91 protein-coding genes and 2 pseudogenes (1 of these 93 running past the window's edge) are annotated in these 115,343 nt (G+C 59.8%); 40 read left to right on the top strand and 53 right to left on the bottom strand.

Annotation, left to right across the window (positions count from 1 at the left end; genetic code table 11):
* A protein-coding gene (locus tag BI292_RS10615; protein WP_157831247.1) for a hypothetical protein crosses the window boundary here: on the bottom strand, positions 1-85 show its start. 260 nt of this gene lie to the left of the window's left edge; 85 of the gene's 345 nt are visible here — the first part of the coding sequence; the start codon lies at positions 83-85; its stop codon lies off the left edge, out of view.
* Positions 86-318: 233 nt separating this feature from the next.
* Here BI292_RS10615 and BI292_RS28770 point away from each other — a divergent pair, with 233 nt between their 5' ends.
* Positions 319-480, top strand: a complete 162-nt coding sequence (locus BI292_RS28770) for a hypothetical protein (protein WP_157831246.1) — start codon at positions 319-321, stop codon at positions 478-480.
* A gap of 77 nt (positions 481-557) precedes the next feature.
* On the opposite strand, the gene BI292_RS10610 is transcribed toward BI292_RS28770, so the two are convergent.
* Together BI292_RS10610 and BI292_RS10600 are read right to left on the bottom strand one after the other, a co-directional pair.
* The gene (locus BI292_RS10610) at positions 558-2,969 is read right to left on the bottom strand and encodes a glucose/quinate/shikimate family membrane-bound PQQ-dependent dehydrogenase (RefSeq protein ID WP_101207853.1); all 2,412 of its coding nucleotides are present in this window, start codon (positions 2,967-2,969) and stop codon (positions 558-560) included.
* A 243-nt stretch (positions 2,970-3,212) separates the two neighbouring features.
* Positions 3,213-4,595 carry a carbohydrate porin gene (locus tag BI292_RS10600; RefSeq protein ID WP_101207852.1) on the bottom strand — a complete coding sequence of 461 codons (1,383 nt, stop codon included), beginning with the start codon at positions 4,593-4,595 and terminating at the stop codon, positions 3,213-3,215.
* A 739-nt stretch (positions 4,596-5,334) separates the two neighbouring features.
* On the opposite strand from BI292_RS10600, the gene BI292_RS10595 reads away from it, so the two are divergent.
* Together BI292_RS10595 and BI292_RS10590 are read left to right on the top strand one after the other, a co-directional pair.
* Positions 5,335-5,568, top strand: coding sequence for a VF530 family DNA-binding protein (locus BI292_RS10595; protein ID WP_101207851.1), 234 nt, complete (start codon positions 5,335-5,337; stop codon positions 5,566-5,568).
* Positions 5,569-5,570: 2 nt separating this feature from the next.
* Positions 5,571-6,227, top strand: a complete 657-nt coding sequence (locus tag BI292_RS10590; RefSeq protein WP_101207850.1) for a Pr6Pr family membrane protein — start codon at positions 5,571-5,573, stop codon at positions 6,225-6,227.
* Between the two features lie 139 nt (positions 6,228-6,366).
* On the opposite strand, the gene BI292_RS10585 is transcribed toward BI292_RS10590, so the two are convergent.
* Together BI292_RS10585 and BI292_RS10580 are read right to left on the bottom strand one after the other, a co-directional pair.
* A complete protein-coding gene (locus BI292_RS10585; protein WP_101207849.1) occupies positions 6,367-7,152 on the bottom strand; it encodes a siderophore-interacting protein in 786 nt (261 codons plus the stop codon).
* A complete protein-coding gene (locus BI292_RS10580; protein ID WP_092278535.1) occupies positions 7,149-7,724 on the bottom strand; it encodes a PadR family transcriptional regulator in 576 nt (191 codons plus the stop codon). Before BI292_RS10580 ends, BI292_RS10585 begins: the two co-directional genes overlap by 4 nt.
* A gap of 506 nt (positions 7,725-8,230) precedes the next feature.
* Between BI292_RS10580 and BI292_RS10575 the strand changes: the two genes are divergently transcribed.
* The 6 genes from BI292_RS10575 to BI292_RS10550 all read left to right on the top strand — a co-directional run bounded on the left by BI292_RS10575 (position 8,231) and on the right by BI292_RS10550 (position 15,099).
* Entirely contained in the window at positions 8,231-8,725 is a 495-nt protein-coding gene (locus tag BI292_RS10575; RefSeq protein WP_101207848.1) for a CS1 type fimbrial major subunit, read from the top strand.
* A gap of 107 nt (positions 8,726-8,832) precedes the next feature.
* Positions 8,833-11,355: a CS1-pili formation C-terminal domain-containing protein gene (locus BI292_RS10570; protein WP_101207847.1), complete on the top strand. Its 2,523-nt coding sequence runs from the start codon at positions 8,833-8,835 to the stop codon at positions 11,353-11,355.
* Between the two features lie 3 nt (positions 11,356-11,358).
* A complete protein-coding gene (locus tag BI292_RS10565; protein ID WP_101207846.1) occupies positions 11,359-12,582 on the top strand; it encodes a hypothetical protein in 1,224 nt (407 codons plus the stop codon).
* A gap of 50 nt (positions 12,583-12,632) precedes the next feature.
* Entirely contained in the window at positions 12,633-13,373 is a 741-nt protein-coding gene (locus tag BI292_RS10560) for a pilus assembly protein (protein WP_101207845.1), read from the top strand.
* Positions 13,370-13,864 (top strand): CS1 type fimbrial major subunit, encoded by a 495-nt coding sequence (locus BI292_RS10555; RefSeq protein WP_101207844.1) that lies wholly within the window; start codon positions 13,370-13,372, stop codon positions 13,862-13,864. The genes BI292_RS10560 and BI292_RS10555 overlap by 4 nt, the downstream gene beginning before the upstream one ends.
* Entirely contained in the window at positions 13,861-15,099 is a 1,239-nt protein-coding gene (locus tag BI292_RS10550; RefSeq protein ID WP_101207843.1) for a hypothetical protein, read from the top strand. The genes BI292_RS10555 and BI292_RS10550 overlap by 4 nt, the downstream gene beginning before the upstream one ends.
* Here BI292_RS10550 and BI292_RS10545 read toward each other — a convergent pair.
* Both BI292_RS10545 and BI292_RS10540 read right to left on the bottom strand, forming a co-directional pair.
* Entirely contained in the window at positions 15,096-18,221 is a 3,126-nt protein-coding gene (locus BI292_RS10545; protein WP_101207842.1) for a transglycosylase domain-containing protein, read from the bottom strand. The genes BI292_RS10550 and BI292_RS10545 overlap by 4 nt on opposite strands.
* Before the next feature lie 557 nt (positions 18,222-18,778).
* A complete protein-coding gene (locus tag BI292_RS10540; RefSeq protein ID WP_101207841.1) occupies positions 18,779-19,237 on the bottom strand; it encodes a transposase in 459 nt (152 codons plus the stop codon).
* Between the two features lie 939 nt (positions 19,238-20,176).
* Between BI292_RS10540 and BI292_RS10535 the strand changes: the two genes are divergently transcribed.
* Positions 20,177-21,598 carry an amino acid permease gene (locus BI292_RS10535; RefSeq protein ID WP_101207840.1) on the top strand — a complete coding sequence of 474 codons (1,422 nt, stop codon included), beginning with the start codon at positions 20,177-20,179 and terminating at the stop codon, positions 21,596-21,598.
* 69 nt (positions 21,599-21,667) lie between these two features.
* On the opposite strand, the gene BI292_RS10530 is transcribed toward BI292_RS10535, so the two are convergent.
* Positions 21,668-22,816 (bottom strand): OpgC family protein, encoded by a 1,149-nt coding sequence (locus tag BI292_RS10530; protein ID WP_101207839.1) that lies wholly within the window; start codon positions 22,814-22,816, stop codon positions 21,668-21,670.
* 226 nt (positions 22,817-23,042) lie between these two features.
* On the opposite strand from BI292_RS10530, the pseudogene BI292_RS10525 reads away from it, so the two are divergent.
* Both BI292_RS10525 and BI292_RS10520 read left to right on the top strand, forming a co-directional pair.
* Positions 23,043-24,541: pseudogene (locus BI292_RS10525) on the top strand (glucosyltransferase domain-containing protein).
* A 110-nt stretch (positions 24,542-24,651) separates the two neighbouring features.
* Complete coding sequence (locus tag BI292_RS10520) at positions 24,652-25,023, top strand: GtrA family protein (protein ID WP_101207838.1); 372 nt, start codon at positions 24,652-24,654, stop codon at positions 25,021-25,023.
* Positions 25,024-25,035: 12 nt separating this feature from the next.
* Here BI292_RS10520 and BI292_RS10515 read toward each other — a convergent pair whose 3' ends face one another.
* A complete protein-coding gene (locus BI292_RS10515) occupies positions 25,036-26,655 on the bottom strand; it encodes an FMN-binding glutamate synthase family protein (RefSeq protein WP_101207837.1) in 1,620 nt (539 codons plus the stop codon).
* 253 nt (positions 26,656-26,908) lie between these two features.
* Positions 26,909-27,709 (bottom strand): LuxR C-terminal-related transcriptional regulator, encoded by an 801-nt coding sequence (locus BI292_RS10510; RefSeq protein ID WP_092278562.1) that lies wholly within the window; start codon positions 27,707-27,709, stop codon positions 26,909-26,911.
* A gap of 126 nt (positions 27,710-27,835) precedes the next feature.
* On the opposite strand from BI292_RS10510, the gene BI292_RS10505 reads away from it, so the two are divergent.
* Positions 27,836-28,657, top strand: coding sequence for a carbon-nitrogen hydrolase family protein (locus BI292_RS10505; protein ID WP_101207836.1), 822 nt, complete (start codon positions 27,836-27,838; stop codon positions 28,655-28,657).
* 470 nt (positions 28,658-29,127) lie between these two features.
* On the top strand, positions 29,128-30,453 hold the full coding sequence (locus tag BI292_RS10500) for an APC family permease (protein ID WP_101207835.1): 1,326 nt from the start codon (positions 29,128-29,130) through the stop codon (positions 30,451-30,453).
* A 376-nt stretch (positions 30,454-30,829) separates the two neighbouring features.
* On the opposite strand, the gene BI292_RS10495 is transcribed toward BI292_RS10500, so the two are convergent.
* From BI292_RS10495 to BI292_RS10475, 5 genes and pseudogenes are all read right to left on the bottom strand, one after another.
* Positions 30,830-32,233, bottom strand: coding sequence for an ATP-binding protein (locus tag BI292_RS10495; RefSeq protein WP_101207834.1), 1,404 nt, complete (start codon positions 32,231-32,233; stop codon positions 30,830-30,832).
* Positions 32,230-34,041 carry a DAHL domain-containing protein gene (locus tag BI292_RS10490; protein ID WP_101207833.1) on the bottom strand — a complete coding sequence of 604 codons (1,812 nt, stop codon included), beginning with the start codon at positions 34,039-34,041 and terminating at the stop codon, positions 32,230-32,232. The genes BI292_RS10495 and BI292_RS10490 overlap by 4 nt, the downstream gene beginning before the upstream one ends.
* Complete coding sequence (locus BI292_RS10485; protein WP_101207832.1) at positions 34,038-35,000, bottom strand: cytochrome-c peroxidase; 963 nt, start codon at positions 34,998-35,000, stop codon at positions 34,038-34,040. Before BI292_RS10485 ends, BI292_RS10490 begins: the two co-directional genes overlap by 4 nt.
* 34 nt (positions 35,001-35,034) lie before the next feature.
* On the bottom strand, positions 35,035-36,909 hold the full coding sequence (locus tag BI292_RS10480; protein ID WP_101207831.1) for a bifunctional diguanylate cyclase/phosphodiesterase: 1,875 nt from the start codon (positions 36,907-36,909) through the stop codon (positions 35,035-35,037).
* A gap of 53 nt (positions 36,910-36,962) precedes the next feature.
* Positions 36,963-37,523: pseudogene (locus tag BI292_RS10475) on the bottom strand (two-component system response regulator); the annotation flags it as partial.
* A gap of 263 nt (positions 37,524-37,786) precedes the next feature.
* Between BI292_RS10475 and BI292_RS10470 the strand changes: the two are divergent.
* From BI292_RS10470 to BI292_RS10455, 4 genes are all read left to right on the top strand, one after another.
* Complete coding sequence (locus tag BI292_RS10470; protein ID WP_101207830.1) at positions 37,787-39,148, top strand: HD domain-containing phosphohydrolase; 1,362 nt, start codon at positions 37,787-37,789, stop codon at positions 39,146-39,148.
* 137 nt (positions 39,149-39,285) lie between these two features.
* Complete coding sequence (locus BI292_RS10465) at positions 39,286-39,717, top strand: NUDIX domain-containing protein (protein ID WP_101207829.1); 432 nt, start codon at positions 39,286-39,288, stop codon at positions 39,715-39,717.
* Between the two features lie 25 nt (positions 39,718-39,742).
* Positions 39,743-40,381 carry a LysE family translocator gene (locus tag BI292_RS10460; protein WP_101207828.1) on the top strand — a complete coding sequence of 213 codons (639 nt, stop codon included), beginning with the start codon at positions 39,743-39,745 and terminating at the stop codon, positions 40,379-40,381.
* Positions 40,382-40,383: 2 nt separating this feature from the next.
* Positions 40,384-40,917, top strand: coding sequence for a GNAT family N-acetyltransferase (locus tag BI292_RS10455; RefSeq protein WP_101207827.1), 534 nt, complete (start codon positions 40,384-40,386; stop codon positions 40,915-40,917).
* Positions 40,918-41,012: 95 nt separating this feature from the next.
* On the opposite strand, the gene metR is transcribed toward BI292_RS10455, so the two are convergent.
* The gene (metR, locus tag BI292_RS10450) at positions 41,013-41,930 is read right to left on the bottom strand and encodes a transcriptional regulator MetR (protein ID WP_092278575.1); all 918 of its coding nucleotides are present in this window, start codon (positions 41,928-41,930) and stop codon (positions 41,013-41,015) included.
* A 120-nt stretch (positions 41,931-42,050) separates the two neighbouring features.
* On the opposite strand from metR, the gene metE reads away from it, so the two are divergent.
* Positions 42,051-44,375, top strand: a complete 2,325-nt coding sequence (gene metE, locus BI292_RS10445; RefSeq protein WP_101207826.1) for a 5-methyltetrahydropteroyltriglutamate--homocysteine S-methyltransferase — start codon at positions 42,051-42,053, stop codon at positions 44,373-44,375.
* Between the two features lie 77 nt (positions 44,376-44,452).
* Here metE and BI292_RS10440 read toward each other — a convergent pair whose 3' ends face one another.
* Both BI292_RS10440 and BI292_RS10435 read right to left on the bottom strand, forming a co-directional pair.
* Positions 44,453-47,356 carry a hypothetical protein gene (locus BI292_RS10440; RefSeq protein WP_101207825.1) on the bottom strand — a complete coding sequence of 968 codons (2,904 nt, stop codon included), beginning with the start codon at positions 47,354-47,356 and terminating at the stop codon, positions 44,453-44,455.
* A 34-nt stretch (positions 47,357-47,390) separates the two neighbouring features.
* Positions 47,391-48,503: a hypothetical protein gene (locus BI292_RS10435; protein WP_101207824.1), complete on the bottom strand. Its 1,113-nt coding sequence runs from the start codon at positions 48,501-48,503 to the stop codon at positions 47,391-47,393.
* A 316-nt stretch (positions 48,504-48,819) separates the two neighbouring features.
* Between BI292_RS10435 and BI292_RS10430 the strand changes: the two genes are divergently transcribed.
* The 3 genes from BI292_RS10430 to BI292_RS10420 all read left to right on the top strand — a co-directional run bounded on the left by BI292_RS10430 (position 48,820) and on the right by BI292_RS10420 (position 56,080).
* Positions 48,820-49,839 carry an alpha/beta fold hydrolase gene (locus tag BI292_RS10430; RefSeq protein ID WP_101207823.1) on the top strand — a complete coding sequence of 340 codons (1,020 nt, stop codon included), beginning with the start codon at positions 48,820-48,822 and terminating at the stop codon, positions 49,837-49,839.
* Positions 49,840-50,046: 207 nt separating this feature from the next.
* Positions 50,047-50,712 (top strand): DsbA family oxidoreductase, encoded by a 666-nt coding sequence (locus tag BI292_RS10425; protein WP_101207822.1) that lies wholly within the window; start codon positions 50,047-50,049, stop codon positions 50,710-50,712.
* 139 nt (positions 50,713-50,851) lie between these two features.
* Positions 50,852-56,080, top strand: coding sequence for a dermonecrotic toxin domain-containing protein (locus BI292_RS10420; RefSeq protein ID WP_101207821.1), 5,229 nt, complete (start codon positions 50,852-50,854; stop codon positions 56,078-56,080).
* Between the two features lie 39 nt (positions 56,081-56,119).
* Here BI292_RS10420 and BI292_RS10415 read toward each other — a convergent pair whose 3' ends face one another.
* From BI292_RS10415 to BI292_RS10365, 11 genes are all read right to left on the bottom strand, one after another.
* The gene (locus BI292_RS10415) at positions 56,120-56,449 is read right to left on the bottom strand and encodes a GlpM family protein (RefSeq protein ID WP_178076567.1); all 330 of its coding nucleotides are present in this window, start codon (positions 56,447-56,449) and stop codon (positions 56,120-56,122) included.
* 8 nt (positions 56,450-56,457) lie between these two features.
* Positions 56,458-57,786 carry a sigma-54 dependent transcriptional regulator gene (locus BI292_RS10410; protein WP_101207820.1) on the bottom strand — a complete coding sequence of 443 codons (1,329 nt, stop codon included), beginning with the start codon at positions 57,784-57,786 and terminating at the stop codon, positions 56,458-56,460.
* On the bottom strand, positions 57,783-59,684 hold the full coding sequence (locus tag BI292_RS10405) for a sensor histidine kinase (RefSeq protein ID WP_092278596.1): 1,902 nt from the start codon (positions 59,682-59,684) through the stop codon (positions 57,783-57,785). Before BI292_RS10405 ends, BI292_RS10410 begins: the two co-directional genes overlap by 4 nt.
* A 223-nt stretch (positions 59,685-59,907) precedes the next feature.
* The gene (locus tag BI292_RS10400; RefSeq protein ID WP_092278598.1) at positions 59,908-60,642 is read right to left on the bottom strand and encodes an amino acid ABC transporter ATP-binding protein; all 735 of its coding nucleotides are present in this window, start codon (positions 60,640-60,642) and stop codon (positions 59,908-59,910) included.
* Positions 60,639-61,310 (bottom strand): amino acid ABC transporter permease, encoded by a 672-nt coding sequence (locus BI292_RS10395; RefSeq protein WP_092278600.1) that lies wholly within the window; start codon positions 61,308-61,310, stop codon positions 60,639-60,641. The genes BI292_RS10400 and BI292_RS10395 overlap by 4 nt, the downstream gene beginning before the upstream one ends.
* Entirely contained in the window at positions 61,310-62,056 is a 747-nt protein-coding gene (locus BI292_RS10390; protein WP_092278602.1) for an amino acid ABC transporter permease, read from the bottom strand. The genes BI292_RS10395 and BI292_RS10390 overlap by 1 nt, the downstream gene beginning before the upstream one ends.
* 193 nt (positions 62,057-62,249) lie before the next feature.
* A complete protein-coding gene (locus BI292_RS10385; protein ID WP_092278604.1) occupies positions 62,250-63,164 on the bottom strand; it encodes a glutamate/aspartate ABC transporter substrate-binding protein in 915 nt (304 codons plus the stop codon).
* A gap of 434 nt (positions 63,165-63,598) precedes the next feature.
* Positions 63,599-65,137: a glycerol-3-phosphate dehydrogenase gene (glpD, locus tag BI292_RS10380; RefSeq protein WP_101207819.1), complete on the bottom strand. Its 1,539-nt coding sequence runs from the start codon at positions 65,135-65,137 to the stop codon at positions 63,599-63,601.
* A gap of 312 nt (positions 65,138-65,449) precedes the next feature.
* Positions 65,450-66,205 (bottom strand): DeoR/GlpR family transcriptional regulator, encoded by a 756-nt coding sequence (locus BI292_RS10375; protein ID WP_007916700.1) that lies wholly within the window; start codon positions 66,203-66,205, stop codon positions 65,450-65,452.
* A gap of 95 nt (positions 66,206-66,300) precedes the next feature.
* Positions 66,301-67,806 (bottom strand): glycerol kinase GlpK, encoded by a 1,506-nt coding sequence (gene glpK, locus BI292_RS10370; protein WP_101207818.1) that lies wholly within the window; start codon positions 67,804-67,806, stop codon positions 66,301-66,303.
* A 73-nt stretch (positions 67,807-67,879) separates the two neighbouring features.
* Positions 67,880-68,731: an MIP/aquaporin family protein gene (locus tag BI292_RS10365; protein ID WP_092278610.1), complete on the bottom strand. Its 852-nt coding sequence runs from the start codon at positions 68,729-68,731 to the stop codon at positions 67,880-67,882.
* Between the two features lie 370 nt (positions 68,732-69,101).
* Here BI292_RS10365 and ybaK point away from each other — a divergent pair, with 370 nt between their 5' ends.
* The gene (gene ybaK, locus BI292_RS10360) at positions 69,102-69,572 is read left to right on the top strand and encodes a Cys-tRNA(Pro) deacylase (protein ID WP_101207817.1); all 471 of its coding nucleotides are present in this window, start codon (positions 69,102-69,104) and stop codon (positions 69,570-69,572) included.
* A 115-nt stretch (positions 69,573-69,687) separates the two neighbouring features.
* On the opposite strand, the gene BI292_RS10355 is transcribed toward ybaK, so the two are convergent.
* The gene (locus tag BI292_RS10355) at positions 69,688-70,797 is read right to left on the bottom strand and encodes an ABC transporter ATP-binding protein (RefSeq protein WP_101207816.1); all 1,110 of its coding nucleotides are present in this window, start codon (positions 70,795-70,797) and stop codon (positions 69,688-69,690) included.
* A complete protein-coding gene (argF, locus tag BI292_RS10350; protein WP_101207815.1) occupies positions 70,794-71,714 on the bottom strand; it encodes an ornithine carbamoyltransferase in 921 nt (306 codons plus the stop codon). The genes BI292_RS10355 and argF overlap by 4 nt, the downstream gene beginning before the upstream one ends.
* A 393-nt stretch (positions 71,715-72,107) precedes the next feature.
* Between argF and BI292_RS10345 the strand changes: the two genes are divergently transcribed.
* The 3 genes from BI292_RS10345 to grxD all read left to right on the top strand — a co-directional run bounded on the left by BI292_RS10345 (position 72,108) and on the right by grxD (position 75,077).
* Complete coding sequence (locus tag BI292_RS10345; protein ID WP_092278618.1) at positions 72,108-72,398, top strand: hypothetical protein; 291 nt, start codon at positions 72,108-72,110, stop codon at positions 72,396-72,398.
* A 134-nt stretch (positions 72,399-72,532) separates the two neighbouring features.
* Entirely contained in the window at positions 72,533-74,638 is a 2,106-nt protein-coding gene (locus tag BI292_RS10340) for a molybdopterin oxidoreductase family protein (protein WP_101207814.1), read from the top strand.
* Positions 74,639-74,735: 97 nt separating this feature from the next.
* The gene (grxD, locus tag BI292_RS10335) at positions 74,736-75,077 is read left to right on the top strand and encodes a Grx4 family monothiol glutaredoxin (RefSeq protein WP_101207813.1); all 342 of its coding nucleotides are present in this window, start codon (positions 74,736-74,738) and stop codon (positions 75,075-75,077) included.
* A 528-nt stretch (positions 75,078-75,605) separates the two neighbouring features.
* Here the strand turns inward: grxD and bfr are convergent.
* Together bfr and BI292_RS10325 are read right to left on the bottom strand one after the other, a co-directional pair.
* On the bottom strand, positions 75,606-76,079 hold the full coding sequence (gene bfr / locus BI292_RS10330; RefSeq protein WP_092278624.1) for a bacterioferritin: 474 nt from the start codon (positions 76,077-76,079) through the stop codon (positions 75,606-75,608).
* Positions 76,080-76,277: 198 nt separating this feature from the next.
* On the bottom strand, positions 76,278-76,496 hold the full coding sequence (locus BI292_RS10325; protein WP_008057530.1) for a bacterioferritin-associated ferredoxin: 219 nt from the start codon (positions 76,494-76,496) through the stop codon (positions 76,278-76,280).
* Positions 76,497-76,809: 313 nt separating this feature from the next.
* Here BI292_RS10325 and BI292_RS10320 point away from each other — a divergent pair, with 313 nt between their 5' ends.
* Complete coding sequence (locus BI292_RS10320) at positions 76,810-77,412, top strand: peroxiredoxin (RefSeq protein WP_092278626.1); 603 nt, start codon at positions 76,810-76,812, stop codon at positions 77,410-77,412.
* Positions 77,413-77,487: 75 nt separating this feature from the next.
* Here the strand turns inward: BI292_RS10320 and rnt are convergent, their stop codons facing one another.
* Together rnt and pyrC are read right to left on the bottom strand one after the other, a co-directional pair.
* The gene (gene rnt, locus BI292_RS10315; protein ID WP_101207812.1) at positions 77,488-78,162 is read right to left on the bottom strand and encodes a ribonuclease T; all 675 of its coding nucleotides are present in this window, start codon (positions 78,160-78,162) and stop codon (positions 77,488-77,490) included.
* Positions 78,159-79,205: a dihydroorotase gene (gene pyrC / locus BI292_RS10310; protein WP_101207811.1), complete on the bottom strand. Its 1,047-nt coding sequence runs from the start codon at positions 79,203-79,205 to the stop codon at positions 78,159-78,161. The genes rnt and pyrC overlap by 4 nt, the downstream gene beginning before the upstream one ends.
* 157 nt (positions 79,206-79,362) lie before the next feature.
* On the opposite strand from pyrC, the gene BI292_RS10305 reads away from it, so the two are divergent.
* Positions 79,363-80,271 (top strand): OmpA family protein, encoded by a 909-nt coding sequence (locus BI292_RS10305; protein WP_092278633.1) that lies wholly within the window; start codon positions 79,363-79,365, stop codon positions 80,269-80,271.
* 128 nt (positions 80,272-80,399) lie between these two features.
* Entirely contained in the window at positions 80,400-81,617 is a 1,218-nt protein-coding gene (locus tag BI292_RS10300) for an argininosuccinate synthase (RefSeq protein WP_092278635.1), read from the top strand.
* Positions 81,618-81,746: 129 nt separating this feature from the next.
* On the opposite strand, the gene BI292_RS10295 is transcribed toward BI292_RS10300, so the two are convergent.
* On the bottom strand, positions 81,747-82,445 hold the full coding sequence (locus tag BI292_RS10295; protein WP_101207810.1) for a hypothetical protein: 699 nt from the start codon (positions 82,443-82,445) through the stop codon (positions 81,747-81,749).
* Between the two features lie 548 nt (positions 82,446-82,993).
* Here BI292_RS10295 and BI292_RS10290 point away from each other — a divergent pair.
* Complete coding sequence (locus BI292_RS10290; RefSeq protein ID WP_092278639.1) at positions 82,994-83,620, top strand: response regulator transcription factor; 627 nt, start codon at positions 82,994-82,996, stop codon at positions 83,618-83,620.
* Positions 83,621-83,663: 43 nt separating this feature from the next.
* Here BI292_RS10290 and BI292_RS10285 read toward each other — a convergent pair whose 3' ends face one another.
* The 8 genes from BI292_RS10285 to metG form a co-directional block, all read right to left on the bottom strand.
* Complete coding sequence (locus tag BI292_RS10285) at positions 83,664-83,843, bottom strand: PA3496 family putative envelope integrity protein (protein WP_092278641.1); 180 nt, start codon at positions 83,841-83,843, stop codon at positions 83,664-83,666.
* Between the two features lie 106 nt (positions 83,844-83,949).
* Positions 83,950-84,588 carry an endonuclease III gene (gene nth, locus BI292_RS10280; RefSeq protein WP_092278643.1) on the bottom strand — a complete coding sequence of 213 codons (639 nt, stop codon included), beginning with the start codon at positions 84,586-84,588 and terminating at the stop codon, positions 83,950-83,952.
* Positions 84,585-85,193: an Rnf-Nqr domain containing protein gene (locus tag BI292_RS10275; RefSeq protein ID WP_101207809.1), complete on the bottom strand. Its 609-nt coding sequence runs from the start codon at positions 85,191-85,193 to the stop codon at positions 84,585-84,587. Before BI292_RS10275 ends, nth begins: the two co-directional genes overlap by 4 nt.
* On the bottom strand, positions 85,186-85,797 hold the full coding sequence (locus BI292_RS10270) for an RnfABCDGE type electron transport complex subunit G (protein WP_101207808.1): 612 nt from the start codon (positions 85,795-85,797) through the stop codon (positions 85,186-85,188). Before BI292_RS10270 ends, BI292_RS10275 begins: the two co-directional genes overlap by 8 nt.
* Positions 85,794-86,786: an RnfABCDGE type electron transport complex subunit D gene (locus BI292_RS10265; protein ID WP_101207807.1), complete on the bottom strand. Its 993-nt coding sequence runs from the start codon at positions 86,784-86,786 to the stop codon at positions 85,794-85,796. The genes BI292_RS10270 and BI292_RS10265 overlap by 4 nt, the downstream gene beginning before the upstream one ends.
* Positions 86,773-88,005 (bottom strand): electron transport complex subunit RsxB, encoded by a 1,233-nt coding sequence (gene rsxB, locus BI292_RS10260; protein WP_101207806.1) that lies wholly within the window; start codon positions 88,003-88,005, stop codon positions 86,773-86,775. The genes BI292_RS10265 and rsxB overlap by 14 nt, the downstream gene beginning before the upstream one ends.
* Positions 88,002-88,571 carry an Rnf-Nqr domain containing protein gene (locus tag BI292_RS10255; protein WP_101207882.1) on the bottom strand — a complete coding sequence of 190 codons (570 nt, stop codon included), beginning with the start codon at positions 88,569-88,571 and terminating at the stop codon, positions 88,002-88,004. The genes rsxB and BI292_RS10255 overlap by 4 nt, the downstream gene beginning before the upstream one ends.
* 128 nt (positions 88,572-88,699) lie before the next feature.
* Positions 88,700-90,751 (bottom strand): methionine--tRNA ligase, encoded by a 2,052-nt coding sequence (gene metG, locus BI292_RS10250; protein WP_092278653.1) that lies wholly within the window; start codon positions 90,749-90,751, stop codon positions 88,700-88,702.
* Between the two features lie 315 nt (positions 90,752-91,066).
* On the opposite strand from metG, the gene apbC reads away from it, so the two are divergent.
* Positions 91,067-92,161 carry an iron-sulfur cluster carrier protein ApbC gene (apbC, locus tag BI292_RS10245; protein WP_101207805.1) on the top strand — a complete coding sequence of 365 codons (1,095 nt, stop codon included), beginning with the start codon at positions 91,067-91,069 and terminating at the stop codon, positions 92,159-92,161.
* 139 nt (positions 92,162-92,300) lie between these two features.
* On the opposite strand, the gene BI292_RS10240 is transcribed toward apbC, so the two are convergent.
* Entirely contained in the window at positions 92,301-93,059 is a 759-nt protein-coding gene (locus BI292_RS10240) for an SDR family oxidoreductase (protein ID WP_101207804.1), read from the bottom strand.
* 164 nt (positions 93,060-93,223) lie between these two features.
* Here BI292_RS10240 and BI292_RS10235 point away from each other — a divergent pair, with 164 nt between their 5' ends.
* The 4 genes from BI292_RS10235 to groL all read left to right on the top strand — a co-directional run bounded on the left by BI292_RS10235 (position 93,224) and on the right by groL (position 96,732).
* Complete coding sequence (locus BI292_RS10235; RefSeq protein WP_092278659.1) at positions 93,224-93,955, top strand: HugZ family protein; 732 nt, start codon at positions 93,224-93,226, stop codon at positions 93,953-93,955.
* Between the two features lie 66 nt (positions 93,956-94,021).
* Entirely contained in the window at positions 94,022-94,498 is a 477-nt protein-coding gene (locus BI292_RS10230) for an FxsA family protein (protein ID WP_092278661.1), read from the top strand.
* Positions 94,499-94,745: 247 nt separating this feature from the next.
* Positions 94,746-95,039 carry a co-chaperone GroES gene (locus BI292_RS10225; RefSeq protein ID WP_019827816.1) on the top strand — a complete coding sequence of 98 codons (294 nt, stop codon included), beginning with the start codon at positions 94,746-94,748 and terminating at the stop codon, positions 95,037-95,039.
* A 49-nt stretch (positions 95,040-95,088) separates the two neighbouring features.
* On the top strand, positions 95,089-96,732 hold the full coding sequence (gene groL / locus BI292_RS10220; protein WP_092278663.1) for a chaperonin GroEL: 1,644 nt from the start codon (positions 95,089-95,091) through the stop codon (positions 96,730-96,732).
* A gap of 1,274 nt (positions 96,733-98,006) precedes the next feature.
* Here the strand turns inward: groL and BI292_RS10215 are convergent.
* Entirely contained in the window at positions 98,007-98,750 is a 744-nt protein-coding gene (locus BI292_RS10215; protein WP_101207803.1) for a phosphatase PAP2 family protein, read from the bottom strand.
* A 219-nt stretch (positions 98,751-98,969) separates the two neighbouring features.
* Here BI292_RS10215 and colR point away from each other — a divergent pair, with 219 nt between their 5' ends.
* From colR to BI292_RS10190, 5 genes are all read left to right on the top strand, one after another.
* On the top strand, positions 98,970-99,653 hold the full coding sequence (gene colR, locus BI292_RS10210; RefSeq protein ID WP_054045155.1) for a two-component system response regulator ColR: 684 nt from the start codon (positions 98,970-98,972) through the stop codon (positions 99,651-99,653).
* Positions 99,643-100,923, top strand: a complete 1,281-nt coding sequence (locus BI292_RS10205) for a HAMP domain-containing sensor histidine kinase (RefSeq protein ID WP_092278667.1) — start codon at positions 99,643-99,645, stop codon at positions 100,921-100,923. Before colR ends, BI292_RS10205 begins: the two co-directional genes overlap by 11 nt.
* A gap of 172 nt (positions 100,924-101,095) precedes the next feature.
* Positions 101,096-101,764 carry a class I SAM-dependent methyltransferase gene (locus tag BI292_RS10200; RefSeq protein WP_092281670.1) on the top strand — a complete coding sequence of 223 codons (669 nt, stop codon included), beginning with the start codon at positions 101,096-101,098 and terminating at the stop codon, positions 101,762-101,764.
* A gap of 4 nt (positions 101,765-101,768) precedes the next feature.
* Positions 101,769-102,482 carry a lipopolysaccharide kinase InaA family protein gene (locus BI292_RS10195; RefSeq protein WP_092278669.1) on the top strand — a complete coding sequence of 238 codons (714 nt, stop codon included), beginning with the start codon at positions 101,769-101,771 and terminating at the stop codon, positions 102,480-102,482.
* Positions 102,483-102,484: 2 nt separating this feature from the next.
* Positions 102,485-102,706, top strand: a complete 222-nt coding sequence (locus BI292_RS10190; protein ID WP_092278671.1) for a hypothetical protein — start codon at positions 102,485-102,487, stop codon at positions 102,704-102,706.
* 181 nt (positions 102,707-102,887) lie between these two features.
* Here BI292_RS10190 and BI292_RS10185 read toward each other — a convergent pair whose 3' ends face one another.
* The 7 genes from BI292_RS10185 to BI292_RS10155 all read right to left on the bottom strand — a co-directional run bounded on the left by BI292_RS10185 (position 102,888) and on the right by BI292_RS10155 (position 114,970).
* Positions 102,888-105,914 (bottom strand): multidrug efflux RND transporter permease subunit, encoded by a 3,027-nt coding sequence (locus tag BI292_RS10185; RefSeq protein ID WP_101207802.1) that lies wholly within the window; start codon positions 105,912-105,914, stop codon positions 102,888-102,890.
* 13 nt (positions 105,915-105,927) lie between these two features.
* Complete coding sequence (locus tag BI292_RS10180) at positions 105,928-107,076, bottom strand: efflux RND transporter periplasmic adaptor subunit (protein ID WP_101207801.1); 1,149 nt, start codon at positions 107,074-107,076, stop codon at positions 105,928-105,930.
* 259 nt (positions 107,077-107,335) lie between these two features.
* Positions 107,336-108,433: a DUF1513 domain-containing protein gene (locus BI292_RS10175; RefSeq protein WP_101207800.1), complete on the bottom strand. Its 1,098-nt coding sequence runs from the start codon at positions 108,431-108,433 to the stop codon at positions 107,336-107,338.
* A 14-nt stretch (positions 108,434-108,447) separates the two neighbouring features.
* Positions 108,448-109,512, bottom strand: coding sequence for an imelysin family protein (locus BI292_RS10170; RefSeq protein ID WP_101207799.1), 1,065 nt, complete (start codon positions 109,510-109,512; stop codon positions 108,448-108,450).
* A gap of 30 nt (positions 109,513-109,542) precedes the next feature.
* Positions 109,543-110,970, bottom strand: coding sequence for a di-heme oxidoredictase family protein (locus BI292_RS10165; RefSeq protein ID WP_101207798.1), 1,428 nt, complete (start codon positions 110,968-110,970; stop codon positions 109,543-109,545).
* A 289-nt stretch (positions 110,971-111,259) separates the two neighbouring features.
* Complete coding sequence (locus BI292_RS10160; RefSeq protein WP_101207797.1) at positions 111,260-112,615, bottom strand: imelysin family protein; 1,356 nt, start codon at positions 112,613-112,615, stop codon at positions 111,260-111,262.
* Positions 112,616-112,918: 303 nt separating this feature from the next.
* Positions 112,919-114,970, bottom strand: coding sequence for a bifunctional diguanylate cyclase/phosphodiesterase (locus BI292_RS10155; RefSeq protein ID WP_092278685.1), 2,052 nt, complete (start codon positions 114,968-114,970; stop codon positions 112,919-112,921).
* Positions 114,971-115,343 lie beyond the last annotated feature (373 nt).

Raw genomic sequence — 115,343 nt, 5'->3', positions numbered from 1 at the left:
GGTCATTGAAGGTGATTTTGCCGGTGAGCATGCTCAGGTCGAGCCTTCGGTTATTACCGGGTGGTGTAGGGGGAAGTTGTTTCATCTCTTTTTCATCGCGTGGCGGTCTCGGCTTTGGCGAGCAAGGTTCCTCGATTCGGGTTCCAACTCTGCATCCGGAAGACGTTCGATGCCAACTCGAATATAAGGCGCAGATTTTATCTCGTTAGATTCTTGAGCAACTGTTAGTTCTTACAGTAGACGGGGTTACCGAGAGCATTAACCTTTAAGGGGCTGACTTACCCAGCGTCGTTTCCAGATCTGATAAGGAGATTCGATATGAGCGAGCCCAAATCCACCGTGTACAAAGGATTTACCATTTACGAATATGATGGCGGTCAACGTTTTCAGATTGCTTATGCGTGGGGTGTCAGTGGTTTCTTTGCGACACTCCATGAGGCCCAGCTATCTATCGATTATCAACTGGCTAACGCCAACTAATCATCGTGCAGGTAGTGACACATAAAAAAAGGCGACCCCCTCACAGGAGTCGCCTTTCGATTAACCGCCGCTAAACCTTACTCGGACAGTTTGTACGCCATCACATAGTCACCCTGCTTGGTGCCCAGCGACCCGTGACCGCCCGCAACAACGAGCACGTATTGCTTGCCGTCCTTGCCGGTGTAGGTCATCGGTGTGGTTTGGGCGCCTGCTGGCAGGCGGCCTTCCCACAGTTGCTTGCCGTTTTTGACGTCGTAGGCGCGCAGGTACTGGTCGAGGGTGCCGCTCAGGAAGGCGACGCCACCGGCAGTGGTGAACGTGCCGCCCAGGCTTGGGACGCCCATGCTCAGCGGGATTGGAACCGGCGAGCTGTCGCGCACGGTGCCGTTTTTGTGTTTCCAGATGGTTTTGCTGGTGGTCAGGTCGACCGCCGCCACGTAACCCCAGGCCGGCGCCTGGCACGGCAGGCCCATTGGCGAGAGCAGGGCTTCGAGGACTACGCCGTACGGCGCGCCTTTGTTTGGCTGCACGCCTTCGGTTTCGCTTTTACGCGGGCCTTGCGCGGCGATTTCGGCGGCCGGGATCATTTTCGATTTGAACGCCATGTAGCTCGGGTTCACGAAAGCGATCTGACGGACCGGGTCAACCGAGATACCGCCCCAGTCGAACACGCCGAAGTTGCCTGGATAAACAATCGAACCCTGCAGCGATGGCGGCGTGAACGGGCCGTCGTAGCGCATGGATTTGAAGTCGATCCGGCAGATCAGTTGGTCGAACGGGGTCACGCCCCACATGTCGCGCTCTTGCAGCGGCGGCGGCATCAGGTTGAGGTCGGATTTCGGTTGGGTCGGCGAAGTGTGATCACCTTCGACAGCGCCTTGTGGCACCGGCACTTCGTTGATCGGCACGATCGCTTGGCCGTTGGTACGGTCCAGCACGTAGATGCTGCCTTGCTTGGTGGACGCAAGTACCGCTGGCTTGACGCCGTCAGCGGTTTTCAGGTCCATCAGGGTTGGCTGGCCACCGACGTCCATGTCCCACAGGTCATGGTGGGTGAACTGGAAGTGCCATTTGACTTGACCGGTAGCGATGTCGAGGGCGGTCAGGCCGGCGGCATGCAGTTCCGATTCAGGGGTGCGCGCACCGCCGAACTGGTCCGGAGTCTGGTTGCCCATCGGCAGGTAGAGCATGCCGAGTTTTTCGTCGACGGCGAACATGGACCACATGTTCGGCGAGTTGCGAGTGTAGGTCTGGCCTTCGGCAATCGGCGTGGTGTCGTCCGGGTTGCCGCTGTCCCAGTTCCACACCAGTTTGCCGGTGTGCACGTCGAACGCGCGGATCACGCCGCTAGGCTCGTCGGTGGAGACGTTATCGGTGACGTGACCGCCAATCACTACCAGGTCTTTGGTGACGGCTGGAGGCGAGGTGGAGTAGTAACCGCCGGCGGCGAAGCTGCCGATGTTGGCGCGCAGGTCAACCTGGCCCTTGTCGCCGAAGTCTTCACACATTTTGCCGGTGTCGGCGTCGAGTGCGATCAGGCGAGTGTCGGCGGTTGGCAGGAAGATCCGGCGTGGGCACACGGCGCTGACTGGCGCGGTGCTCGCAGTGCCGGTCGGGCTCTGCTCGGAAGCGTAGACGGCGTCATCGTGATACGACACGCCACGGCAAGTCATGTGTGCCCAACCCTTGAAGTTCGCCGCGTTTTGCGTGGAGAGCTTCGGATCGAAACGCCAGATTTCCTTGCCGGTGTCCGGGTCCAGCGCGATCACCTGGCTGTGCGGCGTGCAGACGTAGAGCATGCCGTTGACTTTCAGCGGGGTGTTTTCGGCGGTGGTTTCGCCCGGATCGTTAGGGCCAGGGATGTCACCGGTGCGGTACGTCCAGGCTGGGACCAGCTTGTGGGCGTTCTGCGGGGTGATCTGCGCCAGTGGCGAATAACGATCGCCGTGCGCGCTGCGACCGTAGGAATTCCAGTCACCGTCCGGCATCGCCGGGGCCGTGTTGGTCATGCCCGGAACGCTGTCGCGATCCAGTTGACCTTTGGTTTCACCCGGGTTGGTGAACTGGCTGGCCAGTGCAGCGGCGCCCGCGAGCACCACGGCCACGCTCAGCGCGCCAGTGCCCATCGGCGCAGCGCCGGTGCGCAACAGCGGACGGCGGAACCACGGCAGCAGCATGACGATGCCCAGGGCAAACAACAGCGCCAGACGCGGCACCAATTGCCACCAGTCGAGGCCGACTTCCCACAATGCCCAAACGGTACTGGCGAACAGCACCAGCGCGTACAGGCCCAGTGCCGCACGGCGAGCCATGATCAGCAAAATGCCGCTCAGCGCCAGGCCGATACCGGCCAGCAGGTAATACAGCGAGCCGCCGAGCATGCTCAGCTTGATACCCCCGGCCAGCATGGCCAGGCCCATTAGCAGAAGCAGGATACCGAGCAGGCTCGGTAGCAGGCGGCTTCGACTCAAAGCACCATCAGTGCTCATAGTGTGGTTCTCCGTGACGTTTTAAGTAGTCCCGCGCAAGTTCACTGTAGATGACGATCCGGCGTGGGCATGGTTCAGTTAAAAAGTGTTCAGTTAAAAAGTGTTCAGTTAACAACTGAGTACCTGCGCAGTCTCCAGTAGGAGCGAGGCTTGCCCGCGAAGGCGGCGTGTCAGTCAACATCAACGTTGAATGTAATGGCCTCTTCGCGGGCAAGCCTCGCTCCTACCGGGTTGGCAGCAGCCTCAGAACGAAGTGGTGATCTTGATCCCGCCAATCAGCGCGTCATCGACCTTGTCCACGCCACCCGGGTGGCGGATGTATTGCAGGTTCGGGCGCACGGTCAGCCAGTTGGTCACGTGCACACCGTAATAAAGCTCGGCGCTGTATTCGGTGTCTTGCGGCGGCACGAACGTCGCGTCGTCGTAGTCATAAACCGCGCGCGCCTGATTGATCGCCTCGGCGTTCTTGCGATAGGCCGGGTTGACGTGAACCCGCGCCATGGCAAAACCGATGTCGTCCTTGGCGCGTGCATCGAACAAGCCTTTGTAGACGACGCCGGCCTGGACATAGTTGTCGATGGCGTTGGTCTTCTTGTCGTGCATCGTGCCGTTGGCGAACACACTCAAACCACGGGAATTGTCGCTGGCGCGGCTGGTGATCTGCTGCTGCACGCCCAGCCACACGCCGTGCTTGCTCGACGCGCTGCGATAGGCTTCGCCGCTCAGGGCCGCAGGCTGGCCGTTGCGATCCTTGTAGGCGTCGGTGGCGTTCGCGTTGCTGTAGTAATAACCGGCGCGGTACTCGCCCGGCAGGCCGTTGAACTTCGGCGTCCACACCAGCTCGACCGGCAGGATCGCGCCTTGAGTGCCGCTGCCGCTGAGCTTGAAGCCGTTGTTGCGATCAAGGTTCGACGGGTTCTGCTCATACGCGCCGACCTGCGCATACAGCTCTGGCGTCAGGTGATATTTGACGCGCATCGCCCATTGGCTGACCGGCCAGTTGTACCAGATGCCGCCGACCCAGTTGCCGACCTGCGAGCCGCAGAACGCCAGGTTCTGGAAGTCGCAGGGGAAGCTGTTGAAGTCTTCGCCCTCGCCAAAGCGGCCGACCTTGATGTCGAGCTTCTGGTCGAAGAATTTCTGCTGATACCACATCTGCGTCAGGCGCCAGGTCTGGCCACGGCCCCAGACTTCCTGGGCCGAGGTGAAACCGCCGACCCGTGGATCGTTGATCCGGTCGTTGCTGATGTTGTTGCCGCTGCGTTCGGTGACGGTCAGCTGAAATTCGGCATCGTCCCAACCGAGGATCTTCTGCAAGTCCAGATGCGTGCCGAGGCCGAACTGGTCGCTGTAGCGCGCCGTGCGGTCGTGGTCATAACCGCCGTGCAGGTTGCTGCCCATTTCGCCGGTGTAATCGACTTTGAAGTCGTAGCCTTTTTCCGCGAGTTCGGTGCGCGTGCCGTTCCAGTCGCCGAGCATCCACGGCGACTCGCTGTCGAAGGCCGGGGCGGCGTGAACGCAGGTGGCGAGGCCGAAGGCGCTGAGGCCGCCGATCAGGTTCAGGGCTTTTCGCTGGGCAACAGGCATGCGGACAGCGCTGTCTCGCAGAGTAGGAAAATCAGGCATGGGTAAGTCGTTCTTGATCTTTTTCAGGGGGGTGAACTGAAGCGGCAGTATGTCGCGGGCAGCAGAAGCGATTCAGCTTGACGGGCGCAAGGATAATGTCCTGTTACAAATAGAGAAAGCGCTTTTCCTGACATGGATCATTTCGGATTCGGTAACAGTCGCCTGCGACCGCGCGTCGCACGACATTCATCGACCCTGTAGGAGCAGAGCTTGCTCGCGATGGCGGTGGGTCAGTCGACGACGATGTTGCCGGTGCGACCGCCTGTGGGAGCCGAGCTTGCTCGCGATGGCGGTGGGTCAGTCGACGAAGATGTTGCCGGTGCAAACGCCTGTAGGAGCAGAGCTTGCTCGCGAAAGCGGTGGGTCAGTCGACGACGATGTTGCCGATGCGGACGCCTTCGCGAGCAAGCTCTGCTCCTACAGTGGGGGGCGGTGGGTCAGTCGACGACGATGTTATCCGTGCGAACGCCTGTAGGAGCAGAGCTTGCTCGCGAAAGCGGTGTGTCAGTCAATGAAGATATTGCCGGTGCGGACGTCTTCGCGAGCAAGCTCTGCTCCTACAGTGGGGGGCGGTGCGTCAGTCAATGAAGATATTGCCGGTGCGAACGTCTTCGCGAGCAAGCTTTGCTCCCACGGTTGGTGGTCGGGATGGCCTACAGTTAACGGAGCGCTTCCACCCGGCGAAGGCCTCGGCTAAGGTGCGCGGCTTCTTCAAACTTTCTTCGCGCAAAGGCCCGGCATGACCGAACACAACGACAACAACCCGCTGCACGGCGTGACGCTGGAGCAAATCCTCAACGCCCTGGTCGCACACTACGAGTGGGCGGGGCTGGCCGAGCGCATCGACATTCGTTGCTTCAAGAGCGATCCGAGCATCAAGTCGAGCCTGACCTTCCTGCGCAAAACCCCGTGGGCGCGGGAGAAAGTCGAGCGCCTGTACGTCAAACTGATGCGCACCAAGCGTCCCCTCTGACTATGCGTGCCTTATCGACGCCGGGTTCTGCCGCAAGGCGTCGGTGTATCGCCGTGGCGGCCGTGCTCGGTTGGGCCGGCTTGAGCATTCAGCTGTACCTGATTCTCGGCTCACGCTGGAGCATCGGCGCCAGCCTGCTCGGCGGGCTGATGGCGTTTTTCAGTTTTTTTACCGTGGTCACCAACACGCTGGTCGCAGTGGTGCTGAGCTATGCACTGACCACGCGCGAATCGGCGGCGCGGCGCTGGTTTCTGCAACCGTCGGTGAGCAGCGGCGTGGCGGTCAGCATCGCCGTGGTCGGCATTGCCTACAGCGTATTGCTGCGGCATTTGTGGCATCCCGAAGGTTGGCAATTGATCGCCGACGAATTGCTCCACGACATCATGCCGCTGCTGTTCCTGATCTATTGGTGGTGCTGCGTGCCCAAAGGCACTTTGCGCCTGCGCCACATCGCGCTGTGGGTGATTTATCCGCTGGTCTATTTTGCTTTCGCGCTGCTGCGCGGGCACGTGCTGAGCGCTTACCCGTATCCGTTCATTGACGTGCCGACGCTGGGTTATCCACAGGTGTTTATCAATGCCGGGGGGATTTTGGCGGGGTTTGTGCTGATGGCGCTGCTGGTAATCGGGCTCGATCGCTGGCGAAAACCGATCCGATAACACCGCAGACCTGTAGGAGCGAGGCTTGCCCGCGAAAGCGCTGTGTCAGTCAGTAAAGTTGTCGACTGACACACCGCCTTCGCGGGCAAGCCTCGCTCCTACAGGGGCTCGGCGTCGAGGGGATGTGGATTGAAGCGGGTTACTCCTCGTCGCTGCCTTCGGCGCGCCAGTAACCGGCGGCTTTGACGAACTGCTCATTCAGCCCATGCTCATCCAGCAGCACCCGGCGAATCTGCCGCGACACCTTGGTTTCCGTCGCCACCCACGCGTACAAATCGCCGCTCGGCACTTGCAGTTGCTTCACCGCGTTCAGCAGATTGTTGGTGCCGCCGTCGCGCAATACCCAAATCACATTGACCTGCGCCGGGCTCGGCAGAGCCTGCTGTTCAGCGCCGTTCTCGACTTCAATGATCACCAGCGCGCGGCGATTGGCCGCCAGGCCTTCGAGGCGGCGGGCGATAGCGGGCAGGGAGGTTTCATCGCCGATCAGCAGATAGCTGTCAAAAATATCCGGCACGATCATCGAGCCGCGTGGCCCGGCGATGTGCAGCGATTGCCCCGGTTGCGCCTGTTCCGCCCAGGTCGAGGCAGGGCCGTCGCCGTGCAGGACGAAATCGATGTCCAGCTCCAGCGCGTCGAGGTCATAACGACGCGGCGTGTAATCGCGCATCGGCGGCATCGGCTGATCGGACTTGCCGGCGCCAAGCACCAGGGTTTCCAGGGCGGCCGTTTGCGCCGCGTTCTGCGGGAACAGCAGTTTGACGTGATCATCCGTGCCGAGGCTGACGAACCCCGCCAATTCCGGCCCGCCGACCGTGATGCGGCGCATGCGCGGCGTCAGGTCCACCACCCGCAGCACCTCCAGCCGACGACGTTTGATTTCATGCATCACGCGGTGAATGGTCTGGGTATCAACGGCAGTCATTCGGGTTTCTCCTGTGCGGCTTGAACGGCGGGGCCGTCGACAATGGCTTTGGCGGTGTTGTTGAGCAGGGTCGCGACACGCACGATTTCTTCGGCGCTCCAGCGCCCGTGATGCAGTTGCAAGGCGTGGCGCAGGTTATGCACCGCCTCGTGAATTTCTGCCGGGCGATCATGCCCGCGCAATGAACGTTTGCTGACGTCGATGCGCATCCGCACACCTTCCAGGGCAATCGCCTGATCGCTCAAGGACAAGCGCCCGGCGTCGGTGATGCTGTAGCGTTTTTTCCCGCCCTCGGCGTCGCCGCTGATCATTTCGCTTTCTTCCAGAAACGTCAGCGTCGGGTAGATCACGCCGGGGCTGGGGCTGTAGGCGCCGTCGAACATACCTTCGATCTGGCGGATCAAGTCGTAGCCGTGGCACGGCTGTTCGGCGATCAGCGCCAGCAGCAGCAATTTCAGGTCGCCCGGGGCGAAGACCCGTGGGCCACGGCCGCCGCGTTCGCGTCCGGGGCGTTTCTCGAAGCCGTCGCGGCCGTCACCGTGTTCGCGGTGGTGGGAATGATGGTCTCTCATTTTCCAATTCTCCTGACGTGTTTAGATACAACTTAAGATATATCTTTGGCGTCAAGCAAGGCGATTCGACCAACGGCGCAGGACGTTGCTGGTCCGCGCGTGGGAAATTGTTCCTCGCCGGCGTCCGATTGTTCGCAATGCGTCGGAGGAAGAATGGAAGTAACCGGATGTATATATTTGCCCCTCGAAAATTAGTGCTACTTCTCTAAAACAGTGTTTTCGCCTAATGTTCATTGAGTCCCGGATATTGAACTCGTACCCCATGTTTCTGTATGGGAAACACAACTAATCTGTCGGTAGTCTTATTCTTACGGTCACTCGGCGTTATTGCGGTTTTTTGGTTATTTTTCTTCCCGCCATATGCCTTGAGGACTACGCGCTCGCCAGAAGCGTCCTGCTTACTTAAAGTTTCAATTGGTTGATCATGCCTCCGCGTTCAATGTTCAAGTCCACGACTTGTTAGAACCTTCAACGCTTTATCTCATTTAAGTAACAGGGAGTTAACCATGTTCAAGAAGTTTTCAGTTTCCGCGCCGCTGGCTGTTCTGGTCTTTGCTTCGACCGCTGCATTGGCCAAGGATGACGCCAGCACTACTATCAACATCAAGGCTGAAATTCCGACCAAGCAGTTTCATGCCCAGCCGCGCGATCCGAACTTCGGTCGCGACGAAACCATGGTCTTCAACACGGTGACCGGTGAACTCAATAGCCTGCGTCAGACGTACGACCTGAAAAACACTGACGGTTCCATCAATGCCTACATCGAGGGCGGTACCGCAGCGCTCTACAACGGTGCTTCGGCAATCCCGCTGACCATCTCCATCGGCGGTGTCGTGCTGGACGGCACGTCCAAGGAAATTGCCGGTGATGTGCCCTCCAACCCAGGCATGCAAGCGGACATGATCATCGCCGCCACCAAGCCTACAGATACCCAAACGGGCCTGTTTACCGGCAGTCCAGTGGTGATGTTCGACGCCGTTCCGCGCACCGTCACGCCGTGAAGGGCAACCCTTCGGTTCGTTGACTGAAACACCCCGATCGGCTCGTCACCCTGACCGGCCGACCGGGTTCCACCGTATCTACCGTCCGTATTCAGAGTATCTGGTTCATGTTCCCGATGACGCCCATCGCGACAGCGCTCGCCTTGCTGTTTTGTTCATCAGTGCTGGCTGCGCCAACTAACGGTAATACTGCGCCGCGCTCTTTGCTGGCTCAGGCCAAAGGTCTTCCTGCGGAGTTTGAAGAACACTTCTTTGATGTTCCGTTGGCAGTTCGAATTGAACGTGATCAACAGTTCATGGGAGAAGCAATGGTGGTGTTATCACGTGACGATCGTATTACGTTACTTGAAATGACCGACATTCGAGACAGTGACCTCAAAGCCCCTGAACGCGACGCGCTGGCGACTTATCTCAAACAAGGCGTGCCTCTTGGGGCGTGCTCTGCCAACTGTCCGGCCAACTTGCTGGCCGTGCATTACAGCCTGGAAAACTCCCTGGTTTCGCTCGTTACCGAAAACGCTGAACGCGACGACCAACCCCAGGCTTACTACGAACAACCTCAGCACGGCAGCACCGGCCTGATCGTGCGCAATCAATTGAATCTCAACGGTGGCCAGGACCAGGACCTCGGCGGACGCTACGGCCTGGAGGCGAGCAGCAGCCTCGGCAACTGGACCCAGAGCGTCAACCTGCAACTGGCCCGTCTCGGTGGTTTCGACGACCAGCTCTATCACGCGGTGCACGAGCTCTATACCCAGCGGGAACTGCAAGGCAGTTTTCTGCGCCTGGGCTATTTCATGCCCAATTCCGAAGGCCTCAGCCGCCAGCCGCGCGCCTTTGGTCCCAGCCCGGACACGGCGGTCGGCGTTATGTATGGCAGCTCCGACAGCCTGGCCATCGACAACCCGAAACCCAGCGTTTATCCGATTTACGTCACCGCCAATCGCCTCGGTTCGGTGGAGATTTATCGCAACGGGTTGCTGATCAACACGCAACCGGTGCCCGCCGGTTTGCAGACGCTTGATACCCGGCCACTGCCCGGGGGCATCTACGAGGTCGAAGTGCGATTGATCGAGGACGGTCAAATCACTTCGACCACGCAGGAGTTGGTCTACAAACCCAATAACTGGCGCAACCACGACCAACGCTGGCGCTATAACCTGTTCGCCGGGCGCGAAAGCAAACTGCTGAGCAACTGGGAAGAGCAGGCCGACGGCGGCATGTCTGCCGGCGCCGCGCTCAACTATTTGCTGCACCCGCGCGTGGTGCTGGGATTGTCGGCGCGCCAGGTCCGTGAACAGTTGCAGTACGGCTCGTCGGTCGATTGGACCGTGGCCAACAATGCCAGCCTGTTCGCCAACATTTACCAGACCGAAGACCACGGCACTGGCGTCGATCTGCAAGCGCTTTACAGCTACGGCCTCGGCACTGTCGTCGCCAGCCACAATCGCAGTTGGCTCGACACGCGCAACACCTACGAAACCTTGCCCGACGGCACACGCATTCGTCAGCGCAATGTGTTCACTGGCGAAACCAGCAATTCCTCGCTGTCGCTGACCCATCGCTTGAACAACCGTACTTCGCTGAACGGCCGGGTGTCGCACAGCGAGGGCAATGTCGAAGGCGTCGGCCTCGATCTCGGCTGGACCCAGCGCAGCAACCTGTTCGGCAGTGACGCCAATTGGCGTTTCACCGTGTTCGATCGGCCGGCCAGCACCAGCAGCGGCGACAAACGCAACCGTGGCGTCGACCTCAGCGTGAGCCTGGCGCTCGGCGGGCCGGGCGAGCAAATCTCCGGCAGCATCGGCTCGCGCACTTCGCGCGATGGCCGCCGCGACCACAACGCTTCGCTGACCTATCGCAAGGACTTGCAGGACTTCGTGCTGCAAAGCGTCTCGGCCACGGCGATTGCCGATACCTACGGCGTCGGTATCTCGGGGACGACCAACTTCATGACCGACACAGTGCTCGGCGATGCTTTCGCCCAGCGCTCGTCGTACAGCGGCGACATCACCGGCGGCCTCAACCTGGACAGCACGTTCGCCGTCGGCGGGCAGAAAATGGTCCTGACCAGTCAGCATCAGGGCCGCGGCGCCGGGATGATCATTGACGTCGAATCCGATGTCGAGGACATCGCCCTGCGCGCCGACGACCTCAGCGGCGGCAGTACCGCGTTGCGTGCGGGGCGCAATTTTGTGCCGATCACCGCGTACCGCAACGGCGCGGTGAGTTTCGATTTCGAGGGCAACCACGTGCCGGCCGCCAACATTCAGCCGCCGCGCATGAGTTATCACCTGAACAAGGGCGGCGTGGCGTATCGCAAGGTCCAGGTGATGAAAACCGTGACCGTGCTCGGGCGCCTGATCGATCCGCAAGGGCATCCATTGAAAGGGCATCACATCATCAACCACGCCAGCCGTGGGGTGAGCGAGGTCGATGGGTTCTTCTCGATGGAAATGAACGCCAGTTCACCGACCCTGCAAGTGCGTCGGGGCGACCAATTGCTCTGCCAGTTCCGCCTCGATACCCGCGCAGCGCGTATCGAACAGGATGTGCTGATGATCGGCGATCTGCGCTGCACACCGGACACGCTGGCCGACAGCTCATTTAATTCTGAAACGGCAGGCTGATTGATGAACAGAACACTTCGACACCTCATCGGGTTCAGCCTGTTGTGCGGGTTGGCGCCAGCGGCCAATGCCCTGACTCAGGAGATCAGCGCGGTCTTCACGCCGGACCCGGCAAACCCGCTGAAAAACGAGTTCGTCAACACCACGCCGGAGAGCGGCATTTGCACCTCTCACATCCCGGCGCGCTGCAAGCAACTGAACATTTTCACCATTCGTACGGCTTTTTATGCGCACACCAAAACGCCGATCCTGGCCAACCACACCAACCCCCGCGACGGCGCAATGTGGAAGATGCCTTCGGACTGGCGCGACCTGCAGGTCACGCATTCGCGCACCGGGGAGGTCGCCACCGTGCAAATGCGCATCGCCGGCATTGGTCATCGCTGGGATGTGCGCCCCGGTGTGGCGGTATGGGCCCAACCTGGCATCAGATGGCAATCGCAATGGAGTTATGCGCCCAGCCCCTGTGAGAGCACCGGGTACATTGCGGCGTCGACCAATTTCGCGCTGTTCTTCTGGCTGGTCCCGGAAGGGGCTGGCGTGTGCAGCCGCCAACCGGGAAGGGATATCACGGCGTTGCAATACTCCAACCTCGAATATGCCTATGCGCTGAAAACCCCCAACCCGCTGGGCATGTCCTCGGGTCAGTACACCGGCACCATGCGCTACACCGTCGGGCCGGGAGGCGACATTGATTTCGGCGACAACATGAGCACCGCCGAAACTGAATTCGTCTTCAACTTCACCCTCGACGTGCAACACACCCTCAAAGTCGAAGTGCCGCCCGGCGGCAATCGGGTCGAGCTGGTGCCGCAAGGTGGCTGGCAAGCCTGGCTGCAACGCAATCGTCGCCCGGAGCGCTTGTTCCGCGACCAGACCTTCAATATCTCGGCGTCCAGCCGTTTCAAGATGCAGCTCGATTGCCAGTACGGCGACGGCAGCAATCAGTGCCTGTTGCGCGAACCGCAATCGGGCGGTGCGGTGCCGGTGAACATCAGCGTCACGTTGCCCAACGGTTTGACCGACGTCGCCGGGCGAGTGGTTAACCGCCGGCCCTTGCTGCGTGACGGCAGCGGCACCGAACTGTTCCAGCCAGGTTTTTATGTCGATCGCAAACCCGGTCAGTTGCACTTCGAAATCGCCCGCGAACAAGTGGCCGAGATGCTCACCGGCGTCGGCAAAACCTACGCGGGCAACGTCACGGTTATCTGGAATTCGGAAATCTGATCACCGCTGCCGGAATGTCCGCGCAGCGTTCAACTGAAGGATCGAAAACAATGAAACGGCTATGGGTATTGTTGGGTGCAGGTTTGCTGCCGCTGTTGGCCGAGGCTGGGCCGGCGATCAATGTCGGCGTGGTGTACGACTATCTGGACGGCGATAAAAGCACCTACCTGAAACGGGTTTTCAATGGCGGCGACAGCACGGCGTTCGTCAAAATCAATATTCACGAAATCATCTATGACGCCGACGGCAGACCCACGGAATTGCCGGTAAAGAGCCTGGCCGACAGCAGCGCCCGCGACGGTCTGATGGCCAGCCCAGCGCGCTTGATCGTGCCGGTGAATGGCATGCAGGGTACTCGGCTGCTGTTCATGGGCGAACGTGAGCGCGAGCGTTATTTCCGCGTGCGATTCGTCCCGGTGGTGCCGGAGAAAGAAGATGAATTTGCCGTCTCCGTCGAAGAGCGCGACGCCTATAAACAGACGCTGGCGGCCGGGGTCAACGTGTTGGCGGGTTACGGCACGATCTTTTTTGTGCGCCCCAAAGACGCGCGTTTCAACACGCAGATTGACGAGCGCCCTGGCCAATACGCATTGCGCAACGACGGCAACACCGTGGTGGTGGTCGACGACCTCAAGGACTGCGCCGTCAGCGATGAAAACGATTGCCAACCGGTGACCAAAACTCATGTGCTACCGGGCCGAACGTTTCGTTTCGAGAAACAGGCCGGGCGCCAGTACCGCTTCAAACTGGTAGAAGGTGCGGCGCAGAAAAACGTTGAGGTGAAGGGATGAAACGCCCGGGATTCAAGCGCGCATTGCTCGTTTCGCTGGCTACTGTTTTGTCGTTGACCAGCACGCACGCGCTGGCAATTCGTGAGGAGCAGACCTTTCAAGTATCGGTAACGATCCCCACCAGCGAGTTTTACGTATTGCCGGTCAACTCGATGTTTCTCGAGCGCGAGCAGGTGATGGCGTGGAACCCGGTGACCGCCGAGCTCACACCGTTGCGCGAACATTTCGACGTGAAAAACACCAGCGGCAGTATTTCCGCGCGGCTGGTGGCTGAGCCGTTTTTGTTCAATGGGCGCGAGCGCATTGACCTGGCCGTGCAGTTCAATGGGCAGCGTTTGTCGTTGCTGGCGACACCGGTGGTGGATGAACAGCAGGCGCGTGTTGGCCAGCGCGTGCGCCTGGAGATTGCGGCGCTGAAACCTGTTACCGGTTATGTGCCGGGGCAGTATTTCGGCACGGTGCAATTGATGTTCGATGCGGTGAATCCATGAAGCGCCCGTGCAGTGGCTTGCTGTTGTTCATTTGCATCGGCGCGCAGGCCGATGTGGTGCAGATAACCGCCGAGTTCGCCCCCGATCCGGCGCGTCCGAACATCAATGAGTTCAAGAACACCACGCCTGATAGCGGTTATTGCGCCGAGAATCCGTCGTCTTGTGACGGAACGGGTGGGTTCGACAAATTGTTCAGCATCGAGAGCTCGATTGATGTGCAGTCGATCAATCCGATTCCAGCGAATCACTCCAATCCACGCCAAGGTGCGATGTTCAACATCTCGGCGGCGCAATGGCGCGATGTGCCGGTACAGGATGACCAAGGCCGTCCGGCGATGGTGCAGGTGCGCATTGCGGGGGTTGGCGGGCGTTATCGGCTGAGTCACAGGGTTCAGGAACTGATCGGTCGCGAGGACCTGGACCTGTACCGCGCGCATTACGCTCTCTGGACGGAAGGCGATTGGGGAATTGCGCCCAGGCCTTGCGAAACCGGACGCGCGGGAGCGGGCGGAACGGACACTGATTTTGCTTTTTTCTGGGGCACTTCTGTGCTCGGCACTTGCGCAACGAAAGCCCGTTTCGACATACCAGGTTTCTCCTATCCCCGATTGAATTTTGCCTACCAGATCCGCACACCCGATCCGTTGAAAATGGCCCCTGGGGCCTATACCGGCAGCATCCTTTATCGATTAGGCCCCGGCGCCGATTTCGACATGGGCGACAACATGCTCGCCAGTCCGGACATGCTGCAGCTCGACTTCACCCTGACGGTCAATCACGTATTGGCGGTGGAAATCCCACCCGGCGGTAATCAGGTGCAACTGGTGCCGCACGGCGGCTGGCAAGCGTGGCTGCAGCGTAATCGTCGGCCGGAACGGATCTTCCGCGACCAGACCTTCAATATCTGGACGTCGACACCGTTCAAGATGCAATTGAGCTGTGCCACCAACCTCGGCAATACCTGCGCGTTGCAGGATGCGGCGGGCAACCAAGTGCCGGTCGACGTCGCCGTGACGCTGCCCCACGGGCTGGTGCGCAATGGCCAGTCGGTGGTCAACCAACCCTTGCGGCTCGACGGTCAGGGCACTGAACGGTTCGAACCCAACGTCTACGTGGCGCGCAAACCCGGCGTTGTGCATTTTTCCGTGGCGCAGGAGGGCGTCAAGCAAATGCTCGACTCGGGCAGCGATAAATTTGCCGGGGACGTCACGGTGATCTGGGATTCCGAAATCTAGCCCTGGGTCTGGTTGCTCGCTGTCACCGTCGGCGCCAGACATTCGGTGTTGCGCCCCGGTTGCAGGTACGGGGTCAGGATCGGCGCCATGCCTTTGAGCACTTGCACCGGCAACGCCGAGGTGAACTTGAAGGCCTCGGCGGTGCGCCCCGGCACGAACGCGGTCAACGTGCCGAAGTGGTGATCGCCGATATAGAACACAAACGTCGCCGTGCGGTTGATTGATTTCGAACTGAGAATCCGCCCGCCGGAGCCAATCGCTTCAATGCGGTTATCGCCGGTGCCGGTCTTGCCGCCCATCGCCAACGCGGTGCCGTCCGGGGTTTTGAAACTGCCGGACACACGTTTCGCGGTGCCGGCATCCACCACTTGCGACAAGGCTTCGCGCATCGCCGTGGCAACCTCGGAAGGCATCACCCGTTTGCCGACATTCGGGTCATTCACCACTTTGGTTTCGTACGGCGTATCAGCGGCAAAGTGCAGGCTGTCGATGCGCAAGGTCGGCATGCGCACACCGTCGTTGAGAATCGTGCCGATCAGCTCGGCCAACGCTGCCGGGCGGTCGCCGGAACTGCCAATCGCCGTGGCCAATGACGGCACGAGGTGGTCGAACGGGTAGCCGACTTGCTGCCAGCGCTGGTGAATATCGAGGAATGCTTCAATCTCGAGCATGGTGCGAATACGGCTGTCGCGCGCGCCTTTGTGTTTGCTCTTGAACAGCCAGCTATACACTTCCTGACGTTCGAACTGGCTGGCTTTGACGATTTCGCTGAACTTGGCTTCCGGGTGATTGAGCAAGTAGCCGATCAGCCACAAATCCAGCGGATGCACCTTGGCGATAAAACCCTGATCCGGCAGGTCATACGAGCCGGGGCCGTAGCTCAGGTACAGGCGTTCGAGGCGTTCGTCGGTGAGTTTTTCGTTGAGCTTGGCGCCCTTCAAGTGCGAGCGCACGAAGCTGTTGAACGCAGTCTGCTCGGCTTCCGGGTACAGGTAACGGTGCACCGCCGCCATACGAATTGGCGTCGGGCGCATGCTGTCGAGGAAGGTTTCGAGGCGCGCGTCGGTGTCTTTGTTTTTGTACTTTTTCCAGAATTTCAGCAGAAACGACGTGCCTTCACGGTCGGCGAATGACGCCAGGTATTCCTGCCGCCGCGGGTCGCGGTCGTCCTTGAGCAGCTCGGCACTGTTGCTCGGCCCGGAATACGTGGTGTAGCGCACGATGTCGCGCATCAGCCGAATGAACGGCAGGTTGATCGATTCACGCAGGGCATCGCGCAGGGTCGGAATGCGCCCGTTGTCTTCGTTACGGAAGTTGTGAAAGGTGTGCAGCCCGCCACCGGTGAAAAACGCCTCGCCGGGGCTCGCCGAGTATTTGCGATCAAGCGCCGCGCCGAGCAGTGTCGGCAGGCTGCGGTCGCTGTTCTGGATCAGGTAATCGACGACCCAGCGGCTCAGGCGATCCTGATCCGGTACTTCGGTTTTCTTCAGTTCGGCGACGGTTTTGTCGGCGTATTTTTCGTGCAGTTCGGAAATGATCTGCAAGTACGTGGTCATGACCCGCATCTTGGCGGTGGAGCCGAGTTCCAGTTTGCTGCCTTCATTGATGTCGAACGGCTGGTCGGTGCTGTCGGTTTGCACCCGCACCCGCGAACCGTCCGGGGTCAGTTCGAACAGGGTGAAGCTGTAGCGCACCTGAGTGGTACTGGTCGGCGTCAGCAAACGTTCGCCGATCAGGCCGATCTGCCCGGCAAACGTTGGGTCGGCGAGGTGTTTGAGGTATTCGGTGGCCTGTTTTTGCAGGTCACTTTGCAAGGTGCTGGTGGCGGAGAGGTCGAGGCGGTCGAGGTCATACAACGGACGGTTGAGCATCGAGGCCAGGCGGCTGCGCGCGGTGCTGATGCCTTTATTGGATTCGATCGGCTGGATCGTCGGTTGTGTCTGCCAATCGCGGTAGGTGACTTTACTGGCGAGCGCGGCAGCGGCGAACGGTGCGTCGATCACGCCGTTCTGGGCGAGCAGACGGATGTGGCTGTTGGTGAGGCTGGCGAGTTCGTCGTGGCCCTTGGTCAGGTAGTGCGAAGGGCGGCGCTGGGCGATCATCAGCGAGAGCATTTCGCGCAGGGCCAAGCCTTTGTCGGCCATGGTTTTCGCGTCGGTGGCGGTGCTCGCGAGGGTTTCATTGGCCTTGTTGAAGTCGGCGCCGTACCAGACGCGCAAACCTTCGGCCATGCCGTGTACTTCACCGTGGCCGGGCACGGCGGACAACGGCACGCTGTTGAGGTAATCGCGCACTACATTCTGCCGCGCCTGCAAGGTTTGCGGCCCGCCCTGATAGGCGCGCACGCTGGCAGAAATCATCTGGCGAATCTTCTCCGCGCCGGACACTGTCAGGCCGTCGGGGGAGTGGCGATACTTCTCAAGTTGCGTCGCCAGGGTGCTGCCGCCGGCGGATTGACCGGGCAAGTGCATGATCTTCGCGACTTGCGACCACGCCGCCATGCCGAATCGCGGCCAGTCGACGGCGGGGTTGGCCATGGGTTGTTTCGGGTCGAGCAGGAAGCGGTTTTCGATGAACAACAAGCTGTTGACCACCACCGGCGGAATCGCGTCGAAGCTGGCGTAGAGCTGTTGCGGGTAGTTGAACTGATACAGCGGCGCCGCGCGGCAATCGGTGATGGTCAGCCCTGCCTGGATTTTTTCCGCGTAGGGCACGAAAAAGCCCCGGTCGCTATAACTCATCAGCTCCGGGGAAAAACGCGTTTGCGCGGCAACGATGTAATTTCGCTTGAGCAGGCGCGGCAGGAAATCGTCCATGGCGCTGTAGCCCAAACGCAAATCAAACGGGCCGGCGCCCGGGTAGCGAATCGCATCGCTGGGGCCGGGTTGCAGCTCATAACTCAGGGATGCGGCAAATTTGCTGACCTCGGTCGATTGAAATTTCGATGTGCGCATTTCCTTGGCGGCCGCCAACCCCAGGGCAACCGCGATAATCAGTAGCAACAACCAGAACGCCTTCCAGCCGTGCCGGTTACGACGGGATTTTTCAGGTAAAGGCGCTTCATCCACACGTTCAGTCGGAACCACGGTTTTACTCGAATCGGTTTGCCATAAAGCGCCCATAGTCGACTGATCCATTCACGCAGATTGATCGGACTTGTCTGAAGCTTAGTCGGTGGTTGGCGTTGGTGAAAAAATTGTGGGTGGAGAAATGCCGAAACAGGGGAAGCCTCTCCAAACTGCCGATGGCGTTTATCTTGAGCCAGGGGGTTAGCTGTGGTGAGTGGGGTTCCTGTGGTGCGGGCGGACCTGTGGCAATTGGGGTTACGTATGGCAAGGGGTTTTACCTGTGAGGAGTGGGTTTACTTGTGAAGAGTGGGGTTCACCTGTGAAGAGTGGGTTTACCTGTGAATAGGGGTTTACCTGTGGCGAGGGGGTTTACCCCCGTTCGGCTGCGCAGCAGTCGCAGAGCGGTTTTCCTGTGAAAACACAGGGGAGCGCTTCGCGCTCCAACGGGGGTAAACCCCCTCGCCACAGGTAAACCCCCTCACACAGGTGAACCTCTCACACAGGTAAATACCTCACACAGGTAAACCCCTCACACAGGTAACCCCCTCACACAGGTAACCCCATTACCACAGTGAAACCCCCAACCACAGGCAAACCGCTCTCCACAGACGTTATAACCAGCAGGCGTCCCATAGCGGGTAATCACCAATTCTCTTCACCAGCCCTGCGCGCAATGGATTGGCCACGATGTAGCGAGCAGACGGCAACAATTCCTCCCCGTCCCGAATAGCTCGATCGTGATAGCCGGTTTGCCATAAAGGACCGTGCCGGCCGGTTGCCTGGTTCACTGACTTAGTGCATTGAGATTTGATCGCGCCAATCACATTTCCCAGGTTGGTGACCTTCAATTGCATCAACCAATGGAAATGATCAGGCATCACCACCCACGCAATCGAGTCCACCTGTCCCGAATCGTGAGCTCTTCGCAATTCCCGAACGAGCAATCGCCCCAATCGCCAATCAGAGAATATCGGTTGGCGTAAATGAATGACTGCAGTGATGAGATAAGCGCGACCTGGTTCGGAATGTCGCCCCCGACGCAGGCGATGAGAGTTTGGCTGGCTAGGCAATCCGTTGCCTCCTTGATGTGTAGGAGTGATGGAGGTTAGTGGTCGGGCGCTGAATCCGGATCTGCAAATGGCGAAGGAAAATTCTGCGTTGTTTGAAGGACGAATACCTGATTGCTGAGCTTCGAGGTGGCGTGAGGGTTTAAAGGGGGGAAGGGCTTGCCTGGGGTGAATCGATTTTTGCGGTCAATGCATTCACCTGTCGCGAGGGGGTTTACCCCCGTTGGAGTGCGAAGCGCTCCCCTGCGTTTTTCCAGAAAAACCGCTCTGCGACTGCTGCGCAGCCGAACGGGGGTAAACCCCCTCGCCACAGGTAAACCCATTGACCCAGGTAAACCCATTGACCACAGGTAAACCCATTGACCACAGGTAAACCCATTGACCTAGGTAAACCCATTGACCTAGGTAAACCCATTGACCCAGGTAAACCCATTGACCCAGGTAAACCCATTGACCCAGGTAAACCCATTGACCACAGGTAAACCCATTGACCACAGGTAAACCCACTGACCACAGGTAAATCCATTCACCACACGTAAACCCCCTTGCAGCAGGCTTCGCGCCCAGCCGCCACGCGTCTTCACCCACAATCCGCGCACTAGACACCTCAACCGCCTCCCCAAGCGATCCGCAGGCATGACGATGCACCATTGTTGTGCAATAATCGCCGGCGTTTTTGCGATGAATAATCTGACAAAACGCAGGTAATGCCCCTCCGTAAACTGGGCTTTTGGCGAGAGTTGTCGCTGAATGTTGTGGGTTATAGAGTGAAAAACCCTGTGGGAAGGTTTTTATACTGCACGCCCCGCTGATCTTGCAGGTTTTGTCCTACAAGACGCACTTGCTCAAAAGGCAAGCGCGGTTTCAGGCAAGCAACGGCTTATCGGTCGACGCTTCGATACTCGGTGGTCATATCCAATAACAAGACGAGGTTGTACCCCCATGCCAGCAGGCAATCATCTGCCCCAAGGCGAGACCGCTAAGGGCGGTCCGCTTAAACGCGAACTTGGCGAACGGCATATTCGCTTGATGGCGCTCGGCGCCTGTATCGGTGTCGGCCTGTTCCTCGGTTCGGCCAAGGCGATTGAAATGGCCGGCCCGGCCATCATGCTTTCCTACATCATCGGTGGTCTGGCGATCCTGGTGATCATGCGCGCCCTCGGCGAAATGGCCGTGCACAACCCGGTCGCCGGCTCGTTCAGCCGTTACGCCCAAGACTACCTCGGGCCATTGGCCGGCTTCCTCACCGGTTGGAATTACTGGTTCCTGTGGCTGGTGACCTGCGTTGCCGAAATCACCGCAGTGGCCGTTTACATGGGCGTCTGGTTCCCCGACGTGCCGCGCTGGATCTGGGCGCTGTCGGCGCTGGTCAGCATGGGCACGATCAACCTGATCGCGGTCAAAGCCTTCGGTGAATTCGAATTCTGGTTCGCCCTGATCAAGATCGTCACCATCATCGCCATGGTCATCGGCGGCATCGGCGTGATCGCCTTCGGTTTCGGCAATGATGGCGTGGCGCTCGGCGTTTCCAACCTGTGGGCCCACGGCGGCTTCATGCCGAACGGCGTGCAAGGCGTGTTGATGTCGCTGCAAATGGTCATGTTCGCCTACCTCGGCGTCGAGATGATCGGCCTGACTGCCGGCGAAGCGAAGAACCCGCAGAAAACCATTCCCAACGCAATCGGCTCGGTGTTCTGGCGGATCCTGCTGTTCTACGTCGGCGCGCTGTTCGTGATCCTGTCGATCTACCCGTGGAACGAAATCGGCACCCAGGGCAGCCCGTTTGTCATGACCTTCGAGCGTCTGGGGATCAAGACTGCCGCTGGCATCATCAACTTCGTGGTGATCACCGCAGCGTTGTCGTCGTGCAACGGCGGCATTTTCAGCACCGGGCGCATGCTCTATAGCCTGGCGCAGAACGGCCAGGCCCCGGCCGGTTTCGCCACCACGTCGAGCAACGGCGTACCGCGTCGCGCGCTGCTGCTGTCGATCGCTGCGCTGCTGGTCGGCGTGCTGCTCAACTATCTGGTCCCGGAAAAAGTCTTCGTCTGGGTTACCGCGATTGCCACGTTCGGCGCGATCTGGACCTGGGTGATGATCCTCCTGGCGCAGCTGAAATTCCGCAAAGGCCTGAGCGCCAGCGAACGTGCCGGCCTGAAATACAAGATGTGGTTGTACCCGGTCAGCTCTTACCTGGCGTTGGCGTTCCTGGTGCTGGTGGTTGGTCTAATGGCCTACTTCCCGGACACTCGCGTGGCGCTGTATGTCGGCCCGGCGTTCCTGGTGTTGCTGACGGTGTTGTTCTACGTGTTCAAGCTGCAACCGACTAACGTCACCCAAGGTGCGGTGCGTTCAGCTTCGTAACATCCAATGCCTGAAACACAAAAGCCCCGGTCGTGATGATCGGGGCTTTTGCGTTTACTGCGGCACTGGCTACGAGGGAAGACGCTGCGCAGACACCGCCGAATGAGTGGCAACTGGCGCAGTCAGCCGCTTGTTCAAATCCAGCCACGCGCCCAGCAACGCCATCAAACCAACACCCACCAGCGCGGTGAAGATCTGCATCGCGAACGCATCGCCGGTCATCGCATTGATCATGTCCGCCAGCGGCGCCAGCAACACGCCGAGGCAGAAGATTTCCAGCGAATAACGGCCCATCCGGCAACTCTGCTGCGCCAGCCAGTTTTGCGTCCAGCCGCTGCCCGGCAACAGCTTGGCGGTGACGTAGGCCAACGCGAGGAAATGCACCAGGCGCACCGGCGACAGATCGGTCTTGCTGATCGGATACAGCAGATTGCTCAGCCACGCCGGCACCAGCGCATCGTGGATTTGCGGCCAGCGCCACAACAGCGTAATCACCCCGGCCAGCAGCACATACACCGCTGCCGCCATGAATAACGGCTGGCGCAGCAGCGAGCGGGTGTCGGGCGCCCGTGGCCGTTGGCCGATAATCGCCGTCGCGCCGCCGAGCACAAACAGCAATTGCCAGGTCACCGGATTGAAGTACCAGACGCCGTCCTTGATCGCCGCGAGGTTCCAGCCCAGCGGCGGCGCCAGCAAGTACACCGCCGTCGACACCGCCACCACCGCCCACGGCGCGCGCACCAGCAACGGCAACACCAGCGGCAAACCCGCGAGCAGCACGATATACAGCGGCAGCGGGTCCATCAGGTTGGGTTTGAAGCGCAGCAGCAGTTCGTCCGTCAACGCCTGCTGCGGGTTGGTGATGAAGTGGTGCAGGCCCATTTCCTCGACCAGATCGCGGGTTTCCACGTGGCTGTTGGCGAAGAACACAATGCCCATCAGCATCGCCAGCAAGAAGATATGCACCACGTACAGCACCCAGGTGCGCCGAAGGATTTTCAGGCAGGCGATCAGATAACCGTCGCGCTTGAGGATCTTGCCGTAAGCCATCACCGCCGCGACGCCGGCGAGAAACACGAAGATTTCCGCCGCATCACTGAAGCCGAGATTGCGCAGGGTGATTTGCCCCAGCGGGTTGTGCGGCACGTGATCCCAGAAAATGAAGATCAGCGCCAGGCCGCGGAAAAAGTCGATTCGATGATCGCGTTCAGACGTCATGGCTGAGTGCTCTTGAACGTGTATTAAAAGGAGTGTCACGCAATACAAAAGGGTGCGTGCCGCACATCGGCGGCGCGCAGGGTCGCGTGATCGGGCGACAAATGCAAAGTCGGGATATTACGGGATATTGCCCGGCCTCACCGTTGGTCGAAAAATCGCACAGCAATCGCCAGCGCTGCGTTCAATACCTTATGGGTTAAACGCAGTCACCCCAAGGGGCGCGGACATGAGGATGCGCGACTGGCTCGACAGAGAACTCGGCGCCCGCCGCGTCGGATTATTCTTTGTGCTGGCGACGTTTGCCTACGTGTTGCCGCTGATCCTCGCCGACCACCCGTACATTGACGACAACTGGCGTTCGCTCGCCGCCGGCACGGGTTGGGCCGGGGAGGGGCGGTTGTTCACGCAGCTATTCTTCAACGGGCTGACTTCCACCGACGCGGCGCCGAACATCTTTCCGTTACCGCTGTTGCTCGCGACATTGGCGATGGCCTGGGCGTTGACCCGCCTGACGTTCCACTACTTTGCCGCTCCGACGTTGAGCCATTGCCTGGTGGTGCTGGGGTTTTGGTACAACCCGTTTTTCCTGCAAACCTCTCCTATCAATACGATGGCCCGGCGATGACGTTGAGTCTGGTGGCGGTGATCGGCGCGATGACCTTTCGCAGTGCATCGCGGGTCCAGACCTTGACCATTCCCGCGTTGCTGATTGCCTTGGGGCTTGGTCTCTATCAAGTCAGCATCAATGTGTTCGTCGGTTTGTGTTGCCTGGAATTACTGCGCTGGGCACATCATCGGCAGCCCGATTGGCATCGATTGATTGCCTGGAAACTCGCGCAATTGGGTTTGGCCCTGCTGATCTACGGCGTCACGGCGTATGCCTACATGAAACCGCACCGCACCGGTTTGCTTGATGGCTCGGCGGACCCGTTGCTGCAAGTCGGCATCAATATCGGCCGAGTATTGGAAAAAGTCGGGCTGCTGTTTCACGGCGGATTTACCTGGGTATTGGCCGCGTTGTGGCTGACGGCGATTGCCGGCAGCGTTGTCATCGGGCGGCGCGTCATGCAGCGTCAGGCAACGCGCATGCAGCGGGGCGGATGCGCTTTGCTGTGCCTGCTGAGCGTGGCGCTGATTTTCCTGCTCGTTCCCGGCGCCGCGCTGTTGTTCCGTGATTTCAATGAAGGCGCGCGCACCTTGATGGGGTTTTCGGTGCTGCTGTTATTGCTGTTCTACCTCAGCCATCTGGCGTTAACCCGCGTGCACCGGCGATTGCCACTGCTGTTGCTGATTCCCCTGTTGGCGATGCTTTCGCTGTCCTACGCCTACGGCCGCGTGCTGGTGCTGCAGAAAACCTTCGCCACCGCCGCGCTGAATGCCTTGAGCTACGACATCGCCTCACGCCCGGCGCTGCGTGAGGCCAAACGCATTTATCTGTCGGTGACTTATTCCGATCACTGGCTGACGGCGGCGGCGGGTTCGTTCCGGCAACTGCCGGTGCTGCATTATCTGCTCAACACCGACTACTACATGCTCGCCGAAAACCTGCCGAAAGTCGGAATCACCAACGTCGTCGCCGAGCGCGAGCGGCGTAATGCGACGCGGGTCGGTTACCAAGGTTTTGCCCCGGTGGTCGACAGCCTGTACTACCGCATTTACCTGATCGGCGATTACGGTTTTATCGTCATGAAAGAACCGGCGCCGGTGGTGGAGTTGCGCTGGTGAGCGCACGTCTGCGGATCGTCTGGACTGTAACTTCTGACAGTAGACGGCATTCAGGCATGACCCTAGTTTGGGAGACTCGCGCAGTCGCGATCAGGGTTAGGTGAGCCGGCATGACTTTCTGGAAAGGCTTCAGCGCATACGCGACTATCGGCGTGGTCAACACACTGATTCATGCGCAGGTATTTTTTGTCCTCTACACCGCTGCGGAACTCACTCAGGCCATCAGTAATTTGACCGCGTTTGGTGTGGCAGCGGTGTTTTCGTTGTATGTGAATACGCTCTACACCGTTGAAAGCGAGAAACCGCTGTTGGCGTATCTGCTGTTCATGTTGTTGATGGGTGTCGTCAGTTACGGCGTCGGTGAATTTGCCGATATGCGCCAGCTACCGGGGCTTGTGACCGTGGTCTGCTTTGCGCTGATCAGCCTGGTGTGCGGTTTTCCGTTTTCGAAACTGGTGCTGGCTCGCACACAGGAGTCTTGAAAATACCGACACTCAAGCAGCCGCCACCTCATTGGGCTCAAAACTGTCCGCCCGCGCCATCTGCCACATCCGCGAGTAAAACTCGCCGCTGACTTCGCCGGTGAGCAATTCACCCGGTTTCAGGAACACATGCAACTGCGAGAACAACTTGATCTCGGTCGCCGACATGCGTCGCACCAAGTGTTTGGCCGACAGTTGCGACGGGTGTTCCAGCCCCGCAGCGGCGAGCATTTCCGCCAGTGCCTTGAGCGTATTGCGGTGGAAGTTGAACACGCGCTGGGCTTTGTCCGGCACCACCAAAGCGCGTTGGCGCAGGGTGTCCTGGGTGGCGACGCCGGTCGGGCATTTGTTGGTGTGGCAGCTTTGCGACTGGATGCAGCCGATGGCGAACATGAAGCCGCGCGCCGAGTTGGCCCAGTCGGCGCCGATGGCGAGGACGCTGGCGATGTCGAAAGCGCTGACGATTTTGCCGCTGGCGCCGAGCTTGATTTTGTCCCGCAGGTTCAGGCCGACCAGGGTGTTGTGCACGAACAGCAAAGCTTCGCGCATCGGCACGCCGATGTGGTCGGTGAATTCCACCGGGGCGGCGCCGGTCCCGCCTTCCTTGCCGTCGACGACGATGAAGTCCGGGAGGATGCCGGTTTCCAGCATCGCTTTGGCAATGCCCATGAATTCCCACGGATGCCCGAGGCAAAACTTGAAACCCACGGGTTTGCCGCCGGACAGTTCACGCAGTTGCTGGATGAATTGCATCAATTCGATCGGCGTCGAGAACGCGCTGTGGCGTGACGGCGAGATGCAATCTTCGCCCATCATGATGCCGCGCGTTTCGGCGATTTCCTTGGTCACCTTGTGCTTGGGCAGGATCCCGCCGTGGCCGGGTTTGGCGCCTTGGCTCAGCTTGATTTCGATCATCCGCACTTGCGGCGTTTGCGCTTGTGCGGCGAAACGCTCGGGGTCAAAACGGCCTTCGGCGGTGCGGCAACCGAAGTAGCCGCTGCCGAGTTCCCAAGTCAGGTCGCCACCGTTTTCACGGTGATAAGCGCTGATGCTGCCTTCGCCGGTGTCGTGGGCGAAATTGCCGAGCTTGGCGCCCTGGTTCAACGCGCGAATCGCATTGGCGCTGAGCGAACCGAAGCTCATCGCGGAGATGTTGAACACCGACGCCGAGTACGGCTGGGTGCATTGCGGACCGCCGACGGTGACGCGAAAACTGCTCGGGTCGGTCAACGGCGCCGGGCGCATGGAGTGGCCGATGAACTCGAAACCGGCCTGATAGACATCGATCAAGGTGCCGAACGGTTTATCGGCGCTTTCGTTTTTCGCCCGCGAGTAAACCAGCGAGCGTTGGGCTCGGGAGAAGGGCAGGGCGTCGCTGTCGGATTCGAGCAGGTATTGGCGGATTTCCGGGCGAATGCCTTCGACCAGGTAACGGATATTGCCGAGGATCGGGTAGTTGCGGCGCACGGCGTGCGGGCTCTGCAGCAGATCGAACAGGCCGATCAGGCTGAGGACACCGGTAACGGCAGTGAATGGCCAAAGCCATTCGTGGTGCAGAAATGGCAGGCTGGCGAGGGTGAAAATGACGCACGCGGCAAAGAACGCGTAGCGGCTCAGGAGTGACAGGCTCATACGGTTTCCCTGGGTTCGGACTCGGTTGTGTGCAACACGCTATCCCCTGTAGGAGCGAAGCTTGCTCGCGAAAGCGGTGTGTCGGCCAACATCCATGTTGAATGTGCTGGCCTCTTCGCGAGCAAGCTTTGCTCCTACAGGGACCGTGGTGTTTGCTGTAGGAGCAAAGCTTGCTCGCGATGGCGGTGTATTGGCCAGCATCCATGTTGAATGTGATGGCCTCTTCGCGAGCAAGCTTTGCTCCCACAGTGCTTCAGGCATTCTGCGCCTGCAAAAAGATCGAAAACAGCTCCTGCTGGGACTTGATCCCGAGCTTGCTGTACATGTGTTTCTTATGGACTTTCACGGTTTCGACGGAGATTTCCAGCTTGCGGGCGATTTCTTTACTGGAGCAACCGCTGAGCATCAGGCGCCCGACGTCGAGCTCGCGGGCGGTCAGTTGCGCGCCTTTGAGTTGTTGCACCGAGGCTTCGAGTTGCACCCGCCAATCGGTTTGCGGCGGCGCCGGGGCGAGCGCCACGACTTCGTTGATTTCATAGGGCAGGCGCTGGCGCAACAGGCCCAGCACCCACGGCTGGATCAGCGACAGCAAGGCAATCTGCTGCGCGCTGAAGCGTTGTTTGCTACCCAGTGACAGGCACAGCGTGCGGTCGCCTTCGAGTTGGCAATTGAACTGGATTTCGTCGGCGACCACATTCAGACGAAAGTAGCGCTGGTAATACTCGGTCAGCTCGAAGTGCTCGGGCGCGACTTCCGAGAGTCGATAAAGCCCGGTGCGCGACTGTTCGCGGCAGGCAATGTAGAACGGATCGAGCAGGTACAAACCGCGCAGGTAATCCTGAAACAGCTGATCGGGGCTGCCGTCCTCGCCGGGGCATTCGGCGAACACCTGCGGGTGTTGCTCGGCGCTGAATAACAGCACCACCCAGCTGTCGAAATCCACGTATTGATCGAGCAAACGCAGCAGTTGCGTCCAGAAATTGGGCTTGTCGAGGGCGTCGATCAGTTGCCCGACCGAGCGGTGCCAGGCGATGTCATCCAGCGAAAGTGTCATGCGTCTACCCCTATCGGGTTACCCCGGCCGCGTGATTCCCTGGCCGGTTGCTTGCTGCGCATACTGGCGCACAGACACCGACCGGGCAATCTTTCTGCTGCCCCGGCGCCATAACAAGGAATACCCATGAAGGTCGAACTCGCCCAATTGGCTGGCCGTGACAATGACACGGCTTACAACCTCGAACGCGCGCTGGCGGCGATTGCTGCCTGCGCTGCCGACACGCAACTGATCATGTTCCCCGAAGGCCACTTGATGGGCTTCCCCTCCGCACAAACCGTGGCGCAAGTCGCCGAAACGCTGGACGGCCCGACCGTCCGCGCGGTGCTCGCCGCTGCCCGCGAGCGCGATATTGCCGTGGTGGTCGGCATGGCCGAGCGCGACAACGGCCGGTTTTACAACACCACGTTGCTGATTACCCCCGAAGGCATTGCCTTGCGTTATCGCAAGACGCACTTGTGGGCCTCGGATCGCGGCGTCTATGAAGCGGGCGACCGTTATGCCACGTGTCTGTGGAACGGGGTGCGCGTCGGTTTGCTGATTTGCTACGACATCGAATTCCCGGAAAGCGCGCGAGCCTTGGCGCAATTGGGCGCCGAAGTGTTGCTGGTGACCAACGGCAACATGGACCCGTACGGCCCGACCCATCGCACCGCGATCATGGCCCGCGCCCAGGAAAACCAGGCGTTCGCGCTGATGGTCAATCGGGTGGAGGAGGGTGACGGCGGGTTGCTGTTTGCCGGCGGCAGTGCGCTGGTCGATCCGCTGGGCTCGTTGTTGTTCGAGGCCGGGCGCGAGGAAGGGCAGTTTGCCGTTGAACTGGATTTGCCGCAGTTGGCGGCGGCGCGCCAGGATTATCGGTATCTGGATGATCAGCGGCTGAAATTGCCGGGGGAGATTGTCGAGCATGCCGATGGGTTGCGCGAGTTGCTGATTCCGCAGCGCTAGGTATCAAGCGGTGTGTCAGTTGGAACCGCCCCTCACCCTAACCCTCTCCCCAAGGGGGAGAGGGGACTGACCGAGGTGACTGGACATTTTGCTGCGACCTGAAATATCGAGCTGAACACAGAGTTGAAAAAAAGTCCCCCGTCGAACCCGGGATTGAACAGGAACCAGCGAACCCGGGATTGAAAAGGAATACCCAATCGAACCCGGGATTGAAAAGAAATACCCCGTCGAACCCAAGATTGAAAAGAAATACCCAATCGAACCCAGGATTGAAAAGGAATACCCAGTCGAATCCAGGATTGAAAAGGAATACCCAGTCGAACCCAGGATCTGAAACCTATGGAGATCTGCCCCCTTTCCCCCTCTCCCCTCTGGGGAGAGGGCTGGGGTGAGGGGTGGCTTTTGACGTTGACATAATTTTTGCCGAACTCGGCTCTGCCATAAAACCAATAAATTCGGAGTAGTCGCTCATGGCTCGTTTGCAACGCACCCTGTCATTGGGTTCGGTGGTGCTGTTCGGCATCGCCTACATGACGCCGATCATCGTGCTCGGCACGTTCGGCATCCTCGCGCAATCCACCGCCGGCATGGTTCCGGCCGCGTATCTCGCGGCGCTGGTGGCCATGTTCTTCACCGCCATGAGCTACGGACGCATGGCCGCCGCGTTCCCGGTGGCCGGCTCGGCGTACAGCTACGTGCGCAAAGCCATCAGCCCGAAACTCGGTTTCATCGCCGGTTGGGCGGTGCTGCTCGATTACCTGTTCCTGCCGATGGCGATCTGGCTGATCGGCGCCGCGTACCTCAACTCGGCGTTCCCGGCAGTGCCGCAGTGGGTCTGGGTGCTGACGTTCATCGGCGTCACCAGCGCGATCAACATCGTCGGCCTGAAACTCGCCAACGGCATCAACGCCTTGCTGATGCTCGTGCAATTTCTGGTGCTGATCGCGTTCGTCGTGCTGTGCATCCACTACATTGGCGGCGACGCGAGCACGCCGCTGTGGACGCTCAAACCGTTCTTCAACGGCGACATGCACATGCCGCTGATCATGAGCGGCGCGGCCATCGCCTGTTATTCGTTCCTCGGCTTCGACGCGGTCAGCACCCTCACCGAAGAAACCCGCGACCCGCGCCGCACCATTCCGCGGGCGATCATGCTGATCACCTTGATCGGTGGCTTGATCTTCGTCGGCGTCTCGTACTTCGTACAGATCGCGCACCCGTCGTTCCAGTTCGACAGCGTCGATTCGGCGGCTTACGAGATCGCGCGCAACATCGGCGGCGACCTGTTTGTCTCGATATTCCTCATCGGCCTGATCGTCGGCCAATTCGCTTCGGGTCTGTCGGCGCAGGCCAGCGGCTCGCGATTGCTGTTCGCCATGGGCCGCGACGGCGTGCTGCCAAAGTCGTTTTTCGGCACCCTGCATGAGCGTTTCGGCACGCCGGTCAACAGCATCCTGTTGTGCGCAGTGGTGGCGTTGCTGGCGCTGAAACTCGACGTGACGACCTCGACCTCGTTCATCAACTTCGGCGCGTTCCTCGCGTTCAGCCTGGTGAATTTGTCGGTGATTTTCCATTACTGGATCGGCGCACAGAAACGCGGTGCGCGGGAGTTTGTGCTGTTCCTGGTATTCCCGTTCATTGGCCTGCTCGCCGATTTGTGGCTGATGGTCAGCCTCGATCACCTGGCGATTTACCTCGGCCTGAGCTGGCTGGCGATCGGCGTGGTGTACCTCGCGATCCTCACCAGCGGCTTCCGCCGCCAGCCGCCGGAAATGGACTTCCAGGAAACCACCTGACCCCGCTTTTTGTGGGAGCCGAGCTTGCTCGCGATAGCGGTGTGTCAGCCACCGAATGAGTTGACTGACCGGACGCCATCGCGAGCAAGCTCAGCTCCCACAGGGATCGAGGTGGACGACGGCCAACGCCAGCCCCCGCTCTTGTAGGAGCAAAGCTTGCTCGCGAAAGCTGTGTGTCAGTCAGCGAATGAGTTGGCTGACCCGACGCCTTCGCGAGCAAGCTCAGCTCCTACAGGGATCGGGGGGGATAACGTCCAACGCCAGCCCCGCTTTTTGTGGGAGCCGAGCTTGCTCGCGATAGCGGTGTGTCAGTCAGCGAATGAGTTGGCTGACCCGACGCCTTCGCGAGCAAGCTCGGCTCCTACAGGAGTGCGGTTTAGCTGGCTAATTTGGTTTGGCGCAGTGGCAATTCGACGCGAAAGGTTGTGCCTGCGCCGACGACGCTGCGCACCGAGATTTCGCCGTGATGCTTTTTGACGATCCCGTACGACAATGACAACCCCAGCCCGGTCCCTTGGCCAATCGGTTTAGTGGTGAAGAACGGGTCGAAGATTTTCTTCAGGCATTGCGCCTCGATTCCCGAGCCGGTGTCGGCGACTTCGAACCACGCCGTTTCCCCCGTCAGCCCGGTGCGCAAAGTGATCACCCCGCGTTCCGTGCCAATCGCCTGCGAGGCGTTGACGATCAGGTTCATGATCACTTGGTTGATCTGCGACGGCAGGCATTCGATTTCCGGCAAAACCTGATAATCCTTCACCACATCAGCCTTGTACTTCAGTTCATTGGCGACGATGTTCAGCGTCGACTCGATGCCCTGATGCAAATCGGCCCACTGCCATTCCTGATTGGAGTCGACCCGCGAGAAGTCCTTCAGGTCCTTGACGATCTGCCCGACGCGGCTGATGCCGTCCTTGGATTCCTTGATCAGCAACGGAATGTCTTCGCGCAAGAACTCCAGCTCCACCCGTTCGCGCAGCACGCCGAGGCGTTCGATGACTTCGGGCGAGCTGATTGCTTCTTCGGCGCCACGGTAGGCGTCGAGCATTTCCTGCAACTGTTTGAAGTAGCCGTCGAGGCAGCCGAGATTGGAAGAAATGAAGCCGATCGGGTTGTTGATTTCATGCGCGACGCCTGCCGCCAGTTGCCCCAGCGAGGCGAGTTTCTCCGATTGCACCAATTGTGATTCGAGCAGTTTGCGCTCGTCGATTTCCCGTTGCAGCTCGACGCTGGCCTCCTGAAATTGCCTCGTCCGGTGCTCGACCATTTGCCCCAGATGATCGACCTGGACGCTGGCGCGTTCGGTCATGTGCCACTTGGTCAGCAAAGTGTTGGCCATCTGCTGGACTTCGATGTTATCGAAGGGTTTTTTCAGGATCAGCACGCGGTCATGCGCGTGCAAACGCTCAAGCAGTTCGTCCCACGAATAATCCGAGTACGCGGTGCACACCACCACTTGCAGGCGCGGGTCTTCGTGCCACAAATGTTCGATGGTCTGTGCGCCGTCCCAGCCTTCGGGCATGCGCATGTCGACGAACGCCATGGCGTAGGGCCGGTCTTCCTTCAGGGCGGATTTGAGTTTGTCGAGGCCTTCCTGACCGCCGAACGCCGAATCGAGTTCGAACAACGCGCGCTCGGGTTTGCTATCGCCGCCGAACAGCGTCGCTTCCATCTCATCGAGTTCGTGCTGCGGCGGCTCCGGCATCAGGATCTTGCGAAAATCCACGTGAATCGACGGCGTGTCATCGATCAGCAGAATGCGTCGATTGGGAGCATTGCTCATGCGTCGACCTCCACGGTTTTCAAAGGGATCTGCAAGGTGAACCGCGCGCCTTTGCCCGGTCCGTCGCTGTACGCCGTGAGGTGGCCGTTCATCTCGATGGCGGCCAGCGCGCAGCTGTGCAAACCGAAGCCGTGGCCGTCCTTGCGAGTGGTGAAACCGTGGGCAAAGATGCGCGTCATGTTTTCCTCAAGGATGCCTTCGCCGTCATCCTTGACGCTGATTTGCAGAAGATTTGCGTCGACGATTTTCACCCCGAGGGTTATTTGCCGTGGACGGTTGCTGAGGTCGGACATCGCGTATTTGGCGTTGCTGATCAGGTTGATCAGGATCAACAGCAAGCGGTGTTTGTCGCCCATCACCTGCGGCACTTCGGCGTAATCCTTGACCACCGTGACGTGGTGGCGGGTGAGGGCGCCGGAGTTCATGCGCAGGGCGTCTTCCAGCAGTTCGCTGATGTGCAGCGGTTCCAGCAGGCTGTTGGCGCCGGCATAGGATTGCTGGGTGGCGACGATGTCCTTGATGTGATCGACGCTCTTGGTCAACTGCGCCAGTTCATCGGCCATGCCTTGTTGCTCCAGCGCAATCGCTTCCGCCAGTTGGTTGAGGTAGCCGGGGAGCAATTTGCCTTTCTCGTCTTGATCCAGAAACGTGCCCAGATCATCCGGGTGCTGATTGATCAATTGCATGGCTTTGCCCAGCCCCTGCGCCTTGCTGTTGCGCAGTTTGCGCGTGACCAGGTCGGCGGAAATATTCACGCTGTTGAGCACGTTGCCGACGTTGTGCAACACGTTGGTGGCGATCTCGGCCATGCCGGCCTGGCGCGCGGTGTCGAGCAATTCACTTTGGGTGTCCTTGAGTTCGCGGGTGCGTTCTTCGACGCGCTGTTCGAGGTCATTGTTGGCCATTTGCAAAGCGCTGTTGACGCGACTGATCTCGGAAAAACTGCGCATCAGGCGAATCGCCAGATACACCAGCAACAGCACCAGCAACACCGAAAACACCAGCATGAAAAAGTGGTAGCGCTGATTCACTGCGTCGGCCCGCTGCTGATCCTCGTTGAGCAAGTTGTTGATGTTATCCAGGCGCTGCGCGACCGCCACCGCTTCGATTTTTTCGAGCAAGCCGTTGACGATCGGTTGCTCGCGCAGAATCAGCGCGACATGGTTGCTCAAGATGTCGAGCGGGACGTGGAAGGCTTCGGGCAAGCGCTCTTGGTTCACGCCCATTTTGTTCAGGCCAACCAGAATGTCGGCGGCGCGCTCATCGGAAGTGACCTGTGCATACTCCAGGCTGCTGAGCAGCAAGTCATAGGTGTCGGTGGCGATGTTCTGCAGTTGCAGCGGGTCGACGCCGACCACTTGAGTCAGCGGTTGCTGGATGTCGTCTTCGGCGGTCGGCAGGAACGCCAGGGAATTGCGCAGCACCGCGTTGTGCGATTTGAACAGCTCGACCAGCCGGGTCTTTTCCTTGATTGCGGCGAGATAAGCGTCGTGGCTTTCCTTCCATTCGGGGGAGGCATTGCGCCCGTGGTTCGACTCCATGCTTTCGAAGTGTTGCCACAGTTCGGTCATTTCGGTCAGCGGCGTAACCAGCGGATCGTAGTTGTGATTGAGGGTGATCCGCGCCTTCAAAATCTCGGTTTCCCACTGCGCATTCAGCTGTTTCATTCGGCCGATGACGTCGCGCGATTCGGTGTAGGTGGTGGTCTGGTCGGAGCTGGATTTGAGGTAAAGAAACAGCAACACCGAGGCGAGGATCAGCGCGACCATGGCGAGCAAGGCGAGGTTGCGATGGCGGGATATTTTCATAAGGGCTTGCCCTCCCATTCACCGGTCAGGGTTTTCAGAAACTGGATGATCAGGGTCTTGTCCTCGTCGGAAGGCACGCGCCCGAGCTGGAACTTGAACATCACGTCCACGGCGTCCTCGAGGGTTTTTGCCGAGCCGTCGTGGAAGTACGGCGCGGTCACCGCGACATTGCGCAGGCTCGGGACCTTGAACACGTTGCGGTCCTCTTCGTCCTTGGTCACCAGATAACGCCCGAGATCGGCCTCGGTAGGATTGCCGCGGGCCTCGAAGTAATCGGCCATGACCCCGAGTTTCTGGAACATGTTGCCGCCGATGTTCACCCCTTGGTGACACGCGATGCAGCCGTAGCTCTTGAAGCGCTGGTAGCCGTACTTTTCCTCAGTCGTGAGCGCGTCGGTATTGCCTTGCAGGTATTGGTCGAACCGCGAATTGGCGCTGACCAGCGTGCGCTCGTAACTGGTCAGGGCGTTCTGCACATTAATCTGGGTGACGCCGTCCGGGTAAGCCTTGGCGAATGCGTTTTTATAGCTCGGATCGGCGCTGAGCGTTTGCAGGACGTGGTCCCAAGTGCTGCCCATTTGCGCCGAGCTTTGCAGTACTTCGTGGATCTGCGATTCGAGGCTGATCGATCGGCCATCCCAGAACTGGCGGAAATTCAGGCTGGCGTTGAACACGCTGGGCGTATTGACGGCCACCGGTTGGCCGTCGAAACCGATGGAAAACGCCGTGGTATCAGCGCCGCCATGCTCCATTCGGTGGCAACTGGCGCACGACAGATTGCCGTTGAGCGACAAGCGCGGTTCGTTGAACAACTGCCGGCCGAGTTCGACGCGCTCGGGATTCTGTTGCGGCACGGCGGGTAACGGTTTCAGCGGCTCGTCCAATGGCGCGGCACTGAGATTCAGGCTGATCGCCAGCAAAACAAGCGACAACAACAAACGGCCCCGGTTGAACGACATCAGGTAATTCCTTGGCGGTGGAGCAGCGTGTCGCTCATGACTGGGCTGAGGGCAGCGGTTTCACCAGCATCAGGTAATGCGCAAAAGCATCCGGCGCCACGGCTTTGCAGAAGTAATAACCCTGGCCTTCTTCGCAATCATGGGACTTGAGGAATTCCAGTTGTTCGAGGGTTTCGATGCCCTCGGCAATCACCGTCAACTTGAGGCTTTTACCGAGGCTGATGATCGCGCTGACCAGCGCCGCATCGCTGCTGTCACGGTGCAAGCCGCGAATGAATGACTGGTCGATTTTCAGCACATCGATGGGAAAACGGCGCAGGTAACTCAGGCTCGAATAACCGGTGCCGAAATCGTCGATGGCCAGCCGCACGCCGAGCGCTTTGATGCGGTTCAGCGCGGTGACGGTGGCGTCGACGTTCTGCATCAGCACGCCTTCGGTGATTTCCAGTTCGAGCAAAGTGGGCTGCATGCCGGTCTGCTTGAGGATCAATTCGATGCTGTCGACAAAGTCGCGCTGGCGAAAATCGATGGCCGAGACGTTCACCGAGATGCAGATTTTCGGCAACCCGGCAGCCTGCCACAGGCACGCCTGACGACAGGCCTGCGCCATCACCCATTTGGTCAGCGGCACGATCAGCCCGCTGTCCTCGGCGACGGCGATAAAGTCCGACGGGTAAACCCAGCCTTGCCCCGGTTTTTTCCAGCGGATCAACGCTTCGGCGCCGACCACTTGGCCAGTGCTCAAGTCCATTTTCGGTTGGTAATGCAAGACGAATTCGTTGCGCTCCAGCGCCAGACGAATGCCCGACTCGATGCTTTGCTGTTCGCGCGCCAGTTGATTCATTTCGTCGATAAAGAAGCTGAAATCGTTCGGGCCGTTCTCCTTCACGCTGCGCATCGCGGTCTCGGCTTTCTTGATCAGCGCGATAGCGTCGAGGCCGTCATCCGGGTAAATGCTGATGCCCAGACTGGCGGTCACGCTCAAGTCGTGGCCAGCGATGTGCTGCGGCGCGCGGATCGCGCTCAAGAGTTTTTCGGCGATGCCTTTGGTCTGCTGCGGATGGCGGATGTCAGCGAGGATCACCACGAACTCATCGGAGCCGTAGCGAAACACTGAATCGGATTCGCGCACTGTCGCCACGAGGTTTTGCCCGACCCGCTTGAGCATCTCGTCACCGGCCGGATGGCCCAGCGCATTGTTGATGCGCTTGAAACGGTCGAGCCCGAGAAACATCACCGCCAGTTGTTTGTCATGGCGCCGCGACAGTGCCAGCGACTGGTTCAGCCGATCACCGAGCAACGTGCTGTTGGGCAATTCGGTGAGGACGTCGTACTGCAACAAATGCGAGACCTTGAGCAGTTCGTGCACCCGCGCCTCGATGGTCTGTTCCAGGCTCAGCACTTTCATCGCCGCGTCTTGCGCCATCTGCCATTTCCAGGTCAGGGCGCTGGCCATCTGGCGGATTTCCAGGCTGTCGAAAGGTTTTTTCAGCACCAGCAACTGGTCGCCGAATTCCAGGCGTTCGGCCATCGCTTCCCAGCTGTAATCGGAATACGCAGTGCACAGGGCGATTTGCAGGTTGCAATCGACTTTCCACAGTTGCTCGATGGTTTCCAGGCCGTCCCAGCCTGGCGGCATGCGCATGTCAATGAACGCCAAGGCATACGGCCGACCTTCGGCGCGCGCGCGTTTGACCAGTTGCAGCGCTTCCTCGCCCTGATAAGCCGAGTCGAGTTGAAAGGTCAGCCGCTCCGGTTGCGGGATGCCGAATAGCGCTTCTTCGGCGCCGGCCAGGCTCTGTTCGATTTCCGCGTCGGGGTCGAGGATTTTGCGGAAATCCAGATGAATCGACGGCGTGTCATCGATGATCAGGATGCGCCGGTTGGTCCGCACGAAAGGCGTCTTCATCGGTTGTCCTCTGTGAGAGGCGGCGGAGCGTCCGAACCCTGTGCAGCGGGTAATTCTGATGGTTGCGGATCATTCGCTTTGACCGCTTGTTCGAGCAGCGCGATCTTCAGCGCGGCGTCTGCGCTGATTTGCCATTTGGTCGTAAGCGCATTGGCCATCTGGCGAATCTCGATGGCGTCGAAGGGTTTTTTCAGGATCAGCAAGCGGTCGCCGAAGGCCAGACGAGCGTCGATATCTTCCCAGGAATAATCGGAATACGCGGTGCACAGCACCACTTGCAGCTTGGGATCGACTTGCCACAGGCGTTCGATGGTCAGCAGCCCATCCCAGCCCGGCGGCATGCGCATGTCGATGAACGCGAGGGCGTAGGGCAGGTCGTTGGCGAGTGCGGTTTCGACTTTGTGCAGGGCTTCGAGGCCTTGAAACGCCGAATCGAGGAGGAAGCCCTGTGCGGTGGCAGCTGCCGTCGATCCGAAAAGTGCGCGTTCGGTGCTGTGCAGATCGTCGTCGTCAATCGACTGCGGGCTGAGGATTTTCGCGTAATCGGCGTGAATCGAAGCCGCGTCATCGACGATCAGGATGCGCCGGTTGACGGTTGCAGGCAGCGCATTCATTGGGTTGCGCCTGGGCCGACTGCAGTTCGAAACGGTCTGTTCATAGGGGCATCCTTTCCCTGATCACCTGGCCGAGCGGTTACAGAATGTGGTCCGAGTGGGGTGAGCATAGTCGCCTTGGCTGGAGTTCGCTCGGGCGCGGGGCTGAATCAGTTGCCGGCTGCGGGCGAATATCATCTAGCCTGTAGGTCAGGCTCCGGCAAGAGCGGATTTTTGTCGCCGGCCTGGCTCAACGAGCCACCCGTTTCACTCGAGGTAACGCCATGGAAGAGCTACTCCCGACGACTTTGACCGATAGACCCACGGTGTTGCTGGTCGATGACGAGGAATCAATCCTCAACAGTCTGCGTCGTCTGCTGCGCGGCCAGCCCTACCAGGTGCTGTTGGCCAGCGGCGGTGCGCAAGCCCTGGAAATCATGGCGCAGCAGCGCATCGATCTGGTGATGACCGACGCGCGCATGCCGAACATGGACGGCGCGACGTTGCTGGCGCATATCCACGATCTCTACCCGAACACCACGCGCATTCTGCTGACCGGTTACGCTGATTTGCCGACGATCATCAAGGCGATCAATGACGGCCAGATTCATCGCTACATCAGTAAGCCGTGGAACGACGACGAGATGCTCCTGACCTTGCGCCAGGTCTTGCAGCATCAGCATTCCGAGCGCGAACGCCAGCGGCTGGTGCAACTCACGCGGCAGCAGAACGAACAACTGAAAACCCTCAATTCGACCCTGGAAAAACACGTCGCGGCGCGTACCGCCGAGCTGCAGCAAACCGCCGACATGCTCGATCTGGCCTACGAAGAGCTCAAACACAGCTATGTCACCGGCACCGAAGTGTTTTCGTTGCTGGCCAATCTGCGCCTGCCGCCGGCCAAGCAGACCAACCGGCAAATCATCGAACTGGTGCGCGTGTACTGCAAACTCCACGGTCTGGACGAGGGCACCAGCCGCGACCTGACCATGGCCGCCGCGCTCTATAACATCGGCAAATTGAGCTGGACCGACAGCATGATGACCACGCCGTCAGACATGCTCCATCACTTGGATCGCGACCGTTATCGCGAGTACCCCAAGCAAAGCGAATCGCTGCTGATGACCCTCGACCCGATGAAGGACGCCGCGCGGCTGATCCTGCACCATCAGGAGCGCTGGGACGGCAACGGTTTCCCGGATCGGCTCAAGGGCGAGGCGATTCCGTTGGGTGCACGGTTGCTGAAATTGGCGGTGGATTTCATCGAATTGCAGCGCGGCTTGATCCTCGAACGGCAGATGAACAGCGACGAAGCGCTGGTGTATATCCGCAACTACGCCGGGCGGCTTTACGACCCGGATCTGGTCGAGGATTTCATTCAGGTCTGCGCCGCGTACCTCAGCGACGTGACGCTGGCCGATCCGTCGGTCAAGGTCCTGACCACCCGCGACCTGGCGCCGGGCATGCTGCTGGCGCGCAATCTGAACGCCGACAACGGCATGTTGCTGCTCAATGCCGGCAAGGTGTTGAACGCGCCGCTGGTGGACAAGCTGATTGCCTTCGAAACCATGGAAGGCGCCAAGTACAGCGTCTTCGTGAAAATCCCTGAAGAAGTCGCAGCGCAACTGGAGCGGGCCGATTCCTGAATTCAGGTTGCCGAACATAGCAGCCTTTTGTAGGAGCGAGGCTTGCCCGCGAAGGCGATTTCAAAGACGCCTTCGCCGGCAAGCCTGGCTCCCACAGGGTATTCTGTCGGCCTTTCAATTCAGGCCGACCCCGACCAATGTCCACCATCCCCCGCATCCCCCGCATCATCCGCATCGCCGCCGCTCTGCTCATCGACCCCAACGGCCGCACATTGCTGGTGCGCAAACGCGGCACCGTCGCGTTCATGCAGCCGGGCGGCAAGATCGAGGCGCACGAACAACCGGTCAACGCCCTGGCCCGCGAGCTCGAAGAAGAACTCGGTTTGCGCATCGACCCGGCGCAAGCCGCCTATCTTGGCCAGTTCTCGGCGCCCGCCGTGAATGAACCGGGTTTTATCGTCGAAGCCGAACTGTTCTTGCTGACCATCGATGCCAACGTCAGCCCCGCAGCCGAAATCGAAGAAGTGCAATGGATCGACCCGATCAGCGACGGCGATCTGCCGTTGGCGCCATTGACACGCGACGTGATCCTGCCGTTTTATCGAGCCTCGTTGCAGACAACCGCCTGATCACTACAAAACCAAAGGCCGCCCAATGATCCCGCTCCAGGACTTGCTGATTTTCGCCGCCGCCGCGTTGCTCATGGTGCTGACGCCGGGGCCGAACATGATCTATCTGATCTCGCGTTCGATCTGTCAGGGACGCAAGGCTGGCATAACGTCATTGCTCGGTGTGGTCGCGGGATTTTTCGTCCATCTGTTTGCCGCTGCAGCGGGTTTGACTGCGGTGTTTCTCGCGGTGCCGATGGCGTATGAAGTGCTGAAATGGGCCGGTGCCGTGTACCTGTTGTGGCTGGCCTGGCAAGCCGTCAGACCGGGCGCGCGCTCACCGTTCGAGGCCCAGCAGTTGCCGGCGGATTCGTCGCGCAAACTGATCACCATGGGGTTTCTCACCAGCGCGCTGAACCCGAAGATCGCGGTGTTTTATCTGTCGGTGTTCCCGCAGTTCATCTCGCCGGAACACGGCTCGCTGTTCACCCAAAGCATCATCCTTGGCCTGACGCAGATCAGCGTGAGTTTCTGCGTCAATCTGTTGATCGCGATCTTCGCTGCGGGGATTGCCTCGTGGTTCGTCAACAACCCGACATGGCTGGCGGCGCAGCGTTATTTCATGGGTTTTGTCTTGGCGGCGCTGGCGGTGCGGCTGATGCTTGAACAACGCAAGGCGGCCTGAGCATGTGGATCGAACGCCTGAATGCCAGCCATGCTTTGGATTATCGGGCACTGATGCTCGAAGCCTATGACCTGCATCCTCAGGCGTTCACCTCCAGCGTGCGCGAACGCGCGGTGATGCCGCTGAGTTGGTGGGAAGCACGCTTGACCAGCAGATTCGACGTGCTGTTTGGCGCGTTTGAAGACGGGCAGTTGGCGGGGATCGTCGGTTTGGCGTTCGAAGCTCGGGAAAAGGCTCGGCACAAGGCAACCTTGTTTGGCATGTACGTGTCGGGCCGGGTGCGCCAGCGCGGCGTGGGGTTCGAGCTGGTGCAAGCGGCGCTGGCGGAGGCGCAAAACCACGCGGGTTTGCGCGTGGTGCAGTTGACGGTGACGGCCGGCAATGACGCCGCGTTCAAGCTCTATCAACGCTGCGGCTTCATCCAGTACGGCCTCGAACCGCTAGCGGTGCGCGTCGGCGAAGACTACTTCGACAAAATCCACATGTGGCGCGAAATCCAGGCCGCCTCAACCCTCCAGACCGCCCCAACCCTGTAGGAGCGAGGCTTGCCCGCGAAGCCTTTGCCCGCCTTGAGGACGCCTTCGCGGGCAAGCCTCGCTCCCACAGGCTCAGTCGCCGCGGATCGTGCCAATCAGCGCACGGCGCTGACGCCATCCAGCGTCGAGAACGAGGTGTCTTTGGCCGTCAGCAGGAAGTCGCGCATGTACGGCGCGTCGAGCATGTCGGCGCGAATCCCTGCGTACAGCGTCGCAAACAAACCTTTCTCGCCCAGTCGTTTGCCCTTCACATAACCGCGTGAGCTGTATTCATGCAGCGCCCAATGCGGCATGCCACACACGCCGCGACCGCTGGCGACAAGTTGCATCATCATCACTGTCAGTTCCGAGGTGCGCACCAGCGCCGGTTCGACGTCGGCCGGTTCGAGGAACCGCGTGAAGATGTCCAGGCGATCGCGCTCGACCGGGTAAGTAATCAGGGTTTCGCTGCGCAAATCTTCCGGGACGATGTACGCCTTGTTCGCCAAACGGTGCTGGTTGGCCACCGCGACCATCGCTTCATACGTGAACAACGGCACATAGGTGATGCCCGCCAGTTCCAGCGGATCGGACGTCACCACCAAGTCCAGATCTCCGCGGGCCAGCGCCGGCAGCGGCGCGAAGGAAAACCCCGAAGCGAGGTCGAGTTCGACTTCCGGCCAGGCATCGCGGAACTGGTCGATGGTCGGCATCAGCCACTGAAAACAACTGTGACACTCGATGGCCATGTGCAGACGCCCAGCTGTGCCGCCGGCAAGTCGGGCGATATCGCGCTCGGCGCCACGCAGCAGCGGCAGGGTCGCGTCGGCCAGTTGCAGCAAACGCAAACCGGCGCTGGTGAACCGCACCGGTTTGGTCTTGCGCACGAACAACGGCATGCCCATGCGTTCTTCCAGCTCCTTGAACTGGTGGGACAACGCGGACTGCGTCAGGTGCAGGCGGTCGGCGGCATCGACGAGGCTGTCGGCCTCGCGCAAGGCATGCAGGGTCTTCAGGTGACGGATTTCAAGCACCGGGGGGCTCCATGAGGAAAACTTGTGATCAACACGAAAAGGTTGAGTTTGTCTCATGTTGGCTTGCCTGTCGACAATAGGGCCATGTTTTACAACATCATTTGAAGGGAGAAACTCACCATGGCTCTGGCTCACACACTTGGTTTTCCACGCATCGGCGCTGATCGCGAACTGAAAAAAGCCCTCGAATCCTACTGGAAGGGCGATCTCGATCAGGACGCGCTGAAGAGCGTTGGCCGCCAATTGCGCGCCACCCATTGGCAATTGCAGAAAGACGCCGGGATTGATTTGCTGCCGGTCGGCGATTTCGCCTGGTACGACCAGGTGCTCAGCCATTCGCTGGCGTTCGGCGTGGTGCCGCAGCGTTTCGACAGCTCCCTCGATGACAACCGTCAGCCAACCCTCGACACGCTGTTTGCGATGGCGCGCGGCGCGACCACTTCGTGCTGCGGCGGTGAACACAACCAAGCGCAATACGCTCAGGAATTGACCAAGTGGTTCGACACCAACTACCACTACCTGGTCCCGGAATTCAGCGTTGATCAGCAATTCAAACTGAGCTGGCAACAGCTGTTTGATGAAGTCGAAGAAGCCAAGGCGCTGGGCCACAACGTCAAACCGGTGATCATCGGCCCGCTGACTTACCTGTGGCTGGGCAAGGTCAAATCCAGCGGCGATGGCCACGACTTCGACAAACTTGAACTGCTCGAACGCCTGCTGCCGGTCTACAACGAAATCCTCGGTCGTCTCGCCGAACAAGGCGTGGAATGGGTGCAGATCGACGAACCGATCCTGACCCTCGACCTGCCGCAAGCGTGGAAAAGTGCCTTCGAACGCGCTTATCACATCCTCCAGTATTCGCCGCTGAAAAAACTCGTTGCGACCTACTTCAGCGGCCTCGAAGACAATCTCGGCCTCGCCGTCAGCCTGCCGGTGCAAGGTCTGCACATCGACGCGGTGCGCGCGCCGGACCAACTCGGGCAAGTGCTGGATCGCCTGCCGACCTACAAGATTCTCTCGGTGGGCCTGGTCAACGGTCGCAACGTCTGGCGTTGCGAATTGGAGCATGTGCTGGCGCAACTGCAACCGGCGCAAGAGCGTTTTGGCGATAACTTGTGGGTCAGCAGTTCCTGCTCGTTGCTGCACAGCCCGGTGGACCTGGAGCGTGAAGACAAGCTCGACCCGGAGCTGAAATCCTGGCTGGCGTTCGCCGTGCAGAAGTGCGGAGAAATCGCCGTGCTGCGCGATGCCCTCAATGATCCGCAAGCGCCGAAAGTGCAAGCTGCGTTGGCCGAAAGTCGCGCGATCGAGGTCAGCCGCGCGCAATCGCCGCGCATTCATAAAGCTGAAGTGCAGACGCGACTTACTGCGATTGGCGCCAAGGACAGTCAGCGTGTCTCACCGTTTGCCCAACGCATCGAGCAACAACGTGCACGCCTGAAACTGCCAGCGTTTGCGACCACCACGATTGGCTCGTTCCCGCAAACCGGTTCGATCCGTTTGGCGCGTCAAGCGTTCAAGCAAGGCAAGCTGTCGGCCAACGATTACACCGACGCCATGCACAGCGAAATCCGCCACGCCGTGCAAATCCAGGAACGCCTGGGGCTGGACGTGCTGGTGCACGGTGAGGCCGAGCGCAACGACATGGTCGAGTACTTCGCCGAGCAACTCGACGGCTACCTGTTCACGCGTTTCGGTTGGGTGCAGAGCTATGGTTCGCGCTGTGTGAAACCGGCAATCATCTACGGCGACCTGAGCCGCCCGAAGGCGATGACGGTCGACTGGATCAGCTATGCGCAGAGCCTGACCGACAAGGTTATGAAGGGCATGCTGACCGGGCCGGTGACCATGCTGATGTGGTCGTTCCCGCGCGAAGACGTTTCGCGCAAAGTCCAGGCGCAACAGTTGGCGCTGGCCCTGCGTGACGAAGTGGTCGACCTCGAAACCGCCGGAATCAAAATCGTGCAGATCGATGAAGCGGCGTTTCGCGAAGGCTTGCCGCTGCGCCGGGCGCAATGGCAGCAATACCTTGATTGGGCGGTGCAAGCCTTCCGCCTCACGGCATCCGGTGTGCGCGACGAAACGCAGATCCACACGCACATGTGCTACAGCGAATTCAATGACGTGATCGAAGCCATCGCGGCCATGGACGCCGACGTGATCACCATCGAAACCTCGCGATCGGACATGGAATTGCTCGAGGCTTTCAACGCGTTCGATTACCCCAACGACATCGGCCCGGGCGTCTACGACATTCACTCGCCACGGGTGCCGGACACGGCTGAGATGGTCAAGTTGATGAGCAAAGCGGTGCAGCGCATTCCTGCCGAGCGTTTGTGGGTCAACCCCGATTGCGGTTTGAAGACGCGGGCGTGGCCAGAAACTGAAGCGGCGTTGGTGAACATGGTGGCGGCGGCGCGGCAGTTGCGCAGTCAGTTGGCGTAGGTCCTCGTCCTGCAGCCACTTATTGGCGGCCAGACAAAACCCGCCGACCGGTTAAAGGGTCGGCGGGTTTTTACTGCTTAACTCACTTTGGTGATATCGACCCAGGCCATGTCGTAATCATTGCCTTGGCCACTGGGCTGGGCGTTGTCGAGGTATAGCGTGACTTCAGGAACGTTCGGCACGAAATATAAATCCAGAATAATAAAGTTGAAGGCGCTGATCGTCTGATAAGCCGTCGCGGCGCCGGTACTGGTGCGCACACGAAGTACCGGATAGTCGAAGCGACCGTCTTGTCGGGCGACGGCAAACTGGTAGCGGTAAGTGGCCCCCGGTTGCAGGTTGCTGAAGGATTTATAGAGCACCACCCCGTGTGAATTCATCGTGTAGGTGTAGTTGTTCAGTGCGTAATAGTTCCTCCCGGCACCGACGTAAAATGAAAAGTCGTTAGCGCCTCCCGCGCCGCCCCAGACCCAGCCTTGCAGGTGCCGGTGATTAAAGTTTGCGGTGTCTTTCAGCAGGCCTTGCTGGACAGCGAAAGCGCGTGGCAGCGATTGTTTGGAACCATCGATCGTTCGGGCGGTGATGGAATGCCAGGCCACTGCGAATCCCCGCGCCGGGACTGTCCACACACCGGCGTCTGTCACCGGGAACCGCCCGAGACTGACGCCGCCATCATAAACATCGACCTGCTGTCGCGGGGTGGCCGTGCCTTGGATGAAGATGTTGCTCTGGTAGTAAGTGCCACCGTTATGGGGCACCAGGCGGCCACCGGCATTGACGACGGTGACGGACGGGGTGTCCAGTTGCTGCACGGTAAAGGCCCAGAGGGCGGAGGGTCGGTTGGTGCCGGGTGTCTGCACGGTGTAACTGTATGAGCCTGGCGCCAGGGACGTGAGCGTGTGTGACCAGGTTTTCCCGACGGTGGAGGTCAGCGTGGTGACGACCACCCCGTGGTTGCGCAGTTCCACCGGCACGCTCGCCCCGCCAGTGCCTGCCAGCGTTACCCGAGAGGAATACGTCTGGCTGTTGCGGGGGATGGCGATGCCATTGCTGTCTGTGACGGTGATGATGTCCGGGTTCGGAATCGGCGAGCCGATGGTCAATCGCAGTCGTTCCGAGACTCGTTGGGTTTTGGTAAATGGATTGGTAACGGTATAGACAAACTCGACGGTGTTGCCGCGATTGACCAGCAATTTGTCGAAGGGCACGGTCCGCGTAATGTCTGCACCGACCATTTCCGGCAGCAACTCTATAGGCGGCGACGACCAGGAATCTTTTTGATTGGCGCCGATGAAGTCGAGCCGGATGACGTGCAGAGCGCGCATGCCGAGATAGGGCTTGATGGTGACCACGGCTCCATTGGGAACTGCTTCGGGGATCAATACACCGTCTACCGCGTCGTGGACTTCCGGTCGCGGCAACACCGCTGTGATATCGCCGATTTCCAGCACCAGCGCTTCAGATCCAACGTCTTCGGTATCGGTGCGGCGCACGGTGTACTCGACCAGGACGTTGGCCCCTTCCCAATTTTCAATGTAGGCGCCGGGTATGGTGAACTCGACGTCCTTGTCCACCATGTCCTCGCCAACGATGCTGGAGGTGACGTAGAGATCTTCAGTGCCTGACACCGTTTTGATGTACCAGTAGACGAGTATCAGATCGCCGAGAATGATCGCGCCCGGCTGGCTGGTCACAATCACGTGGGCCGGGTTGGTGTCTATCGGCACGGACCCTCCCTTGGCTTCAGGCACCACCGGAGCGGCCAGTTTCAGGGGCATGCCGATCATCTTCGCGTAGGCCGTTCGCGAAAAGCGCGGGTCGGCGGGCGTGGCGCCCTGCGTCAGGCGGTAGTCGACTTTGACAAAACCCCGAGCAATCAAGTGCACCGGGTAATAATCAATGATGAATGAGTGAGAGCGGCTCGACGCTTCGGGTTTCCATTGCATATCCACCGGGACCTGACGACCACCGGCGCTGACGCCGCGCCAGCTCAGGTCGACCGTGTCGCCCGGGACAAAGCTGACCTTCGACGAAAATAAAAGCACTTCGACGTCTTCGCCCAGCAGTGCATCCAGATCAAGCTGGTGGTCACCGTCAGCCTTGTCGATGACCGGCGCTTCCAGCAGAACGAGGCTCGGGCTGAAATTTATAAAGATCGGCGGCGCAGTGGCAGCGCTGTGATTATTCACCACATCCTGCAGACGATAAGTGAGAAGCAAAGGGTTGGCGGGGGGCAGATTTGCCAGCAGGTTCTTGGGAATGGTGAACTTCACGGGCTTGCCAACCTGCGCGTCGGTGATCAGCGGCAGCCTGATTTCGAGATCGCCCCACAAGACAAACACAGTGGAGTTCTTGCGCATGTTTTCGTAGGGCGCGATGGTGATGGGCACGCCGTTGTTGTCGTCCAGATAGTCCTTGGTAACGCCGCTCTCAAGGGCGTCTCGCTCCATCTCTATAGGCGCCAGGCCCTGATGGTAAGGCTCTTTCTCATCCGGGTCCGGTCCGCCGGGACGGGTGGTTTTGATCAGTACCTTGAGTGGTGGCGAGCGTTCGTAGTCGCCCCCGACATTGCTGACTCGGCGTACGCCGACAACCAGTTCGCACACACCATCGCGCAGATCATTCTGTGAGATGACCGGGAACAGCCGTTGATTCACCTGGGTGGCACTGACGGTGTCGCTCGCCAGGGTGATGGGATTGTCTGGCGCGTAGATTGCTTCAACTTTCCAGACATCGCCTTGCGCCATGCTGGTCCATGGGTCGATCACTGTTGCCAGCCCAGTGGGCTGGTTTGTCTCGTCCAGGAACGCGAGGCCGTTGAGACCGAACCCGGTCTCCTCATCCGCCGGCAGATTACTGATCAAGTTGGGTATCAGCAGCGGGGTAATGCTCTGGATGCTGGAATCCCCGGTATCTGGCAGCGGCCCAAGCAAGTCGATTTGCCGCGCTTTGACGAGGGATTCAGGGGTGAGAATGCTCATGGCGAATAACCTTTGAAGAGCTTGGCAATGGGAGTCAGTCGATTCGGCGGGTGTTGCCGACGATGAAGACCTGGACGTATCTGGAGGATCGGCGCTCGCCGCTGGCGGTAATGTGCGTATACGCCACGTGGGCAAAACCACCGGCCAGGCGCTGGACCACCGCGTTCGACACTTCGAAGGTCAACGCTGATTGGGCGGCGACGGTCCGCGACTCGGTGAATGGCTGGGGCAGGCCGGTACGGGGTTCGCCTCGCCAGTCGAGTTCCACGACATCCGTCGCGGCGAACAGCGCAGCCGGGGTGGCGATGGTGACGCTGACGGACTTGGCCCCCAGCGCCGTCATGTAGATGGCGTTGTCCTGATCGGTTTCGGACACCACCGGGGCGGGCAGGCGTTGTGCGTGATTGGCGTCCTGGATATCGACCATCAAACCGATGGAGTGGTCGGAGGCCATGTTGCCTACCTCATCGGTTATCCAGTACTGAAGCAAAGCCTGGCCACTACCGTCGGCCTCGATCATTTCCCGGGAAATCGTCAGCGCAACCGCTTGGCCGACTTCCGACCTCTGAACCCGGTGGGTGATGTGCCAGTCGACGTACTGAAACGCTACGCTGTCGTTGTGGCGCATGCCTTGCCATGGCGGCACGGTGACAATGACGTCCTGCGTGCCGTCGATGATCGATGGAGCGATGACGGGGGGCCGCAATAATCGGTGGCCCGGGTATTCCGGTTGGGGGTCGATGCCCCCGGGCAATTCGGTTTTGACCAACACCTTCAGGTGCCCCGACTCGACGCCATTGACTCGATAGAACCAGTGACTGAAACCCTCGGGAATGTCATTGGCCGGGATTCTTCTCACGAGCGGACCGCCGTCGTAATCTGCGGGCACGGTGAACCAGATGATCGGCAGGATGGGCGAGTCCGGATGGCGAATGAAAACTTCTATCTGGTCGCCGACGAAGACCTCGGTAGGCGCAATGAGGATCGCCACCCCGTTGATGTCTTCACGGGCCAGCGCTCGGTTGATCCCGACATCCGCGCCTGCGATCAAGGTGAGGGCGCCGGGTACATCAATCCTGCTTTCGCCCAGGATTGCGCCGGCGAACCGGGCCGGGCTCTCGCCTATTAATTGTGCGTCGGTACTCATGATTTGCGCTCGCGAGTGAGTGAGGAGCAATCCCGTGTCTGGGGGTTTATGAGTGGTGGATTGGAGGCCCGGACGCAGGGCATGGCTACTGTCAGAGTTGACAGGTAGTGGGTCTTTTCAGACGAGCGGTAGCTAACGGAACGTGCGGAAAACGACCCTGATCACCGCCCATTTCCAGTGGTCGGCGGCCTTTCTCGCAAACCTCAAAACGACCGTTCAGCAGGCTTCATCAAACTGTCATGCAACTGTGGCAGCGCGCTTGAACAAACTTCATCAGACTCGCGCTCTACTGGGGTTCTGCGTTTCGGTGTTTTTCATGCGTGCATTTTTATTAGTGGCGGCGCTGCTGTTCAGCCTGCCGGTTTTCGCGTCTTCGCGTTGTGATGTCGATGTTCCAACCGAACAGGTCGATCTGGGTCAGGTGAGCCTGGCGTACCAGAGCATTGGCCGTGCGTCCGACCCGGCGCTGTTGCTGGTGATGGGGCTGGGTGGGCAACTGATTCACTGGCCGGATGAGGTGGTGGTTGCGCTGTGTCAGCAGGGTTTTCGAGTGATCCGCTACGACAATCGCGACGTCGGTCTGTCGACGTGGCGGCAGGCGCCGGACAATGCCAACCTGACTTTCGAAGTGCTGCGCTACAAGCTCGGTTTGCCGGTGTCGGCCCCGTATTCGCTGACCGACATGGCCGACGACGGTTTGGCGCTGATGGACGCGTTGCACGTCGAGCAATTTCACGTGCTGGGCGTGAGCATGGGCGGGATGATCGCCCAGCACATGGCGGCAATGGCGCCGCAGCGAGTTGAAAGTCTGACCTTGATCATGACCAGCTCCGGGGCGCAAGGCTTGCCGGCACCGAACGCAGCGCTGGTGCAATTACTCGCGCGGCGCAGCGCACCGAATCGCGAGGTGGCGCTGCAGCAACAGGCCGATTTGCTCGCGGCACTGGGCAGTCCGGCGGTGACGGATGATCGGCAGCTGTTGCTCGAGCAGGCCGCTGCCTCCTATGACCGCGCGTTCAACCCCGAAGGCGTGAAACGGCAGATCATGGCGATCCTCGCGGAGCCGAGCCGGGTAGCGCTGCTCAATCAACTGCGCGTGCCGACGCTGGTGGTGCACGGCACGGCCGATCCGCTGTTGCCGGTCATGCACGGCGTACACCTGGCGGCGCATATTCGCGGCAGTCAGTTGAAGCTGATTCCGCAGATGGCCCATCGTTTTCAGGAAGCGTTCAAGGCACCTTTGCTGGCGGCGGTGTTGCCGTACTTGCAGAGTCATCGCGAAGACACCTCGCACTGGGCGCAGATTGAACCGGCCGCAACCCCGAATCTCCTGTAACCCACCAATCCTGCTTTTACCTTCGTAGGAGCAAAGCTTGCTCGCGATAGCGGTGCATCAGCCACCATCAACTTTGCAGGTGACGGCCTCTTCGCGAGCAAGCTCTGCTCCTGCGGGTCAGGTGTGAGGGCAGGGGCCGAGTGCACGCTTGCGGTCGTCGGGTGTATGGTTCAGGTTTTGTGGCGCGATGAACCTGCGAGGTACGCGATGAGTAATTCCCTGAAAATCGATTTTGTCAGCGACGTCTCCTGCCCGTGGTGCGTGGTCGGCCTGTACGGCTTGACCCAGGCGCTGGATTTGCTCGGTGACGAGGTGCAGGCCGAGATCCGTTTCCAGCCGTTCGAGCTGAACCCGAACATGGGCCCCGACGGCCAGAACATCACCGAACACATCACTGAAAAGTACGGCTCGACCCCAGAGCAATCGCAGCAGAATCGCGAAATGATCCGCGCCCGTGGCGCCGAGGTCGGGTTTGCCTTTCGCACCGACGGCAACAGCCGCATCTACAACACCTTCGACGCGCATCGCTTGCTTTACTGGGCAGGTCTGGAGGGTTTGCAGTTCAATCTCAAAGAAGCGCTGTTCAAGGCGTATTTCACCGACGGCGGCAACCCGTCCGACCCTGCGCAATTGGCCGCGATTGCTGAAAGTGTCGGGCTGGATCCTCAGCGCGCCGAGCAGATTCTGGCCTCGGATGAATACACCAAGGAAGTAAAAGAAGAAGAGCAACTGTGGCTGTCGCGCGGCGTCAGTTCGGTGCCGACCGTGGTATTCAACGGGCAATACGCAGTCACCGGTGGGCAACCGGTCGAAACGTTTGTCGGGGCGATTCGCCAGATCATCAGCGAAGCCAGGGGCGGCACGGTTAGCTGACCGTCCTCGATTTTTCTGCACATGCGATAACTCTGCACATGCGATAACTATGTACCACCCGGCGTGATCGCCGACGCCTTCTAATGGGCCCGAACAGCGGCGAGGATCGGCCTCGCCGACGACTCGATCAGGCCCATGGATGGACAGACAACCTCACGATCACGCTCCGGTTCGCGACATTCGTTTCGATGCCCTCGACGACCTGCCTCGACGCGATCAGAGCCTTTATCTCGCTGCTGTACGGCGTTGGCAAAACTGCCAGGAAGAATTCGCCGCGCTCATGGCTGACGCGCCTGACTCTGCGCTACGCCAACGCTGGGACGATTGGTGGAACGCGCGCGCACGAGGGACAGCGGTGTCACGCTGGACGCGCGCGATCGAGCTTTTTCGCGCGCATTTTGATGCCGCTGCGCAGACGACCTTCGCCCAAGGTCAGCTCAGTGCCGCGCAACTGCAAACCGCACAGGCGCTGATAAACCCCGCGCAACTCCCGGCGCAGGAGCCACCGCTGATTACCGAGCGACTGGGTGGCGCTCAGGTCTCGCAAGACGCGCAATGGGCTGCGGCACTGGTGATCACCACGGTCAGCGGCCCGCTGCTGTACTTGCCCGCGCGACAACCGGCGCTGCTGGCGTTCGATACGCGGGCAGCGCTGCAAGCGCATTTGGGCCTGGAGCGATTGTCGCAACACACCACCGACTCCATCGCACCCGCGATCATCATTGACAGCCCGCCGGCCGATCCGCTGCTCGAAGCGCTGACACGTTGGCGTTCGCATTGCCTCGAAACGCCGCAAGCGTGGAGTCGCCAGCGGCTCGTACAAGTGCTGTTCGCTGCACCGCCATTGCCCGGCGACTTTGCCGTGACCGATGTCGAAGATGAGGAACGCGCCGTGCCGCTGTTCGGTTCACTGAACGCTGATCTGTCATTGAGCCATCGGCGTAACGCAATCGAGCAGCAACGGTTGGCCATCGAAAGTCTGCTCGATGATGAACAAGGCGTAGCGCAACCGGAGCGGCTCGCGCAGCTGAAACGCTGCCTCGACGCGCTCGACAGCGCTGAAGAAAACGCCCGGTCGGCGGCCAAGGCGTTGCTCGACCGCCGCCCGGCATTGCGTTTGCTCGAATTGCGCCAGCGGCCGAACGCCGATTACGACGCGTTGCACCTTGCCCGTTTGGCTGGGTTGCGCGCCGAGGCTGACGTGCAGCGTTTGTTACAGCAAATCAGCGAGGTTGAGCAGGCGTGGCTGCAAGCGGTGCTGGACAATCCCAAACGCGCCGACCGCAACCAGGCAGTCATGGTCGCCCGTTTGAGCCTTGTATCGAGTCCGACGCTTAGCACCACGCTCGACGGGCCACTGGTCATCACCTCTGAAACCGCGGGCAACGCGTTGTTGCTCTACTGGCCCGGCAGCGCTGGCGGCTTGCAGCGTTTTGCCTCGTTGCAGGCGCTGGAACACGCGGTGTTCAAACTCGGGGCCATCGACAGCGAATGGTCGTTGCAACTCTCGCCGCTGTCCGGCGATCCCTTTGAATACAGTCTGCAAAATCAGCTGTACGCCTGCGAACAGCGGGTCGCGAAGGTGTTGACCGACAATCCGCTGCCCTCGCATGAGCAGCCGCGTCGCGTCGAACTGGAAAAATGCCTGCTGGAAACCCTCGACAGTCTTGGCTTGCCAGTACATCAGGCGCGCGAGCAGGCTTACCTGGATGTCCTCGAACAGCAGCAGACGCACGCGCTGGCCGGGCATTTGCCGCAGTGGTTGAGCCAGGCGTCACCGGTCCGGCGCGCCAGCCTGAAGACGGCGGTCATGGCGTTCATCGACGCGATGAAAAACTCGCACGCGCTGCTTGAGCGTGACCTGCCGCATCGCGATGATTTCGCCCGCAAGCGAGTCGAGGAACGCCTGCGCAAAGACTTCTCGCTCAAACAGGGATTCAGCATCACGCTGGACCTGCCGGACTCGACGAGCTGGCAGAAAACGCTCGTCGAAGGCGCCGCGCCGGGCACACCACAACGCAATGTGCTGACCGCCAGCAGCCAGCGCAGCACGCTGTCGATCGCGCAATTGGCGCCGGGCAATATCGATCAGCCGTTGTGGTTGCGCATGACCTTCATGAAGGTCGAGGTGATCGCCGATTCGGCCACTGAGCGCGAAGCACTGCTGCAGGGTGTGACCTTGCCGTACCTGCGCCAGTTAATCACTGACCTGGATTTGGCCGGGCACTATGAAGGGCTGATTTACCGTGCCTTCATGGGCTCGACCTCCGCCACCGCATTCGCCAACGAGCACCGTCGCGAATGCCTGACCGAGCCGTTCCGCCAGATGCTGAAAATGCGCGGTGACTCGGCGCTGCTGCAACAGCAGATTCAGGAGGATGGCTGGAAAATTCTCAACACGGCAATCGATGCCGATACGGCCCAGGCGTTCGCCGCCAATGGCCAGCGCATTATCTTGCGGCCGGTGAATCTGACTGTCGGCGGGCCCGACACCGACGACGGCCCGAGCAGTTTGTCGGGGCTGACGTTTATTGAAGAACAAGTCAGCGGGACAACGTTGCTGTACTTGCCGGACAGCCCTGACGGTCAGTTCTTCCACCAGCGAGCCACGCTTGAATCGGCCCGCGAACTGCTGTTCAACCTGTGCCTGCGTCCGGTGATGGTCGACTACCTCGCGGGCCGCGCCTTGAAGGGTGATGTTGCCCACCACGTCAGCCGGATCAATCAGGCGCGCAGGGGCAATTTTGATGCCTTGATCGGTGCCGGCACCGCGTGGCCGGCGACTACTTCGCTGGCTGCGCATTTGCTCAACGCGCACATGGGCCGTTTGATCGAAGCGCACCGGGCGAGCTCGCGTTCCAACCTCGCTCTGGCGCTGGAGCGTTACGCCTTGCAGGGCGGGGCGCTGTTCAACTACCTGAAAATGGCCCTCGGCATGCTGCCGTTTGTGGGCAGCGCCGTCGCGCTGTACGACGCCTGGGACAGCGCCAACCTCGCCGCGGCGGCGTTCTTGCGCGGCGAAGCGGGGCATGGGCTGACGCAACTGGAATCGGTGTTGTTGTCGCTGATCGATGCCGCGATGGACATCCTTCCCGGCGCGTCGTCCAGTCCGGGCGTGGCGCGTGCTTTGACTCGCCAGCGCCAGGTCAAGGCGTTGCTCACAGGCACTGTGGGATGGCAGCGTTCGTCGATGCGCAAAGTGAAGTCTCGCCTCGACCGGTTTGCCGGTTATGAGTACGAAGGCGCGGTGTCGCTGGAAGGCCTGCAACCGCACAGCGACGGCCTGTATCGCAACGTTTATCGGCATGCCTCGGGGGATTTCATTCTGCGCGAGGGGCGGATTTATCAGGTGCGACTGGTGGACCGGACGATGCGGTTGTCCGGCACGCGCGCTCGGGCTTATCAACAGGCGATTGCGCTGGACGAGGCGGGGCAGTGGGATACACGTTTTGCGCTGCACGGCACGCTGGCTGGGGACGGTCTGGCCGGTGGCGGCAATCTGCTCGGGCATCTGGCCGATGGGCTCGAGCCGTTTTGGCCCGCCGTAATTCGTCGCTGGTTGCCGCGCTGGCTGACCGATCGCGCAGTTGAGCATCAGCGCCGATTGGGTCGCACGATTGACGCCCTGTCGCGGCAACTCGACGTGCAGCATCGCCGAGGCAACGCGGCCCTCGGCGAATATCAGAACGCCGATGCCGCTACGCGCCGGGCAACCGTGGACGCGGTGGATGGCAAATGTGCCTACGACATCGAGCTGGCTACGCAACGTTATGAGCATGCCAGCCAGATGCTTTCCGTGAGCCACGGCAACCGGCGCCAGAATACGTTGGAGGTGATGAGCCAGTCGGCATTGGTGGTGGTCGAGCGCAATCTGCACCGCAGCGGCCTGGCGAGGGATCGTTGTCTGGATTACCTGAGCGACATCGGCGCGCTCAACAGTCAGATGCTCGGTTTGCCGGCGGGCAGTATCCGGGTTGCCTTGCGACTTGCCCGGCAAATGAACCAGATACGCACGAGGCTGATCGAGGAGCTGCGCAGCATCGACACGATCGTGGCGAACATCGAGGTGTGGCGCCAACGCATCAAGACGCGCTCGGACAAGGCTTACGTGGGCCAGGAGCTGGATAAGGCTAACGTTTCCCTGTCCGATAACAATCGCGATTACCTCAAGGCGCTTAATTATTTGCCGATGCTGACGCGCTACGATCGGGTATTTGATTCGTCGTGGATCTACCTGCATCGACGCGTGGCGCGCGCGCGGGCCAAGGTGTATGACGCGCTGCATACACAACAGGATTTGCCGGATGTGATTGCCAATGTGCACCGGCGTAATCAGGTACTCAGCGAGTGCATCGAGGCCTACGACGAGTTCAGTCGTGACCTGATCGTCTGGTCGACGGGTTACGGGCAACACTTCGATAGGCCCTGGATTGCGCCGATGCTGGAACAACTGACACGCATGAGCAACCACGCGCGCCACGGGATCAAGAACGGCATCAAGCAATCGGCAAATGCCCGGAACAGCGGCAAGGAAATTTTCGAAACCGATGGCAATCGCCTGATGGTCGGTGAGAAACAGGTCGACCCGCTGACCCGCCAGACGAGCTTTGCCACCAGCGGCGAAGACGGCCGCGTTGAACACTGGCTACCCGCCAGTGCGGGTAAATATCAGCGTCAGTTGCCACCGCAACCGTTGCAGCCAGACGTCATCATCGACCGCCAGTCGCTATTGAGCGAAGCCCGTCAGCGTTTGGCGGCGCAGGCCGACTATCGCAGGAAGGTCGACGGTTATGCGCGCCAAAACATGTCGCCCGCCGACCTTGATCACATGATGACCAGTGAAGCGGCTGAATTGCGCGTGCGCGCGCGACGCGTTGACCGCGTTGCGGCGCACGATCCGCTGATCGCCCAACTGCATGCCAAGGCAGATGAATTGGTCAAGATCGGGCGTGATTTGCGTATCGAAAAAATGCTCGCCAGCACGACACCGACCGAAGGCTACCTGCATGAGCTGCACGAGTTGGCACCTGCGGGGCAACCGCTGATAAAAATACGCAAGGTCGGCACGCTGGTGGAGCAAGGCAGGCGCGCCGATGGACGCCTGGATTTCCTTCAGGAGTTCGAAGTGCTCAACCTGACCGTCGATCCGCCGCAACCTTTGTGGTACGCGCATTTTCATTTCAGTTCGGCCAAACCGCTGTTCAATCGCTTCGACAAGGCGCACCTGAAAACACCTGATCAGCGCGATCTGGGTCTGAAGTGGCAACAAAAACAGGCCAGCAGTGGCGCGGCGGTCGACCCGATCTGGCGCGGTCCGATCGGCAAACCGTTCGCAGAGCTGTATTTCGAACCGCTGTTCCAGACCTGAGGCAAAACGCGGCTGTCCAGCTCAGTTGCTCAGCTCAGCTCAGCTGTGCAGCCGCACCCACACCGACACCAGCACGCTGGCAGCGATCAACCACGCCAGCGCCGCCACCGCCAGTGACGCCTCCAGGCGCAAACGGTCGACCATCACGTACAACGTCGCGAGGTAGATGAAGTACGGGATGATCGACCACATGCCAAACACAATGGTGGTCTTCAAGTCGTCCAGCGAACGGCCCTTGCCGACGATGTAATGGGCGATCAGGGCGAAGGTCGGAAACAGTGGCACCAGCCCGGCGATGTAATAGTTTTTGGTCTTCGCCAGCGCGGCGAGGATCAACACCACCGCCGCGCCCAGCGCTGCTTTCAGAATCAGGTCCATCAGTGGCTCAGCCCGTATTTTTTGACTTTATCGAACAGCGTGGTCTTGGCCATGCCGAGTTCCAGGCTGGCCTGGGTCAGGTTGCCGCCGCTGCGTTGCAGCGCGTCGTTGAGCAAGTTGCGCTCAAACGCTTCCACCGCTTCGGCGAACGCCAAGCCGTGGTTGCTGCCACTCGCGCCGGACTTCTTGAAGGCCGGCAGGCCGAGGGCAAACCGTTCGGCGACGTTGCGCAGTTCCCGGACGTTGCCCGGCCAATCGTGGCTCATCAGGTTGGACACGGTCTGGTTGTCGAGCTCCGGCACGGCGCGGTCGAAGCGCAGCGATGACTGCTGCAAGAAGTGCTCGAACAGTTGCAGGATGTCTTCACGGCGTTCGCGCAGCGGTGGCAATTCCAGGGTGACGACGTTGAGGCGGTAATACAGGTCGCTGCGGAATTGGCCTTTTTTGCTCGACTCATCCAGATCGGATTTGGTCGCGGCAATCACCCGGCAATCCACCGCAACGCTCTGGTTCGAACCCAGCCGTTCGAGGGTGCGTTCCTGCAACACGCGCAGCAATTTGATCTGCAACGGCAACGGCATGCTTTCCACTTCATCGAGAAACAGCGTGCCGCCGTCGGCGTGCTCGATCTTGCCGATCCGCCGTTTGCCGGCGCCGGTGAAGGCGTTGGCCTCGTGGCCGAAGATTTCACTTTCGAAGAGGTTTTCCGGCAGGCCGCCGCAGTTCAGCGCGACGAATTGATGGGTGTGGCGACGGCTGAAATCGTGCAGGCAACGCGCGACCAGTTCCTTGCCGGTGCCGGTTTCACCCTCGATCAACACGTTGGCTGAAGTGTCGGCGACGTTGGCGATCAGTTCGCGCAGGTTTTGCATGGCCGGCGAACGGCCGATGATGCGCCCTTCAAGCGAATCGCGTTCGGCCAATTGCCGGCGCAGCGACGAGACTTCGCGGGCGAGGCTGCGTTGCTCCAGCGCGCGGCGCGCGACGTCGACCAGGCGTTCCGGGGAGAACGGTTTCTCCATGAAATCGTAAGCGCCTTTTTGCATCGCGCCGACCGCCATCGAGATGTCGCCGTGGCCGGTAATCAGCACCACGGGCAGGCTGCGGTCGCGCGCCTTGAGGCGGGTCAGCAGTTCGAGGCCATCGATGCCCGGCAGGCGAATGTCGCTGATGACGATGCCGGCAAAATTGTCGCCGACTCGCTCCAGGGCTTCTTCGGCGCTGCCGACGCCGACGCAGGGAATGTCTTCGAGCGTCAGCGCCTGTTGGCAGCCGAGCAGCACATGGGGGTCGTCTTCGACGATCAGCACACTAAGGTCGTGGTTCATATTGGCTCGGCGGGAGTGGGGCTTACCAACGGTAAACTGAGGACGAAAGTGGTACCACCGCTGGCCGGGTGTTCGACACCCAAATGGCCGCCGGTGGCCGCCGCGAGGCTGGCGGACAGCGTCAGGCCGAGGCCCAGGCCCTGCTCGCCGGGTTTGGTGGTGAAAAACGGTTCGAACAGATGCTTGCGCGCTTCGGCGTCGATGCCGTGCCCGTTGTCGCGCACCCGCAGGCGATATTTGCCGTCGTGCTCTTCGCCCTCCAGCCACAGCGCGGGCAGCGGTTGCGATTGCATGGCGTCGAGCGCATTGCCGATCAGGTTGACGAGGATTTGCTCGAGCCGGGTCTGGTCGATCTGCACTTGCACGTCGTTGAAGTCGCGGTGCAATTGCAGGTGTGCGCTTTCCATCCGGCTGCCGAGCAATTGCAACGCGGCCTCGACCGCTTTGCCGAGGCTGGCCTGACCCTTGTCGTCGCCACGCCGGGCGAAGGAGCGCAAGCTGGCGGTGATCCGGCCCATGCGGTCGATCAGTTCGTTGATGGTTTTCAGGTTGGTACTGGCGACGTCGAGTTGCCCGCGTTCGAGAAAGCGCACGGTATTGCCGGACAAGGTCCGCAGCGCCGCCAGTGGCTGGTTCAATTCGTGGGCAATGCTGGTCGACATCTGCCCGATGGCCGCCAGTTTACCGGCCTGGACCAGTTCATCCTGCGCGCGGCGCAAGGTTTCTTCGGCCTGGCGCCGTTCGCGGATCTGGCCCTTGAGCCGATCGTTGCTGGCGCGCAGGTCTGTGGTGCGTTCGGTAATCCGACGTTCCAATTGATTGTTGGCTTCCTGCAAGGCTTCGCGGGCGGCGAGGCGGGTGGCAATCACCTTGCGTCGCTCGTTCCAGGCGATCAGCAAAAACGCCACCAGGGCAAACGCCACCGCCACCAGAATCCCCTGATTGATCGCTTCACGGCGCAAATCCGCGAGCGGCGTGAGCAGGGTGAAATTCCACGGCGTGTCGCTCAATGGCCGGGTCTGCGCGAGGTAAGTGATTTCCTGTTCGTCGGAGGCCAGTTCGCTGTTGGCCGGGAAGGTCAGTTTCTCCACGCCTTCGGCCAGGGTTTCGCGGGCCAGCGGTTGCAGTTCGTTGAGCGGGAACCAGTAATACTGCAGGCTGCGGGCGAGTTTTTCCTTGGTCTCGTCGCTCAGCGGTACCACCGATTTGAGGCGTCGCGCCGGGTCGCTGGAGAGAATAATGATGCCGTTTTCGTCGCTGACAAATGCTTCAAGGCGCGCGCGCTGCCAGCGTTCTTCCATGGCTTCGAGGCGGACTTTGACCACGGCGACGCCGATGATCTTGCCGTGTTCTTCGAGGCCGTGGGCCAGGTAGTAACCGGGTTCGCCGTTGGTGCTGCCGATGCCGTAGAAACGCCCCGGCTGACCGCGCACGGCGTTCTGGAAATAAGCGCGGAAGGACAGGTCTTCACCGAGGTAACTGTCGACATCGCGCCAGTTGCTGGTGGCCAGCACGCGGCCGGTGGTGTCCATCACGTAGATGGCCCGACTGCGGCTGCGCCGGTTCAGGCCTTCAAGGTATTCGTTGACCGTTTGCCGGGTTTCCGGCGACGGCTCGTCGAGCAATTTGGAAACGCCGGATTCCAGTTCGAGCAGGCTCGGCAGGTAGGTGTATTTGCTGATCTCGCTCTCGACGGCGCGGGCGTGCAGTTCGAGCTGACGCTGGCCATTCTCGCTGAGGCTGCGAATCCCGTAGTGTTCGCTGATCCAGAAGCCGATGTAGCCCAAACCGATCATCAGGGCGATGACCAGCGGCGGCAGGAACAAGTGACGGATCAGACGGGGTTTCACGGCGAGTGATGGCGGCGCGGCGCGATAGAGAGTGGGGTCGCATTTCATCACAGATGCCTTGGGTCAACCACAACACTTGCTTGTGAATCGCCGCAGTCCCTTGTGGGAGCGGGCATGTGGCGAGGGGGCTTGCCCTCGTAGGGTCGCGAAGCGGCCCCGGCTCTTCAAAGTCAAATCGCATTCAATGGGGATGCGACTGCTTCGCAGCCGAACGGGGGCAAGCCCCCTCGCCACACAAGCCCGCTCCCACAGGTGGGGAGCGGTGCCTTCCTTAGTGCTGCAAAATCTTCTCGAGGAAATGCTGCGCACGTTCGGAGCGGGCGCTGATGTCGCCGAAGAACTCCTCTTTCGGGCAGTCTTCGATGATCTTGCCCTGGTCCATGAAGATCACGCGGTCGGCCACTTTACGGGCGAAGCCCATTTCGTGGGTTACGCACATCATGGTCATGCCTTCGTGGGCCAGTTGCACCATTACATCGAGCACTTCGTTGACCATTTCCGGGTCGAGCGCCGAGGTCGGTTCGTCGAACAGCATGACGATCGGGTCCATCGCCAGCGCACGGGCAATCGCCACGCGCTGTTGCTGGCCACCGGAGAGCTGGCCGGGATGCTTGTGAGCGTGCGCCGACAAGCCGACGCGCTCGAGCAATTGCAGGCCTTTCTTGGTGGCCTCTTCCTTGCTGCGGCCCAACACCTTGATCTGCGCGATGGTCAGGTTTTCGGTGATCGACAGGTGCGGGAACAGCTCGAAATGCTGGAACACCATGCCCACGCGCGAACGCAGTTTCGGCAAATCGGTCTTCGGGTCGGCGATGGACGTGCCATCGACAACCACGTCACCTTTCTGGAACGGTTCCAGGGCGTTGACGCATTTGATCAGGGTCGATTTGCCCGAGCCGGACGGCCCGCACACCACGATCACTTCGCCTTTTTTGACCTCGGTGCTGCAATCAGTCAGCACCTGGAAGTCGCCATACCACTTGTTGATGTTCTTGATAGAGATCATACGGCAAACCTTTTTTGCAGACGCTTGACCAGCAGCGAGGCGGCAAAGCTGATTATGAAGTACGTGAGACCTGCGAAAATCAGGAACTCATTGGAGCGACCGATGATGTCGCCACTGGCGCGCGAAGCATTGAGGAAGTCCACCAGACCGACTGCGTACACCAGCGAGGTGTCCTGAAACAGGATGATGCTCTGTTGCAGCAGCAGCGGGGTCATCTTGCGGAACGCTTGCGGCAGGATGATCAAACGCATCATCTGGCCGTAAGTCATGCCCAAAGCCTGGGCGGCGCCCATCTGGCCTTTGGAGATCGATTGCACCCCAGCCCGGACGATTTCGCAGAAGTACGCGGCTTCGAACATCATGAATGCAACGATGCAGGAAGCGAATGCGCCAATCGGCGTGTCTTCACCGGTGATCCAGCGCAGCACGAACGGCACCGCCAGGTAGAACCAGGTGATGACCAGCAGCAACGGAATCGAGCGGAAATAGTTGACGTACGCGCCGGCCAAGTTCGACAGCAGCTTGTTATGCGACAAGCGCATCAGCGCCAGAATCGTGCCGAGGATGATCCCGCCGACGACGCCCAGCGCCATCAGTTGCAGGGTCATGACCATGCCATTCCACAGACCCGGCAGGGAAGGGATGATGCCCGAGAAGTCGAATTCCATCATTTACCCCCTAGCGAGATCAGGCCCGGCACGGCGACTTTCTTCTCGACCAGACGCATCAGCAGCATCAGGCTCATGTTCAGCGTGAAGTAGATCAGCGTGGCCAGGGTGAAAGCTTCGAACAGGTTGGCGGAGAACTCGGCGGTCTGTTTGGTCTGCGCAAGCAGTTCCATCAGGCCGATCAGCGAGGCTACCGACGAGTTCTTGAACACGTTGAGAAATTCCGAGGTAAGCGGCGGAATAATGATGCGGTAAGCCTGGGGCAGCAGCACATTCCAGTAGATCTGCGGCAGCTTGAAACCCATCGCGCGAGCGGCGGATTCCTGGCCGCGCGGCAGTGCCTGGATGCCAGTGCGCACTTGTTCGCAAACGCGAGCGGCGGTGAACAAGCCCAGGCACACGACAACGCTCAGGTAAGCCGAGGTAGTCGGGTTGAGGTCTTGTTTGTACCAGTCCTGCAAGTCTTGCGGCAGCAGGTCCGGCACCAGGAAGTACCAGATGAACAGCTGAACCAGCAGCGGCACGTTACGAAAGAGTTCGACGTAGCAGGTCGCAATGCCGGCAACGACGCGGTTTGGCACGGTACGCATGACGCCCAGGATCGAGCCCAGCGTCAGCGCGATAATCCAGGCTACGACGGCGATGGCGATGGTCCAGCCCAGGCCGGAAATGAACCAGTCGAGATAGGTCTCGCTGCCCACGCCGGTGGACTTGAAGAACACGCCCCAGTCCCATGTGTAATTCATCAGGGTCTCCCCTCGGATCGATCAGTATGCAAATGCCCGCCTGGGGAAGCTCCGTTCCCGCCTGATCGTGAAGATCAGGCACACGCGATCGGCTCGACAGCCACCGGTTCGAGTGTTTCCAGAATATACCAGCAGGGAGTGACTACCTCCTGAAAGGGTCGCGGCCCTCTCAGGAGATAAGATTAGTCAGAAATCAGGACTTCTTGTCGTCAGCCGCTTTATCGGTCGGATTGGCGATCAGGGCCTTGAGCTCGTCGCTCATCGGGAAGTTCAGGTTCAAGCCTTTAGGCGGGATTGGCGCCATGAACCATTTGTCGTAGATCTTGTTGATCTCGCCCGACTTGTAGGTCGCCACGATGGCGTCGTCTACAGCCTTCTTGAACGGTGCATCACCCTTGCGCACCATGCAGCCGTAGATCTCGTAGGACTGCGGATCACCGGTCACTTCCCAGTCGGTGGCCTTCTTGGCTTTGGCGGCTTCACCGGCCAGAAGGGCGTCGTCCATCATGAACGCCACAGCGCGCCCCGATTCCAGCATCTGGAAGGACTCGCCATGGTCTTTGGCGGAGATAACGTTCATGCCCATCTGCTTGTCGGCGTTCATCGACTTGAGGATGCGCTCGGACGTGGTGCCAGCGGTGGTCACGACGTTCTTGCCTTTCAGATCATCGAAGTTCTTGTACTTCGAGTCTTTCTTGGACAGCAGACGGGTGCCGATTTCGAAGATGCCGACGGAGAAGTCAACTTGCTGCTGACGCTCGACGTTGTTGGTGGTGGAGCCGCACTCGACGTCCACGGTACCGTTTTGCACCAGCGGAATACGGGTTTGCGAGGTGACCAGGTTGTATTTGACCTGGAGGTTTGGCAGGTCGAGGTCTTTCTTGATGGCTTCGACGATTTTCAGCTGGATATCGTGGGAGTAGCCAACTGGCTTGCCGGAAGCATCCGCGATATAGGAAAACGGAATGGAAGCGTCGCGATGCCCGAGGGTGATGACGCCGGACTCTTTGATCTTCTTCAGTGTGCCGGTGAGCTCGGCAGCGAAAACTGGAGTGCTAATCAGAGCGGCAGCAATGGCTGCGCCCAGGATATGGGGAACGATGCGCATCAAATTTTCCTCGACATTGTTTTTTTTATGGAGCCAGTTCGTCGGCCCTTTTGTGCTTCGATCGCAGGGCGGCGCCTGAAAGGTCGCTCGCCAATACGTTCGTCCAAGAGTGTAGAGCATGACTCGTGCCAGACCAGTCGCCGCAGATCAAAGTGTTGATTTATAAGGCTATTAAGTTTTCGTGACGGAGAATTTGTTACAAGGTTATCCGGTAATCCGAATTGACTGCCAAGTCGCGTTCGGAAAACCGAATGCCACGAGTATCTGTAGGAGCAAGGCTTGCCCGCGATGGCGGTGTATCAGTCAAAACAACCATTTCTGTGAAGACGCCATCGCGGGCAAGCCTTGCTCCCACAGGGGCGATGGTGATCCGCGGAATGCAAAAAGCCCCCGAACCTCACGATTCAGGGGCTTTGCTTTAACCGGTTACCCGATCAGGCCGCTTCGATCTTGCTGCGGTTCTGTTCGACCTTGCTCAGGTAATCAGCCAGTTTCTGCTGCTCATCCGGGGTGGTGAACAAGCCGAGTTTGCTGCGACGCCAGAGGATGTCGTGGGCGGTGGTGGCCCATTCTTCACTGCACAGGTAATCGACTTCGCGAGTGTAGAGACCGCCGCCGATGTGCTCGCCCAAGTCATTCAGGCTCTGCACACCTTCGAGCATGCGCCAGGTGCGGCTGCCGTAAGTGGTGGCCCAGCGGCGCGCGATTTCGGTTGGCACCCAGTCGAACTGGTCGCGGATTTTCGCGGCCAGCGCTTGCGGGGTGGTCATGTCTTCGCCGCCGGGCAGGGTCGCTTTGGCGGTCCAGCTCGGTTTGATGTGCGAGAAGTACGGCGCCAGTTGCGCCATCGCCGATTCCGCCAACTTGCGGTAGGTCGTCAGCTTGCCGCCGAACACCGACAGCAGCGGCGCTTCTTCGCCAGTGCCGGACAACGCCAGCGTGTAGTCGCGGGTCACGGCCGAAGGGTTATCGGACTCGTCATTGCACAGCGGACGCACGCCGGAATAGCTGTGCAGAATGTCATCGCGGCTGACTTGCTTCTTGAAGTGCGCATTGACCACTTTCAACAGGTAATCGGTTTCACCCTCGGTGATCGCCACGGCAGCCGGGTCACCGGTGTACTCGCGGTCGGTGGTGCCGATCAGGGTGAAGTGGTTCAGGTACGGAATGGTGAAGACGATGCGCTGATCTTCGTTTTGCAGAATGTGCGCGTGTTCGCCCTCGTACAGTTTCGGCACGATCAGGTGGCTGCCCTGAATCAAGCGGATGCCGTACGGCGATTCCATTTTCAGGTCGTCACGAATGAACTTGGCAACCCAAGGACCGGCGGCGTTCACCAGCGCTTTGGCGCGAATCGAAAACAGGCTGCCGTCGGCGCGTTCCAGGTGCAGGTGCCACAGGCCTTTGGTGCGTCGGGCGCTGACGCAACGGGTCTGGGTGTGAACGTGCGCGCCTTTTTCGCGGGCGGCCATGGCGTTCAGTACTACGAGGCGGGCGTCGTCGACCCAGCAATCGGAGTATTCGAAGCCTTTGGTGATTTCGCTTTTCAGCGGGCTGTCCGGGCCGAACTTCAGGCTTTTCGAGCCTTCGAGTTTTTCCCGTTTGCCAAGGTTGTCATACAGGAACAGACCAGCGCGGATCATCCACGCCGGACGCAGGTGCGGCCGATGCGGCAGCACGAAGCGCATCTGCTTGACGATGTGCGGGGCTTTGGCCAACAACACTTCGCGCTCGGCGAGGGCTTCACGCACCAGACGGAATTCGTAATGTTCGAGGTAGCGCAGGCCACCGTGGATCAGCTTGCTGCTGGCCGACGAGGTGTGGCTGGCCAAGTCGTCTTTTTCACAAAGGAACACCGAAAGACCGCGACCGGCGGCATCCGCTGCGATCCCCACGCCATTGATCCCACCACCGATGACGGCGATATCGTAGACCTCGGCGAGAGGGGGCGTAGGCAAGGTAGAAGTGGGCATCGGCTGGCCTCGGGCTTTTTATGATTTTCGATATTGGAATTCGAACATTAATGTTCATTTTCGAAAATGGTAGCCCATAAAGCCGCGCACAGCCAGTCGACTTCGATTGAAAATACTGATCGAAGGGCTGAGAAAGGAAAATTTACGAACATTTAGACGTGGTTTTGTGGCGAGGGGGCTTGCCCCCGTTCGACTGCGCAGCAGTCGCAGAGCGGGTTGCGATGTTTGACTGAGGGATTGGCTGTGAATGGTTTTGGGACCGCTTCGCGGCCCAACGGGGGCAAGCCCCCTCGCCACAAGGGGTCGATGTGCTTACACGACTTCCAGCCGAATCTTGTGCTGACTCAACAACTGCGCCAGCGCCGGAACAGGCTGCTGATCCGTCACCAGACAATCGATCAAGCTGATCGGCCCGAGGCGAATCATGGCGTTGCGCCCGAATTTGCTCGAGTCCGCCGCCAGAATCACCTGGCGTGCATTGGCGATGATCGCTTGCGAAACGCGCACTTCCTGATAATCGAAGTCCAGCAAACTGCCGTCTTCATCGATCCCGCTGATGCCGACCAGGGCGAAATCCACCTTGAACTGGTTGATGAAATCGACACTCGCCTGACCGACCACGCCGCCGTCGCGCCGCACATTGCCGCCCGTCAGCAGGACATCGAAGTCGTCCTTGGCGCTGAGCATGGAAGCCACGTGCAGGTTGTTGGTGATGATCTTCAGGTGATTGTGATTGAGCAGCGCCCGGGCAATCGATTCGGTGGTGGTGCCGATATTGATGAACAGCGAGGCGTGGTCGGGAATCTGTGCGGCAATGGCTTCACCGATACGCTGCTTTTCATCGCGCATCTGGTCGGCGCGCATGGCGTAAGCGGTGTTTTCGACACTGGAATCGTAGGCAGCGCCGCCGTGGTAGCGACGCAGCAAATTGGCTTCCGCGAGTTGATTGATGTCGCGGCGAATGGTTTGCGGTGTAACGACGAACAGCGTGGCCATTTCCTCGATGCTCACGTAGCCGCGTTCGCGGACCAGCTCGAGGATTTGTTGCTGACGGGGAGGCAGATTCATGGGGCTTCCTTTGGGCTGCCGTGCAAAATTTGCCCATGATGCCGCACGAATCCACTCCCTGCCAGTTACATACCGATACGAGTCCTCAGCTTGGCTTATTCAGCGCCTTCGTGCGGTTCCCAATCGCGCGTGCGGCTGACCGCTTTCTTCCAGCCGGCGTAGAGTTTTTCCTTGGCGCTTTCGTCCAGTGCCGGTTCGAATTCACGCTCGATCACAGCCTTGCCACGCAACTCGTCGAGGCTGCCCCAGAAGCCGCATGCCAGGCCGGCCAGGTAGGCGGCGCCGAGTGCGGTGGTTTCGCGCATTTGCGGACGCTCGACCTGAGTGCCGAGGATGTCGGCCTGGAACTGCATCAAGAAGTTGTTGGCCACTGCGCCGCCGTCCACGCGCAGGGATTTCAGGCGTTCGCCGGAGTCCTGCTGCATGGCGTCGAGGACGTCGCGGGTCTGGTAAGCGATCGATTCCAGCGCGGCGCGGATGATGTGATCAACGCGCACGCCGCGGGTCAGACCGAACAACGCGCCACGGGCATACGGGTCCCAGTACGGCGCGCCCAGACCGGTAAACGCCGGCACCAGGTACACGCCGTTGCTGTCCTTGACCTTGCTGGCGAAGTATTCAGTGTCGTGCGCGTCGTTGATGATTTTCAGTTCGTCACGCAGCCACTGCACGGTCGAACCGCCGTTGAACACTGCGCCTTCCAGTGCGTAGGCCACTTCGCCTTTCGGCCCGCAAGCGATGGTGGTGAGCATGCCGTGCTGGGATTTCACCGCTTTGCCGCCGGTGTTCATCAGCAGGAAGCAACCGGTGCCGTAGGTGTTTTTCGCCTGGCCGGGCTCGACGCACATCTGGCCGAACAGGGCAGCCTGTTGGTCACCGGCGATGCCGCCAATGGCGATCCCGCTTTTGGTGTGGCCGTAGATTTCCGAGGAAGACTTAACTTGCGGGAGCATCTCGCGCGGGATGTCGAGGATCTCCAGCATCTTCGCGTCCCACTCCAGCGAGTGGATGTTGAAGAGCATGGTGCGCGAGGCGTTGGTGTAGTCGGTGACGTGGACTTTGCCGCCGGTAAATTTCCAGATCAGCCAGCTGTCGATGGTGCCGAACAGCAGTTCGCCGTTGCGCGCACGCTCGCGGCTGCCTTCGACGTTGTCGAGGATCCACTTGAGTTTGGTGCCGGAGAAATACGGGTCGGTGACCAGGCCGGTGGTTTCGCTGATGTATTGCTCGTGGCCATCGCGCTTGAGCTGCTGGCAGATCTCGGTGCTGCGGCGGCACTGCCAGACAATCGCGTTGTAGATCGGGCGGCCGGTGGTCTTGTCCCAGACCACGGTGGTTTCACGCTGGTTGGTGATGCCGATGGCGGCGACCTGATCGTGATGCAGGCCGGCTTGCGCCAGGGCCTCGACCATCACGGCGCTTTGCGTCGCGAAGATTTCCATCGGGTCATGTTCGACCCAACCGGCTTGCGGGTAATGCTGAACGAATTCGCGCTGCGCGGTGCAGACCACGTTCGCGTCGCGATCGAAAATGATCGCGCGGGAGCTGGTCGTACCCTGATCAAGGGCAATGATGTAGTTCTTATTCTGAATATCGGTCATGTCGATTGCCTTGGACGAAAAAGAAGTGAGGTCAGGCGCGCGATCAAATGGGCAGGATCACGCGCCAACGGTATCAAGAAGTTCTTGGTTTGCCGTCAATGGCCGGTGCTGCGTCCTTTGTAGCAGGTTCGGCGCTCGGCAAATGACGGGCAATCAGCCCGCGATAAGCAGCAGCGCCGAGGCAGGCACCGACAATCGGTGCAAAGATCGGAATCAGGAAATACGGGATATCGCGCCCGCCGGTGAGGGAAATTTCACCCCAACCGGTAAAGAAAGTCATCAGCTTGGGTCCGAAATCACGCGCCGGGTTCATCGCAAAACCGGTCAGCGGGCCCATCGAGCTGCCAATCACCGCAATCAACAGGCCGATCAACAGTGGCGCCAGCGGGCCTTTGGGCAAGCCATTGTTGTCGTCAGTCAGGGACATGATCACGCCCATGAGGATCGCGGTGATGACCACTTCAACCAGAAACGCCTGGGCTGTAGACAGCGCAGGGTGCGGGAATGTGGAGAACACCGAGGCCAACTCAAGGCTGGCCTGAGTGCCACGAACCATTTGGTGAGTTTGTTCGTAATCGAAGAACAGATTGCTGTAGAGGGTGTAAACCAACAGGGCACCGCAAAACGCGCCAGCTACTTGGGCGAGGATGTAGAAGGGCAGTTTGCGCTTTTCGAAATCGGTGAAAATGCTCAGGGCGATGCTGACGGCTGGATTGAGATGCGCCCCGGAAATCCCGGCGGTGAGGTAGATCGCCATGCTGACGCCGACGCCCCAGATAATGCTGATTTCCCACAAACCGAAGCTGGCACCCGCGACCTTGAGCGCAGCAACGCAACCGGTGCCGAAAAAGATCAACAGGGCGGTGCCGAGGAATTCGGCCATGCATTGGCTGGAGAGTGGCGGTTGTTTTAAAGCAGTTGTCATCGAAAACCTCTTTTTTGTTGTTGTCTGGCGCTTTGTCATCGTGGGCAAAGCGCGATTTTCACCAGAACAGGATCCCCATCCTCTTTCTGGTTTACTGCCGGGTGCTGCTTTGTGCTCATTCGTACAGTATTCGCATTCGAAAAAATATAGACAAGAAACGCCGCTGTCAAAGGTCGAAAGTGAACCGTCAGTCACAATTAAACTATTCGTGGTGTGAATGATCGTCTTGATGGCGCGGCGAATTGCTCTCGAACCCTTCGCGCAGGCTGGTGCCAAGCCTTTGAAATGGCGCCGCAATAGAGCGTTTTGCGCGGCGATGACCTAGAATCCGGCGCAGTGTTTTTCTTCTGCCGTCGCGACTGGAGCCGTCATGACACCCGCATTGGATTTGTTGAAAAAAGTTCGAGCCGAACATCGCGTGCACAGTTACGAACATGATCCGAAAGCTGCGTCGTATGGGCTGGAGGCCGCGGAGAAACTGGCGTTGGACCCTGCGCAGGTGTTCAAGACGCTGCTGGCGGCCAGTGAGAAAGGCGAATTGCTGGTGGCGGTGGTGCCGGTGGTCGGAAGTCTGGATTTAAAGCACTTGGCGCAGGCGGCCGGGGTGAAGAAAGTTGAAATGGCTGACCCCGCAGCGGCGCAACGCGCGACAGGTTACCTGCTGGGCGGGATCAGCCCGTTGGGCCAGAAGAAGCGTCTGCGCACCTTTATCGACAGTTCGGCGCAGCCGTTCGCGAGTATTTTTGTCAGCGCCGGGCGCCGCGGGCTGGAGGTCGAATTGGCGCCGGCGGTGTTGGCCGAACATACGCAAGCGAAGTTCGCCGACATCGGCCGTCCCTGACGAATGCTGATGTAGGAGCGAGGCTTGCCCGCGAAGGCGTCAATCTTGCCGACATTTTTATCGGCAAAACTGGCGCTCTCGTGGGCAAACCTCGCGCCTATATTGAGAGGTGCGATCAGCTGGCGGTGCTGTAGCGGCGAACGCCGGATTCGACCACTGGAATCTGCGCCGCCGTGCTGCCGGACGCCTGGAACAACACCAGATGCTCGGCGACCACACGAATCCCGACCTGCGCGCCGACCAGATGATCCGCGTGGCTCGGGAAGATCGATTCCAGTTGCGCACCCGTCGGCAACTGCAGGCGATACAACGTCGATGCACCGAGGAACGTCTTGCCGACGATCCGCGCTTTCAAGGCGCTGTCCGGGTCATACACGATGTCGTCCGGGCGCAACAATACATCCACCGCGCCGCCAATCGGCCAAGTGTAGGCCCGGTTGCCGCGCAACTCACCGAGTTCGGTCTGTACCGATTCCGGGCTGCTCAACTGGCCACGAATGAAATAACCCTGGCCAATGAAACTGGCGACATAAGGTGTCAGCGGTTCGTGATAGAGGTTGTAGGGCGTATCCCACTGCTCAAGCCGACCTTCCTTGAACACCCCGACATGATCGCTTACGGCAAAGGCTTCTTCCTGGTCGTGAGTGACCAGAATCGCACTGGTGCCACGCGCCTTGAGAATGTCGCGCACTTCATGGCTGAGCTTGCGGCGCAATTCGCCATCGAGGTTGGAAAACGGCTCATCAAGCAGCAGTAATTGCGGTTCCGGCGCCAGTGCGCGGGCGAGGGCGACACGTTGCTGCTGGCCGCCGGACAGCTCGTGCGGGAAGCGCTTGCCAAGATTTTTCAGGTTGACCAGTTCCAGCAACTCTTCGGTGACGCGATCCTTTTGCGGATGCTTGCGAATGCCGAACGCGATGTTTTCGGCGACGCTCAAGTGCGGGAACAGCGCGTAATCCTGGAACACCATGCCGATCCGGCGTTTCTCCGGGGCGAGGGTGAAACCGGCGCTGGAAATAGTCTCGCCACCCAACTGGATTTCACCTTCGTGCACCGGTTCGAAACCGGCGATGGCACGCAACGTGGTGGTTTTGCCGCAACCCGACGAACCCAGCAGGCAACCGATGTCGCCGGCATTCAAGTGCAGGTTGAGGTTCTGCACCACGCGCTGGTCTTGATAGCCGCACGCGAGGTTGCGCAGGTTAAGCAGTAATGGCTGGCTCATGCGTGGTGATACGCCGGAGTGACCAGAAATTCGAGCAATGCTTTCTGCGCGTGCAGTCGGTTTTCCGCTTGATCCCAGGCAACCGAGCGCGGATCGTCGAGCAAGTCGAGGCTGATCTCTTCGCCCCGGTGCGCTGGCAGGCAGTGCATGAACAACACATCTTCGGCCGCGAGGTCGAGCAGGGCACGGTTGACCTGGAACGGTGCGAACAGCTTCAAGCGTTTGGCGGTTTCTTCTTCCTGACCCATCGAGGTCCAGACGTCGGTGCTGACCAGATGCGCGCCGCGCACGGCATCCCGAGGATCGCGGACGATGCTCACGCGATCGCCGGCCTTGGCCATGAACTCGGCGCTAGGCTCGAAACCTTCCGGGCAGGCAATGCGCAATTGGAAGTCGAACTGAATTGCCGCTTCTATATAGCTGTTGCACATGTTGTTGCCGTCGCCGATCCACGCCACGCTCTTGCCCTGAATCGAGCCGCGATGTTCGAGGAAGGTCTGCATGTCGGCCAGCAACTGGCACGGGTGCAAGTCATCGGACAGGCCGTTGATCAGCGGCACGCGCGAATTGGCAGCGAATTCGGTCAGGGTGCTGTGGGAAAAAGTACGGATCATCACCGCATCGAGCATGCTCGACATGACAATCGCGGCGTCACCAATCGGTTCGCCACGGCCCAGTTGAGTGTCGCGCGGCGAGAGGAAAATCGCCTGGCCGCCGAGCTGGATCATCCCGGCTTCGAACGAGATACGCGTGCGCGTCGAGGACTTCTCGAAAATCATCCCGAGCACGCGGTTTTTCAGAGGCTCGAACAGTACGCCGCGGTTACGCAGGTCCTTGAGCTCAACGCCTCGACGGATCACGCTGACCAGCTCTTCGGGCGTGCAATCCATCAGGGAGAGAAAGTGCCTTGCGCTCATCATTGACTACCTTTTTGCTACAAACCGCAGATGCTCAAAGCCTTGTTTAACGGAACAACGGGCGAGACCTGCGGCGTAAGCCGCACGGGGCGACGAAATAGGGGAAGGCGCGATCTTATAATTAAATGTCGCGTCTTACCAATAGGGGGCTTATTTTTCCGCCTGCGCAGATGTTTCAGGATTTGCAGTGGAATGACGCATTTGTACACGGTGCCCAAGCTCGATTGCAAATAACCCGGACGCAGAAAGCGAGATCTTCGAGAGTCGCCAAGCGCTTACCAAGCTCGGTGAGTGTTCATTTGGTCGGAACAGCCACGCTGTCGGCGTCGAAACATTTGCTAATGCAAAGTGCTGGGTTATAACTACGGCTCGAGCGACGCAGGAAGCCTACGCATGGAATCGAAAGAACAACAGTTAATGGAACTACTTGGCCTCACGGCCCGCTCTCTGACCCATCTCACCGCCTCCATGACTTCAATGTCGTTTGAGTTGATGCGCAGCGACGACGAAGTGACCAAAGCCGCCGGCCGACGCATGATCGACCGCATGGCGACCATCAGCTCCGGGCTCGACGAGCATTGGCGCCTGATCGGCGAACTGACCGGGGTGCATATCGCCCACGAGCAGATCGAAACCATCCAGGAAATCCAGTTGCAGGCGCCGCCACGGCTGCCGACCAACTGACGCTTGCGGGCCATCGGCTGGCCTGATGGCTGGCGATTCACAAGACGAACGTCGCTGGCGCAGCGACGGTTCGCGCGCCATAGTTTTGTTCCCGCGGCCGACTTTGCCCGCCCAGAACAAAACAGAGACTGGCCATGACCAAGACTCTCCACCACCGTGCCTGCCACCTGTGTGAAGCCATTTGCGGCCTGACCATCGAAACCACCGAAGCCGAAGGCCAGGTGCAGATCACCTCGATCAAGGGTGATCCGCTGGACACCTTCAGCCGTGGGCACATTTGCCCGAAAGCGGTGGCGCTGCAGGATATTCAGAATGATCCCGATCGCCTGCATCAGCCGATGCAGCGCGTGGGCAGTGAATGGCAGCCGATTGCCTGGGAAGACGCCTTCAATCTGGTCGCCGAACGGCTGGCGGCGATTCAGGAGCGGCATGGGCAAAACGCGGTGGCGGTCTATCAGGGCAACCCCAGCGTGCACAACTATGGGTTGATGACTCACAGCAATTACTTTCTCGGTTTGCTGAAAACCCGCAACCGTTTTTCTGCGACCTCGGTCGATCAGCTGCCGCATCACCTCACCAGTCACCTGATGTACGGCCACGGCTTGTTGCTGCCGATTCCGGACATTGATCACACCGATTTCATGTTGATCCTCGGCGGCAATCCGCTGGCGTCGAACGGCAGCATCATGACCGTGCCGGACGTGGAAAAGCGTCTGAAAGCGATTCAGGCGCGCGGCGGCAAAGTGGTGGTGGTCGATCCGCGCCGTAGCGAAACCGCTGCCATTGCCGATCAGCACGTGTTCGTGCGCCCCGGTGGCGATGCGGCGCTGCTGTTCGGGCTACTGAATACCTTGTTCGCCGAAAACCTCACGCGCGACAGCCATTTGCCGGTCGATGGTCTGGATCAGGTGCGCGAAGCGGTCGCGAGTTTTACTGCCGAAGCCATGAGCCCGCTGTGTGCCGTGCCTGCCGAGCAGATTCGCCAATTGGCCCGAGACTTCGCGGCGGCGCCAAGCGCCGTGTGTTATGGACGCATGGGCGTGTCGACCCAGGCGTTCGGGACGTTGTGCCATTGGGGTGTGCAGTTGATCAATCTGGTGACCGGCAATCTTGACCGGGTCGGCGGCGCGCTGTGCACCGAGCCGGCGGTGGATCTGGTGGCTTCGACCTCGGGTGGGCATTTCAATCTGTGGCAGAGCCGCGTGTCCGGGCGCCCGGAATATGCCGGGGAATTGCCGGTGTCAGCGCTGGCCGAGGAAATGCTCACTGGCGGTGAAGGGCAGGTGCGTGCGCTGGTCACTGTGGCGGGCAATCCGGTGCTGTCGACGCCCAACGGCCGCCAACTCGAGCAGGCGCTGGATGGCCTGGAGTTCATGGTCAGCATCGACCTGTACATCAACGAAACCACGCGTTACGCCGACCTGATCCTGCCGTCGACCTCGGCGCTGGAAAACGATCATTACGACACCACCTTCAATATGTTCGCGGTGCGCAATGTCAGCCGTTTCAATCGAGCGATCCTCGCCAAGCCGCAAGGCGCGCTGCATGACTGGGAGATTTTTGTCGGGCTGGCCAAAGCCTTCGCGGCGAAAACCGGCAAAGAACTCAAGCCGACGATTGCCCCGGCGCAGATGATCGACCGGGGTTTGCGCATGGGCATGTATGGCGATGCGGCGGAGCAAAAACTCTCGCTGGCGACCTTGTTCGATCATCCTCACGGCGTTGATCTGGGCGCGCTCAAAGCCAATTTGGCGCCACGCCTGAAAACCGCGAATCAGCGTGTGCAAGCCGCGCCGCCGGCGATCCTTGCCGATCTGGCGCGTTTCGCTGCGCTACAAGCCCCGGCGACCGATGAGTTGCTGATGATTGGCCGTCGGCATGTGCGCAGCAATAACTCGTGGATGCACAACTATCATCGATTGGTGAAAGGCAAGCCGCGTCATCAGTTGCTGATGCACCCTGAGGACCTGGCCAGTCGTGGGCTCAGTGATGGGCAACTGGTGCGAGTAAGCTCGCGGGTCGGGGCGATTGAAGTCGAAGTGCTCGGCAGCCTCGACATGATGAAAGGCGTGGTCAGCCTGCCGCACGGTTGGGGTCACGCGCGACCGGGCGTGCAGATGGCGATTGCCAGCAGTCAGCCGGGATCGAGCGCCAATGACCTTACTGATGAGTGTCAGCTCGATGAGTTGTCGGGGAATGCGGCGTTGAATGGTGTGCCGGTGACCGTGGCGGCGGCTTGATCGAGTCTGTCGGGGAGTCCGAGCATGGCGCTCGGGTTTCCGTTACAATGCGCCACCGTGCCGACCACTGAGTCGGAAAGTTCAGCCGAGGTGCTCCATGGATATCATCGAAACGATTAAAGAGCAGATTGCTAACAACACCATTCTGCTTTACATGAAAGGCTCGCCGAATGCCCCGCAGTGTGGCTTCTCCGCGAAAGCCGCGCAGGCTGTAATGGCCTGTGGCGAAAAGTTCGCTTACGTGGACATCCTGCAGAACCCGGAAATCCGCGCCAACCTGCCTAAGTACGCCAACTGGCCAACCTTCCCGCAATTGTGGGTTGGTGGTGAGCTGGTCGGCGGTAGCGACATCATGACCGAAATGGCCGCTGACGGTTCGCTGCAGGCCACGATCAAAGCCGCTGCCGATAAAGCCGCAGCAGCCAAGACCGAAGCCTGATCCGCTTCGGCCGTTGTAGGAGCAAAGCTTGCTCGCGAAGCAGGCGCCGCGGTTTATCAGTAACACCGCGTCATCGTTCTTCGCGGGCAAGCCTCGCTCCTACAGGACGTATGCGATCTGCTTCGGATCTTGTAGGAGCAAAGCTTGCTCGCGAAGCAGGCGCCGCGGTTTATCAGTAATACCGCGTCATCGTTCTTCGCGGGCAAGCCTCGCTCCTACAGGACGTATGCGATCTGCTTCGGATCTTGTAGGAGCAAAGCTTGCTCGCGAAGCAGGCGCCGCGGTTTATCAGTAACACCGTGTCATCGTTCTTCGTGTGCAAGCCTCGCTCCTACAGGACGGATGCGATCTGCTTCGGCTCTTGTAGGAGCAAAGCTTGCTCGCGAAGCAGGCGCCGCGGTTTATCAGTAGCACCGCGTCATCGGTCTTCGCGGGCAAGCCTCGCTCCTGCAGAAGCGAGGCAATAAAAAGCCCCGCACCTCATAAGAGGGCGGGGCTTTTTAGTGTCTCGAGTTTAGCGAACGCTAATTACTCTTCGCCCATCTGCGATTGCAGATAGTTCTCAAGACCAATCTTGTCGATCAGGCCCAGCTGAGTTTCCAGCCAGTCGATATGTTCTTCTTCGGCTTCAAGAATGTCTTCAAGCAGTTCACGGCTACCGAAGTCGCCAACGGTTTCGCAGTGTGCGATCGCGACCTTCAAATCCGCGTGACCGGTGCGTTCGATACGCAGGTCGCACTCAAGCATTTCGCGGGTGTGCTCGCCGATCTGCAGCTTGCCCAGGTCCTGCACGTTCGGCAGACCTTCGAGAAACAGGATGCGCTTGATCAGCTTGTCCGCATGCTTCATCTCGTCGATGGATTCTTTGTACTCGTGCTTGCCCAGCTTGTTCAGGCCCCAATCTTCGTACATGCGTGCATGCAGAAAGTATTGATTGATCGCGACCAGCTCATTGGCAAGGATCTTGTTGAGATGCTGGATGACTGTAATGTCGCCTTTCATGATCGGGTCCTGTCCTGTATTAACTGACTATGGGCCAGAGTTTGAGCCGCACAACTAACAGTGTCAAACCTAAGTTATTGAAAGTTATATGAAAATTAATCGGAATAAGAATGTTTGTGTTCCGCGTCTAGAACCTAAGCGATTGATTTTCAGGCATAAAAAAACCGGACATGAGTCCGGTTCTTTGAAATTGGGTAGTTATGCGGCTGTAAATTCAACTGGAAAAGGAATCGCAGCCTGGGCCGTTTGCAGCTTGGTAAGGGTTTCGCGAACTACTTCCTTGGCCAGGCAGGCGCATTTGCCGCATTGGCTGGCTACGCCGGTAGCCTGACGGACTTCCTTGTAGCTGCAGCATCCTTCATAGATTGCATCGCGGATTTGACCGTCGGTGACGCCAGTGCAGAGGCAGACATACATAAGTGAGAACCGTCGCTGGTTGTGACTCAATTGCGGTGGATCTTAATGTTAACGAGAATGATTGTCAAAGTGGTTTCTGTAAACCCTGTGCAACTACTGCCAGTGTCTGACGAACGGTTTTAGTCGGGCAATCGGCCATTAGCGCTCTCGGCAGCAAATTGCCGTGCCATCAAAAAACCATTAAAGACAGCTCAAATACGCCGTGTATGATGGGCGGTCCTTACCAAGCAGGTTCGTGTCACAGGGATGTCGCTTGCGGGTGGCAGGCTGACGCGAAACCCGAGCTTCACGTTATTAGACCAGGAGATATCCAATGAGCGTACTCGTAGGCAAACAAGCCCCGGACTTCACCGTACCGGCCGTTCTCGGCAACGGCGAAATCGTCGACAGCTTCACCCTGTCTTCGGCCATCAAAGGCAAATACGGCCTGGTGTTCTTCTACCCACTGGACTTCACCTTCGTTTGCCCGTCCGAGCTGATCGCTCTGGACAACCGCGTTGCTGACTTCAAGGCACGCAACGTTGAAGTGATCACCGTTTCGACCGACTCGCACTTCACCCACAACGCATGGCGCAACACCCCGGTGAACAATGGCGGTATCGGCCAGGTTCAATACACCATGGCTGCCGACATCAAGCAGGAAATCATGAAGGCCTACGACGTTCAGTCCGCTGACGGCGTGGCATTCCGTGGCGCCTTCCTGATCGACGACAAAGGCGTCGTCCGCTCGCAGATCATCAACGACCTGCCGCTGGGCCGTAACATCGAAGAGCTGGTTCGTCTGGTCGACGCTCTGCAATTCCACGAAGAGCACGGCGAAGTCTGCCCAGCCAACTGGAAAAAGGGCGACAAAGGCATGACCGCTTCCACCGAAGGTGTTGCGGCTTACCTGACCGAGCACGCTGCGGCGCTGTAAGCCCAAGCGTCAGGCATAAAAAAACCGGCCATTGCGGCCGGTTTTTTTGTGGGCGGGATAAACCCTGCGACTGCATCAGTCGTTGAAGTCTTCCCAGCCGCCCATTTGTTTCCAGCGATTGACGATGCCGCAGAACAGCTCGGCAGTCTTCTCGGTGTCGTAGCGTGCCGAGTGAGCCTCGCGACCGTCAAAGTCGATGTCGGCAGCCTGGCAGGCCTTGGCCAATACCGTCTGGCCGTAAGCCAGGCCTGCAAGGGTCGCGGTGTCGAAACTGGAGAACGGGTGAAACGGGTTGCGTTTCATGTCCAGACGCGCGACCGCGGCGTTGAGGAAGCCCAGGTCGAAGCTGCTGTTGTGGCCGACCAGAATCGCCCGTTTGCAGCCGTTGGCTTTCAGCGCCTTGCGGATCCCACGGAAAATATCGGTCAGCGCGGTTTCTTCGCTGACGGCCATGCGCAGCGGGTGATCAAGCTTGATCCCGGTGAATTCCAGCGCCGCCGCTTCAACGTTCGCGCCTTCAAACGGCTCGACGCGGAAGAAGTAGGTGTGGTCGGGATATACAAAGCCTTTTTCATCCATCGCGATGGTGGTCGCGGCGATTTCCAGCAATGCGTCGGTGGCCGAGTTGAAACCACCGGTTTCTACGTCGACGACAACCGGCAGGTAACCACGAAAGCGCGCTGCCATTGGATGGCGAGGACCGCCGCCGCCCTGACCGTCCTGTTCGTCGTCGAAATGGTCTTCACTCACGCGTGTTCCTCCAGCAGGCGCCAGCGCAGTTTTTCACCGGCGCGCAGCGGGATTACGGTCAGCTCGCCAAATGGCAGGCTGGTTGGGGCGGTCCACTCTTCGCGGACCAGGGTAATGCGATCGGTGTTCACCGGCAGGCCATAGAAACGCGGGCCGTTGAGGCTGGCGAAAGCTTCGAGCTTGTCCAGCGCATTGCGTTGTTCAAAGGCTTCGGCGTACATCTCGATCGCCGCATAAGCGGTGTAGCAACCGGCGCAGCCGCAAGCGGCTTCTTTGGCATGTTGCGCATGCGGCGCCGAGTCGGTGCCGAGGAAGAACTTCGCGCTGCCGCTGGTGGCGGCGTCGAGCAGGGCTTCCTGGTGAGTATTGCGCTTGAGAATCGGCAAGCAGTAGAAGTGCGGCCGAATCCCGCCCACCAGCATGTGGTTGCGGTTGTACAGAAGGTGATGCGCGGTGATGGTCGCGCCAACGTTGGCCGGGGCCGCGTTGACGAATTCCACGGCGTCGCGGGTGGTGATGTGTTCGAACACCACTTTGAGCGTCGGGAAACGCTCGACCACACGCCGCATGTGCTCATCGATAAAGATTTTTTCGCGATCGAAGACGTCGACATCGCCACGGGTGACTTCACCGTGAATCAGCAAAGGCATCCCGACTTCGGCCATGGCCTCGATCGCCGGGAAGATCTTGTCGATGCTGGTGACGCCAGAATCCGAGTTGGTGGTGGCGCCGGCCGGGTACAGCTTGGCGGCGTGAACGAAACCGCTGGCCTTGGCTTCACGAATTTCTTTGGGCTGGGTGCGGTCGGTCAGGTACAGCACCATCAGCGGTTCGAAACGACTGCCGGCCGGGCGTGCAGCGAGAATCCGCTGGCGATAGCCGTCGGCTTCAGCGGCGTTTCGCACCGGAGGTACCAGGTTAGGCATGATGATGGCGCGACCAAAGGTGCGCGCGACATCCGCAACGGTATTGGACAAAACAGCACCATCGCGAAGATGAATATGCCAGTCGTCGGGACGCAGCAGGGTCAGGCGGTCGGACATGAGGGGATTCCAGGCGGGTCAAACTGAGGGGAATGCTACCGGAAAAGACTCATGCAGGCACCCGCTATCAAGTTTTGCAGGAACCTGACGATATCCAATGGGTATGCCGTAAACATCTGTGTCGGTCTTTTTGTTGTAGAAGCCAGTGGAGCCTCCCGTGCGCCAGCGTTATTTAGCCTTGCTCAGTGTGTTTGCCAGCCTTCCCGCAATGGCGCTCACTTTCCAGACACGTCTGGAGAGCATCGAGTGGACGGTCGAAGGTGACAAGTTCGAATGCCGCCTGACCCAGCCGATCACCGATTTCGGTTCGGGCGAGTTCGTGCGACGTGCTGGCGAGCAGGCGATTTTTCGTCTCAAGGCCTACAACTCGGTGATCGGCGGCGGTTCCGCGACCTTGCTTGCGGCCGCTGCGCCATGGCAGCCGGGGCGTGGCGACATCAACCTGGGTTCGGTGAACATCGGCAGCGGCAACGTCCTGTTCAACAGTTCGCAAGTGCAGGCCGGACGCCTGATCAGCGGTTTGATGGACGGCCGCAGCCCGGTGATTCGTCGTGCTTCGGGCGATGGCCGGGTGTCGGAGGTGCGTCTGCTGCCGGTGAAATTCAACAAGGCTTTCAATGACTATCAAAGTTGCGTGGCCAAGCTCCTGCCACAGAATTTCGAACAGGTGAAGCAGTCCGAAGTCGGCTTCCCCGGTGAAGGCGTGGATCTCGATCCACACGCCAAAGCCAAATTGCAGGTGATGCTGGAATTCATCAAAGCCGACCCGACGGTCAATCACATCGAGCTCGACGGCCACTCCGACAACAGCGGCAACCGCCTGACCAATCGTGAACTTTCACGTCGTCGCGCATTGGCGGTCATGGACTTCTTCAAGGCCAATGGCATCCAGGAATCGCAGATCACCATGCGTTTCCACGGCGAACGCTATCCGTTGGTGCCGAACTCGAATGCGGCCAACCGCGCGAAGAATCGCCGGGTCGCGGTGCGCCTCGAACGCGTCGCGCCGACCGACAAACCGGCGCCGCAATCGGCCTCGGCGGCGAGTGCTGCGGCCACTTCCTGACTCGGCGGTCATCGTCGCGCCGGCGTAACAATCTGTCGCTTCGTCGTCATAAGCTGTCGCGCCTCTGTAAATTATTCCGTATGAGCGGTAGACTTCCCGGCTTTCCGTAAACCCCGTGGAGTGATGGCATGGCGGACGTAAACAAGGTCGTTCTGGCGTATTCCGGCGGCCTGGACACTTCGGTGATCCTCAAGTGGCTGCAGGATACTTATAACTGTGAAGTAGTGACCTTCACCGCTGACCTGGGTCAGGGCGAAGAGGTCGAACCGGCCCGCGCCAAGGCTCAGGCCATGGGCGTCAAAGAAATCTACATCGACGATCTGCGCGAAGAATTCGTGCGTGACTTCGTCTATCCGATGTTCCGCGCCAACACCGTTTACGAAGGCGAGTACCTGCTGGGTACTTCCATCGCTCGTCCGTTGATCGCCAAGCGCCTGATCGAAATCGCTAACGAAACCGGCGCCGACGCCATTTCCCACGGCGCGACCGGCAAAGGCAACGACCAGGTCCGTTTCGAACTGGGCGCCTACGCGCTCAAGCCAGGCGTGAAAGTCATTGCCCCGTGGCGCGAATGGGACCTGCTCTCGCGTGAAAAGCTCATGGATTATGCTGAAAAGCACAACATCCCGATCGAGCGTCACGGCAAGAAAAAATCCCCGTACTCGATGGATGCCAACCTGCTGCACATCTCCTATGAAGGCGGCGTGCTGGAAGACACCTGGACCGAGCATGAAGAAGACATGTGGAAATGGACCGTCTCCCCGGAGAAGGCTCCTGATAAAGCGCAGTACCTGGAACTGACCTACCGCAACGGCGACATCGTTGCACTGGACGGTGTCGAAATGACCCCGGCCACCGTGCTGGCGACGCTGAACAAAATCGGTGGCGAACACGGTATCGGTCGCCTCGACATCGTCGAGAACCGTTACGTGGGCATGAAGTCCCGTGGCTGCTACGAAACCCCTGGCGGCACCATCATGCTGCGCGCTCACCGTGCGATCGAATCGATCACCCTGGACCGCGAAGTCGCTCACCTCAAAGACGAGCTGATGCCTAAATACGCCAGTCTGATCTACACCGGTTACTGGTGGAGCCCTGAGCGTCTGATGCTGCAGCAGATGATCGATGCGTCCCAGGCACACGTGAACGGCGTTGTGCGCCTGAAACTGTACAAGGGCAACGTGATCGTCACTGGCCGCAAGTCCGATGAGTCGCTGTTCGACGCCAACATCGCGACCTTCGAAGAAGATGGCGGTGCTTACAACCAGGCCGACGCGGCGGGCTTCATCAAGCTCAACGCCTTGCGTATGCGCATCGCCGCGAACAAGGGTCGCAAGCTGTTCTGAAACCTTGGTTGCGCTGATTGAACGTGTGGCCCTGTCGCTTTTCGTCGACAGGGCCACAGTTCGTTTCTCATCGCTGACATGTCTTTGTCCGCACTTGTGCCATTTCCTGCAAAACCTTTCTCTTGCCGATCATTCATCCTCCGTTTGATCCGGCTCTGTCACCGTCAGTGAACTCAGGTTGTAAACCACACAGAAGGCGCAGAAGTCCTTTTGCTGCTGTTGCGAGTACACCTGCATGCCTTGCTCAAGTAATTTCTCCGATTTGTTGCACGCCAAAAATACGATCGCCTTCGTTGGCTGACAGCGAGCGCCGTGAATGCCCTCTATCAATGTGGCGAAATCCGCGGCGGCGTTCATTCCGCGTGTGTCGATGATCTGCAACTTCTTCAGCGGGCCCGGCAAATGGAAGCTGTGTCGCACTCGCGTCCGGGTTTGCAGATGGATATGGGTGGGCGACTCGGGTGCGCTGAAGCCCGGAGGTGATTGTTGCCGGGGCGCCGAGCGAACACTGTTTTTCAGTTTTGTCACGGAACCCCTGATGCGAGCAGGTTTTGCGTCTTGTGCAGGCTCGGCCTCGCCGAGGACTTTGAGGAAACTTTGATCCTCATTGAAGTCCGAGGGCGCGTACAGTGATCGATAGTTGAAGTTGAGCGTCAGAAAGAAAAGAAACAGCAAGTAAAAAGGAAAGCTGATCAAAAACCATACGTAGACTTCTCGGTCATCATCACCAAGAAAAGGTAAGGAAACAGCGGCTGAGGCTTCAGACAGCGTTGCGAATATCGCAATAATTGTCATCGGGTTGGATATTTTCCTGTGGAGTTTTTTCATATCTATGGCTCATGAGTTCTGGGTTTTCTCGTGGGTTGCAGTAGTAGTTTAAGTTCGGGTGCAGATGTTTTATTAAAGTGCGTAAGTGTTGTATGCGTCAGTTGTATTTTATGTGGGTAACTCTAGTTTGGTTCGGATAATTTTGTTGGCTGTTGTTGTTTCAAAAGTTTATACCGTCTTTCCGTGTATTGTTCAGTAGTGAAAAAATGTCGACGCGTTATGTTGTGGAATGAATTTTGATCCGACAATATTGGTTGCTTTTAAACGTCGCCATGCGCTCGATTTGCACGGATTCAGCAGCCAAACGGTCGGTCAGGCACCTTGGAAGTTGTAGGCCGATACAAAAAAAATCTGCACCTTACGAGTCATCTCTCGGATGCGACGTTTTCTCACCCATTACATTCAGGGTTTTCTTGTAGGAATAATCCGCGTTAATTGTAGGGAATGTCTCTCGCTGTAGGTGCTTGGGGGGGGCGGCGTCCCATGGGCGAAACGACTACGTTATTGTGCGGGCTCTAAAAATTCGAACAGCGAAATTGGACTTGCCCATGAATAAAGTGCTGATCGTGGATGATCACCCCGTCATTCGTCTTGCGGTGCGTTTGCTAATGGAACGTCATGGCTACGAAGTCGTCGCAGAAACAGATAACGGTGTCGATGCATTGCAACTTGCGCGTGAACATATGCCGGATATTGTCATCCTGGATATTGGCATACCGAAGCTCGACGGACTTGAAGTCATCGCGCGCCTGACATCCGTGCAACTGCCTTTGAAAGTATTAGTGCTGACCTCGCAGGCGCCGGGGCATTTTTCAATGCGCTGCATGCAGTCGGGGGCTGCCGGTTATGTATGCAAACAACAAGATCTGACGGAACTGCTGAGTGCAATAAAGGCTGTATTGTCAGGTTATAGTTACTTTCCCAATCAAGCGTTGCATACCGTCCGTGCAAGTCTGGGCAATGCCAGCGAAGCGGATATGGTTGATCGATTGTCAGGCCGGGAAATGATGGTGCTGCAACAACTGGCTCGGGGTAAGACCAACAAGGAAATCGCCGATGGCATGTTCCTCAGCAACAAGACTGTCAGCACTTACAAGACACGTTTGTTGTTGAAACTTAATGCACGGTCGCTGGTGGACCTGATCGAACTGGCGCAGCGCAATGGACTGGTTTAATGGCAGCAAAGAAAAAGCCTCCGTTTCGGGAGGCTTTCAGGTGTCATAGATCAAAATCGTAATCGGCCAACTGCTTTTGCAATCGGCGCTCCTCCAGCAGATTGTCGATGGTGCGGCGCTTGCTCAGGTTGGTTTTCGCGACCTCGACCACCGGTTCAGCGTCATCGGCCTCAACGGGGGTGAAGTCTTCTTCCACTTCCAATTGCTCTTTGCCAGTACTCATTTTGTTACTCCAGGCCAAGAGTGCCTTTGGCGCTCCTTATATCGACATTCTCCCGGCGGGTAAAAAAGATTTTTTCAATCGATAAATCAATAAAGCTAATAGCGCCTCAATCGTCCGAGGTCTTTTGCTTGTACTCGCACAAATCCTCGATCCGGCAACTGCCGCAGCGAGGCTTGCGCGCCAGGCACACGTAGCGCCCATGGAGGATCAGCCAGTGATGTGAATCGAGCAGAAACTCCTTGGGCACAAACTTCATCAGCTTCATTTCCACTTCGACCACGTTCTTGCCCGGGGCAATGCCGGTGCGGTTGCTGACGCGGAAAATGTGCGTGTCCACCGCCATGGTCAGTTGCCGGAATGCTGTATTGAGCACCACGTTGGCAGTCTTGCGGCCCACACCGGGCAAGGCTTCGAGCTCCTCGCGGGTCTGCGGCACTTCACCGCCGTGGCGCTCGACCAGCAAGCGGCAAGTCTCGATGACATTTTTCGCCTTGCTGTTAAACAGGCCAATGGTCTTGATGTAGTGCGACAGACCCTCGACGCCCAATGCGTAAATCGCCGCCGGGGTGTTGGCCACCGGGTACAGTTTGGCCGTGGCTTTGTTGACGCCGACATCGGTGGACTGCGCCGACAGAATCACCGCGATCAGCAATTCGAACGCCGAGGAATAGGCCAGCTCGGTCTTCGGTTCCGGGTTGTCTTCGTGAAGCCTGCGAAAAATTTCGTAACGTTTTGCGGCATTCATGGATGATGCGTTTCCTCGAAAGCGGTCGATTGTGAAGGCGTTGGGCGGACCCAGGCTTGCCACCCGGCGATCAATAATCCCAACAGGATAAATCCGCCAGGGGCGAGGGTGGCCAGGCGCAAACCGCCGTCGGCATTCAGCACCAGGCCTGGCCAATCTGCCGCGCCGGTCAGCCACGACAGATGCGCCGCCAACGTGCCGTTGCCGAAGAGTTCGCGCAGCACACCCATGACCAGCATGAGCACGACGAACCCGCCGCACAGACGCATTCGATCACGCTGTGGGCTGCGGAAAAAACCGTTGTACTCCAGCACCACGCATTGCAGCGCGATCAGCCCGGCGTACATTCCCAAATGTTGCTGCCATTGCAGCGACCACGCTTGCCCGGCGATTTGCGCGCAACTGGTCAGCGTCGCCGCCAGCAAAACCGCGGCGGGCAGACAAGCCCATGGCGCGAGGCGCGAGCGCAGTGGCGCCATCGCCACGCCAAACAGCGCAATCACCAGCAGCAACATCAGGCTCACGCCCATCGCGCTCATCAGCGAACCGGTGGCGCCGATCAGCGGCAGCAGCATTAGCGAGTTCTGCAAACCTGGTTTATTCATTGGCAACGCTCCCGACCAGTGTTTGCCGATGTTCATCGAAGTAGCGCAACGCGTCATGGATCGCATTGATCACGGCCCTTGAAGTCGTGGTCGCCCCGGCGATCTGATCAAATTGCCCCTGATCCTTTTTTAACCGCCAACCGCTATCAACAGGATCGTTACGCGACTTGCCGCTGAAGCTCTGCAGCCAGGTATTTGGCCACTCGGCAATCCGTCCGCCCAAGCCTGGGGTTTCCGATTGCTTGAGGGTTTTCACCCCCAGCAGTTTGCCGTTGGCATCGATGGCAATCAGCAACTCGATGCTGGCGGTGTAGCCCGTAGTTTGGCTGCGCAGCAGCACGGCGCTGGTTTGACCGGCATGGGTCGCCCGGTAGCCCGCCAGCAATGTGCTGGTGCTCAGCGAGACTTTGTCGAGCGCCAACGGTTGGTCCAGCGGCTGGTTGTCGTAGCTGGCGGGCGGCAGCATATCGAGCAGGGTGCGGCTGTCGATCTGCCGTTGTTCGCTGGCGATACGCGCCGTGCTCAGGTGTTGCAGCGCGTAAGTCCCGCCGAGCCCCAGCCCGGCCACCAGCAGCAACGTCGCAACACTCGTGGCCCGGTTCATGAGGCGATTCGCTGCTGGCGTGCGACGACAAACCGGTCGAGTGCCGGCACGCACAGGTTCATCAGCAGCACGGCAAACGCGACGCCATCGGGGTAGCCGCCCCACGTCCGAATCAGGTAGGTCAGCAGCCCGACGCCGACCCCGAACAACAACCGCGCGCCGGGGTTTTTGGCGCCGGACACCGGTTCGGTGACGATGAAGAACGCGCCCAACATGCTTGCGCCGCTGAGCAGATGAAACAGCGGCGAACCGTTCGAGTCGGAGCCCGAACCGTTCCAGCACAGCAGGCTGATGACGAACAGGCTGGCGAGCATGCCGACTGGCGCATGCCAAGTGAACACGCGGCGTTGCAGCAAAAATACGCCACCGGCGAGAAACGCCAGGTTGAGCCATTCGACGCCGCGCCCGCCGAACCGCCCGAACGCCGAATGGCTGGCGAACAGTTCATCAATGGTCAGGCTTTTATTGACGCGCAATGCGTCCAGCGCCGTCGCTTGAACCCAGGCGTCCGGCGTCTGGCTGAGGCTGAAACCGAAAATCTGCTGCAGGCCGGTGACCAAATCCACGCCATGCGCGGCCGGCCAATGGGTCATCGATTGCGGAAATGACACCAGCGCCAAGGCCACACCGAGCATCGCCGGGTTGAACGGGTTGCTGCCGACGCCGCCATACAAATGCTTGCCGAACAACAACGCTGCCGCCGCCGCGCTGACCGTCAGCCACCACGGGCAATAGGGCGGCAACGCCAGTGTCAGCAGTGTCGCGGTGACCAGCGCGCTGCCGTCGCTCAAGCTCGATTGGATTGACCGCTGGCGCAGTTTGATCACGGCGGCTTCGACCGCCAATGCGGTCAGCGCGGCCAGCATCAGGTTGATCAGAACGCCCCAGCCGTACAACCAAAACATCACCAGCAGGCCCGGCGCAGCGGCGAGCAATACCAGTTTCATCGCCTGCTGCAGGCGTTGATCCACCGATTCAAGGGGCGACATGAGCCTCCACTTGCCGTTCGGCTTGCGCTAGTCGGGCGCGGGCCTTTTCAAGCACTTCGCTCGGCGTATCGGCTTGCCGCTCGAGTTTGCTGACGTCGGCGCGGGCGTAGGCCAATTCGGTTTTCAGTTGGCGAAGCTGATTGTTGATCGGGCGTTTTTCGACGCGCGTCAGTTCAGGCACCGGTTGCTCGCTGACGGCTTCCGCTTCATGCAAGGCTTGCTCGGCGTTGCTCAGCGCCTGCTGCAAAGCTTGAATCTGCGCTGCTGGCGCTTCGTGAGTCTGGGCTTTTTTCAGTTCGGCGCGACGCATCGCCAAGTGGATTTTCGCCCGTTTCAGCTCCGCGTCTTTCACCGGTGCTGCTGCTGTCGGCGTTGCCGGTTCTGGTGCCGACAGCGCTGGCGCAACACTTTCCAGTTGCGCCAAGGCGCGTTCGGCAACTTCAAACTGTTGTTGCAGGACGATCAGTTGCGATTGCTGTTCGAAGGTCGGCGGATGGCCGAAAGCTTTCAGCGATTTGTTCAGTTGCGCCCGACTCATCGCCACATCGATCTTGGCTTTTTTCAGCGCCGCGTCAGCCGTCGCGGCTTTCTGTGCGCGAACCCCCTCCAGCGCGGCTTGCACCGGATTGACCGCCGCCGCGCTTGGTTGCGCGGCACGCTGCGCGCGGGCCTGACGCTCGGCGATGCGCTGCTGTTCTTCGCGTTGCAGGCGTGCGTTGCGTTGCTCGAAGCGGCGCCGTGCGCGGTTGCGTTTGAGCGCCCGCGCCCGTTGTTCTTCAAGGCTGAAGGCCAAGCCACCGACAATCGGCAGCACCGTGGCCAGCGGCAATGGCTGCATTTCAATGCAGTCCACCGGGCAGGGCGCCACGCACAAATCGCAACCGGTGCATTCATCGACAATCACTGTGTGCATCAGCTTCGCCGCGCCGACGATCGCATCGACCGGGCAGGCCTGAATGCATTTGGTGCAACCGATACATTCGGCCTCGCGGATATACGCGATTTGCGCCGGCGCCGCGCCGCGACTGGTGTCGAGTTCGAGCACCGGCACCTGCAGCAATTCAGCGAGCGCGGCGATGGTTTCGGCGCCGCCCGGCGGGCACTTGTTGATTGCCTCGCCGCTGACGATGCCGGCGGCGTAGGGCTGGCATCCGGGGTGGCCGCACTTGCCGCACTGGGTCTGCGGCAGGAGGGCGTCGATGCGTTGAATCAGACTCATGTTTTGATCAGTCCACTGAATCCGAGAAAAGCCAATGCGAGCAATCCGGCGCCGATCAACTGGATCGGCAAGCCACGAAAGGGCAGGGGAACATCGTTGTCGAGAGTGCGTTGGCGCAAATCGCTGAACAGGCTCAGTACCAGCCAAAAGCCCAGCCCGGCGCCGAGGCTCAGCGCCGTGGCGTGCAGCAGTCCTTTATCATCCTCGGCATTGAGCAAGGTCAACCCGAGCACGCCGGCATTGCCGAGCAGCAACGGCCACAGGCCGTCGAAGGACAGTCCAGGTAGCGCCCGCGCGAGCAATTTCAGCAGCGGCGCGATCAGCAGAACGCTCAGCGGCAGAAACACAAACAGCCGCAACGCCGTCAGGTCCAGCGGCACCAGCAACCCGCGATAGAGCAAATCACCGAGCACGCCGACGATCAACATCAGGCTCGCCGTCGCCACGCCCAAGGCATGAACCTGCCGTCGTTCGGCGGCCAATAGCGGATCGACGCCCAGCGGCCATTGCAACACGAGGTTGTTGATCAGGGCGGCGCTGATAATCGTGAGGAGCAATGCGGTCATGATCGTGCCGGTCACTAAGGGCTGTGTGCCAAGGTCAGGCATTATCCGGCAAGGAAGGAGGGTGGGCCAGACATGAAAATCCCACAGTCGCACGGGGCACGACTGTGGGATCGGTTCAGCGCGAAATCTTACTTGATGCGTTGACCCGGCTTGGCACCGCTGTCAGGGCTCAGCAGGTAGATTTCTTCACCGCCAGGACCGGCGGCCATCACCATGCCTTCGGAAATGCCGAACTTCATTTTCCGTGGCTTGAGGTTGGCGATCATCATGGTCAGGCGACCATCGAGCTTGGACGGATCCGGGTAAGCGCTCTTGATCCCGGAGAACACGTTGCGTTGCTCGTCACCGATGTCGAGGGTCAGGCGCAGCAGTTTGTCGGCACCTTCCACGGCTTCAGCCTTGAGGATCAGCGCCACGCGCAAATCGATGGCGGCGAAGGCATCAAAGTCGATTTCCGGCGACAGCGGTTCCTTGAGCAGTTCACCGTTGCCGGCCGGTGCAGTTGCGCCGGTATCGGTGGCGCTGGCGGTCAGGTCTTCTTTCGAGGCGTCGGTCATGGCTTGGACTTTTACCGGGTCGATGCGGGTCATCAACGGTTTGAACTCGTTCAACTGATGATTGCTCAGCAGCGTAGCGTGGTCGTTCCAGGTCAGCGGCGCGACGTTGAGGAACGCCTCGGCGTCGGCGGCCAGCAGCGGCAGCACCGGTTTGAGGAAGATCACCAGTTGGCGGAACAGGTTGATGCCCAGAGCGCAAATGGCCTGGACTTCGTCGTGCTTGCCTTCCTGCTTGTTCAGCGACCACGGCGCTTTGTCGGCGATCCAGGCGTTGGCGCGATCGGCCAGGCCCATGATCTCGCGCATGGCGCGGGCAAAGTCGCGAGCCTCGTAGGCATCGGCGATGCTCGGCGCGGCGGCGAGGAAGGCGTCGGTCAGTTCCGGCGCGGCGTTGCCTTCGACCAGTATCCCGGCGTTGCCCTTCTGGATGAAACCGGCGCAACGGCTGGCGATGTTGACAACTTTGCCGACCAGGTCGGAGTTGACCTTCTGCACGAAGTCTTCGAGGTTCAGGTCGAGGTCATCGACGCCACGGCCCAATTTCGCCGCGTAGTAATAACGCAGGTATTCCGGCGACAGGTGATCCAGGTAAGTGCGCGCCTTGACGAAGGTGCCGCGAGACTTGGACATCTTCTGGCCGTTGACGGTCAGGTAGCCGTGGACGTTGATGCCGGTCGGTTTGCGCAAACCCGCACCTTCGAGCATCGCTGGCCAGAACAGCGCGTGGAAATTGACGATGTCCTTGCCGATGAAGTGGTACAGCTCGGCGGTGGAATCCTTGGCCCAGAACGCATCGAAATCCAGGTCCGGACGACGTGCGCAGAGGTTCTTGAAGCTGGCCATGTAGCCGATCGGCGCGTCCAGCCACACGTAGAAATATTTGCCCGGCTCGCCCGGAATCTCGAAACCGAAGTACGGTGCATCGCGGGAGATGTCCCACTGTTGCAGGCCGGCGTCCAGCCATTCGGCGATCTTGTTGGCGACGGCGTCTTGCAGGGTGCCGCTGCGGGTCCAGGCCTGAAGCATTTCCTGGAAGTCCGGCAATTTGAAGAAGAAGTGCTGGGAATCCTTGAGCACCGGGGTGGCGCCAGAGATTGCCGACTTCGGATCCTTCAAATCGGTCGGCGCGTAGGTCGCGCCGCATTTTTCGCAGTTGTCGCCGTACTGGTCTTCGGTGCCGCATTTCGGGCAGGTGCCCTTGATGAAGCGGTCGGCCAGGAACATTTTCTTTTCCGGGTCGAAATATTGCGTGATCGAGCGCTGGGCGATGTGCCCGGCGTCGCGCAGTTTCAGGTAGATCTGACTCGACAGCTCACGGTTTTCATCGGAGTGAGTGGAGTGGAAATTGTCGAAGTCGACCAGGAACTCGGCGAAGTCGGCGCTGTGTTCAGCCTGGACGTTGGCGATCAGTTGTTCCGGGGTGATGCCTTCCTTTTCCGCGCGCAGCATGATGGCCGAACCGTGGGCGTCGTCGGCGCAGACATAAATGCATTGATTGCCGCGGTGCTTCTGGAAGCGCACCCACATGTCGGTCTGGATATATTCCAGCATGTGGCCAAGATGGATCGAACCATTGGCATAGGGCAGGGCGCTGGTGACGAGGATCTTGCGTGGCTCGGACATGGGGCTCGGCTACTTGATGAAACGGAGGTCGGCCACTATAAAGCGCCGGGCAATAATTTTCACCCCCGCCACCTAAGGGCTCGTTGTGACAAACATGCTTTTGTGGCGAGGGGGCTTGCCCCGTTCGGCTGCGCAGCAGTCGTGAATCCAGACGACTCGGTCTGTCTGACAGATTGCAGGGGCGGCTCCGCCACCCAACGGGGGCAAGCCCCCTCGCCACAGGAAGCGCTCCAGCCAGAGTAATCTGTTCGCCACACATCCGTGTCCGGCGTACGATACCCGCCTGATTTTCCAGTCTTGCTATCGGAGTTGCCCATGAGCGCCGTCAATCGCGCAGCGGTGGAAGCCGTCCTTCGCCAATACACCGACCCTTATCTGAGCCAGGACCCGGTCAGCGCCGGGTGCGTGCGCAGTATCGAGATTCAGGGCGATCGCGTCAGCGTCCAGCTCGAACTCGGTTATGCCGCCGGCCTGTTCAAAAGCGGCTGGGCGCAGATGCTGGAAATGGCCATTCAAGGCCTCGACGGCGTGACTGCCGCGCGCGTCGAGATCACCAGCGTGATCGCCGCGCACAAGGCTCAGGCACAGATTCCGGGCCTGGCCAACGTCAAGAACGTGGTCGCCGTGGCCTCGGGCAAGGGCGGCGTCGGCAAGTCGACCACCGCCGCCAACCTTGCGCTGGCGCTGGCCCGCGAAGGCGCCAAAGTCGGGATTCTCGACGCCGACATCTACGGCCCGAGCCAAGGCATCATGTTCGGCATCGCCGAAGGCACGCGGCCGCAGGTCAAGGATCAGAAATGGTTCGTGCCTATCGTTTCTCACGGCGTTGAAGTGATGTCGATGGCGTTCCTCACCGATGACAACACGCCGATGGTCTGGCGCGGCCCGATGGTCTCCGGCGCCTTGCTGCAACTGGTCACGCAAACCGCGTGGGGCGACCTCGATTACCTGGTCATCGACATGCCGCCAGGCACCGGCGACATTCAGCTGACCCTGGCGCAGAAAGTCCCGGTGGCCGGCGCGGTGATCGTCACCACGCCGCAGGATCTGGCCCTGTTGGACGCGCGCAAAGGCGTGGAAATGTTCCGCAAGGTCAACATTCCGGTGCTCGGCGTGGTGGAAAACATGGCCGTGCACATCTGCTCCAACTGCGGGCATGCCGAGCATCTGTTCGGTGAAGGTGGCGGGGTCAAGTTGGCCAATCAGTATGGCGTCGAACTGCTGGCATCACTGCCGCTGGCGATGGATATCCGCGAGCAGGCCGACAGTGGCAAACCAACGGTAGTTGCCGAGCCGGACGGCCCGATTGCCCTGGTTTACCAGGAACTGGCGCGCCATGTCGGTGCACGGATCGTGTTGCAGGAAGCGGCAAGCCCGGCAATGCCGAACATCACCATCAGCGACGATTAATCGCGCAAAGGTATTTGTAGCAGCTGCCGAGGCACGAGGCTGCGTCGGGCTGCGCAGCGGCCCCGAGGGCGGCCCCCCAGGCGGTCCTGCGGACACGCAACGCAGCCTCGTGCCTCGGCAGCTGCTACAAGGTTTTGTTTTAGATGCGCAAGCCGCCGTCCATCTCCAGAATCCGTCCGGTGTAGTAGTCGTTCTCGAAGATATACGCCGCCGAATGGGCAATCTCATCCGGTTTGCCCATGCGCTTCAGCGGGATCCCGGATGTCATCTTCTCCAGCGCTTCCGGTTTCATGCCCAGGGTCATCTCGGTTTCGATAAAGCCTGGCGCAATGCCGGCGACGCGAATGCCGTAGCGCGCCAGTTCCTTGGCCCAGGTCACGGTCGCTGCGGCGACGCCAGCCTTGGCTGCGGAATAGTTGGTCTGGCCAACGTTGCCGGCACGCGAGATCGACGAAATATTGATGATCGCGCCGCTGTTTTTCAGCTCGACCATCTTCGCCGCGACCTCACGGGTGCACAGGAACACGCCGGTCAGGTTGACGTCGATAACCGCCTGCCATTGCGCCAGGCTCATCTTGGTCATCTCGCCGTCCTTGACCTTCAACAGCAGGCCGTCGCGCAAGATCCCGGCATTGTTGATCAAGCCGTGAATCGCGCCGAAATCTTCGGCCACTTGCGCGACCATGTGCATTACCTGTTCTTCATTGGCGACGTTGCACAAATAGGCGCGAGCCTCGACACCCTTGGCTTTGCACGCGGCAACCGTGTCGTCGAGCTTCTCCTGGTTTAGATCGACCAGCGCCAATTTGGCGCCTTTGCCGGCGAAATACTCAGCCATCGAACGGCCTAAACCCTGGCAACCGCCAGTGATAATGATTACTTTGTCAGTGAGTTGCATTCGCATGCCCCAATAGCAGGTCTGAGTGGTTGTCCTTGAAGAGGGCCTCTCGATCTGCGCCTGAAGTGGCCGGCTGCACATGAGAACTGCCCCGAGCGCGGCTGGAAACTTATTCCCAGGCGCCTGTCCGTTTTTTCGACGGATTCTATATAAGGAGTCATAAATTGAGCGTTGAAGCGGCCAAGAATGCACGAGAATTGCTTCTCAAGGAATACCGGGGCGTGTTGTCAACGCACTCCAAAGCCATGCCCGGTTTCCCGTTCGGCTCGGTGGTTCCCTACTGCCTCGACGAGCAGGGCCGGCCGCTGATCCTGATCAGCCGCATCGCCCAGCACACGCACAACCTGCAAAAAGACCCGAAGTGCTCGCTGTTTGTCGGTGAACGCGGGGCTGAAGATGCGCAAGCAGTCGGGCGCCTGACCTACCTCGCCCAAGCGCAGAAGCTTGAAGACGAGGCGGCCATCGAAGCGGCGGCCGGGCGTTATTACCGCTATTTCCCCGAATCGCAGAGTTACCACAAGGCTCACGATTTCGATTTCTGGGTGCTTGAGCCGGTGCGTCATCGCTACATCGGCGGTTTCGGCGCGATCCATTGGGTCGATCAATTAACCCTCGCCAACCCGTTCGCCGGCAAGGCTGAAGTGAGCATGGTCGAGCACATGAACGCTGACCACGCCAAGGCTATCGCGCACTACGTCGAACTGGCCGGTCTGCCGACGACCAGCCCGGCGCAACTGGCCGGCATCGACACCGAAGGCATGCACCTGCGCATCGGCCAAGGGCTCTACTGGCTGCCGTTTCAAGCGCCATGTAATACGCCGACACAAGTGCGCGAAGCCTTGGTTTTCCTGGCTCACGCCGAACATTGGCCGAAAAATGCAGAGGCCGACGCTTGAATTCACGAAACGGCGACGTCATCTAGGGAAGACTGGCAAGGCATTCTTGCGTTGAGGAACCATTAGATGCGCCCTTTTTTATTGCTCTTTGTACTGTTTCCGGTGTTGGAGCTGTTCGTATTCGTCAAGGTCAGCGGCGCGATCGGGTTTTTCCCGGCGCTGCTGCTAGTGATTCTCGGCTCGATGCTCGGCGTGTTCGTGCTGCGCATCGCCGGTCTGGCGACTGCGCTGCGAGCCCGGGAAAGCCTGAACCGCGGTGAACTGCCGGCGCAGACCATGCTCGAAGGCCTGATGCTGGCATTGGCCGGCGGCCTGTTGATCCTGCCGGGTTTCGTCACTGACGTGCTGGGTCTGATCATGCTGCTGCCGATCTCGCGTCGACTGCTGGCAAACAAGATGCGCCAGCGCGCCGAAGAGGCGGCGATCCGCCAACGCGCGTTCGCCGACGACCTGCAGCCGCGCGGCGGTCCCGCTCCGCGGCAGCCATTGACTCGCGAGCCGGATGTGATTGAAGGCGAGTTCGAACATCGCGATCCCAAGTAAAGCGTTTCAGCGACACGGCACCCTCGGGTGCCGTGTTCATTTGCGCCGCAAAAACACAAAAATTTTGTCTGTCCGCCCTTGTAATAAGCTTATGCGCCCTTATGTAACGGTCACCGCAAGGTTTCTGGCGAACACGCCAGACAGACTTCCGCGGTTCGCTTGACGAACCGCACCCGGCACCGCCGGATTTGTTAAACCCGCCGGGAACACACCGGCCGATGAAAACCACAATTAGGAGAGATCGACAATGAAGCTTCGTCCTCTGCATGACCGCGTCGTCATCCGTCGCAGCGAAGAAGAAAAGAAAACCGCTGGCGGTATCGTCCTGCCAGGTTCGGCTGCTGAAAAAGCCAACAGCGGCGAGATCCTCGCTGTCGGTACCGGCCGCGTGCTGGACAACGGTGAAGTGCGCGCACTGGCCGTTAAAGTGGGTGACAAGGTTGTGTTCGGTCCGTACTCCGGCAGCAACACTGTGAAAGTTGACGGCGAAGACCTGTTGGTAATGGCTGAGAACGAGATTCTCGCTGTTATCGAAGGCTGATTCCCCGCTCATTTTCCCGCTACTACAAAGTATTTAAGGAATATCGATCATGGCTGCTAAAGAAGTTAAATTCGGCGATTCCGCCCGCAAGAAAATGCTCGCCGGTGTCAACGTCCTGGCTGACGCAGTAAAAGCGACCCTGGGCCCTAAAGGCCGTAACGTGATCATCGAGAAGAGCTTCGGCGCTCCGACCATCACCAAGGACGGCGTGTCCGTCGCCAAAGAAATCGAGCTGAAAGATCGCTTCGAAAACATGGGCGCGCAGCTGGTCAAAGACGTTGCCTCCCGTGCCAACGATGACGCAGGCGACGGCACCACTACCGCTACCGTTCTGGCTCAATCGATCGTCAACGAAGGCCTGAAAGCCGTCGCTGCCGGCATGAACCCGATGGACCTGAAGCGCGGCATCGACAAAGCGACCATCGCTATCGTCAAAGAGCTCAAAGCCCTGTCCAAGCCTTGCGCTGACACCAAGGCCATCGCTCAGGTCGGCACCATCTCGGCCAACTCCGACAACTCCATCGGCGACATCATTGCCGAAGCCATGGAAAAAGTCGGTAAAGAAGGCGTGATCACCGTTGAAGAAGGCTCGGGCCTGGAAAACGAACTGTCGGTTGTTGAAGGCATGCAGTTCGACCGTGGTTACCTGTCCCCGTACTTCGTCAACAAGCCGGAAACCATGACCGCCGAGCTCGACGGTCCGCTGATCCTGCTGGTCGACAAAAAGATCTCCAACATCCGCGAAATGTTGCCAGTACTGGAAGCCGTTGCCAAAGCCGGCCGTCCACTGCTGATCGTTGCTGAAGACGTTGAAGGCGAAGCCTTGGCGACTCTGGTTGTGAACAACATGCGTGGCATCGTCAAGGTTGCAGCCGTCAAGGCTCCAGGCTTCGGCGACCGTCGCAAGGCAATGCTGCAGGACATCGCTGTTCTGACTGGCGGTACCGTTATCTCCGAAGAGATCGGCCTGAGCCTGGAAAGCACTACCCTGGAACACCTGGGTAATGCCAAGCGCGTGATCCTGTCCAAAGAAAACACCACCGTGATCGACGGTGCTGGCGTTGAGACTGATATCCAGGCTCGCGTTCTGCAGATCCGTCAGCAAGTGGCTGACACTTCGTCCGACTACGACCGTGAAAAACTGCAAGAGCGTCTGGCCAAGCTGTCCGGCGGCGTTGCAGTGATCAAGGTTGGCGCTGGTTCCGAAGTTGAAATGAAAGAGAAGAAAGCCCGCGTTGAAGACGCCCTGCACGCAACCCGTGCAGCCGTTGAAGAAGGCGTGGTACCTGGCGGCGGCGTGGCACTGGTTCGCGCTCTGCAGGCTATCTCCGAACTGAAAGGCGACAACGCCGATCAGGACGTGGGTATCCAGTTGCTGCGTCGCGCTGTTGAAGCGCCACTGCGCCAGATCGTTGCCAACTCCGGCGACGAGCCAAGCGTAGTAGTCGACAAGGTCAAGCAGGGTTCGGGTAACTACGGTTACAACGCTGCTACCGGCGAATACGGCGACATGATCGAAATGGGTATCCTCGACCCGGCCAAAGTGACTCGTTCGGCTCTGCAGGCAGCGGCTTCCATCGCCAGCCTGATGATCACGACCGAAGCCATGATCGCCGAGATCAAGGAAGAAGGCTCTGCTGGCGGCGGCATGCCAGACATGGGCGGTATGGGCGGCATGGGCGGCATGATGTAAGCCAGCCCCACCCGTACACAAAAACCCCGCTGGCGTTAAGCCCGCGGGGTTTTTTATTGCCCGGCATTCCATCCCACCTCGGTCGAGTGTAGGAGCGAGGCTTGCCCGCGAAAGCGGTCTTCCAGCCAAGATTGATGTTGGACGTGCCGGCCCCTTCGCGGGCAAGCCTTGCTCCTACAGGGATTGTGGTGATCCACCAATCGCCGATCCACCACAGATCACCTGTAGGAGTGAGCCTGCTCGCGATAGCTGACTACCCGTCAGCATTGAAGTGACTGACCCACTGCCATCGCGAGCAGGCTCACTCCCACATTGGAACGTGGCCAGCCACAAATTCTGTAATCAACGCTAAACCTGTAGGAGCGAGGCTTGCCCGCGAAAGCGGTCTTCAGCCAAGATTGATGTTGGACGTGCCGGCCCCTTCGCGGGCAAGCCTTGCTCCTACAGGGATTGTGGTGATCCGCCAATTGCCGATCCACCACAGATCGCCTGTGGGAGCGAGCTTGCTCGCGATAGCTGACTACCCGTCAGCATTGAAGTGACTGACCCACCGCCATCGCGAGCAGGCTCACTCCCACATTGGATCGTGGCCAGCCACAAATTCCGTGATCAACACAAAACCCGTGGGAGCAAGGCTTGCCCGCGAAAGCGGCCTTTCAGCCAACATTGATGTGGGACGTGCCGACCCCTTTCGCGGGCAAGCCTTGCTCCTACAGGGCGCCAATCGCCGATCCACCACAGATCACCTGTAGGAGTGAGCCTGCTCGCGATAGCTGACTACCCGTCAGCATTGAAGTGACTGACCCACCGCCATCGCGAGCAAGCTCACTCCCACATTGGATCGTGGCCAGCCACAAATTCCGTGATCAACGCTAAACCTGTAGGAGCGAGGCTTGCCCGCGAAAGCGGTCTTCAGCCGAGATTGATGTTGGACGTGCCGGCCCCTTCGCGGGCAAGCCTTGCTCCTACAGGGATTGTGGTGATCCGCCAATTGCCGATCCACCACAGATCACCTGTAGGAGTGAGCTTGCTCACGATTGCTGACTACCCGTCAGCATTGAAGTGACTGACCCACCGCCATCGCGAGCAAGCTCACTCCTACATTGGAACGTGGCCAGCCACAAATTCCGTGACCAACACAAAACCCGTGGGAGCAAGGCTTGCCCGCGAAAGCGGTCTTCCAGCCGACATTGATGTGGGACGTGCCGGCCCTTTCGCGGGCAAGCCTCGCTCCTACAAGGATTGTGGGGATCCACCAATTCTGGTGCTACGCCTCAGGCGTTGGCCGGTTGTGCTTTTGCCAGCCGCGCAGCGCTGGAAGCCGGTCGATAGAGGATGTAGTAATACGACCCCAGGCATATCACCCAGCAGAAGATTGCGGTCCACACGTTGTGCGAGAAGAAGTGTGCGCCTTGCATCATGCGGCTGATCGAGAACACCGAGCCGAGCGCGAACGCGAAGATGAACGCGCTTCTTGCCAGTCGCGGGCGCCGATCGCGCAATACGAAGAACAACGCAAACAAGGTAAAACCGGTCGCCGCATGCCCGCCCGGCCAGCAACGGCCGGGCTTGTCGGTGGGCGGACGCGGGCTCAGCAGTTCGCTGTACTGTTCGTGCCCGCCAAACTGCTCAAGGCTCCACGGGCACTGCACCGCCGTCACCACTTTCACCGGCGTGACAAACGAAGTGGCCAAGCCCAGCGACAACACCAGACAGCCCAATTCGCGCTTGAACGGCTTAAGCCTCTGAACAAAAAATGCACCGACAAACCCGATCACCGCAAACAACGAAAACCCGATCACCACTTGCTTGGCCCGGTCATGCAGGATGTCTTCGAGAAAATAACTGTGCCGACCAATAAAATCCCCGGCCAGCGGATCGTAAAACAGCCGGGCAAGCGCCATGTCCAGATCCGTCAGCTCCAGCAATACCAGAATCATCGCCGCAACGGCGGGAACCCCAAGGCATACCCAGAAATTCAGCGGGCGCGAAGCGGGGCGGGCAGGGGTCGAAACCATGGCAATTCCTTGATCGTCGGGCAGGTTCTGGGGAGGTCAGCCGCGCGGAGTGTGGGCGCGAGGCTGTCGCGGCCCCGTGAATGGCGAGTGAAAAACTCGTTAAAACCGCACGCACCACGTTGATCAAATATCCCCCGCACTCAGGCCTAGCCGTGAGCCACACTTGGCCGTAAGCTGCGCGAGCCGAAGACGGCCGTTACTGTGTGCGGAGGAGTGCCCATGCGAATTTTATTGGTTGAAGACAACCGCGATATCCTCGCCAATCTGGCGGATTATCTGGGGCTTAAGGGTTACACCGTGGATTGTGCGCAGGACGGCTTGTCGGGGCTGCACCTGGCGGCCACCGAGCATTACGACTTGATCGTGCTCGACATCATGCTGCCCGGCATCGACGGCTACACCTTGTGCAAACGCCTGCGCGAAGATGCGCGGCGCGACACGCCGGTGATCATGCTCACCGCGCGCGATCAGCTCGACGACCGCCTGCAAGGCTTCAAATCCGGCGCCGACGATTACCTGATCAAACCCTTCGCATTATCCGAACTCGCCGCGCGCATCGAAGCGGTCATGCGCCGAGCCCAGGGCGGAGGGCGTCGTGCGTTGCAGGTCGGCGATCTGAGCTACGACCTCGACACCCTCGAAGTCACTCGCGAAGGCCGTTTGCTCAAACTCAACCCGGTCGGCCTGAAATTGCTCGCCGTGCTGATGCAGAAAAGCCCTCACGTATTGCGCCGCGAAATCCTCGAAGAAGCGCTGTGGGGTGATGATTGCCCGGACAGCGACAGCCTGCGCAGCCACGTTCACCAATTGCGCCAGGTGATCGACAAACCGTTCGCCAAACCGCTGCTGCAAACCGTGCACGGCGTGGGTTACCGCTTGGCCGAGGGCCGAGATGGAGTTTAAGCAGAGCCTTGCCCAACGGATCATCATTGCCTTTGCGCTGATGAGCGCATTGGTTGCCGGGGCGTTCGCCATGGGCATCGTCGCCACCGTGCACCTGGTCGAAGAGAAGCTGATTTCGGCCGGTCTGGGCGGTGATTTGCAGCGCCTGCTGCTGATGGACAGCGTCTCGGACTGGAGCCACCGCCCAGAACCCGATCAGTTGTTCTACTTCAGCGGCGGGCCGGGCGACTTCGAATTGCCCAAGGACCTGCGCCACCTCGAGCCGGGTTTCCACGAAGTATTTCGCGAACAATTGTCGTACCACGCGATGGTTGAAGTGGTCGATGGCCGGCGATACGTGCTGCTGCAGGATCAAAGCGATTTCGAAGAGCGTGAGCGCGTGCTGTTTGCCGTGGTGCTGGTCGGTTTTGTATTGAGCCTGGCGCTGGCGGTGTTTCTCGGCTGGATCCTCGCGCGCAAGGTGATGGCGCCAGTGGTGCGGCTGGCGCGGCAAGTGCGCCATCGCGACCAGTTGCTCGGATTGGCGCCGCCCCTGGCCCCGGACTATGCCGCCGACGAAGTGGGCGAACTGGCCGTGGCGTTCGACGCCACCCTCGGGCGTCTGCGTCAGGCGTTGACCCGCGAGCGGTTGTTCACCAGTGACGTCAGCCACGAATTGCGTACGCCGTTGATGGTCCTCGCCAGCTCCTGCGAACTGCTGCTGGAAAACCCCGGCATCGACCAGCGCGGGCGCAATCAGGTCGAGCGCATCGCTCGCGCCTGTGAAGAAATGCGCGAACTGGTGCAAACCTTCCTCACGCTCGCCCGCGCGCAACGCGAAGAATCCAGCGCCTCGCCGCAGCAAACCGTGACCCAGGTTGCCGACGGCTTGCTGTGCCTGTGGCGCGATCCGATCGAATCCAAAGGCCTGATCCTCAATTTCGAGCCGGGCAATCCGCCGGACGCGCGCTACAACGCAACGTTGTTGAACGCGGTGATGGGCAACCTGTTGCGCAACGCGCTGCACTACACCGAAACCGGCTTCATTCGCCTGGCCCTGACTGACAAAGGCTTTATGGTCGAGGACAGCGGCGTCGGCATTCCCGAAGAGAAGCGTGAAGCGATGTTCGAACCGTTTGTGCGCGGCAGCGAAAAGCGCGGCGAAGGGCTCGGGCTGGGCTTGTCGCTGGTGCAGCGGATCTGTGAGAACCAGGGTTGGACGGTCAGCCTGACGACCATGGAACCCAACGGTTGCCGCTTCGAAGTCGAGCTGACTCAAACCGCGAAGTAAAAGGCCTCAAACCTGAAATCTTCTTCATAAAGACGATTGCCACTAGTCAACGCTTGTAAAACCCTGAAATACTTCAGTGTTTTGCTCAACGAAGTTTTCACAAAGTAATGACCTGACGCTGACACGGCGCTACCTAAGGTGGTTGTCATCAGCAGTTCAGGAGACTTTGATGATGACTACGCCGATCAAACTGGATTTTTCCGAGAAGTACGACGATCAGCACGCGCAGAAATACCTGCGCAAACACCAGAACGGGATCGGTCGTCGCTTGTCCCATTGGCGGGATGAGCAACTGGCCCGCAAGGCGCTGGCCTTGGCCGGCGATCCTGGACTGGTGCTTGATTTGCCGAGCGGAGCGGGGCGTTTCTGGCCGTTACTGGCCGAGAAACACAACCGTGTAATCATCGGAGCCGACAACTCCGAGTCGATGTTGAAGATCGCGACGCAGGCGCAACCTGCCGACGTGGTGAAACGGGTACAACCCTTGCACACTTCTGCATTCGACATTGCCTTGCCGGATAACGCCGTCGACAACATTTTCTGCATGCGTTTGCTCCATCACGTTGGCGAAGCCGAGCACCGACTGGCCATTTTGCGCGAGTTCGAGCGTGTCACCCGTGACAGCGTGATCATTTCGCTGTGGGTGGACGGCAATTTCAAAGCCTGGAAACGCAAGCGCTCAGAGCAGAAACGCGGGCAGGAAGGTTACCAAAATCGCTTTGTGTTACCGGCCGCTACGGTTGAGAAAGAGTTCGAGCAGGCTGGTTTCCGCATTCAGGAACAATTGGATTTCATACCGCTTTATGCCATGTGGCGAGTTTACGTATTACGCAAGAGGTAGCAGGATGGCAGTGCAATATGCGGCAGAAACGGAAGTTGCTCCTCAGGATCGTTTCGACTATTTCTGGAATCAGCGCGGCGAATGGGTAGAAGAACCCAACGTTCGACGCGGTGGCGAGAGTGGCGTGCAGCGGGTCGTGGGCAGCAATGGACAACTGCTGTATGCCAAGCGGCAAACCGGCCACATTTATCGCAGCTGGCTGCACCCGTTCGGCCGCCCGACCGTGCTGCGCGAACGTGATGCGCTCAATGGCGTTTCGGCGTTGGGTGTGCGAGTGCCGGAAATGGTCTTCTGCGGCGCGCAACGTGACCCGGTGCACAAATGGCGTGCGCTGCTGGTGACCAAGTCGCTGGACGGTTTCGAGGAAATCGAACATTGGCGCGCCGGTGGCGGTGTCGAGCGCCATGGTCAAGTGGTCTGGGAGCGTGTGCTCAAGGATCTGGCCGAGAACCTCGCCCGCATGCACAAGGGTCGTTGGCAGCACAGTTGCATCTATATCAAACATGCCTTTGTGCGAGTAACCGGCGAAGGTGAGGCCGCGACGGCGGAAGTGGCGCTGATCGATCTGGAAAAGTGCCGCCAACGCCTGACCGCCTACCGCGCGGCTTCGCACGACATGAAGCAATTACGTCGCCACTCGTCGTTCAGCGACGCGGACTGGCGCAAACTCGTCTACTTTTATGAGACGGCGTTTGGCAGCGCTATCAAGGGTTTATAGCGATGAAACTCGAAATTGCACGAGGTGTGTTTCTGATAGGTGCCTTGGCAGTTGCTTCATTGGCGATGGCTGCCTGGGAGCAGCCGCGCACCCAAGTCCTCAGTGCAGTGAGCGATGGCGCTCACTGCCCGTTGCCACGGATTGCCAAGGCATCCGTGGCGACACAACCTGATCATGACTTGTTGCTGTTCATGTTCGGTCTTTCACAAGGATTGAGGCCGTAGCATTGAACAGATTGAAGCCAAAATAAAAAGCCTCGCAGATGCGGGGCTTTTTTTTGCCTACTGTGTTTTTTGCCTTCTGTGGGAGCAGGGCTTGCCCGCGATTGAGGTGCCTCGGTGTGTCCGGTACACCGCGTTATCGTTCATCGCGGGCAAGCCTTGCTCCTACAGAGATCATGCGAGGTCAGGGTTTATCGGGTTTGGCCAGCAGCGTGTACACGCACGGCAACACAAACAGGGTAAACAACGTGCCGATCGACATACCCGTGGCAATCACCGTACCGATATCAAACCGGCTGACCGCGCCCGCGCCGCTGGCCAGAATCAGCGGCACCATGCCGAACACCATTGCCGCTGTGGTCATCAACACTGGCCGCAGGCGAATCGCCGCCGCTTCCTCCACCGCTTCACGCGGGCTCAGGCCCTTTTCCTTGCGCAGTTTGTTGGCGAACTCGACGATCAAAATCCCGTGCTTGCTGATCAAACCGATCAGCGTCACCAGCCCGACCTGGGTGTAAATGTTCATGCTCGACCAGCCGAGGAACAGCGGAATCAACGCCCCGCAAATCGACAGCGGCACCGTCACCAGAATCACCAGCGGGTCGCGGAAGCTTTCAAACTGCGCCGCCAGTACCAGGAAAATAATCGCCAGCGCCAAGGCAAACGTCACCCACAACGCGCTGCCTTCCTGGACGAATTGCCGCGAGGCGCCGCCGTAGTCGAAGGCAAACCCGGCAGGCGCTTCTTCCCGGGCGATTTGCAACACGGTCTCGATGGCCTCGCCCATGCTCACCAGCGGAAACCCCGACAGCTTGGCCGCATTGAGTTGCTGGAACTGCTTGAGCTCCCGCGGTCGTGCGCGATCAGTCACGGTGATCAGAGTCGACAAGGGCAGCAATTCGCCCTGAGTGTTTTTCACGTAATAGTTGTTGAGCCAGTCCGGGTTGTCGCGGAAGGCCCGCTCAACCTGGGCGATCACCTTGTAGCTGCGCCCTTCGATGGTGAACCGGTTGATTTCCGCCTCGCCCAGGAGTGTCGCCAGCGTGCCGCCCAGATCCTGCATCGACACACCCATTTGCGCGGCTTTCGCGCGGTCGATATCAACCACCACTTCCGGTTTGTCGAACGCCAGATCGAGGTCGACAAAGGCGAACTTGCCCGACTCGGCAGCGCGTTTCTTGATCCGATCCGCCACTTGCAGCAACAACTGATAATCGTTGGCCGTGTTGATCACGAACTCGAACGGCAGGCCTTCACCCGTGCCCGGCAGTGACGGCAGGTTGAAACCGAAGATCTGCAGGCCCGGAATGCCTTCGAGTTTGCTTTGCACCTCGGGCAGGATCTGCATTTGCGTGCGGTCGCGCTCGTTCCACGGTTTCAGCAGGAAGCCGCCAATCCCGGATTGCACGCCGTTGTAGCCGTTGATCTGGAACGACGAGTAGTACTCCGGGAACTGCTTGAAGATCTCGATGAACTCGTCGGTGTAGGCATTCAGGTAATCGAGGTTGGTCGGCTGCGGGGCGGTGGCGATCATGAAAATGATGCCTTGGTCCTCGTCCGGCGCCAGTTCGGTTTTGGTGAACTTGAGGAAAACCGGAATCAGGCACAGCACAATCACCGCGAACACCAGCACCACCGGCCGCGTGTTGAGCGTGCCGTGGAGCATGCTTTGATAGCGGCGCTTGAGGCTTTCGAAGATCCGGTCGAGGCGATGCGCCAGGCCGCTGGGGTTTTCGTCGTGGCGCAGCAGCAGGGCACACATCATCGGCGACAGCGTCAGGGCGACGATCCCGGAAATCACCACGGCACCGGCCAGCGTCAGTGCGAATTCCTTGAACAACGCGCCGGTCAGGCCGGTGAGGAAACCAATCGGCGCATACACCGCCGCGAGGGTGATGGTCATCGAAATCACCGGCATGGCGATTTCCCGCGCGCCTTCAATTGCGGCGTCGAGCGGCGTTTTGCCTTCCTCGATGTGCCGGTGAATGTTCTCCACCACAACAATCGCGTCATCCACCACCAGACCGATGGCCAATACCATCGCCAGCAGGGTCAGCAGGTTGATCGAGTAGCCCATCACCTGCATGAAAAACATCACGCCGATCATCGACAGCGGAATCGTCACCACCGGAATCACCACCGAACGCAGGGCGCCGAGGAACAGGAACACCACGACGATGACGATCAGCACCGCTTCGAACAAGGTCTTGATCACTTCGTTGATCGAGGCCTGAATAAACAGCGTGGCGTCGTAGGCAATTTCGCTTTTCAGGTTGGGCGGCAACTGCGCTTCGAGCTCCGGCATGATCTTGCGCACTTCCTTGATCACGTCCAGCGGGTTGGCGCCGGGCGTTGCCTTGATGCCGATGTAGACCGACGGCGTACCGCCGAACGAGCTGATGGAGTTGTAGTTTTCGGCGCCCATTTCGACCCGCGCGACATCGCTGAGCAGCACGCGGCTGTCACCGTCGACCTTCAGCGGAATCGCCGCAAACGCCTCGGCGGACTTCAATTCGGTGTTGGCGTTGATGCTGGTGACCACGTACTCGCCTTTCACTTCGCCGGCGGCGGAGAGGAAGTTGTACTGGCGCACCGCGTTGGTCACGTCACTGGCGCTCAAGCCAAAACCGGCAAGTTTTACCGGGTCGAGCCACAGGCGCATGGCGAACACCTGATTGCCGAGAATCTCTGCTTCGGCCATGCCCGGCAGCGTCGCCAGTTTTGGCTGGATCACCCGCGAGAGGTAATCGGTGATCTGCGGGTTATTCAGTTCCTTGCTGAAATAACTGATGTACATCAGCGCCGAGGCATCCGCGGCTTCCTTGCTCAGCACCGGGTCTTCGGCGTCTTGCGGCAGCTGGTTTTTCACCTCGTTGGCCTTGGCCAGCAACTCGGTAAACAAGCGATCACTGTTGGCGCCGATGCGCGCGTAGATCGAAATCACCGAGAAGTTCTGCCGACTCACCGAGGTCATATAGTCAATGCCTTCGGCGCTCGCCAGGCTTTGCTGCATCGGCTGGGTGATATAGCCCTGGATGGTTTCAGCGTTGGCGCCGGGGTAGGCGGTGGTCACCGTGATCAGGGCGTTTTCCATTTGCGGGTATTGGCGCAGCGGCAGCTTGCTCCAGGCCTGGAAGCCCAGCAGCACAATCAACAGGCTGACCACGGTGGCGAGCACCGGGCGGCGGATGAACGGATCGGTAAAAGCCATGAGGATTCCTTGATCAGTCAGTGCGTGGCTGACTGTTCTTATCGGTCAGGGTCTTGTCGTCGCTGATTGCGATGTGTGCGCCGTTGTCCAGTTTGAGCTGGCCCGCGGTGACCACTTGTTCGCCGGTCTGCACGCCTTTGTTGATCATCACCCAGCCATCACGGCGCTCGCCGGTTTCGATGAATCGACGTTCGGCGATCAGGATCGGTTGGCCCTGGTCATCTTTTTCGACGCTGCCGTCCTCGGCTTTTTTCTGCCCGACCACGTACAGCGAATTGCCGTACAGGGTGTAGGTGATCGCGCTTTCCGGCACGACGATGTGCGCTTGCGGGTCTGGCAGCAGCACTTGCAGGCTGGCGAACATGCCCGGCAACAGTTTGCCGTCCGGGTTGGCGAGGGTGGCGCGCACGAGGATGTTGCGGGTGCTGTTCTCGACTTTCGGGTTGATCGCGCTGATGGTCCCGGCGAAGTTTTCGCTCGGATAGGCCGAGACGATCACCTGCACCGGTTGGCCGAGGGCGATTTTCGGCACCGATTGCTCGGGCAGGAAGAAGTCGACATACAGGCTGCTGAGGTCTTGCAGGGTGGCGATCATGGTGCCGCTGGCGAGGTAGTCGCCGACGTCCACCTGGCGAATGCCGATGGTGCCGCTGAACGGCGCAACAATGCGTTTTTTCGCCAGTGAGGCCTTGAGCTGGTTGACCGTGGCTTTGTTCTTTTGCAATTGCGCCGAGAGCCGGTCGAACTCGCCTTTGGAGATCGCGCGGCTGTCGACCAGTTGACTGCCGCGGCCGAAATCCAGCTGGGCCAGACCGAGGTCAGCCTGGGCGGTTTCGAGCAGCGCGCTTTCGACCGCGCTGTCGAGTTGCAGCAGCGGCTGGCCGGCCTTGACCTTCTGCCCGGATTCGAACATCAGGTCTTTAACGGTGCCGGCAATCTCCAGACTGAGGTTGACCCCTTGCAACGCCTTGAGCGTGCCCACCGTGGGCAAGCGCATTTGCCACGGCTGTTCGACGACCGTGGCCACGGCAACACTGATGGGCGGTTTCGGTTTAGAGAAACCCTGAATCATCGTGTAGACCGAAAACGCTTTGTAAGCGCCCAGCACCAACACGATCAGCAGCACAACTCCCAACATGATCAGCATGCGGCGACGCAGCATATTTCCACTTCCTTGGAGAAAATCAGGCGAGACAGGCGCTGACATTACTCCGAGTGTGGCAGTGAATCCAACTGCTGCTTTTTGCCATCTGGCTTTGCCGCAAGCCAGTCCCTGTGGCGAGGGGGCTTGCCCCCGTTCGGCTGCGCAGCAGTCGTGAAACCGGCGAATGCGTGATCACTGCAGGAATGCAGGGGAGCGCTTCGCACTCCAACGGGGCAAGCCCCTTCGCCACAGGGGCAATGTGCATAGGGGGATGTTGTCAGATCAGGTGAAGATGGTTGTCCCAGAGGCCTGCCGGCAGGTCCAGCGGTTTGGCCACCAGTTCAGCCTGACGACAATCGTAATAGCGGCAACGCCCCTGACCCGAGGTCACCACAAAGCCGTCGGCCACCGCGCCAACCCCGGCGCAGTCCGGCAGCGGTGCATCGAGGCGCACTTCGCCGCTGTCCAGGTCCCAGATGAAAAACCGGTTACCGCGCGGCGCCGTCAACGCCACCAAGCGCAGATCGCTGTGCACCGCGACGCTCGCGGTGTAATGCCCCATCGCCTGCAACTGATGTTCCGGCACCGGGAACGCCATGAATGGCTGGCCCGGACGCTTGATCGCCAGCAGCTGCGACGACTCGTGGGACGGCCCCATGAATTGCTGGCCGGCGACAATCGTGCCGTCGCTGGCGATGCCCATGTGGCGCACGCTGTTCATTTGCTGGGCGAGGGTTTCCTTGCTCAGCAACGTGCCGTCGCGCTGCATCAATACCAGGCTTGGCTCCATGGCATTCAGGTTCATCTCGACGCGGCTTTCGGCCTCGGTGCGAATGCCGCCGTTGGCCACCACCAGGGTTTCGCCGTCGGGCATCCACGACACCTGATGCGGGCCGATGCCGTGGGTGGGAATCTCGCCGCTGTGGATAAGTCGCTCGCCCTCGAACTTATACACACCGAGCACGCCTCGGCCCGGATCGGACGTGTCGTTCTCGGTCGCGTATAAAAACTCGCCGTCCTTGTGAATCACCGCGTGCCCGTAGAAATGCCGGTTCGGCTGCGAGGTCACGGTTTGCAGCAGCGTGCCGTCGCGCAGGTCGATCAGGTAACTCTCGGTCCCCGGCCGCCGGGCGACAAACAGCGCAATCGGCAACGTCGGGTGATTGATGATGTCGTGGCAGCGCTGGCCGACTTCGGTGGCGAACACCCGAGTGCCGTCCAGCCGATAGCCGACGGCGTAATGCTTGCCGTCGGTATCGTCGCGCGCCGACAACAGCAGCGGGCTGTTGTCCTTTTGTTTGAACAGCGTCCAGCCGCCCAGCGTCACTGCTCCCAGCAGCAAACTACCTAAAGTCAGAGCCTGACGTCGCAGCATGGCACTCGTCCTCATCAGTCACCGTCGTTGGCGTTAAAGCCCAGTTGGATGCCCAGCGCCTTGGCCAGTTCGCCTTCGTGCAGGCGATGGACGACGTTGAGGCTGTCGTAGATATCGTTGAGTTGCTGGCGCCCGGCATCGTCGTTGAGCATTTCGCTGAGCGAGCGCTGGTTGCTGGCGAACAGTTTCAAGGAGGCTGCATAAGCGGCGTCGATCTTGTCGGCCAGCGGCTTCTGCTCGCTCGGCAACAGACCGCGCAGGCCTTGGTTGTCGACACCTTCCCAGACCGTTTTGGCGGCGGCAAGGCTGGCTTCCAGAGCGGTCAACGAAGACGCGCTGCGCCATGCATCGGCCTGGAACGGTTGCGGCACGCCTTTGCTCTGGCGGCCCATCGGCGTGCCGAGTTTTTTCTTCAGGCTGTCGAGGGCGGTGACTTGCACGCGCAGCAGGTCGGCGATGGCTTCGTGGGAATCGGCGTAACGCTGATTAGGAAATTTGCTCATCTGCGCGAGCATGCCGTCAGTGTTGTTCCAGCTCTGCAGAATCTCTTCGGCGAGAAGTTTCTGGTGCTCGCCAATCGCTTTGAGCAGCGGGCAATACTTGGCTTTCTGCGCGTCGTTGGCAACGTCAGGCTTGCTGTCGAAAAGGATGTATTCGTAAGCCGACAGGCCTTGCACAACGACGCTGGATTTCGCCAGCGCAGCGGCATCGATTTGTGGCTGGGCGATAACCAGTTGCTCGACCTGACGGCCGACGAGGTTTTTCTTGTCCGGCCAGAACTGTACCGACCAGGCGCGATTGCCTTCCGCCAACGGCCCGATCAGCAGCGGTTGCAGCTGTGCCCAGGCTTTTTGCGCGTGGAGGAAATCCTTGCGCGCGGTGTCGAGGGTTTCCTTGCCCTCGCAGTAGGCGAGGGCGCTGACGGCCAATTGGCGATCGGCTTCAACCCAGCGCGTGTAGGTCGGCAAAATCACCGATTTGGCGATGGCGGCCGAGGTCACGGCCTGCGGGTCTTGCGGCGAACAGGCGCCGAGGGCGAGCGCTGCAAGGCTGGTGAACAACAATTTGGGACGGAACATGTCGAGCTCCCGATTCTTTTATAAAAGTGTTTAAAGAGAATTCAAAAACGCCAGCAACGCAGCGCGCTGCTCGGCATTGAACGCTAAAACCTGTTGCTGCGCCGCCGCCGCTTCGCCGCCATGCCAGAGCACGGCTTCAAGCAGATTGCGCGCGCGTCCATCGTGCAAAAACTGGGTGTGGCCGCTGACCGCTTGCGTCAGGCCAATGCCCCACAATGGCGGGGTGCGCCAGTCGCGGCCACTGGCCTTGAATTCAGTGCGGTTGTCGGCCAGGCCGTCGCCCATGTCATGCAGCAGCAGATCGCTGTAAGGGCGAATCACTTGATTGGCCAGTTCAGGTTCGGCGGCGTCGGCACGGGTGGTGTATTTCGGTGTGTGACAGGACTGGCAACCGGCCTGGAAAAACAGGTTTTTCCCGGCCAGCACTTGCGGCGCATTGACCTCGCGGCGAGCGGGCACGGCGAGGTTGCGGCTGTAGAACAACACTAATCGCAGAATGTTATCGCTGACTTCCGGTTCGCCGTCGGCGCCATTGCCGTTGGGTGCCTGTTTGCACGCGGTTTGCGTCTCGGTGCAATCGTCGAAGGGCCGCAGGCTGGTGGTCAGGCCCATGTCGCCAGAGAACGCGTGGACGTTTTGCTGATTGAGGTTCGGTTGTCCGGCCTTCCAGCCAAACCGTCCGAGCACGGTTTTTTGCTGTGTATCGTCCCAGACCTGGTTCGGCCGGCCGGCAATACCGTTGTGGTCTTTTGCCTGCGCTTGCGCATTGGCGAGGATCGCTTCGTCGGGGATCGCTTCGAGCAGGCCGAGGCCGATCATCGGCGGCGCGACGCGGGCCGAAAAGCGCGTGTCGGGGTGCATCGGGCCGTAGCCGAGTTGGCTGATCTGCAGCGTCGGTTTGCGCAGTTCGACTTCGCTGCCGTCCTTGAAGCGCACCGGCACCGGCGTGTATTCGACGCGGACCTTGCCTTCCGGCACTACGCCGGGCACCGACATGTCCTGGAACTGGCCACCGTAGACCGGCTCCGGCACCACGCCGAGTTGCTCGATGACTTTGGCGTAGGCGGGCGCATCGGGGATCGACAGGCGCACCAGCATCGACACGGCGTTCGCCGCATCTGGCGTCGGCGGATGCCCGCGACCGTCCTTGATGTGGCAGTTCTGGCAGGCGTTGGTGTTGAACAGCGGCCCGAGGCCATCGCGCGCAGTGGTGGTCGACGGGGCGATCACCCACGGGTTGCGGAAGAAACTGTTGCCGACGCTGAAATCCACGCGCCGCGAGGGCGGCAGATTCGCCGAGGGCAGCGAGAACGCATTCTGATCGGTCTTGCGCACCGTCGCGCCGCCACCGGACCGCGCTTCACCGGGTTCGGCCTGGGTGAAACGCGGGGCGTCATCGCAGGCACTCAGGCCCAGGGCCATGAACAGGGTGCACCAGCGAAGAGGCAGCGACGGCATCAGAATTCCTGACGGGCGAGCAAAATATGGGCGCAAAGTCTAACAGGGCGGGGGGGATTGAATAAGAGGAATTATCGTTTGGTTGACGTGGGGCAGGTTTCCCCGAATACCACGGTCACTGCGATCCAATGTGGGAGCGAAGCTTGCTCGCGAAAGCGGCGTGTCAGTCGCTAAAGATGTTGCATGTTAAGCCGTCTTCGCGGGCAGGCCTCGCTCCCACAATGGATCGTGTTGTGGCGGGCATAAAAAAGGCGACCCGAAGGTCGCCTTTTTACTCGGCCGGCGTTGATCAGAATTCGTGATCAGCGTTGTCCGGGTTGAGGTCGCTGATCCCCAGTTTGCCAGCGGCGGCTTCGATCGAACCGGTCTGCTTGACCAGCGATGCGATGGCGTCGCGGACGATCTGGTTGCCAGCGGTGTTGCCCGCGGCGATCAGTTGGTCGTAGTGCTCACCCTTGTTGGCGTGATCGACGATGACTTGCATCTTCGCTTCGGTGGCTTCCAGGTCAGCTTTCAGCGCGGTGTCGGCAGCCGGGTCAGCCTTGGCCACCAGCGACGACAGGCTGGCGCCGGTCATTTTGGTGCCGTCAACGCGGGTGTATTCGCCCAGGTAGACGTTACGAATGCCTTTGGCATCGTAAAACTGCGAGTTGTGCGTGTTGTCGCTGAAGCAGTCGTGTTCGTCTTCCGGGGAGTTGGCTTCCAGGGAAACCTTCATGCGCTCGCCCGCCAGTTCGCCCAGGGACAGGCTGCCCATGCCGAAGAGCATTTTGCGCAGGCCGCTTTCGCCTGGCTCGGCTTCCAGCGTGGCGCGGTAGTTGTCAGCCACGTTCGGCTTCCAGTTACCGACCATTTCTTCGAGGTCGCTGACCAGCAGTTGAGTCACGGATTTCAGGTAAGCGCGACGACGATCGTTATGCCCGCCAGTCGCGCCTTTGCCTTCCGAGTAGTCGGAAGCAGGACGGTTGCCGGCGCCAGGACCGGTGCCGTTAAGGTCCTGGCCCCAGAGCAGGAATTCGATGGCGTGGTAGCCGGTCGCCACGTTGGCTTCGGAACCGCCCAGCTCGTTCAGGCTGGCGAGTTTTTCCGGGGTGATGTCCTTGACGTCGATCTTGTCTTCGCCAACCTGAACCTGAGTGTTGGCGATGATGTTGGCCGTGGCGCCCGGGTTACCCAGTGCGTGTTCGTAGGATTTGTCGACGTAGTCGATCAGGCCTTCGTCCAGTGGCCAGGCGTTCACCTGACCTTCCCAGTCGTCGATGATGGTGTTGCCGAAGCGGAACACTTCGCTTTGCAGGTAAGGAACGCGTGCCGCAACCCAGGCAGCCTTCGCGGCTTTCAGGGTCTCGGCGTCCGGCTTGGCGAGGAATGCGTCGACGGCGGTTTGCAGGGTTTTCGCGGTAGATTCGGCATCGCTGTACACGGCGAAGACGACGTCAGCGTAATGCGCGACAACGGCTTTGGCCGCGGCTTCGTCGACTTTGCCGGCGGCGGCTGGCGCCGTGGCGGGTGCCGCTGGCGTCGCGGTGCTGGCGGCCGGGGTCGGCGTTGCTGGCGCGGCGGCCTTGTCTTTGCCTTCGCCGCAACCGGCGAGGGAAATAGCGATGGCCAACAGACTGGCGGTAGCCAGAGGCATACGAATCATGGCGAACATCCTGCTTCGAAGGGGGGTGGAATGGCGCCCGCAGGCGCGCAAAGCTGCGACATAATGCAAATCTTTCGCATTCTGTGTAAAGGGGTTGTGCTTGGAAATATTTCTTATTCAGGAGGGATAGTGCGATAGATCAAAAGATTGCAGCCCTGTAGCAGCTGGCGCAGCCTGCGTTGGGCGGCAAAGCCGTCGTGAATTCAGGCGCTGCGGTCTGCCTGATACACCGAAGTGCATGATTTCACGACGGCTGCGCCGCCGGACGCAGGCTGCGCCAGCTGCTACATAGGACTGCGGTGGTCAGAGGATCGCGGCGTTGCTGCGTTGCGCCTGCTTGAGGTAGGCGCTCAATTCGCGCGCCGGGAGCGGTTTGCTGTAGTGGTAACCCTGACCTTCGTGGCAGCCTTCGGAAATGATGTACGCCTCTTGCTCGGCGGTTTCCACGCCCTCGGCGATCACCTGCATGCCGAGGCTCTTGCCGAGCTGAATGATCGCGCGAACGATGGTCGCGTCATCGTCGTCATCAAGCAGGTCCTGAACGAAGCTTTTGTCGATCTTGATCTTGTCCAGCGGCAAGCTTTTCAGGTAGCTGAGGGACGAGTAACCGGTGCCGAAGTCATCAATCGCAATCAACGCGCCGGAGCGCCGCAGGCTGAGCAAATGCTGGGCGGCGGTGCTGATGTCTTCCATCAGGCCGGTTTCGGTGACTTCCAGTTCCAGGCTGCGCGGCGGCAGGCGATAGATCTGCAGCAGGTTGTTGACCACCCGCGGCAACTCGGCGTGGTGCAACTGCACGGTGGACAGGTTGACCGCCATGCGCAGGTCGGCGAACCCTTGGTCATGCCAGTCGCGCAGCTGTTTGCAGGCCTGATCGAGCACCCATTCGCCGATGGCGATGATCGTGCCGTTCTGTTCCGCTAGCGGGATAAACAGGTCTGGCGGCACCAAACCGTGCTCGGGATGCTGCCAGCGAATCAATGCTTCGACGCCGACCACGCGATGGTCGCGATAGCTGATCTGCGGCTGGTAGACGAGGTAAAACTGGTTGCGTGTCAGAGCATCGCGCAGGTCTTTTTCCAGTTCGCGGCGACGGCGCATCTCGCTGTCGACGCTGGCGATGTAGAACTGATAACGGTTGCGCGAGCGGGTTTTCGCCAGCGTCATGGTCTGCTCGGCTTTTTGCAGGAGCTTCTCGGTGCTGTCGCCATCCTCCGGAAAAAGGGTGATGCCGATGGTCGCGCGCAGACGGATTTCCTGATGATCGAGGGCAAACGGCGCTTCCAGATCGTCGAGGATACTTTGCGCCAGTTCCGCCGCTTCGTAGGGTTGTTCGATGTCGGCCTGCACCAGCGCAAACTGGTCGCCGCCCAGGCGGGCGAGGGCGCCGAGGCGACCACTGTGGCCCCGCAGGCGATCGGCCAGCGCCAACAGCAATTGGTCGCCGGTCTGGTAGCTGAATTGTTCGTTGATGCCTTTGAAGTCATCCAGGCCAACCACCAAAACCGCAACGCGGCGTTGCAACTTGCCGGCGTCGACGAGGATTTTGTCCAGTTGTTGCTGCAATTGCTGGCGGTTCGGCAGGCCGGTGAGGAAGTCGTATTGGGCCATGCGCAGCAGGCTGTTTTCGGCTTCGTGGCGCAAATGGGTGTTGCGCTCGATGGACTCGAGCAACTGGTTGGCGGTGTTGATCCAGATGCCCAGTTCGTTCTTTTCGTGGCCCTTGAGCAGCGGGATTTTGTGTTCGCTAGGGCGATCGGGATTGATTTCGGTCAGGTGCTCGATGATCCGCGACAGCGGTTTGGTCAGCAGCCAGTGGTAAACCAGGTACAGCACCAGGCCCATGGCGAGGGCGCGCAGCACACCGGAGATGAAGATGATGACCGAGCTGACGATGAAACCCTGGCCATAGGTGGCGGTGTCGAGGGTGATGCTCAGGTCGCCGTAATATTCGCTGTACGGGCCGCGACCCACCAGTTGGGTGGTGAAGGTGCGTTCCTGGCCGAGGATCAGGTCGGTCAGCCAGCGGCTGTCGGAGTGCTGCAGTTCGCGGGATTTTTGCGCGAGCATGGCTTCGTTGGGATGGCCGATGGAGGCTTTGCGCACGGCGTCGTCCTGGAACAGGCCTTCGATGACTTGCATGCCCATTTCGCGGTCGAGGCTGTAGACGGCTTGCGTCGAGGGGTCGCGGAACATGTCGAGGATGCGTTCGGCATCGCCGGCGACGGCTTGGCGTGTTTTGTAGGCATCGAAGACGATCTGCGCGCAGCTCAAGACTACCCCGACGATCAATGCCGACAGGAGCACGACCCGAAGCAACTTCACCGACAAGCTGTTCTTGAGTTCCAGCTTCAAAGGGTTATTCCTTGTTCCGTGCGGGTAGCATCAAGTTGCCATGAGTATTGGCAATCCCGTGGTGGCAGTCAAAGGGACATTTCAGCCGTGGGGGTTTTCCTGCTGTTTGGGTTTTTTTGGGGTTTGGGTTTTGTCCTGTTTGTAGTGTGTCGGGTGGTTGGGGGTTGGACTTGAGGCGGTTTTTGGGTTTTTTTTGGGCGTTGGGTTGATGGTAGTTGGGTGTGGCTGGGGGGCAAGCGGGATTTGTCTGGTTTTGGTGTAGGAAAATGGGTTGGGCTTTGGGGCTTGGCGGCCTTTGGGCCGACCATGTTCTTGGGGGGGTGGTGTTTATCCGTTGCTGCGGGTGGGGCGGATGGCGGTTTCGCTCTTACAG

This window comes from Pseudomonas sp. 43NM1, assembly GCF_002836905.1.
Classification (GTDB): domain Bacteria; phylum Pseudomonadota; class Gammaproteobacteria; order Pseudomonadales; family Pseudomonadaceae; genus Aquipseudomonas; species Aquipseudomonas prosekii.
The sequence above is the reverse complement of the archived record's forward strand: the minus strand, read 5'-3'. Positions and strand labels throughout refer to the sequence as shown.

What these genes read in the sequence shown, in the direction of transcription:
- BI292_RS28770 (WP_157831246.1), top strand. Translation starts at nt 319, where the DNA reads ATGAGCGAGCCCAAATCCACCGTGTACAAAGGATTTACCATTTACGAA.
- BI292_RS10610 (WP_101207853.1), bottom strand. Translation starts at nt 2,969, where the DNA reads ATGAGCACTGATGGTGCTTTGAGTCGAAGCCGCCTGCTACCGAGCCTG.
- BI292_RS10600 (WP_101207852.1), bottom strand. Translation starts at nt 4,595, where the DNA reads ATGCCTGATTTTCCTACTCTGCGAGACAGCGCTGTCCGCATGCCTGTT.
- BI292_RS10595 (WP_101207851.1), top strand. Translation starts at nt 5,335, where the DNA reads ATGACCGAACACAACGACAACAACCCGCTGCACGGCGTGACGCTGGAG.
- BI292_RS10590 (WP_101207850.1), top strand. Translation starts at nt 5,571, where the DNA reads ATGCGTGCCTTATCGACGCCGGGTTCTGCCGCAAGGCGTCGGTGTATC.
- BI292_RS10585 (WP_101207849.1), bottom strand. Translation starts at nt 7,152, where the DNA reads ATGACTGCCGTTGATACCCAGACCATTCACCGCGTGATGCATGAAATC.
- BI292_RS10580 (WP_092278535.1), bottom strand. Translation starts at nt 7,724, where the DNA reads ATGAGAGACCATCATTCCCACCACCGCGAACACGGTGACGGCCGCGAC.
- BI292_RS10575 (WP_101207848.1), top strand. Translation starts at nt 8,231, where the DNA reads ATGTTCAAGAAGTTTTCAGTTTCCGCGCCGCTGGCTGTTCTGGTCTTT.
- BI292_RS10570 (WP_101207847.1), top strand. Translation starts at nt 8,833, where the DNA reads ATGTTCCCGATGACGCCCATCGCGACAGCGCTCGCCTTGCTGTTTTGT.
- BI292_RS10565 (WP_101207846.1), top strand. Translation starts at nt 11,359, where the DNA reads ATGAACAGAACACTTCGACACCTCATCGGGTTCAGCCTGTTGTGCGGG.
- BI292_RS10560 (WP_101207845.1), top strand. Translation starts at nt 12,633, where the DNA reads ATGAAACGGCTATGGGTATTGTTGGGTGCAGGTTTGCTGCCGCTGTTG.
- BI292_RS10555 (WP_101207844.1), top strand. Translation starts at nt 13,370, where the DNA reads ATGAAACGCCCGGGATTCAAGCGCGCATTGCTCGTTTCGCTGGCTACT.
- BI292_RS10550 (WP_101207843.1), top strand. Translation starts at nt 13,861, where the DNA reads ATGAAGCGCCCGTGCAGTGGCTTGCTGTTGTTCATTTGCATCGGCGCG.
- BI292_RS10545 (WP_101207842.1), bottom strand. Translation starts at nt 18,221, where the DNA reads ATGGGCGCTTTATGGCAAACCGATTCGAGTAAAACCGTGGTTCCGACT.
- BI292_RS10535 (WP_101207840.1), top strand. Translation starts at nt 20,177, where the DNA reads ATGCCAGCAGGCAATCATCTGCCCCAAGGCGAGACCGCTAAGGGCGGT.
- BI292_RS10530 (WP_101207839.1), bottom strand. Translation starts at nt 22,816, where the DNA reads ATGACGTCTGAACGCGATCATCGAATCGACTTTTTCCGCGGCCTGGCG.
- BI292_RS10520 (WP_101207838.1), top strand. Translation starts at nt 24,652, where the DNA reads ATGACTTTCTGGAAAGGCTTCAGCGCATACGCGACTATCGGCGTGGTC.
- BI292_RS10515 (WP_101207837.1), bottom strand. Translation starts at nt 26,655, where the DNA reads ATGAGCCTGTCACTCCTGAGCCGCTACGCGTTCTTTGCCGCGTGCGTC.
- BI292_RS10510 (WP_092278562.1), bottom strand. Translation starts at nt 27,709, where the DNA reads ATGACACTTTCGCTGGATGACATCGCCTGGCACCGCTCGGTCGGGCAA.
- BI292_RS10505 (WP_101207836.1), top strand. Translation starts at nt 27,836, where the DNA reads ATGAAGGTCGAACTCGCCCAATTGGCTGGCCGTGACAATGACACGGCT.
- BI292_RS10500 (WP_101207835.1), top strand. Translation starts at nt 29,128, where the DNA reads ATGGCTCGTTTGCAACGCACCCTGTCATTGGGTTCGGTGGTGCTGTTC.
- BI292_RS10495 (WP_101207834.1), bottom strand. Translation starts at nt 32,233, where the DNA reads ATGAGCAATGCTCCCAATCGACGCATTCTGCTGATCGATGACACGCCG.
- BI292_RS10490 (WP_101207833.1), bottom strand. Translation starts at nt 34,041, where the DNA reads ATGAAAATATCCCGCCATCGCAACCTCGCCTTGCTCGCCATGGTCGCG.
- BI292_RS10485 (WP_101207832.1), bottom strand. Translation starts at nt 35,000, where the DNA reads ATGTCGTTCAACCGGGGCCGTTTGTTGTTGTCGCTTGTTTTGCTGGCG.
- BI292_RS10480 (WP_101207831.1), bottom strand. Translation starts at nt 36,909, where the DNA reads ATGAAGACGCCTTTCGTGCGGACCAACCGGCGCATCCTGATCATCGAT.
- BI292_RS10470 (WP_101207830.1), top strand. Translation starts at nt 37,787, where the DNA reads ATGGAAGAGCTACTCCCGACGACTTTGACCGATAGACCCACGGTGTTG.
- BI292_RS10465 (WP_101207829.1), top strand. Translation starts at nt 39,286, where the DNA reads ATGTCCACCATCCCCCGCATCCCCCGCATCATCCGCATCGCCGCCGCT.
- BI292_RS10460 (WP_101207828.1), top strand. Translation starts at nt 39,743, where the DNA reads ATGATCCCGCTCCAGGACTTGCTGATTTTCGCCGCCGCCGCGTTGCTC.
- BI292_RS10455 (WP_101207827.1), top strand. Translation starts at nt 40,384, where the DNA reads ATGTGGATCGAACGCCTGAATGCCAGCCATGCTTTGGATTATCGGGCA.
- metE (WP_101207826.1), top strand. Translation starts at nt 42,051, where the DNA reads ATGGCTCTGGCTCACACACTTGGTTTTCCACGCATCGGCGCTGATCGC.
- BI292_RS10440 (WP_101207825.1), bottom strand. Translation starts at nt 47,356, where the DNA reads ATGAGCATTCTCACCCCTGAATCCCTCGTCAAAGCGCGGCAAATCGAC.
- BI292_RS10435 (WP_101207824.1), bottom strand. Translation starts at nt 48,503, where the DNA reads ATGAGTACCGACGCACAATTAATAGGCGAGAGCCCGGCCCGGTTCGCC.
- BI292_RS10430 (WP_101207823.1), top strand. Translation starts at nt 48,820, where the DNA reads ATGCGTGCATTTTTATTAGTGGCGGCGCTGCTGTTCAGCCTGCCGGTT.
- BI292_RS10425 (WP_101207822.1), top strand. Translation starts at nt 50,047, where the DNA reads ATGAGTAATTCCCTGAAAATCGATTTTGTCAGCGACGTCTCCTGCCCG.
- BI292_RS10420 (WP_101207821.1), top strand. Translation starts at nt 50,852, where the DNA reads ATGGACAGACAACCTCACGATCACGCTCCGGTTCGCGACATTCGTTTC.
- BI292_RS10410 (WP_101207820.1), bottom strand. Translation starts at nt 57,786, where the DNA reads ATGAACCACGACCTTAGTGTGCTGATCGTCGAAGACGACCCCCATGTG.
- BI292_RS10405 (WP_092278596.1), bottom strand. Translation starts at nt 59,684, where the DNA reads ATGAAATGCGACCCCACTCTCTATCGCGCCGCGCCGCCATCACTCGCC.
- BI292_RS10400 (WP_092278598.1), bottom strand. Translation starts at nt 60,642, where the DNA reads ATGATCTCTATCAAGAACATCAACAAGTGGTATGGCGACTTCCAGGTG.
- BI292_RS10395 (WP_092278600.1), bottom strand. Translation starts at nt 61,310, where the DNA reads ATGGAATTCGACTTCTCGGGCATCATCCCTTCCCTGCCGGGTCTGTGG.
- BI292_RS10390 (WP_092278602.1), bottom strand. Translation starts at nt 62,056, where the DNA reads ATGAATTACACATGGGACTGGGGCGTGTTCTTCAAGTCCACCGGCGTG.
- BI292_RS10385 (WP_092278604.1), bottom strand. Translation starts at nt 63,164, where the DNA reads ATGCGCATCGTTCCCCATATCCTGGGCGCAGCCATTGCTGCCGCTCTG.
- glpD (WP_101207819.1), bottom strand. Translation starts at nt 65,137, where the DNA reads ATGCCCACTTCTACCTTGCCTACGCCCCCTCTCGCCGAGGTCTACGAT.
- BI292_RS10375 (WP_007916700.1), bottom strand. Translation starts at nt 66,205, where the DNA reads ATGAATCTGCCTCCCCGTCAGCAACAAATCCTCGAGCTGGTCCGCGAA.
- glpK (WP_101207818.1), bottom strand. Translation starts at nt 67,806, where the DNA reads ATGACCGATATTCAGAATAAGAACTACATCATTGCCCTTGATCAGGGT.
- BI292_RS10365 (WP_092278610.1), bottom strand. Translation starts at nt 68,731, where the DNA reads ATGACAACTGCTTTAAAACAACCGCCACTCTCCAGCCAATGCATGGCC.
- ybaK (WP_101207817.1), top strand. Translation starts at nt 69,102, where the DNA reads ATGACACCCGCATTGGATTTGTTGAAAAAAGTTCGAGCCGAACATCGC.
- BI292_RS10355 (WP_101207816.1), bottom strand. Translation starts at nt 70,797, where the DNA reads ATGAGCCAGCCATTACTGCTTAACCTGCGCAACCTCGCGTGCGGCTAT.
- argF (WP_101207815.1), bottom strand. Translation starts at nt 71,714, where the DNA reads ATGAGCGCAAGGCACTTTCTCTCCCTGATGGATTGCACGCCCGAAGAG.
- BI292_RS10345 (WP_092278618.1), top strand. Translation starts at nt 72,108, where the DNA reads ATGGAATCGAAAGAACAACAGTTAATGGAACTACTTGGCCTCACGGCC.
- BI292_RS10340 (WP_101207814.1), top strand. Translation starts at nt 72,533, where the DNA reads ATGACCAAGACTCTCCACCACCGTGCCTGCCACCTGTGTGAAGCCATT.
- grxD (WP_101207813.1), top strand. Translation starts at nt 74,736, where the DNA reads ATGGATATCATCGAAACGATTAAAGAGCAGATTGCTAACAACACCATT.
- bfr (WP_092278624.1), bottom strand. Translation starts at nt 76,079, where the DNA reads ATGAAAGGCGACATTACAGTCATCCAGCATCTCAACAAGATCCTTGCC.
- BI292_RS10325 (WP_008057530.1), bottom strand. Translation starts at nt 76,496, where the DNA reads ATGTATGTCTGCCTCTGCACTGGCGTCACCGACGGTCAAATCCGCGAT.
- BI292_RS10320 (WP_092278626.1), top strand. Translation starts at nt 76,810, where the DNA reads ATGAGCGTACTCGTAGGCAAACAAGCCCCGGACTTCACCGTACCGGCC.
- pyrC (WP_101207811.1), bottom strand. Translation starts at nt 79,205, where the DNA reads ATGTCCGACCGCCTGACCCTGCTGCGTCCCGACGACTGGCATATTCAT.
- BI292_RS10300 (WP_092278635.1), top strand. Translation starts at nt 80,400, where the DNA reads ATGGCGGACGTAAACAAGGTCGTTCTGGCGTATTCCGGCGGCCTGGAC.
- BI292_RS10295 (WP_101207810.1), bottom strand. Translation starts at nt 82,445, where the DNA reads ATGAAAAAACTCCACAGGAAAATATCCAACCCGATGACAATTATTGCG.
- BI292_RS10290 (WP_092278639.1), top strand. Translation starts at nt 82,994, where the DNA reads ATGAATAAAGTGCTGATCGTGGATGATCACCCCGTCATTCGTCTTGCG.
- BI292_RS10285 (WP_092278641.1), bottom strand. Translation starts at nt 83,843, where the DNA reads ATGAGTACTGGCAAAGAGCAATTGGAAGTGGAAGAAGACTTCACCCCC.
- nth (WP_092278643.1), bottom strand. Translation starts at nt 84,588, where the DNA reads ATGAATGCCGCAAAACGTTACGAAATTTTTCGCAGGCTTCACGAAGAC.
- BI292_RS10275 (WP_101207809.1), bottom strand. Translation starts at nt 85,193, where the DNA reads ATGAATAAACCAGGTTTGCAGAACTCGCTAATGCTGCTGCCGCTGATC.
- BI292_RS10270 (WP_101207808.1), bottom strand. Translation starts at nt 85,797, where the DNA reads ATGAACCGGGCCACGAGTGTTGCGACGTTGCTGCTGGTGGCCGGGCTG.
- BI292_RS10265 (WP_101207807.1), bottom strand. Translation starts at nt 86,786, where the DNA reads ATGTCGCCCCTTGAATCGGTGGATCAACGCCTGCAGCAGGCGATGAAA.
- rsxB (WP_101207806.1), bottom strand. Translation starts at nt 88,005, where the DNA reads ATGAGTCTGATTCAACGCATCGACGCCCTCCTGCCGCAGACCCAGTGC.
- BI292_RS10255 (WP_101207882.1), bottom strand. Translation starts at nt 88,571, where the DNA reads ATGACCGCATTGCTCCTCACGATTATCAGCGCCGCCCTGATCAACAAC.
- metG (WP_092278653.1), bottom strand. Translation starts at nt 90,751, where the DNA reads ATGTCCGAGCCACGCAAGATCCTCGTCACCAGCGCCCTGCCCTATGCC.
- apbC (WP_101207805.1), top strand. Translation starts at nt 91,067, where the DNA reads ATGAGCGCCGTCAATCGCGCAGCGGTGGAAGCCGTCCTTCGCCAATAC.
- BI292_RS10240 (WP_101207804.1), bottom strand. Translation starts at nt 93,059, where the DNA reads ATGCAACTCACTGACAAAGTAATCATTATCACTGGCGGTTGCCAGGGT.
- BI292_RS10230 (WP_092278661.1), top strand. Translation starts at nt 94,022, where the DNA reads ATGCGCCCTTTTTTATTGCTCTTTGTACTGTTTCCGGTGTTGGAGCTG.
- BI292_RS10225 (WP_019827816.1), top strand. Translation starts at nt 94,746, where the DNA reads ATGAAGCTTCGTCCTCTGCATGACCGCGTCGTCATCCGTCGCAGCGAA.
- groL (WP_092278663.1), top strand. Translation starts at nt 95,089, where the DNA reads ATGGCTGCTAAAGAAGTTAAATTCGGCGATTCCGCCCGCAAGAAAATG.
- BI292_RS10215 (WP_101207803.1), bottom strand. Translation starts at nt 98,750, where the DNA reads ATGGTTTCGACCCCTGCCCGCCCCGCTTCGCGCCCGCTGAATTTCTGG.
- colR (WP_054045155.1), top strand. Translation starts at nt 98,970, where the DNA reads ATGCGAATTTTATTGGTTGAAGACAACCGCGATATCCTCGCCAATCTG.
- BI292_RS10205 (WP_092278667.1), top strand. Translation starts at nt 99,643, where the DNA reads ATGGAGTTTAAGCAGAGCCTTGCCCAACGGATCATCATTGCCTTTGCG.
- BI292_RS10200 (WP_092281670.1), top strand. Translation starts at nt 101,096, where the DNA reads ATGACTACGCCGATCAAACTGGATTTTTCCGAGAAGTACGACGATCAG.
- BI292_RS10195 (WP_092278669.1), top strand. Translation starts at nt 101,769, where the DNA reads ATGGCAGTGCAATATGCGGCAGAAACGGAAGTTGCTCCTCAGGATCGT.
- BI292_RS10190 (WP_092278671.1), top strand. Translation starts at nt 102,485, where the DNA reads ATGAAACTCGAAATTGCACGAGGTGTGTTTCTGATAGGTGCCTTGGCA.
- BI292_RS10185 (WP_101207802.1), bottom strand. Translation starts at nt 105,914, where the DNA reads ATGGCTTTTACCGATCCGTTCATCCGCCGCCCGGTGCTCGCCACCGTG.
- BI292_RS10180 (WP_101207801.1), bottom strand. Translation starts at nt 107,076, where the DNA reads ATGCTGCGTCGCCGCATGCTGATCATGTTGGGAGTTGTGCTGCTGATC.
- BI292_RS10175 (WP_101207800.1), bottom strand. Translation starts at nt 108,433, where the DNA reads ATGCTGCGACGTCAGGCTCTGACTTTAGGTAGTTTGCTGCTGGGAGCA.
- BI292_RS10170 (WP_101207799.1), bottom strand. Translation starts at nt 109,512, where the DNA reads ATGTTCCGTCCCAAATTGTTGTTCACCAGCCTTGCAGCGCTCGCCCTC.
- BI292_RS10165 (WP_101207798.1), bottom strand. Translation starts at nt 110,970, where the DNA reads ATGCCGTCGCTGCCTCTTCGCTGGTGCACCCTGTTCATGGCCCTGGGC.
- BI292_RS10160 (WP_101207797.1), bottom strand. Translation starts at nt 112,615, where the DNA reads ATGATTCGTATGCCTCTGGCTACCGCCAGTCTGTTGGCCATCGCTATT.